This window comes from Pararhodobacter sp. (genome assembly GCF_034676075.1).
In the GTDB taxonomy this organism is placed as follows: Bacteria; Pseudomonadota; Alphaproteobacteria; order Rhodobacterales; family Rhodobacteraceae; genus Pararhodobacter.
Genome location: NZ_JAUCCQ010000001.1, coordinates 167187 through 279307, shown reverse-complemented (window position 1 = coordinate 279307; position 112121 = coordinate 167187). Strand labels below are relative to the sequence as shown.

Annotated in this window: 105 protein-coding genes and 1 riboswitch (1 of these 106 only partly in view); of the genes, 42 read left to right on the top strand and 63 right to left on the bottom strand. The window is 68.8% G+C overall.

The window, feature by feature from the left end; genetic code table 11:
• The 6 genes in view from VDQ18_RS01335 to VDQ18_RS01310 are tightly spaced (at most 25 nt apart) and all read left to right on the top strand, a layout consistent with a single transcriptional unit that may run on beyond the window.
• A protein-coding gene (locus tag VDQ18_RS01335) for a cyclase family protein (RefSeq protein ID WP_323019237.1) crosses the window boundary here: on the top strand, window positions 1-597 show its 3' portion. The gene continues 195 nt to the left of window position 1, outside the view; 597 of the gene's 792 nt are visible here — the last part of the coding sequence; its start codon lies beyond the left edge, outside the window; it ends in the stop codon at window positions 595-597.
• A 4-nt stretch (window positions 598-601) separates the two neighbouring features.
• The gene (locus VDQ18_RS01330; protein ID WP_323019236.1) at window positions 602-2164 is read left to right on the top strand and encodes an NAD(P)/FAD-dependent oxidoreductase; all 1563 of its coding nucleotides are present in this window, start codon (window positions 602-604) and stop codon (window positions 2162-2164) included.
• Window positions 2161-2631: a MarR family winged helix-turn-helix transcriptional regulator gene (locus tag VDQ18_RS01325; protein ID WP_323019235.1), complete on the top strand. Its 471-nt coding sequence runs from the start codon at window positions 2161-2163 to the stop codon at window positions 2629-2631. Before VDQ18_RS01330 ends, VDQ18_RS01325 begins: the two co-directional genes overlap by 4 nt.
• A 25-nt stretch (window positions 2632-2656) precedes the next feature.
• Window positions 2657-3244 (top strand): VOC family protein, encoded by a 588-nt coding sequence (locus tag VDQ18_RS01320; RefSeq protein WP_323019234.1) that lies wholly within the window; start codon window positions 2657-2659, stop codon window positions 3242-3244.
• Between the two features lie 20 nt (window positions 3245-3264).
• Window positions 3265-5427: an indolepyruvate ferredoxin oxidoreductase subunit alpha gene (locus VDQ18_RS01315; RefSeq protein ID WP_323019233.1), complete on the top strand. Its 2163-nt coding sequence runs from the start codon at window positions 3265-3267 to the stop codon at window positions 5425-5427.
• The gene (locus VDQ18_RS01310) at window positions 5424-6947 is read left to right on the top strand and encodes an indolepyruvate oxidoreductase subunit beta family protein (RefSeq protein ID WP_323019232.1); all 1524 of its coding nucleotides are present in this window, start codon (window positions 5424-5426) and stop codon (window positions 6945-6947) included. Before VDQ18_RS01315 ends, VDQ18_RS01310 begins: the two co-directional genes overlap by 4 nt.
• A 6-nt stretch (window positions 6948-6953) precedes the next feature.
• On the opposite strand, the gene VDQ18_RS01305 is transcribed toward VDQ18_RS01310, so the two are convergent.
• Window positions 6954-7715, bottom strand: coding sequence for an IclR family transcriptional regulator (locus tag VDQ18_RS01305; protein ID WP_323019231.1), 762 nt, complete (start codon window positions 7713-7715; stop codon window positions 6954-6956).
• An 86-nt stretch (window positions 7716-7801) separates the two neighbouring features.
• Here VDQ18_RS01305 and VDQ18_RS01300 point away from each other — a divergent pair, with 86 nt between their 5' ends.
• The 4 genes from VDQ18_RS01300 to VDQ18_RS01285 are packed head-to-tail and all read left to right on the top strand — an operon-like array spanning window position 7802 to window position 11472.
• A complete protein-coding gene (locus VDQ18_RS01300) occupies window positions 7802-8203 on the top strand; it encodes a Rieske 2Fe-2S domain-containing protein (protein ID WP_323019230.1) in 402 nt (133 codons plus the stop codon).
• Window positions 8200-9420 (top strand): aromatic ring-hydroxylating dioxygenase subunit alpha, encoded by a 1221-nt coding sequence (locus VDQ18_RS01295; RefSeq protein ID WP_323019229.1) that lies wholly within the window; start codon window positions 8200-8202, stop codon window positions 9418-9420. Before VDQ18_RS01300 ends, VDQ18_RS01295 begins: the two co-directional genes overlap by 4 nt.
• 2 nt (window positions 9421-9422) lie before the next feature.
• Window positions 9423-10871, top strand: coding sequence for a glutamine synthetase family protein (locus tag VDQ18_RS01290; RefSeq protein ID WP_323019246.1), 1449 nt, complete (start codon window positions 9423-9425; stop codon window positions 10869-10871).
• Between the two features lie 7 nt (window positions 10872-10878).
• Window positions 10879-11472 carry a hypothetical protein gene (locus VDQ18_RS01285; RefSeq protein WP_323019228.1) on the top strand — a complete coding sequence of 198 codons (594 nt, stop codon included), beginning with the start codon at window positions 10879-10881 and terminating at the stop codon, window positions 11470-11472.
• A gap of 3 nt (window positions 11473-11475) precedes the next feature.
• Here the strand turns inward: VDQ18_RS01285 and VDQ18_RS01280 are convergent, their stop codons facing one another.
• Window positions 11476-11946, bottom strand: a complete 471-nt coding sequence (locus tag VDQ18_RS01280; protein ID WP_323019227.1) for an Lrp/AsnC family transcriptional regulator — start codon at window positions 11944-11946, stop codon at window positions 11476-11478.
• Window positions 11947-12036: 90 nt separating this feature from the next.
• On the opposite strand from VDQ18_RS01280, the gene VDQ18_RS01275 reads away from it, so the two are divergent.
• Window positions 12037-13452, top strand: coding sequence for an aminotransferase class V-fold PLP-dependent enzyme (locus VDQ18_RS01275; protein ID WP_323019226.1), 1416 nt, complete (start codon window positions 12037-12039; stop codon window positions 13450-13452).
• Between the two features lie 63 nt (window positions 13453-13515).
• Here VDQ18_RS01275 and VDQ18_RS01270 read toward each other — a convergent pair whose 3' ends face one another.
• The 3 genes from VDQ18_RS01270 to VDQ18_RS01260 form a co-directional block, all read right to left on the bottom strand.
• Window positions 13516-15237 (bottom strand): OFA family MFS transporter, encoded by a 1722-nt coding sequence (locus tag VDQ18_RS01270; RefSeq protein ID WP_323019225.1) that lies wholly within the window; start codon window positions 15235-15237, stop codon window positions 13516-13518.
• Window positions 15238-15493: 256 nt separating this feature from the next.
• The gene (locus VDQ18_RS01265) at window positions 15494-17443 is read right to left on the bottom strand and encodes an ATP-binding protein (protein ID WP_323019224.1); all 1950 of its coding nucleotides are present in this window, start codon (window positions 17441-17443) and stop codon (window positions 15494-15496) included.
• Window positions 17444-18799 (bottom strand): sigma-54 dependent transcriptional regulator, encoded by a 1356-nt coding sequence (locus VDQ18_RS01260; protein WP_323019223.1) that lies wholly within the window; start codon window positions 18797-18799, stop codon window positions 17444-17446.
• A gap of 322 nt (window positions 18800-19121) precedes the next feature.
• On the opposite strand from VDQ18_RS01260, the gene VDQ18_RS01255 reads away from it, so the two are divergent.
• On the top strand, window positions 19122-20162 hold the full coding sequence (locus tag VDQ18_RS01255) for a tyrosine-type recombinase/integrase (protein ID WP_323019222.1): 1041 nt from the start codon (window positions 19122-19124) through the stop codon (window positions 20160-20162).
• 30 nt (window positions 20163-20192) lie between these two features.
• Here VDQ18_RS01255 and VDQ18_RS01250 read toward each other — a convergent pair whose 3' ends face one another.
• On the bottom strand, window positions 20193-21278 hold the full coding sequence (locus tag VDQ18_RS01250; RefSeq protein ID WP_323019221.1) for a ParB/RepB/Spo0J family partition protein: 1086 nt from the start codon (window positions 21276-21278) through the stop codon (window positions 20193-20195).
• Complete coding sequence (locus VDQ18_RS01245; RefSeq protein ID WP_323019220.1) at window positions 21275-22579, bottom strand: AAA family ATPase; 1305 nt, start codon at window positions 22577-22579, stop codon at window positions 21275-21277. Before VDQ18_RS01245 ends, VDQ18_RS01250 begins: the two co-directional genes overlap by 4 nt.
• 534 nt (window positions 22580-23113) lie before the next feature.
• On the opposite strand from VDQ18_RS01245, the gene VDQ18_RS01240 reads away from it, so the two are divergent.
• The 3 genes from VDQ18_RS01240 (at window position 23114) to VDQ18_RS01230 (ending at window position 28174) form a co-directional block, all read left to right on the top strand.
• Complete coding sequence (locus VDQ18_RS01240) at window positions 23114-23794, top strand: hypothetical protein (protein WP_323019219.1); 681 nt, start codon at window positions 23114-23116, stop codon at window positions 23792-23794.
• A 120-nt stretch (window positions 23795-23914) separates the two neighbouring features.
• Window positions 23915-25051 carry an efflux RND transporter periplasmic adaptor subunit gene (locus VDQ18_RS01235; protein ID WP_323019218.1) on the top strand — a complete coding sequence of 379 codons (1137 nt, stop codon included), beginning with the start codon at window positions 23915-23917 and terminating at the stop codon, window positions 25049-25051.
• A gap of 3 nt (window positions 25052-25054) precedes the next feature.
• Window positions 25055-28174 (top strand): efflux RND transporter permease subunit, encoded by a 3120-nt coding sequence (locus VDQ18_RS01230; RefSeq protein WP_323019217.1) that lies wholly within the window; start codon window positions 25055-25057, stop codon window positions 28172-28174.
• 7 nt (window positions 28175-28181) lie between these two features.
• On the opposite strand, the gene VDQ18_RS01225 is transcribed toward VDQ18_RS01230, so the two are convergent.
• The 12 genes from VDQ18_RS01225 to VDQ18_RS01170 all read right to left on the bottom strand — a co-directional run bounded on the left by VDQ18_RS01225 (window position 28182) and on the right by VDQ18_RS01170 (window position 42013).
• Window positions 28182-28904, bottom strand: a complete 723-nt coding sequence (locus tag VDQ18_RS01225) for a response regulator transcription factor (protein ID WP_323019216.1) — start codon at window positions 28902-28904, stop codon at window positions 28182-28184.
• 64 nt (window positions 28905-28968) lie between these two features.
• Window positions 28969-30327 carry an amidase family protein gene (locus tag VDQ18_RS01220; protein ID WP_323019215.1) on the bottom strand — a complete coding sequence of 453 codons (1359 nt, stop codon included), beginning with the start codon at window positions 30325-30327 and terminating at the stop codon, window positions 28969-28971.
• Window positions 30328-30369: 42 nt separating this feature from the next.
• The gene (locus VDQ18_RS01215) at window positions 30370-32139 is read right to left on the bottom strand and encodes an ABC transporter ATP-binding protein (protein ID WP_323019214.1); all 1770 of its coding nucleotides are present in this window, start codon (window positions 32137-32139) and stop codon (window positions 30370-30372) included.
• Window positions 32140-32142: 3 nt separating this feature from the next.
• Window positions 32143-32991, bottom strand: coding sequence for an ABC transporter permease (locus VDQ18_RS01210; RefSeq protein WP_323019213.1), 849 nt, complete (start codon window positions 32989-32991; stop codon window positions 32143-32145).
• On the bottom strand, window positions 32988-33992 hold the full coding sequence (locus tag VDQ18_RS01205; RefSeq protein ID WP_323019212.1) for an ABC transporter permease: 1005 nt from the start codon (window positions 33990-33992) through the stop codon (window positions 32988-32990). The genes VDQ18_RS01210 and VDQ18_RS01205 overlap by 4 nt, the downstream gene beginning before the upstream one ends.
• The gene (locus VDQ18_RS01200; RefSeq protein WP_323019211.1) at window positions 33989-35515 is read right to left on the bottom strand and encodes an ABC transporter substrate-binding protein; all 1527 of its coding nucleotides are present in this window, start codon (window positions 35513-35515) and stop codon (window positions 33989-33991) included. The genes VDQ18_RS01205 and VDQ18_RS01200 overlap by 4 nt, the downstream gene beginning before the upstream one ends.
• 45 nt (window positions 35516-35560) lie before the next feature.
• A complete protein-coding gene (locus VDQ18_RS01195) occupies window positions 35561-36508 on the bottom strand; it encodes an arginase family protein (RefSeq protein WP_323019210.1) in 948 nt (315 codons plus the stop codon).
• A gap of 187 nt (window positions 36509-36695) precedes the next feature.
• The gene (locus VDQ18_RS01190) at window positions 36696-37595 is read right to left on the bottom strand and encodes a LysR family transcriptional regulator (protein ID WP_323019209.1); all 900 of its coding nucleotides are present in this window, start codon (window positions 37593-37595) and stop codon (window positions 36696-36698) included.
• 77 nt (window positions 37596-37672) lie between these two features.
• On the bottom strand, window positions 37673-38401 hold the full coding sequence (locus VDQ18_RS01185) for a CoA-transferase (protein ID WP_323019208.1): 729 nt from the start codon (window positions 38399-38401) through the stop codon (window positions 37673-37675).
• Window positions 38401-39219, bottom strand: a complete 819-nt coding sequence (locus VDQ18_RS01180) for a CoA transferase subunit A (protein WP_323019207.1) — start codon at window positions 39217-39219, stop codon at window positions 38401-38403. Before VDQ18_RS01180 ends, VDQ18_RS01185 begins: the two co-directional genes overlap by 1 nt.
• Window positions 39216-40583 carry an MmgE/PrpD family protein gene (locus tag VDQ18_RS01175; protein WP_323019206.1) on the bottom strand — a complete coding sequence of 456 codons (1368 nt, stop codon included), beginning with the start codon at window positions 40581-40583 and terminating at the stop codon, window positions 39216-39218. The genes VDQ18_RS01180 and VDQ18_RS01175 overlap by 4 nt, the downstream gene beginning before the upstream one ends.
• Before the next feature lie 14 nt (window positions 40584-40597).
• Entirely contained in the window at window positions 40598-42013 is a 1416-nt protein-coding gene (locus tag VDQ18_RS01170) for a hypothetical protein (RefSeq protein ID WP_323019205.1), read from the bottom strand.
• 204 nt (window positions 42014-42217) lie between these two features.
• Between VDQ18_RS01170 and VDQ18_RS01165 the strand changes: the two genes are divergently transcribed.
• The 3 genes from VDQ18_RS01165 to VDQ18_RS01155 all read left to right on the top strand — a co-directional run bounded on the left by VDQ18_RS01165 (window position 42218) and on the right by VDQ18_RS01155 (window position 44822).
• Complete coding sequence (locus tag VDQ18_RS01165) at window positions 42218-42418, top strand: hypothetical protein (RefSeq protein WP_323019204.1); 201 nt, start codon at window positions 42218-42220, stop codon at window positions 42416-42418.
• Complete coding sequence (locus VDQ18_RS01160; protein WP_323019203.1) at window positions 42411-43805, top strand: amidase; 1395 nt, start codon at window positions 42411-42413, stop codon at window positions 43803-43805. Before VDQ18_RS01165 ends, VDQ18_RS01160 begins: the two co-directional genes overlap by 8 nt.
• Before the next feature lie 120 nt (window positions 43806-43925).
• Window positions 43926-44822, top strand: a complete 897-nt coding sequence (locus tag VDQ18_RS01155; RefSeq protein WP_323019202.1) for a carbon-nitrogen hydrolase family protein — start codon at window positions 43926-43928, stop codon at window positions 44820-44822.
• Window positions 44823-44838: 16 nt separating this feature from the next.
• On the opposite strand, the gene VDQ18_RS01150 is transcribed toward VDQ18_RS01155, so the two are convergent.
• The 9 genes from VDQ18_RS01150 to VDQ18_RS01110 form a co-directional block, all read right to left on the bottom strand.
• Window positions 44839-46230: an MFS transporter gene (locus VDQ18_RS01150; RefSeq protein ID WP_323019201.1), complete on the bottom strand. Its 1392-nt coding sequence runs from the start codon at window positions 46228-46230 to the stop codon at window positions 44839-44841.
• A 159-nt stretch (window positions 46231-46389) separates the two neighbouring features.
• Window positions 46390-47343: a sugar kinase gene (locus VDQ18_RS01145; RefSeq protein ID WP_323019200.1), complete on the bottom strand. Its 954-nt coding sequence runs from the start codon at window positions 47341-47343 to the stop codon at window positions 46390-46392.
• Window positions 47340-48722, bottom strand: coding sequence for a mannitol dehydrogenase family protein (locus VDQ18_RS01140; protein ID WP_323019199.1), 1383 nt, complete (start codon window positions 48720-48722; stop codon window positions 47340-47342). The genes VDQ18_RS01145 and VDQ18_RS01140 overlap by 4 nt, the downstream gene beginning before the upstream one ends.
• Window positions 48719-50134: a glucuronate isomerase gene (uxaC, locus tag VDQ18_RS01135; protein ID WP_323019198.1), complete on the bottom strand. Its 1416-nt coding sequence runs from the start codon at window positions 50132-50134 to the stop codon at window positions 48719-48721. Before uxaC ends, VDQ18_RS01140 begins: the two co-directional genes overlap by 4 nt.
• Window positions 50131-51333, bottom strand: a complete 1203-nt coding sequence (gene uxuA / locus VDQ18_RS01130) for a mannonate dehydratase (protein WP_323019197.1) — start codon at window positions 51331-51333, stop codon at window positions 50131-50133. Before uxuA ends, uxaC begins: the two co-directional genes overlap by 4 nt.
• Window positions 51330-52340, bottom strand: coding sequence for a Gfo/Idh/MocA family oxidoreductase (locus tag VDQ18_RS01125; protein WP_323019196.1), 1011 nt, complete (start codon window positions 52338-52340; stop codon window positions 51330-51332). The genes uxuA and VDQ18_RS01125 overlap by 4 nt, the downstream gene beginning before the upstream one ends.
• Window positions 52337-53365 (bottom strand): Gfo/Idh/MocA family oxidoreductase, encoded by a 1029-nt coding sequence (locus VDQ18_RS01120; protein WP_323019195.1) that lies wholly within the window; start codon window positions 53363-53365, stop codon window positions 52337-52339. The genes VDQ18_RS01125 and VDQ18_RS01120 overlap by 4 nt, the downstream gene beginning before the upstream one ends.
• Window positions 53366-53378: 13 nt before the next feature.
• Entirely contained in the window at window positions 53379-55253 is a 1875-nt protein-coding gene (locus VDQ18_RS01115; RefSeq protein ID WP_323019194.1) for a TRAP transporter large permease subunit, read from the bottom strand.
• 10 nt (window positions 55254-55263) lie between these two features.
• Window positions 55264-56292: a TRAP transporter substrate-binding protein gene (locus tag VDQ18_RS01110; protein WP_107750960.1), complete on the bottom strand. Its 1029-nt coding sequence runs from the start codon at window positions 56290-56292 to the stop codon at window positions 55264-55266.
• 149 nt (window positions 56293-56441) lie between these two features.
• On the opposite strand from VDQ18_RS01110, the gene VDQ18_RS01105 reads away from it, so the two are divergent.
• Window positions 56442-57182, top strand: coding sequence for a GntR family transcriptional regulator (locus VDQ18_RS01105; protein ID WP_323019193.1), 741 nt, complete (start codon window positions 56442-56444; stop codon window positions 57180-57182).
• A 20-nt stretch (window positions 57183-57202) separates the two neighbouring features.
• Here the strand turns inward: VDQ18_RS01105 and VDQ18_RS01100 are convergent, their stop codons facing one another.
• Window positions 57203-58591 (bottom strand): FAD-binding oxidoreductase, encoded by a 1389-nt coding sequence (locus tag VDQ18_RS01100; RefSeq protein ID WP_323019192.1) that lies wholly within the window; start codon window positions 58589-58591, stop codon window positions 57203-57205.
• Window positions 58592-58824: 233 nt separating this feature from the next.
• Here VDQ18_RS01100 and dctP (VDQ18_RS01095) point away from each other — a divergent pair, with 233 nt between their 5' ends.
• The 3 genes from dctP (VDQ18_RS01095) to VDQ18_RS01085 are packed head-to-tail and all read left to right on the top strand — an operon-like array spanning window position 58825 to window position 61672.
• Entirely contained in the window at window positions 58825-59850 is a 1026-nt protein-coding gene (gene dctP, locus VDQ18_RS01095) for a TRAP transporter substrate-binding protein DctP (RefSeq protein ID WP_323019191.1), read from the top strand.
• 2 nt (window positions 59851-59852) lie between these two features.
• On the top strand, window positions 59853-60374 hold the full coding sequence (locus VDQ18_RS01090; RefSeq protein WP_323019190.1) for a TRAP transporter small permease: 522 nt from the start codon (window positions 59853-59855) through the stop codon (window positions 60372-60374).
• Window positions 60374-61672, top strand: coding sequence for a TRAP transporter large permease (locus VDQ18_RS01085; RefSeq protein WP_323019189.1), 1299 nt, complete (start codon window positions 60374-60376; stop codon window positions 61670-61672). Before VDQ18_RS01090 ends, VDQ18_RS01085 begins: the two co-directional genes overlap by 1 nt.
• A 58-nt stretch (window positions 61673-61730) precedes the next feature.
• Here the strand turns inward: VDQ18_RS01085 and VDQ18_RS01080 are convergent, their stop codons facing one another.
• Genes VDQ18_RS01080 through VDQ18_RS01070 form a run of 3 tightly spaced genes read right to left on the bottom strand, consistent with a single transcriptional unit; the run spans window position 61731 to window position 65859 of the window.
• The gene (locus VDQ18_RS01080) at window positions 61731-63176 is read right to left on the bottom strand and encodes an aldehyde dehydrogenase (RefSeq protein ID WP_323019188.1); all 1446 of its coding nucleotides are present in this window, start codon (window positions 63174-63176) and stop codon (window positions 61731-61733) included.
• Between the two features lie 32 nt (window positions 63177-63208).
• The gene (locus VDQ18_RS01075) at window positions 63209-64918 is read right to left on the bottom strand and encodes a thiamine pyrophosphate-requiring protein (RefSeq protein ID WP_323019187.1); all 1710 of its coding nucleotides are present in this window, start codon (window positions 64916-64918) and stop codon (window positions 63209-63211) included.
• Window positions 64915-65859, bottom strand: a complete 945-nt coding sequence (locus VDQ18_RS01070) for a 2-dehydropantoate 2-reductase (protein WP_323019186.1) — start codon at window positions 65857-65859, stop codon at window positions 64915-64917. The genes VDQ18_RS01075 and VDQ18_RS01070 overlap by 4 nt, the downstream gene beginning before the upstream one ends.
• Window positions 65860-65939: 80 nt before the next feature.
• Here VDQ18_RS01070 and VDQ18_RS01065 point away from each other — a divergent pair, with 80 nt between their 5' ends.
• Window positions 65940-66908, top strand: coding sequence for a LysR family transcriptional regulator (locus VDQ18_RS01065; RefSeq protein WP_323019185.1), 969 nt, complete (start codon window positions 65940-65942; stop codon window positions 66906-66908).
• Here the strand turns inward: VDQ18_RS01065 and VDQ18_RS01060 are convergent.
• The 8 genes from VDQ18_RS01060 to VDQ18_RS01025 form a co-directional block, all read right to left on the bottom strand.
• Entirely contained in the window at window positions 66857-67519 is a 663-nt protein-coding gene (locus tag VDQ18_RS01060; protein WP_323019184.1) for a hypothetical protein, read from the bottom strand. The genes VDQ18_RS01065 and VDQ18_RS01060 overlap by 52 nt on opposite strands.
• A 13-nt stretch (window positions 67520-67532) precedes the next feature.
• The gene (locus VDQ18_RS01055) at window positions 67533-68519 is read right to left on the bottom strand and encodes a branched-chain amino acid ABC transporter permease (protein ID WP_323019183.1); all 987 of its coding nucleotides are present in this window, start codon (window positions 68517-68519) and stop codon (window positions 67533-67535) included.
• Complete coding sequence (locus tag VDQ18_RS01050) at window positions 68519-69376, bottom strand: branched-chain amino acid ABC transporter permease (RefSeq protein ID WP_323019182.1); 858 nt, start codon at window positions 69374-69376, stop codon at window positions 68519-68521. The genes VDQ18_RS01055 and VDQ18_RS01050 overlap by 1 nt, the downstream gene beginning before the upstream one ends.
• Window positions 69377-69381: 5 nt before the next feature.
• A complete protein-coding gene (locus tag VDQ18_RS01045; protein ID WP_323019181.1) occupies window positions 69382-70080 on the bottom strand; it encodes an ABC transporter ATP-binding protein in 699 nt (232 codons plus the stop codon).
• Window positions 70064-70813 (bottom strand): ABC transporter ATP-binding protein, encoded by a 750-nt coding sequence (locus tag VDQ18_RS01040; protein ID WP_323019180.1) that lies wholly within the window; start codon window positions 70811-70813, stop codon window positions 70064-70066. Before VDQ18_RS01040 ends, VDQ18_RS01045 begins: the two co-directional genes overlap by 17 nt.
• 3 nt (window positions 70814-70816) lie before the next feature.
• A complete protein-coding gene (locus VDQ18_RS01035) occupies window positions 70817-72115 on the bottom strand; it encodes an ABC transporter substrate-binding protein (protein WP_323019179.1) in 1299 nt (432 codons plus the stop codon).
• 125 nt (window positions 72116-72240) lie between these two features.
• Window positions 72241-72909, bottom strand: a complete 669-nt coding sequence (locus VDQ18_RS01030) for a pyridoxamine 5'-phosphate oxidase family protein (RefSeq protein ID WP_323019178.1) — start codon at window positions 72907-72909, stop codon at window positions 72241-72243.
• A 51-nt stretch (window positions 72910-72960) separates the two neighbouring features.
• Window positions 72961-73998 carry a carbon-nitrogen hydrolase family protein gene (locus tag VDQ18_RS01025; protein WP_323019177.1) on the bottom strand — a complete coding sequence of 346 codons (1038 nt, stop codon included), beginning with the start codon at window positions 73996-73998 and terminating at the stop codon, window positions 72961-72963.
• A gap of 127 nt (window positions 73999-74125) precedes the next feature.
• Here VDQ18_RS01025 and VDQ18_RS01020 point away from each other — a divergent pair, with 127 nt between their 5' ends.
• From VDQ18_RS01020 to VDQ18_RS00975, 10 genes are all read left to right on the top strand, one after another.
• A complete protein-coding gene (locus tag VDQ18_RS01020) occupies window positions 74126-75079 on the top strand; it encodes a helix-turn-helix domain-containing protein (RefSeq protein WP_323019176.1) in 954 nt (317 codons plus the stop codon).
• A 161-nt stretch (window positions 75080-75240) separates the two neighbouring features.
• The gene (locus tag VDQ18_RS01015; protein WP_107750970.1) at window positions 75241-76224 is read left to right on the top strand and encodes a TRAP transporter substrate-binding protein; all 984 of its coding nucleotides are present in this window, start codon (window positions 75241-75243) and stop codon (window positions 76222-76224) included.
• Window positions 76225-76287: 63 nt separating this feature from the next.
• Window positions 76288-76827, top strand: coding sequence for a TRAP transporter small permease (locus VDQ18_RS01010; RefSeq protein WP_107750971.1), 540 nt, complete (start codon window positions 76288-76290; stop codon window positions 76825-76827).
• Window positions 76824-78116 (top strand): TRAP transporter large permease, encoded by a 1293-nt coding sequence (locus VDQ18_RS01005; protein WP_323019175.1) that lies wholly within the window; start codon window positions 76824-76826, stop codon window positions 78114-78116. The genes VDQ18_RS01010 and VDQ18_RS01005 overlap by 4 nt, the downstream gene beginning before the upstream one ends.
• A gap of 12 nt (window positions 78117-78128) precedes the next feature.
• A complete protein-coding gene (hisD, locus tag VDQ18_RS01000; protein ID WP_323019174.1) occupies window positions 78129-79439 on the top strand; it encodes a histidinol dehydrogenase in 1311 nt (436 codons plus the stop codon).
• Window positions 79436-80200: an SDR family NAD(P)-dependent oxidoreductase gene (locus VDQ18_RS00995; protein WP_323019173.1), complete on the top strand. Its 765-nt coding sequence runs from the start codon at window positions 79436-79438 to the stop codon at window positions 80198-80200. The genes hisD and VDQ18_RS00995 overlap by 4 nt, the downstream gene beginning before the upstream one ends.
• Window positions 80197-81219 carry a LacI family DNA-binding transcriptional regulator gene (locus VDQ18_RS00990; protein WP_323019172.1) on the top strand — a complete coding sequence of 341 codons (1023 nt, stop codon included), beginning with the start codon at window positions 80197-80199 and terminating at the stop codon, window positions 81217-81219. The genes VDQ18_RS00995 and VDQ18_RS00990 overlap by 4 nt, the downstream gene beginning before the upstream one ends.
• A gap of 62 nt (window positions 81220-81281) precedes the next feature.
• On the top strand, window positions 81282-82250 hold the full coding sequence (locus VDQ18_RS00985) for a cupin domain-containing protein (RefSeq protein WP_323019245.1): 969 nt from the start codon (window positions 81282-81284) through the stop codon (window positions 82248-82250).
• 28 nt (window positions 82251-82278) lie between these two features.
• Entirely contained in the window at window positions 82279-82965 is a 687-nt protein-coding gene (locus VDQ18_RS00980; RefSeq protein ID WP_323019171.1) for an alpha/beta fold hydrolase, read from the top strand.
• Entirely contained in the window at window positions 82962-83654 is a 693-nt protein-coding gene (locus VDQ18_RS00975) for an RraA family protein (protein ID WP_323019170.1), read from the top strand. The genes VDQ18_RS00980 and VDQ18_RS00975 overlap by 4 nt, the downstream gene beginning before the upstream one ends.
• Before the next feature lie 44 nt (window positions 83655-83698).
• On the opposite strand, the gene VDQ18_RS00970 is transcribed toward VDQ18_RS00975, so the two are convergent.
• From VDQ18_RS00970 to VDQ18_RS00950, 5 genes are all read right to left on the bottom strand, one after another.
• Complete coding sequence (locus VDQ18_RS00970) at window positions 83699-85012, bottom strand: TRAP transporter large permease (RefSeq protein ID WP_323019169.1); 1314 nt, start codon at window positions 85010-85012, stop codon at window positions 83699-83701.
• Window positions 85012-85539 carry a TRAP transporter small permease gene (locus tag VDQ18_RS00965; protein ID WP_323019168.1) on the bottom strand — a complete coding sequence of 176 codons (528 nt, stop codon included), beginning with the start codon at window positions 85537-85539 and terminating at the stop codon, window positions 85012-85014. The genes VDQ18_RS00970 and VDQ18_RS00965 overlap by 1 nt, the downstream gene beginning before the upstream one ends.
• A gap of 74 nt (window positions 85540-85613) precedes the next feature.
• Window positions 85614-86729, bottom strand: a complete 1116-nt coding sequence (dctP, locus tag VDQ18_RS00960; RefSeq protein WP_323019167.1) for a TRAP transporter substrate-binding protein DctP — start codon at window positions 86727-86729, stop codon at window positions 85614-85616.
• A gap of 48 nt (window positions 86730-86777) precedes the next feature.
• Entirely contained in the window at window positions 86778-87989 is a 1212-nt protein-coding gene (locus VDQ18_RS00955; protein ID WP_323019166.1) for a cytochrome P450, read from the bottom strand.
• Between the two features lie 75 nt (window positions 87990-88064).
• Complete coding sequence (locus tag VDQ18_RS00950; RefSeq protein WP_323019165.1) at window positions 88065-89735, bottom strand: dihydroxyacetone kinase family protein; 1671 nt, start codon at window positions 89733-89735, stop codon at window positions 88065-88067.
• Window positions 89736-89807: 72 nt separating this feature from the next.
• On the opposite strand from VDQ18_RS00950, the gene VDQ18_RS00945 reads away from it, so the two are divergent.
• Window positions 89808-90299 carry a MarR family winged helix-turn-helix transcriptional regulator gene (locus VDQ18_RS00945; protein ID WP_323019164.1) on the top strand — a complete coding sequence of 164 codons (492 nt, stop codon included), beginning with the start codon at window positions 89808-89810 and terminating at the stop codon, window positions 90297-90299.
• Between the two features lie 23 nt (window positions 90300-90322).
• Here the strand turns inward: VDQ18_RS00945 and VDQ18_RS00940 are convergent, their stop codons facing one another.
• The 14 genes from VDQ18_RS00940 to VDQ18_RS00875 form a co-directional block, all read right to left on the bottom strand.
• Window positions 90323-90646, bottom strand: a complete 324-nt coding sequence (locus tag VDQ18_RS00940) for a 2Fe-2S iron-sulfur cluster-binding protein (protein ID WP_323019163.1) — start codon at window positions 90644-90646, stop codon at window positions 90323-90325.
• Window positions 90647-90799: 153 nt separating this feature from the next.
• Complete coding sequence (locus tag VDQ18_RS00935; protein WP_323019162.1) at window positions 90800-91528, bottom strand: TonB family protein; 729 nt, start codon at window positions 91526-91528, stop codon at window positions 90800-90802.
• Window positions 91529-91604: 76 nt separating this feature from the next.
• A complete protein-coding gene (locus VDQ18_RS00930; protein WP_323019161.1) occupies window positions 91605-91988 on the bottom strand; it encodes a biopolymer transporter ExbD in 384 nt (127 codons plus the stop codon).
• The gene (locus VDQ18_RS00925; protein WP_323019160.1) at window positions 91985-92359 is read right to left on the bottom strand and encodes a biopolymer transporter ExbD; all 375 of its coding nucleotides are present in this window, start codon (window positions 92357-92359) and stop codon (window positions 91985-91987) included. Before VDQ18_RS00925 ends, VDQ18_RS00930 begins: the two co-directional genes overlap by 4 nt.
• Window positions 92352-92987 (bottom strand): MotA/TolQ/ExbB proton channel family protein, encoded by a 636-nt coding sequence (locus tag VDQ18_RS00920; RefSeq protein WP_323019159.1) that lies wholly within the window; start codon window positions 92985-92987, stop codon window positions 92352-92354. Before VDQ18_RS00920 ends, VDQ18_RS00925 begins: the two co-directional genes overlap by 8 nt.
• On the bottom strand, window positions 92984-93385 hold the full coding sequence (locus VDQ18_RS00915; RefSeq protein WP_323019158.1) for a hypothetical protein: 402 nt from the start codon (window positions 93383-93385) through the stop codon (window positions 92984-92986). Before VDQ18_RS00915 ends, VDQ18_RS00920 begins: the two co-directional genes overlap by 4 nt.
• Before the next feature lies 1 nt (window position 93386).
• Window positions 93387-94190: an ABC transporter ATP-binding protein gene (locus VDQ18_RS00910; RefSeq protein ID WP_323019157.1), complete on the bottom strand. Its 804-nt coding sequence runs from the start codon at window positions 94188-94190 to the stop codon at window positions 93387-93389.
• A complete protein-coding gene (locus tag VDQ18_RS00905) occupies window positions 94187-95197 on the bottom strand; it encodes a DUF6925 family protein (protein WP_323019156.1) in 1011 nt (336 codons plus the stop codon). The genes VDQ18_RS00910 and VDQ18_RS00905 overlap by 4 nt, the downstream gene beginning before the upstream one ends.
• 8 nt (window positions 95198-95205) lie before the next feature.
• Window positions 95206-96195, bottom strand: coding sequence for an iron ABC transporter permease (locus tag VDQ18_RS00900; protein WP_323019155.1), 990 nt, complete (start codon window positions 96193-96195; stop codon window positions 95206-95208).
• Window positions 96192-97052, bottom strand: coding sequence for an ABC transporter substrate-binding protein (locus tag VDQ18_RS00895; RefSeq protein WP_323019154.1), 861 nt, complete (start codon window positions 97050-97052; stop codon window positions 96192-96194). Before VDQ18_RS00895 ends, VDQ18_RS00900 begins: the two co-directional genes overlap by 4 nt.
• Window positions 97027-98877, bottom strand: a complete 1851-nt coding sequence (locus VDQ18_RS00890; RefSeq protein ID WP_323019153.1) for a TonB-dependent receptor plug domain-containing protein — start codon at window positions 98875-98877, stop codon at window positions 97027-97029. The genes VDQ18_RS00895 and VDQ18_RS00890 overlap by 26 nt, the downstream gene beginning before the upstream one ends.
• A 130-nt stretch (window positions 98878-99007) precedes the next feature.
• Window positions 99008-99225, bottom strand: a riboswitch (cobalamin riboswitch).
• A gap of 87 nt (window positions 99226-99312) precedes the next feature.
• Window positions 99313-100059: a formylglycine-generating enzyme family protein gene (locus VDQ18_RS00885; RefSeq protein WP_323019152.1), complete on the bottom strand. Its 747-nt coding sequence runs from the start codon at window positions 100057-100059 to the stop codon at window positions 99313-99315.
• 22 nt (window positions 100060-100081) lie between these two features.
• On the bottom strand, window positions 100082-101287 hold the full coding sequence (nirK, locus tag VDQ18_RS00880; protein ID WP_323019151.1) for a copper-containing nitrite reductase: 1206 nt from the start codon (window positions 101285-101287) through the stop codon (window positions 100082-100084).
• Window positions 101288-101337: 50 nt separating this feature from the next.
• The gene (locus VDQ18_RS00875) at window positions 101338-101781 is read right to left on the bottom strand and encodes a pseudoazurin (RefSeq protein WP_323019150.1); all 444 of its coding nucleotides are present in this window, start codon (window positions 101779-101781) and stop codon (window positions 101338-101340) included.
• Between the two features lie 169 nt (window positions 101782-101950).
• On the opposite strand from VDQ18_RS00875, the gene VDQ18_RS00870 reads away from it, so the two are divergent.
• The 8 genes from VDQ18_RS00870 (at window position 101951) to VDQ18_RS00835 (ending at window position 108849) form a co-directional block, all read left to right on the top strand.
• On the top strand, window positions 101951-102646 hold the full coding sequence (locus VDQ18_RS00870; RefSeq protein WP_323019149.1) for a Crp/Fnr family transcriptional regulator: 696 nt from the start codon (window positions 101951-101953) through the stop codon (window positions 102644-102646).
• 118 nt (window positions 102647-102764) lie between these two features.
• Complete coding sequence (locus VDQ18_RS00865) at window positions 102765-103217, top strand: cytochrome c (RefSeq protein WP_323019148.1); 453 nt, start codon at window positions 102765-102767, stop codon at window positions 103215-103217.
• Window positions 103218-103228: 11 nt separating this feature from the next.
• Entirely contained in the window at window positions 103229-104578 is a 1350-nt protein-coding gene (locus VDQ18_RS00860) for a cbb3-type cytochrome c oxidase subunit I (RefSeq protein ID WP_323019147.1), read from the top strand.
• Window positions 104579-104580: 2 nt separating this feature from the next.
• On the top strand, window positions 104581-105375 hold the full coding sequence (locus tag VDQ18_RS00855; RefSeq protein ID WP_323019244.1) for a CbbQ/NirQ/NorQ/GpvN family protein: 795 nt from the start codon (window positions 104581-104583) through the stop codon (window positions 105373-105375).
• Between the two features lie 4 nt (window positions 105376-105379).
• Complete coding sequence (locus VDQ18_RS00850; RefSeq protein WP_323019146.1) at window positions 105380-107248, top strand: nitric oxide reductase activation protein NorD; 1869 nt, start codon at window positions 105380-105382, stop codon at window positions 107246-107248.
• Between the two features lies 1 nt (window position 107249).
• The gene (locus VDQ18_RS00845) at window positions 107250-107423 is read left to right on the top strand and encodes a protein NnrT (protein WP_323019145.1); all 174 of its coding nucleotides are present in this window, start codon (window positions 107250-107252) and stop codon (window positions 107421-107423) included.
• Window positions 107402-107656, top strand: a complete 255-nt coding sequence (locus VDQ18_RS00840; RefSeq protein ID WP_323019144.1) for an NnrT protein — start codon at window positions 107402-107404, stop codon at window positions 107654-107656. Before VDQ18_RS00845 ends, VDQ18_RS00840 begins: the two co-directional genes overlap by 22 nt.
• Window positions 107653-108849 (top strand): NnrS family protein, encoded by a 1197-nt coding sequence (locus VDQ18_RS00835; protein ID WP_323019143.1) that lies wholly within the window; start codon window positions 107653-107655, stop codon window positions 108847-108849. The genes VDQ18_RS00840 and VDQ18_RS00835 overlap by 4 nt, the downstream gene beginning before the upstream one ends.
• Here the strand turns inward: VDQ18_RS00835 and VDQ18_RS00830 are convergent.
• From VDQ18_RS00830 to VDQ18_RS00815, 4 genes are all read right to left on the bottom strand, one after another.
• On the bottom strand, window positions 108846-109874 hold the full coding sequence (locus VDQ18_RS00830; protein WP_323019142.1) for a hypothetical protein: 1029 nt from the start codon (window positions 109872-109874) through the stop codon (window positions 108846-108848). The two genes, VDQ18_RS00835 and VDQ18_RS00830, sit on opposite strands and share 4 nt — an antisense overlap.
• 3 nt (window positions 109875-109877) lie before the next feature.
• Window positions 109878-110108 carry a WGR domain-containing protein gene (locus tag VDQ18_RS00825; RefSeq protein ID WP_323019141.1) on the bottom strand — a complete coding sequence of 77 codons (231 nt, stop codon included), beginning with the start codon at window positions 110106-110108 and terminating at the stop codon, window positions 109878-109880.
• Between the two features lie 76 nt (window positions 110109-110184).
• Complete coding sequence (locus tag VDQ18_RS00820) at window positions 110185-111363, bottom strand: acetyl-CoA C-acetyltransferase (RefSeq protein WP_323019140.1); 1179 nt, start codon at window positions 111361-111363, stop codon at window positions 110185-110187.
• Window positions 111364-111428: 65 nt separating this feature from the next.
• Window positions 111429-112022 (bottom strand): TetR/AcrR family transcriptional regulator, encoded by a 594-nt coding sequence (locus VDQ18_RS00815; protein WP_323019139.1) that lies wholly within the window; start codon window positions 112020-112022, stop codon window positions 111429-111431.
• Window positions 112023-112121 lie beyond the last annotated feature (99 nt).

Below are 112121 nucleotides of genomic sequence, written 5' to 3'. Positions count from 1 at the left end.
AACTGGCTGGAGCTGGGCGAACACTCGGGCACGCATTTCGACGCGCCGCACCATTGGATCACCGGCAAGGATTACTCGGACGGCTATACCGACACGCTGGACATCAAGCGCGTCGTGGCCCCGGTCAATGTGCTGGATTTCAGCGCCGAATGCGCCGCCGACCCCGATTTCCTGCTGACGGTCGAGCATATCGACGCCTGGGAAGCCAAGCATGGCGCGATCAACGCCGGTGAATGGGTCGTGCTGCGTTCGGACTGGGACAAGCGCGCGCATGACGAGGCGCTCTTCCTCAACGCTAACGAGACCGGGCCGCACACCCCAGGGCCGACCGCCGAGGCGATCCAGCACCTGATCGCCAAGGGGATCGTCGGCTGGGGCAGCCAGTGCATCGGCACCGATGCGGGGCTCGCGGGCGGCATGAACCCGCCCTTCCCGGCGCATAACCTGTTGCATGCCAACAACCGCTTCGGCCTGGCCTCGCTCGCCAATCTCGACAAGCTGCCGCCCAAGGGCGCGATCCTGATCGCCGCGCCGCTGAAGATCGCCCAGGGCACCGGCTCGCCGATCCGGGCGCTGGCGCTGGTCGCGCGGGACTGATCCCATGGCGGCCAATCACGTCATCATCGGGTCCGGCATCAACGGGCTCGTGGCCGCGGCCATGCTGGCGCTCAAGGGCCACAAGGTCACGGTGCTGGAACGCGAGGACCGACTGGGCGGCTGCCTGCTGACCGACACCGTGACCCTGCCCGGCTTCCGGCATGACGTGATGGCCGCGACCTGGGTGTTGTTCATGACCTCGCCCGCCGGGGCGGCGCTGGGTCCGCATCTGGCCAAGCACGGGTTCGAGTATTGCCACAGCCCGCACCCCACGGCGGTGCTGCGGCCCGATGGCAGCGCGCTGGTGCTGACCATGGACCCGGCCAAGAACCGCGAGACCTTCAATGCGCTGGCCGCGGGCGACGGCGACCAGCATGCCGCCGATACCGGCCAGATTGGCGCCGATGCGCCCTTCCTGTTCGGGCTTCTGGGCGGGCCGCTCTGGTCCTGGGGCACGGCGAAACTGCTGTTCGGGCAGGTCCGCCAGCGCGGGCTGCGCGGCCTTGCCGGCTGGATGGGTCAGGCGCTGGCTCCGGCCCGCGGCTGGCTGGAGGCGCGCTATCGCAGCCCGCTGGTTCAGGCGCTCTGGGCGCCTTGGGTGCTGCATTGCGGCCTGACCCCCGAATCCACCTATTCGGCGCAGATGGGCAAGGTGATTGCCTTTGCGCTGGAGGCCGCCGGGGCGCCGGTGGTCAAGGGCGGCTCGGGCGCGGCGGTTGCCGCGTTCGAGTCTCTCATCAAGGCCCATGGCGGCAGCTTCCGTACCGGCGCCGATGTCGCAAAGATCGAGGTCTCGGACGGCCGGGTCACCGGCGTGACCCTGACCTCGGGTGAGACGATCGCCACGCGGTCCGTGCTGGCCTCGGTCGCGCCGGGACAGCTTTACGACCGGCTTCTGCCCGATGCGCAGCTGGCCCAGGATCGGGCGGCGCTGCCCGATTTCCGGCACGGGCGCGGCAATTTCCAGCTGCATTTCGCGCTGGACCGGGCGCCGGAATGGCTGACCCCGGGGCTGGAGGAAGTGGCGCTGATCCACCTTTCCGACGGGATCGACGCCGTCTCGAAATCCGCCAACGAGGCCGAGCGCGGGCTCTTCCCCGAGACCCCGACCATTTGCGTCGGCCAGCCGTCGAAACTGGACCCGAGCCGCTGCCCCGAAGGCAAGGCGATCCTCTGGCTGCAGATCCCCGACGCGCCGCGCTCGATCAAAGGCGACGCCGCCGGCCAGATCCCGGGCCGTAACTGGGACGAGGCGACGCGCGAGGCCTTTGCCGACCGGATCGAAGCCATCCTCGCCCGCCACATCAGGGATTTCGACCAGATCAAGCTGGCGCGCCGGGCCTATTCCCCGGCCGATCTGCAGGCACTCAACATCAACCTGGTGGGCGGCGATCCCTATGGCGGGCATTGCGGCATCGACCAGTTCTTCATCTGGCGGCCCTTCTCCCATTCCACCAACGGGGTTGGACCCGTGCGCGGCCTGATCCATATCGGGGCCTCGACGCATCCGGGGCCCGGCCTCGGCGGCGGATCGGGGTTCAACGCGGCGAAGAGGCTGGGTGCATGAGTGATCAGGGCAAGAGACGGACAAGACTGGGCGAGACCGGGCTGGAGGGTTTCGCGCCCTACCTGATGAACCGGATCATGGGGCGCTACAACGCCGAGATCCGCTCGGCACTGGGCAAGAACGGCCTGTCCACGCCGAAGATGCGGGCGCTTGCCGTGCTGTCGGTGGTGCAGGCGCCGCTGATCCGGGAACTTGCCGTCTATGCCGTGACCGAACAATCGACGCTCAGCCGGGCGCTCGACCAGCTGGAGGCCGATGGCCTCGTGCGGCGGGAAACCGACCCCAACGACAGCCGGGCGACGCGGATCTTCATCACCGCCGCCGGGCGCGAGGTCTTCGAGGGCCTCTGGCCGCATATGACCGACGCCCAGGAAGTCATGTTCCGCGGCATTTCCGACGACGAGCGGCAGGCCTTCCTGCTCACCCTGCAGAAGATGCTGCGCAACATCCGCAAACACGAGTTCTGACACTCAGCCCCGAAGGGATCCCGCCATGAAGACCCTCGCAGCCGCCGCCCTCCTTGCCTCCTTGTCGCTGCCCGCCCTTGCCGATCCGCTGCCGGGGATCCGCGGCGTCAACCATATCGGGCTGACGGTGCCGGACCTCGATCAGGCTGAGACCTTCTTCACCGAGGTTCTGGGCTGCGAGCGGGCGATGGCTTTTGGTCCTTTCCGCGACGACGAAGGGACCTTCATGCAGGATCTGCTGGGCGTCGATCCGCGCGCGGTGGTCAACCAGATCCGCATGCTGCGCTGCGGCTTCGGCAGCAATATCGAGCTGTTCAGCTATGACGCGCCCGATCAGGCGACGATCCGGCAGCGCAACAGCGACATCGGCGCCTATCACATCGCCTTCTATGTCGATGACATCGACGCGGCTGCGGCCTCTCTGCGCGAGGCGGGGATCCAGACCAACATGGGCCCCCTGCCGGTCAGCGACGGCCCGGCGGCGGGGCAGAGCATCCTCTATTTCTCGGCGCCCTGGGGCCTGCAGTTCGAGGCGATCTCGTTCCCCCAGGGCATGGCATACGAACGCGAGGGCGGGCCGATCCTGTGGTCGAACACCGCGCCTTCCGAATAAGACGGAACGGGTAGGACAGCATGGCGGAACGGTCATTCAAGGCCGAGGTCGCGGACCTGCGCAAGGGCGCGGGCGAGACCTTCACCGGCGAGGGGATCCTGGCGATCACCAAGGCGCTTCTGGAAAATGGCGTGGGCTATGTCGGCGGCTATCAGGGTGCGCCGATCAGCCATCTGATGGACGTACTGGCCGATGCCGAGGACCTGCTGAAGGAACTCGATGTCCGGTTCGAAGCCAACGCCTCGGAAGCGGCCGCGGCGGCGATGCTGGCGGCGTCGGTGCATTATCCGATCCGCGGCGCCGTGACCTTCAAGGGGCCGGTGGGCGTCAACGTGGCCTCGGACGCGCTGGCCAACCTCGCCTCCTCGGGCGTGACGGGCGGCGCGCTGATCATCGTCGGCGAGGATTACGGCGAAGGCTCCAGCATCATGCAGGAGCGCAGCCACGCCTTCGCGATGAAATCGCAATTCTGGCTGCTGGACCCGCGACCGAACCTGCCCTCGATCGTCAAGGCGGTCGGCGACGGGTTCGCGCTGTCCGAAGTCTCGAACACGCCCGTCATGCTGATGGTCCGCATCCGGGCCTGTCACGTCACCGGCCAGTTCGAAACGCGCGACAACAAACGCCCGCCGCTCAGCGTGCGCGAAGCCTTGGCCAAGCCCCAGCGCAATGTCTCGCGCATCGTGCTGCCGCCGATGAGCTACGCGCAGGAGCACGACAAGATCAACAACCGCTGGCCCGCCGCCGAGCGCTACATCCGCGAGCACCAGCTCAACGAACACTTCGGGCCGGAAACGGCACCGGTCGGCATCGTCTGCCAGGGCGGCATGTACAACGGCGTGATCCGCGCGCTGCAACGGCTGGGTCTGGCCGACCTCTATGGCAACACGCAGGTGCCGATCTATTGCCTGAACGTGACCTACCCGCTGCTGCCCGACGAATTCGCCAGCTTCTGCGCGGGCAAGGAGGCCGTTCTGGTGGTCGAGGAAGGCCAGCCCGAATTCTTGGAACAGGCCTTTGCCACGATGATGCTGCGCTCGGGCTCCACGACCCGGCTGCACGGCAAGGACATTTTCCCGATGGCCGGGGAATACACCGGTCAGGTGATGAAGGATTCGCTGGAAGCCTTCCTGCGCCAGCACGCCCCGACCCTGCTGCCCGCGCAGGTTCTGGCGCCGAATACCGAAGCGCCGGCGATCCCCGACCTGTCCAAGACCGTCCCGATCCGCCCGCCGGGGTTCTGCACCGGCTGCCCGGAGCGCCCGATCTTCGCCGCGATGAAACTCGTGCAGAAGGAACTGGGCGAGCATCAGATCAGCGCCGATATCGGCTGTCACCTCTTCGCCTCGCTGCCGCCTTTCAACATCGGTGGCGCGACGATGGGCTACGGCCTCGGGCCTGCGTCGAACGCCGCCTTTGACGGCGGCAAGGCGGGCGGGGCGGAGAAACGGTCCATTGCCGTGATCGGCGACGGCGGCTTCTGGCACAACGGGTTGTCCTCGTCCTTCGGCAACATGGCGTTCAACAAGTCGGACGGCGTGGCGGTCATCGTCGACAACTACTATTCCGCGGCGACCGGCGGGCAGGACGTGATGTCGTCCCGCGCCAAGAACCCGACCAAGGCCACCAACAACCCGATCTCGAAGGCGCTGCGCGGCATCGGCATCGACTGGGTGAAACAGGTGGACCGGACCTATGACGTGGCGGGCATGCGCGACATCCTGCGCGAGGCGCTCACCACCGACACGCCCGGCCCAAAGGTCATCGTCGCCTCGTCCGAATGCATGCTGAACAAGCAGCGGCGTGAGAAGCCCCTTCGCAGCGCCGCGATCCGCGAAGGCCGCCGGGTCGAGGCGCCGCGCTTCGGCGTGGACGAGGCCGTGTGTACGGGCGACCATGCCTGCATCCGGCTGTCGGGCTGCCCGTCGCTGTCTCTGAAGAAACTGGACGATCCCTTGCGCGACGATCCGGTCGCCTCCATCGACACCTCCTGCGTCGGCTGCGGCAATTGCGGCGAGGTGGCCGAGGCCGCGGTCCTCTGCCCGTCCTTCTACGAGGCGCGGGTGATCCATAACCCCTCGCCCTTCGAACGCCGCCTGAACGGCTGGCGGCAGGGGGTGATCGGCTGGCTGGCGAAGCGGCGCCAGTCCCGCCGCCTGAGCTTTGAGGAGAGCGCGGCATGAGCGTCACTTTCCCCCCGCCCGCCGACGCGGGCAATGTGATCAAGCTGGCGATCCTGGCGGTCGGCGGTCAGGGCGGCGGCGTGCTGGGCGGCTGGATCGAAAGCCTGGCGCGTTCGCAGGGCTATGCGGTGCAGGCGACCTCGGTCGCGGGCGTGGCGCAGCGCACTGGCGCGACGATCTATTATCTGGAGATGGCGCCGCAGGGGCCGGTCGCGCCGGTCTTCTCGCTCGCTCCCGCCGCAGGCGATGTCGATGTGATGATCGCGGCCGAGATGATGGAAGCCGGGCGGGCGATCCTGCGCGGCTTCGTGACACCGGACCGCACCGTGCTGATCGCCTCGACCCATCGGGCGCTGGCGGTGAGCGAAAAGATGGTGCCGGGCGACGGCATCGCCGATGCCGACGAGGTTCGGGCCGCGGCCGAGGTCGCCGCCCGTGGGCTGGTGCTGGCGGATTTCGAGGCGGCGGCGCTGAAAGCGGGATCGGTGATCTCGGCCAGCCTGTTCGGCGCGCTGGCGGGCTCGGGCGCCCTGCCCTTCCCGGTCGAGGCCTTCGAGGCGGCAATCCGTTCGGGCGGCAAGGGCGTCGAGGCCTCGCTCCGCGCCTTTTCCGCCGGGCGCGAGGCGGCGCTGGCGGGCAATGTCCCCGCTCCGGTTAAGGGCCTGCCGAAGACTCCGGGCGCCGCGCGCGGGCCGGAGAAGCTGACCCGGGGCTGGCAGGCGCTGGCCGACCGCGTTGCCACCCTGCCCGGCGCCGTCCGGCCGATGGCGCTGGCCGGTCTTCGCAAGGTCGTGGATTTCCAGGATCTTGCCTATGGCGGGGCCTATCTGGACCGTCTGGAAACCGCCGCCCGCGCCGATCACGGGACGGACCACGCCTTCGCCATTGCCGCCGCGAAATACCTCGCCAATGCCATGGCCTACGATGACGTGATCCGCGTCGCCGACGCCAAGACCCGGCCCGAGCGTCTGGACCGCATCCGCGCCGAGATGGGCGGGGCCGAGGTGATGCAGCTGACCGAGTTCACCCATCCCCGGGCCGAGGAAGTGGTCTCGCTGCTGCCGCGCGCTTTGGGTCAGACGATCATGGACCGGCCCCGGCTGCTGGGCTTCATCGACCGGCGGGTGAACAAGGGGCGGCGCCTTCGGACCGACCGGCTGCTGCCCTTCCTGCAATTGCACATGCTCGCCTCGATGCGCAGCTGGCGCCCGCGCAGCCTGCGCCATGCCGAGGAAATGGCGCATCTGGAGCGCTGGTTCACCAAAGCGCTGGACCGCGCGCCGCGCGATCTGGCCCTCGCCACGGCGACGCTGCAGGCCCGGCGGCTGGTGAAGGGCTATTCCGACACCCATGCGCGGGGGCTGGGCAAGTTCGACCGGGTGATGGAGGGCATTGCCCTGGTCGAGGGGCGGGACGATGCCGCCGATTGGGCGCGCCGCCTGACCACCGCGGCACTGCAGGACGAAGAGGGCGTGGCGTTGGACGGCACTCTGCAAACGATCCGCAGCTTCCTCGACTGACCCGGCTCAGCGTGGGGCGCCGAGGCGGCCGATGGCCAGGGCGCTCCGCCGCAACACATCCAGTACCCGCTCCAGCCGCCCCGGCTCGTCGAAGGCGTTGACCGAGGCGGTGGTCGCCAGCACGAAGGGCACCTGCCCCAGGGCGCCCAAGGGCACCGCCACTCCGGCCGCGCCCAGTTCGAACTCGTCGCGGGCAAAGGCATAGCCCTGTTCGCGGGCGGTCTCGACCGCGGTGCGCAGGCGGTCGGCGTCCAGCTCCGTCGCCTCGGTATAGGGGCTCGGGGATCGGGCGGCGAGGGCCTGATCCAGCACCTCGGGTCCTGAGCGCGCCAGCAGCATCCGCCCGACCGCCGTGTGCAGCAGGGGCAGCGCGCTGCCGATGCCAAAGCCCAGCGTCACCCGGGCCGAGGCCGGGGCCGCACGATCCACATAGACCGCGTGCAGCCGGTCACGGGTGGCGAGCGCCACCTCCATGTCCAGCTCCTCGGCCGCGTGGCGCAGGACCGGCTGCACCACCCGGCCGACCTGCAAGCCACCCAGAAAGCCACCCGCCAGCGTCAGCACCCGGGGCGCAAGGCGCAGACCTCCCTCGCCCTCCTCCAGATAGCCGCAGCGCACCAGCGTCAGGCAAAGCCGCCGCACCACCGCCCGGTCCAGACCCGACCGGCGGGTGATTTCGGGCAGGGTCAGCTGGGGCATGCCGCCCTCGAAACAGGCCAGAACCTCCAGCCCCTTGGCCAGGGTCTGGGCGAAATCGCGATCGCTCATTTGACAGGTCTCCCGCGCTCTGGCAAAGTTCGTATATCGCCCATTGTGTGCGATAATCGCACCATTTGCAAGGGGAGCCTCTGCCGATGACCGCCGAAACGCCACCCACCGAGGGCTGGGTCCAGATCGCCACCTCGACCGATCTGGATCGCCCCCGTCCGCTGATCCCGGTGACGCTGGCCGGCCGGCGTCTGGTTTTGTTCCGCGACGACGAGGGGCAACTGGGCTTGATCGGCCGTCATTGCCCGCATCGCGGCGCCGATCTGTGCTACGGTCGGTTGGAGGACAACGGCCTGCGCTGCCCGTTCCATGGCTGGCATTTCGACCGCACCGGGCAATGCGTGGAGCAACCGGCCGAGCCTGAGGGATCGCGGATGCATGAACAGATCCGCATCCCGATGGTGCCGGTCCGCGAAGTGGATGGCGCGATCTGGGCACAGGTCGGGGTCGAACTGGAACAGGCAGCCGCAGCGGGGACAGAAGCATGATCAGCCAGCACCTCAACGACCGCATCACCCGCATCGCGCCCGGCACCCCGGCGGGCGCCGTGCTGCGGCAATACTGGCAACCCGCCGCACTGGTGGATGAGCTGGCGCATGGCCCGCTGGTGCCGGTGAACCTGCTGGGCGAACGGCTGGTCCTGCGCCAAGGCACGCAGGGGCTGGAACTGGCGACTCGCGTGGCCTCGCCCGATGAGCCGCCGACGCATTACCCCGCGTCCGAGGACATTCAGATCGACACCGCGGGTCCGGTCTATCCGACTGAGACCCGTGCGGGCCTGGTCTTCGCCTATCTTGGCGCAGGCGACCCGCCGCCCTTCCCCGCCTTCGACTGCTTCCGCGCGCCCGACAGCCATGTCTTCGCCTTCAAGGGCCTGTGGGAATGCAACTGGCTGCAGGCACTGGAGATCGGCATCGACCCGGCCCATGCCTCGTTCCTGCACCGCTTTCTTGAGGATGAGGACCCGGCCGACAGCTATGGCAAGCAGTTCCGCGACAAGGCGGGCGCGACCGAGATCCCGATGACCAAGCTGCTGCGCGACTATCCGCGCCCGGAAATCAAGGTGGACGAGACCGACTACGGGCTGAAGATCACCGCGCTCCGCCACATGGAGAACGGTCATACCCATGTCCGCGTCACCAACCAGATCTTCCCCGAGGCGATCTGCATCCCGATGTCGCGCGAGATGACCATCACCCAATGGCATGTCCCGGTCGACGACCAGACCTGCTATTGGGTCACCGTCTTCACCAGCTTCGACAAGCCGGTGAACAAGGAACTGATGCGCGCTCAGCGGCTGAAAGAACACCGTCTGCCGGATTACGCACCGCTGAAGAACCGCCGCAACGATTACCATTACGACCCGGCCGAACAGGCGGCGCTGACCTATACCGGCATGGGGCTGGACATCAACGTCCACGACCAATGGGCGGTCGAGGGGATGGGCGCGATCCAAGACCGCACGCAGGAGCATCTGGGCCGTTCGGACGTGGCGATCATCCGCTACCGGCGGATGCTGCGGCGGATGATGGATGCGCTGGAACAGGGCGACCGCTCGGCGCTGCCGATGCACGGGGCCGGGGCCTCGGCGATCGTCGGGCCCTTGTCCAACGACGCGATTGCCGAGACCGCCGACTGGCAGGCGGTGAGCCGTGCGGCCGATCTGACGCGGCGGGCGTCCTGTCCCTGGGACGCGACGGTGTGACGATGGACGGGGCGATCAAGGGCGCGCTGTTCGAGCGCGGATTGCTGAGCGAGGATCAGGCGCGCGCCGGGGCGGAACTAGCTGCGCGGGTGATGGCCGAGGGGTTCGAGACGGTGCGTCTGCTTTTCGCAGACCAGCACGGCATCCTGCGCGGCAAGGCCATTGCCGCGCGGACGCTGGGCTCGGCGCTGGCCTCGGGGCTGTCGGTGCCCTCGACCCTGATCCTCAAGGACACGGCGCATCGCACGGTGTTCGACGTCTGGAAGGACGGGCTGACGCTGGACGGCGTGTCGCTGGCCGGTGCCGGGGACCTGTTGCTCGTGCCCGATGTCGCCACCTTCACCCCCCTGCCCTGGTCGCCGCATTCGGCGCTGATCCTCTGCGATCTGGCCTATCGCTCGGGGCAACGGGTATCGGTCTCGTCGCGGGGCGTGTTGCGCAAGGCAATGTCCGCCCTCGCCCGAACCGGCCATGACGCGGTGACGGGGCTGGAGGTGGAGTTTCAGGTCTTTGCCATCAGCGACGACGGCCTCGCCCATGATCAGGCGACCATGCCGCCCGCCCCGCTCACGACCCGCAACACCACGCAGGGCTGGGCCTTTCTGACCGAGAGCCGCTATGGCGCCATCGAGCCGTTGATGGACGAGTTGCGCCGCGCGGCCGAGGCGATGGGCCTCGCCCCCCGCTCGATGGAGATCGAGATGGGGCCGTCGCAGTTCGAATTCACCTTCGACGCCTCGGACCCGCTGACCCAGGCGGACCGTTTCGTGCTGTTCCGCATGATGGTCAAGGATGTCTGCCAGCGGCAGGGCCTGCACGCCAGCTTTATGCCCAAGCCCCGCGTCGCCAATGCGGTGGCGAATGGCTGGCACATCCACCAGTCGATGGTCTCGCGCCAGACCGGGCGGAACGTCTTCACCCCCGCCGTCGATGGCGAGCCCACGGCCGAGGCCAGCGCCTGGATCGCCGGGCTGCTGGCGCACGCGCCCGCCACGTGCCTGCTGACCAATCCCACGGTCAACGGCTACAAGCGGTTCAGCGCCTTCCAGCTGGCCCCGAACCGGGTGCAATGGGGCACCGACAACCGCGGCGCCATGCTGCGGGCCTTGCTCTATGCCGGTGACCCGGCCTCGCGGATCGAGAACCGCGTCGCCGACACCGCCGCCAATCCCTATTACGCGCTGGCCGGTCAGATCCTGTCCGGGCTGGACGGGCTGGACCGCGGCGCCAAGGCCCCGCCGCCGACGCTGACGCCCTATGCCGAGGATCAGGTCAGCCTGCCCGCCACGCTCGATGCCGCGATCACCGCTTTCGAGGCCTCGCCCCTCTATGCGCAGGCGCTGGGACCGGATTTCGTCCGCTACCTCGCGCATCTGAAACGCGCGGAATGGGGGCGGTATCTGGCGACCATCTCGGAATGGGAACAGGCCGAGTATTTCAACCTGTTCTGAGGCACGCATGGCCAATCTTCCCGTCGCCGGACGGTTCTTCGAGGATATCATCGACGGCTATTTTCCGCTGGGCGAGAGCTTGCGGCAGATGCTGGCGCGGCAGGATTTCGGCGCGGCGCTGGTGGTGATCACCCATGCACCGCTCCTGCATTTCCCCGGCGATGACGGGACCGGCCCGGTGCCGATGCGGCTGCGGCAGGCGACGGCGGGATTGCTGCGGTGGTCCCTCGCCCTCGCGGTGCTGGAGGGCAACGGGCTGCGGCTGAGCGGCGTCGCCGACTGGCGCTGGCCCGAGAATGAGCGCGGATTCGGCGCGGAGACGCGACTGGCCGAACCCGCCTTCCTGCGCGGGATCGGACTACGCCCGGGACCGGAGGACGGCGGTGCCTTTGGCGGGGTGCGCAGGGAAGAAGGCTCGGGACTGGCTATCACCGGTCACGGCTGGGGCTTCACCCGGATGCTTGAGGGTATCGAGCGCGACGCGACGGCCATCGCGCAACCGGACACCCCCGGCGGCAATGGGCCGCAGCTGATGGTCGATCTGTCAGACCCGGGCCGCGCCGCAGCCTCGGCAGCGATGGCGCGGGACCTCGGCCTTTAACCGTCAGATCGGAATGTCGCGCCCGGCGGCAATCGATTCCATGGTGATCAGCGAAGTAACATTCTCCAGCTCCAGCCGGGCGATCAGCCGCTGATAGACCTGATCGAAGCCGTTCATGTCAGCCGCCACCACCTTCAGGATATAATCGTATTCGCCGGCGATCCGGTACATGTCGATCACCTGCGGAATGGCCAGAACCTCGCGCCGAAAAGTCTCCAGCCAGGGCTTCGAGTGATTGCGCGTGCGGATCATCATGAAGACGGTCAGCGGCAGGCCCAGTTCCGCCGCATCCAGCCGGATCGTCTGGCCCTTGATCACGCCGTCGGCCTGCAAGCGGTTCAGCCGTCGCCAACAGGCGTTCTGGCTGAGGCCCACGGCCTCGGCCAGGGCACGCTGCGGCTGGGATGCGTCCCGCTGCAGCGCGCGCAGGATGCGGCGATCAATTTCGTCCAGTTTTGGGGCTTCGTCGTTCATATGATCGAAAGTAGCCGTATCTTGGGCAAAGTTCGATGGAAATTTTTGCCCCCGCCTTGGGTAGCCTTCGTCCCAGCGACAGGAGCCCCCATGCCCGAGACCTCTTTCTTCGACCGTTTCCGCAACCAGCTCGCCGGCCCCGACCGCCACCAGCGTCTGCAACAGGGGCTGATCGGCGACGGGCAGGTCTTCGACGGGCCTTTCGGGCCGCGCCCGCTGATCTATGCCGATTACGTGGCCTCGGGCCGGGCGCTGCGGCAGGTGGAAATGACGGTGATGGACGAGGTGCTGCCCTTCTATGCCAACAGCCATACCGAGGGCTCCCATTGCGGCGCCTTCGTCACCCGCCTCAGGCGCGAGGCGCGGGCGGTGATCGCCCGGCATTGCGGCGCGGACCAGCGGTTCGCCACGATCTTCGCAGGCTCGGGCGCCACGGCGGGGCTGAACCGGCTGGTCGCGCTGCTGGGCCTGCCGCAGGATGTGGCGGCGGGGCGTCGGCCGCTGGTGCTGATCGGGCCCTACGAGCATCATTCCAACATCCTGCCCTGGCGCGAAAGCGGCGCCGAGCTGCGCGAAATCCCCGAGGATCCAGCGACCGGCGGCCCCTGCCTGACAACGCTCGAGTCGGAACTCAGGGCGGCCGAGGGTCGCCCGGTGATCGGCGCCTTCTCGGCCGCGTCGAACGTCAGCGGCATCCTGACCGACACGGTGGCGGTGACGCGGCTGCTGAAACGCCATGGCGCGCTGGCGGTTTGGGATTACGCGGGCGGTGCGCCCTATATCGCGATGTCGATGGACGCGGGCACCGACCATGAAAAGGACGCCATCGTCTTTTCGCCCCACAAGTTCATCGGCGGGCCGGGGGCATCGGGCGTGCTGATCCTCAGGAAAGACGCCGCGCGGCGCGACACACCGGTCTGGCCGGGCGGCGGGACGGTCACCTATGTATCGGAATGGGGACACGACTACAGTGCCTCGCTGGAAACGCGCGAGGAAGCGGGCACGCCCAACGTTCTGGGCGACATTCGCGCGGCGCTGGCCGTCGTGGTGAAGGAGGCGATGGGTCAGGACTGGCTGGACGCCCGCCACGCCGCGCTGCGGACCCGGGCGGTGACCGCCTTCGACGCGCTGCCCGGCTTCCAGTACGCGGGCAAGGGCACCCCGGCGCCCGCCCTGCCCTTCTTCTCGTTCTGGCTGGAGGGCCGCGACCGGCATGCGCAGATCACCCGGGCGCTGTCGGATCATTTCGGCATCCAGACCCGCAGCGGCTGCGCCTGCGCCGGACCCTATGGGCACCGGCTCTTCGCCATCGGCCACGAGGAAAGCGACCAGATCCGGCGCCGCATTCAAGCCGGCGACGACACCGCCCGGCCCGGCTTCACCCGCTTCAACCTCAGCGCGCTGATGACGGAGGAGAAGGCCAATCTGATCCTCGACGCCATCGCGCAGATCGCCCGGGACCCGGCGCGGTTCCTGGCTCCCGGCCCCCTCGCCCGGGCTAGCTGAAAGCAGAAACGGCCCCCGTGAGGGGGCCGTTCGCCGGACAGCGGTTGGGACTGTCCGCCCGGGTTATTCGCCCGGAACTCGGGCGGCCGCAGGCGCGTCGTGGTGATGGTGCTCCTTCACCGGGCGCATCATCATGTTGGCGATGAAGCCAACGACCAGCAGCGCCGCCATGCAGTACATCGTCGTGTTATAGAGCGACGGTGTCGGGTCGATGGTGCCCGCGGGCGCGATCTCCATCAGCCGGGCGATGGTCACCGTGCGGGCCGCGACCAGCTGGTCGAGCTGCGCCAACGGCGCGCCGAACCGTTCCGCGAAAGCCGCCGCATCGACGCGCGAAGCCAGGTCGCGGATGGCGCTGTTGACCGACATCTCGCGCAGTGAGGTGATGGCCAGCGGCCCCAGCACCCCCGCCAGCGACCAGGCGGTCAGCAGGCGCCCGTGGATGCCACCCACATGCATCGTGCCGAACATGTCGGCCAGATAGGCCGGGATCGTGGCGAACCCGCCACCATACATCGAGAAGATGATCATCGTCGCGATGTAGAAGCCGATCAGGTAGATGATTGCCGGATTGGTCGCGACCGCGCTCGCGAAATAGGGGATCGAGAGATAGAGCAGCGTCCCCAGCGCGAAGAAGCAGGTATAGGTGGCCTTGCGCCCGATGTAATCCGAGGTCGAGGCCCAGAAGAACCGCCCCACCATGTTGAAGACCGAGATCATGAACACATAGGTCGAGGCGAAAGCCGCGGTCACGATCAGCGGCATGACCGAGCCGAAGATCTCGCTCATCATGGTCTTGGCCACGCCGATCACACCGATCCCGGCGGTCACGTTGAAGCACAGCATGATCCAGAGCTGCCAGAATTGCGGTGTCTTCAGCGCCTGGTCGATATGGACGTGGTTCTGCGAGACCATGCCCGAGGCGACGGGCTTGGGCTCCCATCCCGCCGGTTTCCAGTTGGGCGCGGGCACGCGGTACTGGAAGGCGGCCAGGATCATGACGATGAAATAGACCACGCCCAGCGTCATGAAGGTGCCCGCAGCGCCGGTGTTGCCGGTGCCGATGACATAGACACCCGCCTCGCCGCCGAAGGGCGCAGCCTGCGCGGCGGTGGCGATCACCACCTCGACCCGGCCGGCGGCGGTTTCGGCGAAGACCCGGCCGTTTTCCACGATCGTCGCGACGGCATCTTGCGCGCCCAGGAAGTCGGGCGCCTTCTGGAACATCTCCAGCAGCCAGCCCTTGACGGGCGTCGCGATCATCGCCCCGCCGCCGAAGCCCATGATGGCCATGCCGGTGGCCATGCCGCGGCGGTCGGGGAACCAGCGGATCAGCGTCGAGACCGGCGAGACATAGCCCAGCCCCAGCCCGCACCCGCCCAGCACCCCGTAGCCCAGATAGAGCAGCCACAGCTGGTGGGTCGAGATCCCGAACGAGCCGATGATGAACCCGCCGCCCCAGAGGATGGCAGCGACGACGCCGACCATGCGGGGGCCGACCTCTTCCAGCCATTTGCCGGCGAAGGCGGCCGCGAGGCCCAGGAAGACGATGGCGACCGAGAAAATCCAGACGACCGAGCTGAGGCTCCAGTCCTCGGCCGAGGAGGCGACGACGCCCAGCTCCCGGGTCAGCGGCGGGTTGAACACCGACCAGGCATAGACCGAGCCGATGCAAAGATGGATGGCGATGGAGGCGGGCGGAACCCGCCAGCGGTTGTATCCCGGTTCGGCGACGATGTGGCTCTTGTGCAAGAACCCCAGCGCGCCCCCTGACGCTTTGCTCATTCTCGATCCTCCCTGTCGGTTCCCCGGGGTCGCGGCCTCCTACCGCGGGTCCCGTGGCAGCATGCGACGGCATGCCACAGACGAATGGCACCGCCCGAGCCTTTCCTGTCAAGGATTTTCTGCATAAATAACAATAACTTAGATTGATTGCATCGGACATTCTGTCCGCCTGTGCCCGCCCTAAGTCACCCCGATTGGGACATTCTGTCCCGCGGGCGCCGCACCGACTGCGCCGATTTGCGTCAAAGTGACCGGATCACGCGCCCGGGGCCAGGGGCAAAGAAATTTCGAACCGCGTACCTTTGCCGGGCTCCGACCGGGCCGAGATCTGCCCGCCGACCTGCCCCACCAACTGCTGGCTGATCGACAGGCCCAGCCCGGTGCCCTGCGCCTGCTTGGTGGTGAAGAAGGGGTCGAAGATCCGCGACAGAACCTCGGGCGGCATGCCGGTGCCGGTATCGGACAGCGTGATGACCAGATGCCCGTCCCGCGCCTCGGTGCCGACGCTCAGCACCCCGCCCTCGGGCATGGCATGGACCGCGTTCAGCACCAGATTGACGATCACCTGCTGCAGCTCGGTGCGCGACATGCTGACCTGCCCGGCGCTGTCGAAGCGCGTCTCGACCCGGATCCCGGCGGCCTCCAGCTGGCGCCGCGTCAGGACCAGACAATCACGGGCCACATCGGCGGGGGCGATCAGGGTGCGGGCGCCGGAATAATCCTCGGGCCGGGCGAATTGCAGCAGTTTCGAGACGATGACGCTGATGCGGTAGACCTGATCGTCGATCAGGCGGAATTCCTCGCGCACCGGGGCGGCGCCCTCGCCCAGGATGCTCCGCGCGAGGTCCAGATTGCCCTGGATCACCGCCACCGGATTGTTGATCTCATGCGCGACCGAGGCGGTGATCTCGCCCACCGTCGCCAGCTTTTCGGACATGATCAGCCGCTCGGTGGTGCGCTCGATCTGCCGGTTCGCCTCGCGAAGGTCGGCGGTGCGTTCCTCGACTTTGGCTTCCAGGCTCTCTGCCCAGTCGCGCAACTCGCGGTCGCGCGCCTGCACCTGGTCGAGCAGCTTGTCGAGATGCGCGGCCACCTGCGTGATCTCGTCGGGATGGCCGCCCACGTTGTTGCGCGCCTGAAGGTCCCCGGCCTCGACCTGGGCCATCGTGCGGTTCATCCCCTCGAGCGGCAGGAAGATGCGCCCCGCCCACCGCAGGAAGATCGGGATCGACATCAGCGCGATCAGCAGGAAGGCCCCGGTCAGCGCCAGCGCCGAATTGCGCTTGGCCTCGCGGAACGGGGTTTCCAGAAAACCCACATAGAGCATGCCGACCCGCTGGCCGAAGCTGTCGACAATGGGTTCATAGGCCGAGATATACCAGTCGTTCACCACGAACGCCCGGTCCAGCCAGATCCGCCCCTGATCCAGCACCTGCGCCCGAACCTCGGCCGAGACGCGGGTGCCGAGCGCGCGCACATTCTCGAACAGCCGCACATTGGTCGAGACGCGCACATCCTCCAGGAACAGCGTCGCGGTACCCTGGCTGCCCTCGGGCAGGCTCTGCTCGCGGTAGACAAGGTCGTTGATCGTGTCGATGAAGCCGAGGTTCTGGTTCAGGAGCGTCCCTCCGACCAGCGCCGCCACCCCGCCCCCGGGCAGCCGTACGGGCGCCGCGGAATGGATGACGATGCCGCGGTTCTCGACGCTGCGGTCGGTCGGCACGGCGCCGCGGGTCGGCACCAGCGGCAGCGCGGCGCGGATCGCCAGCGCCGGGTCCAGCGCGGACAGATCCTCGGCCGTGAAGATGTCGACGGCGCTGTGCCAGCGACCGTTCAGCGCGGCGGTGACCACCGGCCAGCGCCCGGCAGCGTCAGCCTCGGCCAGATAGAGGAAATCGAGGCCCAGCCGCTGCCGCTCTCCTTCCAGAAACGCCGACAGCCCTTCGGCCGTGATCGCGTCCCGCAGATCGGTCGAGCGCGCCACGGCATCGACCCGCTCGCCCGAGAATTCGACCAACCGGCGCAAGTACTGATCGGCAATCGTCAGATCGCCCGTCACCTTGTTGATCAGGATGTCGTCGATCTTGCCCGACCAGCGCCACATCGTCCCGCCCAGCATCAGGGGCAGCAGCACCACCATCGGCAGCAGCGCAATGACCAGCAGCCGCACGCGCACCGAGGTGATCCACCGCCCGAGCCGCTCCATTCAGAACCCCCAGGCCGCGCATTTCCGGTCGATGGTCTTGCGCGACACGCCCAAAAGCCGCGCCGCCTCGCTCCGGTTGCCGCCGGTCAGGTCCAGCGCCCGCAGGATCTCGCGCCGCTCCAGATCTTCCAAGGGCGTGACCGGCGCATCGCTGGCGGGCACGCTCAGGGTCTCGATGGGGAAATGGCCGAAGATCAGCGAGCGTTCGATGAAATTGCGCAGCTCGCGGATATTGCCGGGCCAGTCGTGCCTGAGGAGCGCCGAGCGCAAGGCGGGCGTCAGGTCGAGTTTCGGCAGCGAATGCGCGGCCGAGATTTCACTCAGGAACAGTTCGGCCAATTCCAGGATGTCGGTACCCCGTTCGCGCAGCGCGGGCATGGCGATCTCGACCACCGTGGCGCGGAAATAGAGGTCCTCGCGGAAGGCCCCGCTTTCGACCGCGGGCAACAGCGGGCGGCTCGACGACAGCACGAAGCGCAGGTCCAGCTGCTGGTCGCGCTCTGTCCCCACGGGGCGGATCACGCCGTCCTCCAGCACCCGCAAGAGCGCGTTCTGCGCCCCGGGGCTGAGTTCTGCCACCTCATCCAGGAACACCGTCCCCCCTGCGGCCGAGGCCAGCAGCCCCTCACGCGCATCCTTGGCCCCCGGGAAGGCGCCCGCCGAATGGCCGAAAAGCTCCACCTCGATCATCTCATTCGGGATGGAGCCGCATTGGATCGCGACGAACGGCCCCGAGGCCCGGGCCGAGCGCGCGTGAAGATGCCGTGCCGCGACTTCCTTGCCTGACCCGCAGGGGCCGGTCAGCAGCACCGGCGTCGGCACATTCGCCACCCGTTCCAGCAGCGTGCGCACCTCGGTAACCGCGGCCGAGGCGCCGACCAGCTCGGTGCGTCGCCGCTTGCCCAGACCGACCGTCTCCAGCTCGCGCAGCAGAAGCCGGTTTTCGCGCCGGAGACGGGCAATCTCCAGGCAGCGCCTGAGCGCGGTCAGGATCTGATTCGAGCGGAAGGGCTTCAGCACGAAATCCGATACGCCCGCCCGGACTGCCTCGATCGCGGTTTCCAGATCGGCATAGGCGGTGATCATGATCGTATCGCCGAACCCGCCCCGGAACCGCTGTTCGGCCAGCCAGTCGAGGCCGCGTTGGCCGGGCATCATGTTGTCCAGCACCATGACGTCGTATTGCCGTTGGCGCAGCAGGACCGAGGCCTCTTCGGCCGTCGCCGCCTCGTCCACCCGGCGGCAGAGCGGCTCCAGCGTCTTGACCAGAAAGTGGCGCATCCCCGGCTCGTCGTCGACGACCAGAACGCTGGCGCTGGCCAAGGGGTCCTGCCCCGGTGTTCCGCCCGCGCCCATGACGTCATTCCCTCCCCCGCCTGAGGGCCGAACGCTACCCGCCCTGCCTCGGGCTTGTCCAGCCGCGAGGGCTTGCACGGGACCTCGGCGCTGGTTCGGGCGGATTCCAATCCTGAAATTGCATCAGGAGCTACGAAATTCAATGGTCATAATCAACCGATTTTGCGCGCTACATGAACGAATACCAATCAAGCCCATCATTCACGATAAGTACCGATTATCGTGACTCTTGATCTGACCTCCAAAATGCGCAACGCTGGGCACGGAAATCGGCCAGAAACGCCGCCCTCAGCCTCCGCGCACTCTTGCCCACGGGTCCCCGATGCCCCTACCCCTCATCCCCGGCTCTGCGCTTTCCGCGGACGACGAAGCGGCCCTGGCCGATCTTTACCGCCGCGGTACGCCCGCCAATACGCTGCGCGCTTGGGAAAGCGACCTCGCCTATATCGCCGCCTGGAAGCAAGCGGTCTTCGGCCGCCCCCTCGCCTGGCCCGAGGATGAGACCGTCGCCCTGCGTTTCATCCTGCACCATGCCGAGGATCTGACCGAGGCTACGGGTCCCGCGCGGGACGCGGCCGAGGCGCTGATTGCCCAGGGGCTGCGCCGGGCCTTGACACCCCCTGCCCCGTCGACGCTGGACCGCCGGATCGCCAGTTGGCGGGCCTTCCACCGGATGCGGAACCTGCCCTCGCCCTTCGCGGCGCCCTTGGTGCAACAGGCCCGCCAGAAAGCCCGCAAGGCGCTGGCCCGTCCCCGCACGCCCAAGTCGCCCCGTCCGGTCACCCGTGAGGTGCTGACCGCGCTCCTCGCCAGTTGCGACGACAGCCGGCGGGGGATCCGGGACCGGGCGATGCTGACGCTGGCCTTCGCTTCGGGCGGGCGACGGCGGTCCGAAGTTACCGGGCTGGATCTGGCGGATGTGGACCTCAGGCCGTTCAAGACCCGGGGGCTGATCTGGCTGCGGCTGCTGGAGACCAAGACCACCGGCAAGGGCGACGCCCCGCGCCTGCCGCTCAAGGGGCCCGCCGCCCGCGCGCTGGTGCATTGGATCGAGACGGCGGAGCTGAGCGGCGGCCCCTTGTTCCGGCCGGTGTCACGCAGCGACCGGGTGTTGAACCGCCGCCTCGCCCCTGACGCGCTGCGGGTGATCCTCCGGCACCGGCTGGCGCTGGCCGGCCTGCCCGAGGATTTCGCCACCCCGCACGGGCTGCGCGCGGGGTTCTTGACGCAGGCTGCTCTGGATGGTGCGCCGCTGGCCGCTGCGATGGCGCTGTCCCTGCATCGCTCGGCAATCCAGGCGCAGCGCTACTACGCCGATGTCGAGATCAGCGCCAATCCGGCGACGGATCTGCTGGGGGAATGATCCCCCAGCATTCTGTCCCCGCGGGGACACTCACTGATCGAGCGCCGCGAAAAAAGCGGCGACGGCCTTTTCCAACCGCAGCCGGTCGATGGCCGAGAAGTCGCGCGGCAGCCGCAGTTCGACCCGCCCGTCCGATGCCGTGCATTGCGCGATCTGCGCCCCATGCGCGACGCGCAGCGTGGTCTTGGCACCGGGCTTGCGTGGCTTGCCCTCGGCCCCGGTCACAGGCGCAGCCTCGGGCGTGTCGGCCAGGACGCGCAGCAAGGCCAGTTCACGCTCGGCGTCCCGCTCGGGCTCGGCGCGCAGGCGCCGGGCCAGCCGGTTGACGAAGCCCGGCTCCTTTTCGACCCGCTTCCACAGCGACAATCCCAGCGCCCGCGGCATTGCCGGGGCATGCGCCAGCTCCTCGCCAATCGCATCGAGCAACATGGCAAAGTTGCGGATGTAGATCCGCTTCTGCCGGTTGGCCGAAGCAAAGAGCGTCTTGATCGCCTCGTCCAGCGACCCCGCCGGGCACTCAGGATCGCGAACATAGGCCCGCGCCAGTTCCGCCATTTCGGCAAAGGAGATATCCCGCCGCACCAGGTTCTCGTCGACCATCCGGCGATAGAGCAGCTCGATCCCCTCACCGGGCGGCACCAGCCCCGCGGGGATGGTGGCATAGGCCGCGTCGCCGGTTTCCGCCAGCAGCTCCCGATAGGCCGTGAGCCGCCGGAAGCCCTGGACCAGTTCGTACCCCTCGCCGCGCTGCACGACGCGGATCGGGTTCGAGAGACCGATCTCGCGGATCGATTCCTTCAACTCGTCCAGTTCCTCATCGCGCTCACCGGACCGGTCGCGGGTGATCTCGTCGGCGCGGATGCGGTCCAGCGGGATCAGATCGACGACCAGCCCCAGCTGCCGCAGCCGAACGAATTCATGGGCGAGCGAATCGTTCTCCTGCCGGATCCGCGCCTCCAGTTCAGCGCGCTCGCGCAGCGCCTCGGCGTTCTCGGAGATGGCCGAGGCCATCGGGCCGCGACGGCTGGGGGTCTCTGTCCCCGCGGGGACAGCGGGTTCGGTCACGGGCGGCGTGTCGCCCGGGAAGCCGATATCGAAGATACGCCGCTTGCTCATGCCTCACCCCCCATCTGGTCCCAGGCGGCAAGCGCATGGGTGCGGAATTCCTCATAGGCGCGGTCGAAGGAAAGCCGCGCCCGCCGCCAGGTTTCACGCGTCATCTGCCGGTAGTCGATCTCATAGATCGAGGACAGGAAGCGCCCCGATTGCTCGACCGCGCGCGTCAGCTCTATCGGATGCTCGGCCATGCGGTCGCCAAAGACCTTGCCGAAAGCCTCCTGCATCGCCCGGTGCAGATCGTTGTTCGGCTCGAACCGGGTCAGCAGGAACCGGACATCGAGGAAGGTCTTCGGCAGCGTGAATGTCCCCGCGGGGACAATCCCGGAAAAGCGGCTCAGATCCTCCAGTGCCTCGGACAGCTGACCGATGAACGAGGTGGTGGAATCGTATTCCCAATAGCCGGGGCCCGAGGGGATATAGAGCAGGTCCGCCGCGAAGACCGCGTTCATCGACTGGTAGCCGATGGCGGGCGGGCAGTCGAAGATGATCAGGTCGTAGCTGTCGGCGGGCAACTGGTCCAGGAACCGCGACACCGCAGCGAAGAAGGACCATTCCGGGTTCAGGTGCCGGTACTGGGCACTGGCGAATTCCACGAAAGCGGCATTGGCACAGCTGGGCACGATGTCGATGGTCGGCCAGCTGGTCGGCTTGATGAAATCGGCAAGCCTGAGGTCGGCCAGCCCCATCTCGGTGATCGAGGCCGGCAGCTTGCGCTGGGGCAGGGCGGTGCCGCTCTGCGCGCCACGGGTCGAGGAATTCATCCGCTCCGTCTCACGCGTGAGGTCGCGGGCCATGATGCCCCAGACGGTGAATTCCTCGGCCACGTCGGACAGCCCCATCGAGTGGCTGAGCGTCGCCTGCGGGTCGAAATCGACCGTCAGCACGCGGTAGCCATCCAGCGCCGCGGCATGGGCGAAGTGCAGCGCCACGGTCGACTTGCCGGCGCCGCCCTTGAAGTTGGCAATGGCCGCGCGCAGCGCCCGCTTGCCGGCGGGACGCGCCGGAAGCAGCGACTGGCGGTTGATGCGCAGCCGGCGGCGGATCTCGTTGATCTCGTCGAGCGTGAACCAGCGCTGGCGCCCGTCCTCCTCGACCAGACCCTGCGGCAGGGAGGGATCGGCCGCGAGTTTGCCCCGCAGCGTCGATTGATTCACTTTGAGGATCAGCTCGCCCAACTCCCAGCTGGAAAAGCGGCGCAGGGTCTTCTCATTCTCCGGCGAGAAGGTTTGCTGGCGAATCCAGCCCTGCATTTTCAAGGATTGCGCCTGCAGGCGCGCCAGGTCTTCGTGTGTGTACATGGTCGCTCAACGCTGTTTGCTCGATGCCGGGAATTTACGCGGAATATCGGAAAACGCAAATCCAGAAGTTCCCCTGAACAACGTTTCCCGCTATTCTGTCCCCGCGGGGACACGAAACAGGCTCTTCCTCCTGTCTTCGCAGGCGTTTCCGCCCCATCGTGATTCGGGCGAGGGACCGCAGAAAGAGGGATCGCTGGTCGGCACTCGGCGCCGCCTGAAAACGGATTGGGGGACAATCCCGCGCTCTTTCCGGGATTTGAGGGGACAGTCAGCCGGCATTGAGGGGACAGTCAGGGTGTCCCCCAATACCTATAAACCGGATTTTTCAAATCTGGTTTTGGGGTCTGAATTCCCCGGGTCACAGAATCGTTGACACCATCGAAGCTCCCAACGTAAATTCCTGGCATACCGGGAATAGCGTTGGGGTGGTTGGCAACAAGGCCAACAACTCTGTGCCATATCCCGGAAAATGGGCATCAAGACCCAATGAGAGCAGAGCAGCATCCCCGAACCGGGAACAGCGAAGGGACAGGCATGAGTACCGTCAGACCATTGGGCAACGGGGCGGCAGCGCGCAAATACGATTTGCTGACGGCGCTGGGGACCATGGGCCTTGCCGCGACACCGGGCGAACAGCGGCTGGTGCTGCGCCTCATGGTCGCCATCACTGCCCGCTACAACTGGGCCAGCGATACGCTCGCCGTGGCGCAGAGCGAATTGGCGAAACTCTGGGCCGTGGACGAACGCACCGTCAAACGCGCCATGGCTGAATACCGGGCACGCGGCTGGCTGCGGCTGAAGCGGCAGGCAGCGCGGGGCAGGGTGGCCGAATACGGGCTGGGGATCGACAAGCTGATGGAGGATACGCGCCCGGTCTGGGCAACGGTCGGCGCCGATTTCGCCGCGCGCCTCACCCCGGCCGAACCGGCCCCGGCGCCCGATCCGAAGATCGTGCGATTCCCGTTGCCCGCGACCGAAGGAATCCTCTGGCCGCGCGTCCTGCAGCTGATCGCCGAAAGCGATGGCGACACCGCCCGCGCCTGGCTGCAGGGCCTGGGCGAGGAACCGGCCCCGCCCGGCGTGCTGAGGCTCGTGGCCCGGGGCCGCTATCAGGCGAGCTATGTGCGGACCCATCTGGCCGGGCGCCTGCTGGCGGCGGCCCGGCGTGTCGATCCGGCGATCACCAGCGTCGAGATCGCCTGCGAAACGGCCTGAGACGCCGCCACCCGGTCAACCCTTCGACAGGACAGTCGAATTGACCTTGTTGCGACGTGCATTCATGTCATCGTACCTGATATCACCTATTTCCTATCTCGATGACGGCGGATCCGGCTCATGGCATTCTGGAAACAGCTCTTTCTGAGCCTCGTGCTGCTTTGCGGTGCCCTGTGGGCGGCCGCGCTCTGGGTGCCGGGGACAGCCGGAATGCTGCGGTCCTGGGGTTTGGGTCCGGTCATGGACCAGGTGGGTATCCCGGCCGAGGCGGCTGAACCGGCGGCGCAGGATGCGGGCCGGCCGCGCGGGGCAGGGGGCGGCGCCATGGTTCGCGCGGAACCGCCGGGCGAGGGGCGCGTCGCCGATACCGTCGCCGCCATCGGTGACGGGCGGGCGTTGCGGTCGGTGACGCTCTATCCCCAGACGCCCGGACACGTGGCTGAGGTTCTGGTGCAATCCGGCCAGCGGATCGAGGCGGGCGCGGTCATCCTGCGACTGGACAGCGAAGCCGAGGAGATCGGTCTGGAACGCGCCCGGCTGGTGCTGGACGACGCCCGCACCCGCCGCGACCGGGTGCAGCAATTGCGCGGCTCGGGGGCGGCGACCGATGTGCAGATCCGCGAGGCGGAGCTGGCCGTGCGTCAGGCCGAGCTGGGGCTGCGTCAGGCCGAGTTCGATCTCACCCAACGCACGCTGCTGGCGCCCATCGACGGCTGGCTGGGCATTCTGAACGTGGAGCCCGGCACCCAGGTCGGCACCCAGACCGAGATCGCCCAGATCGACGACCGCAGTGCCCTGCTGGTCGACTTCCGCCTGCCGGAAAGCATGGTCGGCCGGGTCGGCATGGGCGACAGTGTCGAGGCCGAGATCCTCGCGGGAGGGCAGGGCAGGGTGACCGGCCATGTCAGCGCCATCGACAACCGGGTCGATGCCGCGAGCCGCACGCTCAGAGTTCAGGCGCGGCTGGAGAATACCGAGGACCGGCTTCGCGCGGGCATGGCCTTTTCCATCCGCATCGCGCTGCCGGGGATCCCGGCCGCCTCGGTCGATCCCCTCGCCGTGCAATGGAGCCGCGAAGGCGCCTTCGTCTGGGTGGTGCGCGGGGGCACGGCGACCCGCCTGCCCATCACTATCCTGCAACGCGCCGATCAGGCGGTGATGGTCGAGGCCGATTTCCAGCCCGGCGATCTGGTGATCGTCGAGGGGGTGCAATCCGTGCGCCCCGGTGCCCCCGTGACCCTGCAGGGCGAGGGCTGAGCCATGGCCACCCGCATCGAACGTAGCGCGCATCTGTCGGGCACCGCCACGCTGATCCGGCGGCCGATCCTGGCCTTCGTGCTGAACGCGCTGATCCTGCTGGCGGGGATCGCGGGGGGATTGGGCGGCGAAGTGCGGGAACTGCCGGACGTCGACCGCCCGGTCATCACCATCACCACCAATTACAGCGGCGCCGCCCCTGAAACCATCGACCGCGAGATCACCGCGCTCATCGAAGGCGCGGCGGGGCGGGTGTCCGGGGTCAGCGCGATTTCATCGAGCTCCCGCTTCGGTCGCAGCCGGGTGACGGTGGAATTCTCCACCTCGACGGACCTCGATGTGGCGGCGACCGACATGCGCGATGCCATCGCCCGGATCACCAACAGCCTGCCCGACGACGCCGACGCGCCGCGCATCGTCAAAGCCGACGCCAATGCCGATGCGGTGATGCGGCTGTCGCTGACCTCGGCCACCCGCAGCCCCCAGGATCTGACCCGGATCATCGAGGATCTCGTGCAGGACCGGCTTCTGTCGGCCGACGGGGTTGCCGATCTGCAGGTCTATGGCAACCGGCAAGAAGTGTTCCGCATCGACATTGACATGCGGCAACTGGCGGCGCGGGGCCTGTCGCTGGCCAATATCCGCGATGCCGTCTCGACCGTGTCCTATGACGCGCCGGCGGGCTCGCTCGCCTCGGAAAGCCAGTCGCTGGTGGTGCGCACCACCGCGGCCATCACCACGCCCGCACAATTCGAGGCGCTGGTGCTTGCGGATGGGGTGACGCTGGGCGATGTGGCGCAGGTCAGCATGGGGCCGGGCCTGGGCGAATCCGTGCTGCGCGCCAATGGCGAGGCCGGGATCGGCCTGGGCATCATCCGCGCCGCGCAGTCGAACACGCTCAGCATTTCGGCCGCCGTGACCCGCGCGGTCGAGGAGATCCGCCCCCTGCTGCCGCCCGATGTCTCGCTGACCATCACCTCGGATGACGCGACCTTCATCCAGGGCGCGCTGGATGAGGTGATCTCGACCCTGGCGCTGGCCACGCTGATCGTCATCGCCGTGATCTATGTCTTCCTGCTGGACCTGCGGGCGACCTTCATTCCGGCCATTGCCATGCCGGTGGCGCTGGTCGGGACACTGGCGGCGATCTGGATTGTCGGTTTCTCCATCAACATCCTGACCCTGCTGGCGCTGGTTCTGGCCACCGGGATGGTGGTGGATGACGCCATCGTCGTGCTGGAAAACATCGTCCGCCGCCGCTCCGAAGGGATGGGCGCCCGCGCCGCCGCCGTGCTGGGAACGCAGCAGGTGTTCTTTGCCGTCGTCACCACCACGGCGACGCTGGCCGCGGTCTTCGTGCCGCTGTCGTTCCTGCCCGGGCAGGCGGGGGGCCTGTTCCGCGAGTTCGGCTTCACGCTTGCGATGGCGGTGATGCTGTCCTCGGTCGTGGCGCTGACGCTCTGCCCGGTGCTGGCCAGCCGCCTGCTGCGCGACCACAAGGCGCCCGCGAAACGCGGCCCGATGCAGCGGCTGGGCGATGCGCTGGCCGGGTTCTACCGGGTGACGCTGAAAGCGGCGCTGGCCGCGCCGATGGTGGTGCTGGTGGCGAGCGCGCTCTTCGCCGGGGGGGCCTTCCTGTCGGCGGGGCTGATCCACCAGGAGCTGACCCCGCCCGAGGATCGCGCCGTGGCCCTTCTGCGCATCTCGGCGCCGCAGGGCGTGTCGCTGGACCATACCGCGGCGGCGATGCGCGAGGTCGAGGATCTGTTGCAGCCGCTGATGGACTCGGGCGAGGTGACGAACCTCTTTTCCATCGCCGGGGCGGGCGGATCGACGAATTCCGGCTTCATGGTGATGACGCTGGCGCCTTGGGACCAGCGGACTCGTAGCCAGCAGGAGATAGTCGGCGAAATCAACGGCTTGCTGCGGCAGGTGATCGGCGTTCGCGCCTTCGCCATGCAGCCCAACAGCCTGCGGATTCGCGGGGCAGGGCAGGGGCTTTCCTTCGCCATCGTCGGCCCCAGCTATGACGCGCTGGCCACGCAGGCCAGCGAGCTTGTCGCCGCGATGGAGCGTAACCCCGCCTTCGGGCAGGTGCGGATCGACTACGACACCACGCAGCCGCAGCTTTTCATCGAGGTGGACCGCGCGCGCGCCTCGGATCTGGGCATCTCGATTGCCGGTCTGGGCGAGGCGTTGCAGGCGGTGCTGGACGGGCGCACCGTCGGCACGGTCTTCATCGGCGATCGCAGCCATGACATCCAGCTCATGTCCACCGCCGATCCGGTGAACGACCCCTCGGATCTGGAGCGGGTCTTCATGCGCACGGCCTCGGGGCAGATGGTGCCGATCTCAACTTTCGTGACGCTGGAAGAACGCGCCGTGGCGCCGGAACTGGGCCGCGAATCGCAGATGCGTTCGATCCCGATCAGCGCCAGCCTGACCGACGATCTGTCGTTGGGCAGTGCGTTGTTCCAGGTTCAGGCGCTGGCGGCCGAGGTTCTGCCCGCGGGCAGCCGCATCGTGCCTCTGGCCGAGGCCGCGACGCTGGGCGAGACCAACGCCGGGATCTTCCTGACCTTCGGCTTCGCCATCCTGATCGTGTTCCTGGTCCTGTCCGCGCAGTTCGAGAGTTTCATCTCGGCCTTCATCGTCATGTCCACCGTGCCGCTCGGTCTGGCCTGCGCCCTGCTGGCGCTGTTGCTGACCGGCGGCAGTTTGAACGTCTATTCCCAGATCGGGTTGGTTCTGCTGGTCGGGATCATGGCCAAGAACGGCATCCTGATCGTCGAATTCGCCAACCAGTTGCGCGATCAGGGCCGCAGCGTGCGGGACGCGATCATGGAGGGTTCGGTGATCCGGTTGCGGCCGGTGATGATGACCATGGTCTCGACCGTGCTGGGCGGCGTGCCGCTGATCCTGTCGCAGGGCGCGGGCGCCGAAGCGCGAGAGGCCCTGGGCTGGGTCATCGTCGGCGGGCTGGGGCTGGCGACGCTGGTCACGCTCTATCTGCTGCCGGTGGTCTATCTGCTGATCGCCGGGTTCAGCACCCCCAAGGCGGCCGAGGAAGCCCGGCTGCGTCGCGAACTGGATCAGGCGGAAGCGCAGGCCGAGGGCGCGTAAGGCGCCCTCAGTGCCGGCGGCGCTGGGTGACGAAGGCGGCCAACTCACTGCGATTGGCGCAGCTGAGCTTTTCGAAGCAGCGGTTCACATGGGTCCGCACGGTGGAAAAGCTGATCCCCAGCACCCGGGCGATATCGCCATCGGTGCAGCCACGCGCCACCAGCTCGGCGATCTCGCGCTCGCGGGCCGTCAGAAGGTCCAGTTCCGACCCGACCGGCCGGTCCAGCGCCTGCGTCAGATAGACCGCCAGCGTGTCGATCAACATCAGGTCCCGCTCGGCGAAGGGTGAGCTGGAGCGCCCGCGAAAGATGCGGAAGTCGCACAATTCCCGCCTGCCGCTGCGCAGGAAGACATTGACGCCGTGGTACATGTCCTCGGGCCGGAGGAAATCGTTGTAGAAATCGGTCTTCTCGAAATCCTTGAGCGGCAGGACATCGGCGATCCGCATGGCCTTGCTGTAGCGTCGCATCCGGGGCGTGATCGGATCGTTGTCCTGCAGGGTCTTCATGTAATCGGCAGCATGGGTCGTCTGCAGATTGATCAGCAGGGGCTCATGATACCGCCCCGTCGCCGGGTCCAGCCGATACGAGGCCATGCGCTCGGCGCCGGTCAGGGTGAAGATCGCCTTGGCCGTCGCCTCGCGCGGCGAGCAGGAAGTCTCGCCTCGACTGAGCAAGGCGACCGTGGAGGTCAGCAGATCCAGTTCAGATGCGGTCAGGGTGCAATGCATGGCGGAGGTCGCGTGATCGGTTCCGGCCGCCAGCCTACGTCATTTCCCGGCGAAGGTCCAAGAATCAACGAAGATGGTCCTCCAGCGCCGCAGCCCAGCCCAAAAGTTCACCGTCCGCCCCCGGAAGTGCCTCAAGCATCATGCCGACCGGCAAACCGTCTTCGTCCCGCCCGGCCGGAAGGGTCAGCGACGGCGCCCCGGTGAGCGTGGCGAGGCTGGTGTTGCGGACCACCGTGAAGAAGGTCGGATGCGGCTGGCCGTCGATGAGCAGCGTCTCGGCCTCGGTCCAGAGCGGCGGCTGCACCGTCGCGGTCGGCGCGACCATCAGGTCGAGCCGGAACCCGGCAAAGACCGCCGCGACCGAGGCGATCAGCGCGGCGCGCTCCTGCGCCACAATCGCCTCGAGCCGCGGGCGGGAGTCCTGCGCCAGCCGGGGCATGTCGGCAAAGGTCTGCCGGACATGCGGATCGCCCAGCCGGGCGGCGAAATCGGCCAGCGTGCAGCCCAGGGTCTCGCGGCAGAAGGCCTCCCACATCGGCAGCGCCTCGCCGAAGACGAGGGGCAGGCCCATCTCGGGCTCCAGCCGGTCGTAGGTCAGGGGCGGCAGGGCCACCACCTCGATCAGCCCGCGTGCGGCGAGCCGGTCCAGAGCGCGGCGAAAGGCCGTCTCGACCGGGACGGAATGGCCGGGCAGCGCGTCCTCGGCCAGGCCCAGCCTGAGCGCGCGGTCCGGCAGCGATGCGGGCCGCGACGGATCGCTGGCCAGCACCGCATCGACCTCGGCGATATCAGCGACGCTGGCGGCGATGATGCCAATCGTGTCGCGGGTCGGCGACAGGCCCAGCATGCCGTCTGCCGGATAGCGCCCCTGACTGGGACGAAACCCCGCCACCCCGCAGAAACTGGCCGGGATGCGGACCGATCCGCCGGTATCGGTGCCAAGCGCCACCGGCACGATCCCGCGCGCCACCGCCGCGGCAGACCCGCCCGAGGATCCCCCTGCAGTGCGGAGGGGATCGGCGGGGTTCGTCACGGCGCCGAAGGCGGAGTTCCACGAGGTGACGCCAAAGGCCAGCTCGTGCATGTTCAGCTTGCAGGGCAGGATCGCCCCGGCGGCGCGCAGTCGTGCCACCGCTGCGGAATCGCCCGGCGGGCGGTTGTCCCGCAGCGCCGGTGAGCCGCCGGTCGTGGCAAAACCCGCCACGTCGATATTATCCTTCACCCCGATGGGAATGCCCGACAGCGGGCCCGTCCGGTGCTCGGTCGCCGCGAAATCGGCGGCGATCACGGCACCATGCCCGGGGGCTTCTGCCCGCTCGCCCAGCCGGGCCAGCGCCGCGGCCAGCCCCCCTTGCGCCATCTGGCTGCGGTATTCCGCCAGGGTGAGGGGATGCGACGCGCCGAGGATACGTCTGTCAGTCACGGCATGACCTTTCGGTTCGGGGGCAGGCGGCGGGGCAGGGGGTCAGGCGACCTCGAGCACCTTGCTCAGCAGGCTTTGGGTATAGGGATGGCTGGGGGCGCCGATCACCCGGGCGGTCGCGCCCTCTTCGACGATCAGCCCCTGGTTCAGGACGATCACCCGGTCCGAGATGCTGCGCACCACGCCCAGGTCATGCGTGACGAACAGGATCGCCAGATCTTCGCGCATCAGGGATTGCAGCAGGTCGAGGATCGAGGCCTGCACCGAGACGTCCAGGGCCGAGGTCACCTCGTCGCAGATCAACAGGCGGGGATTGCCGATCAGCGCGCGGGCAATGGCGACCCGCTGACGCTCGCCGCCCGACAGTTCGGACGGAAAGCGGTCGGCCATGGCGGGGGGCAGGGCGACGCGGGCCAGCACCTCGGGCACCGCCTCGCGCGCGGGGCGGGCGTCCGGCCCCGCAGTGAGGCGCAGCGCGGCGGCAAGGGACGCACCGATGCTGCGCCGGGGATGCAGCGAGCCATAGGGATCTTGAAAGATGTACTGCATGTCGCGGTGCATCCAGGTCGGCCGCGCCCGGATCCGCCGCGGAACCGGCACCCCATCGAGCAGAACCTCGCCCTGCATGTCTTCGTGCAGGCCGATCAGGCAGCGCGACAGCGTGGATTTGCCGCTGCCGGATTCGCCCACCAGCGCGGTGCAGCCACCGGGGCGGAGGTCGAAAGAAATGTCCTTCAGCACCGGTTCCGCCCCATAATGCGCCGACAGGTTGCGCACGCTCAGCAAGGCCGGCCCGGCGGTGTCCGGCGTGGCCTCGGGACGCGCGGCGGCGGGCTTGCGGTCGCGTCCGGCATGGAGGCAGCGCACCACGCCCGCGGCAAAGGGGGTGAGCGGCGGCATCTCGCGCTCGCATTCGGGGGTCGCCAGATCGCAGCGGGCAGCGAAAAGGCAGCCCGTGATCGCCGCGCGTTCGGCCAGGGGCGGCACGCGACCGCGAATCCCGCGCAATTCCTTGCGCATCCGGGTCGTCGGCATCGCCGTCAGCAGTGCCTGCGAATAGGGATGCGCGGGGGCGTCGAAGAAGGGCGCACTGGGCGCGGCTTCGACGGTTTGCCCGGCATAGAGCACCATCACCTCGTCGGCGACCGCCGAGATCACGCCCAGATCGTGCGAGATATAGAGGCTGCTCATGTTCAGCTCGGCGTTGAGCCGCGACACAAGCTCCAGCACGCTGGCCCGGTTCGAGGCATCGAGCGCCGTTGTCGGCTCGTCCAGAACCAGAAGGCGGGGATGGGTGACAATGGCCACGGTCAGGCCGACGCGCTGAAGCTGGCCGCCGGACAGCTCGCCCGGATAGCGGTCGAGAAAGGCCTTGCCGGTGGGCAGGCCAACGCTGTCGAGCGTCTCGCGGATGCGGGTCTCGGCCTGGGCGTCGGACATGCGGTCGGCGCCGATCCGCAGCCGCTCGATCATCTGGCGCCGGATCGGCACCGCCGGGTTGAGCGCACTGGACGCGTCCTGCGGCACATAGGCCACCAGCCGCCCGCGCGCGCCCCGCCGCCCCGCCTCGGACAGGCCAAGGATATCGGTGCCGCCGACCAGGAAACGGCCGCCCGCGATCCGCAACCCCGGCGCGGCATAGCCCAGCAGCGCCTTGCCGATGGTGCTCTTGCCTGAGCCGCTTTCGCCGACCAGACCCAGCACCTTGCCCGGGGCGATGGAAAAGCCGATGTCGCGAACGATGGGCGTGCCGCCGAGGGTCTCGACCCTGAGGTCCTTCAGGACGATCGGCTGGGTGTCGCTGGCAGTCATCGGTCAGTTCCCCGTGCGGCCGATGGCGCGCGTGACACCTTCGGCGAAGATGTTGCAGCCGATGGAGAACAGCGCGATCAGCAGGATCGGCGTCAGCACCGCGTAAGGCTGGATCGCCAGCGCGTTCCGGTTCTCGTTCACCATGAGGCCCCAGTCGGCGGCCGGGGGCTGGATGCCGTAGCCGAGGAAGCTGAGCCCCGCCAGCAACGAGATCGACCACATCATCCGCAGGCCGAATTCCACCAGCAGCGGCGAGGTGGTGTTGGGCAGCACCTCGGACAGCAGGATCCGCCACGAGGGCATCCCCACCGAGCGCGCCCATTGCACGTAATCCTGCCGCACCACCGACAGGGCGACGCCCCGCATCACCCGCGCCACGCTGGGCGCCTGAGAGATGCCGACGACCACGGTCAGCAGCAATTTGCCGGGGCCGAACATGGTCACGAACAACAGTGCGAAGACGATGCTGGGGAAGGCCAGCTTCAACTCGATCAGGCGCATCAGCAGCAGGTCGGTCAGCCCCTTGTAATAGGCCGCGGCAAGGCCGATGGCGGTGCCCAGCGTCAGGCCCAGAAGGGTGGCTGCGGCGGCCATCCAGACCAGATCGTGACCGCCATGCAGAACCCGGGACCAGACGTCCCGGCCCAGGTTGTCGGTGCCCAGAAGCGCGCCCTCTGCCGCCATGTTGTAGGGGCGGCCGATGAATTCCGAGGGCGTGTAGGGGGCGACATAGGGTCCGAGGAATGCGATCGCCGTCACCAGCAGGATCAGCGCCATGCCGACCTGGGCCGAGCGGTTCGCGGCAATCCGGGCGATGTATCCGGCGCGGGAGGGAGGGGTGCTCTCGCTCATGCCTGACCTCCGCGGCCGGGCGGCGTCAGCATAAGGGTGATGAGGTCGGTCACGATGTTGGTGGCGAAGAAGATCACCGCGATGGTCAGGGTGATGGCCTGCACGACCTGAATGTCGCGCGAACCGACGGCCTCGGCCAGCGCGGTGCCGAGCCCAGGGAAGGCAAAGACGTATTCGATGACCACGACCCCTCCGAACGAGATGGCAAAGATGGTTCCGGCGGCCTGCACCGCGGGCACCAGGGCGTTGGGAATGGCATGGCGCCACAGGATGACGCGCTGCGGCATGCCCTTGAGCCGGGCGAATTCCACATAGTCGCTGTTCAACACGTCGATCATCGTCGCGCGGACCAGCCGGTAGAAATAGGACATCTGCAGCAGGGCCAGCGTCAGGACCGGCAGCGCCACGCGCGGCAGCTGCGCCCAGACCGATTGCTCGGGGCTGAGAAGGGCGACGGGCGGGAAGATATGGAAGACCTTGACGCTGAGCAGCAGGACCAGCAGCAGCGCCAGCACGAATTCCGGCAGCGCGTTCAGTGCGATGCTGACCAGCAGCACGATCCGGTCGCCCAGACCGTCGGCATGGACGGCGGTGAAGACCCCCAGCAGCAGGGAGATCGGGATCGACAGCGCGAAGGACAGGATCACCACGACCAGCGTGTTCGAGATGCGGGCGGCGACGATATCGCCGACCGGCTGCTGCGAGATGAACGAGGTGCCGAAATCGCCCTGCAGCAGGTTTCCCGCCCAGAGCAGGTATTGCTGCCAGACCGGCGCATCGAGGTTCAGCAGGCTGCGCAGCCGGTCGACCTGCGCCGGTGTCGCGTCACGGCCCAGGACCATCAGGGCGATGTCCCCCGGCAGCGCCTGCGTGGCGGCGAAGACCAGCATCGACATGACGATCAGAAGGACGAGGCTGATCGCCAGCCTCGTCCCGATGATCCCAAGGTTCTTGCGGGTGCCCGAAGGCACCCGCCGGGCGGGGTCGGCGGTTCCCGTCATGACTTGGAGACGACCCGGAGGTTGTTGAACGCCGAGTTCACCACATAGGGGACGACGCCCTGCACATTGGCGCCGACGGCGTGGAGCGTGTTGGCGAAGCCCCAGACGATATTGCCGCCACGCTCGTGCTCGATGGTGCGCATCTGGTGGATGATCTCGCACCGCTCGGCCTCGTCCGAGGAGGCGGTCGCCCGCTCGAAGAGCGCGTTGAACTCGGCATCATTCCAATGGGTGTTGTTGAAGGTCCCGCCCGGCACCAGGCTGCGCGCGACGACCGGCAGATAGGTGTCCGACAGGAAGTCGACCCCGAAGCTCCAGTTGCCGTAATTGGCCAGATAGGTGGCTTCGTCCATGACATTGGCACGGATCGAGATACCGGCGGCGCGGGCCTGTTCGGCCAGGATCTGCGCGCATTCGACCATGCCGGGCGTGCCGGCCGTGGTGGCGATCTCGACATCGAGATCGGATTGCCCGGCCTCGGCCAGCAGGGCGCGGGCGCGCTCGATATCCTGGGTGCGCTGCGGCACCGGCGTATCGCCGCAGGGGGTGACGTTGCGGCCCTGCATGTCGTTGCCGACCACGCCGTAGCCCGACAGCGCGATCTCGACCATCTGCTCGCGGTTGGCGATCAAGCGGATCGCCTCGCGGACCCGGGGATCGTCGAAAGGCGCGACATCGGTGCGCATGTAGATCGGGATCGACAGCATGCTCGGGTTGTTGACCAGCTGCATCGACGGGTCGGCCTCGATGATCGCCGCTTCGCTGATCGGCACCAGATAGGTCATGTCGATCTGGCCGCTGCGCAGCGCGTTGATCGCCGCCGTGGCATCGGCGATGTTCGAGATGACCACGCGCTCGACCAGCGCGGGCTCGCGGAAATAGCCGTCGAACCGGTCAAAGACCGATTCCCGACCGGGGGTGAAGGACACGACCTTGAAGGGGCCGGTCCCGTCGGGCGCGCTGGGGTCGAAGTCGCGCGGCACCATCCGCAGGTAACGGTTGGCCCAGACATCGCGGAACGGGCCATAGGCGCGCTTCAGCCGGAAGAGGACGGTCTGGGCATCGACCGCCTCGAGCCCCTCGGCATCGACGAAGGCGATCAGCGAGGCGCCGCGGGTCGGATGCTCGGGGTCCAGGATCCGCCGCACGCTGGCGATCAGATCCTCGGCCTCGTAGGGCCGGCCGGCATGCGTGGTCACGCCCGGGACCAGCCGAACCGTCCATTCGGTGGCATCCGCATTCGGCGTGAAGCTTTCCGCCAGCACGTTCTGGACAGTTCCGTCCGGCGCATATTCGCACAGCCCGTCGAACAGGTTCGAGAAGCGGACGATATCGGTGACCTGCCCCTGCGTCCGGTGGGGATCGAGCGAGTCGCTGGCGCTGCCGTTGCAGGCCACCCGCAGCGTGCCGGTGCTCTGGGCGAAGGCCAGGGTCGCCCCCGACATGAGGGCGGCCCCCAGCGCGGTTGCGCTGATCCCGGCAAGGATCTGACGACGGTTGGGTCCGGTCTTTGTGCTATCCATGGTCATGATCTTCCTGTTGGCTGAGTTCGGTTCTTGAGGGCCGTGTCAGGGGCGGCTGCGAGCGGCCGCCTGTGCCGCGGCCAGCATCAGCGGGGCGATCACGCCCGGCCCCCGCGGGTCGACATCGGGGTCGAAGGAGCTGAAGCTGCAGGCGAGGATCTGGAAGCGGTCGGCGATCAGGGAAAGCCCGGCGCTCACCTGCTCGGCGGTCAGCCCGCCCTCGGCGCAGTGGCGGTTGGCGCGCAGTTCCGAAGGGTCCAGCACGTCGGTATCCACATGCACATAGACCTTGGCGCAATGCGCGCGCAGCATGTCCAGCGCCGAGGCCAGCGCCGTCTCGAACCCCAGCCGGGCGATCACCGGCGGGTCGATCACCGTGCCCATGGGCGGGCTCGCGTCCTTGCGGCCGCCCGCGGCATAGACCTCGTGCATGCCGACCGAGATGATGCGCTGCTCGGGGATCTCGCGGAACCCGGGGACCTGCCGGCGGTAGAGCGGCCAGCATTTGCCGGCGATGGTCGTGGTCAGCATCCCCTCGATGAAGCCGTTGGCCGAGGTGTCGGGGGTCTGCGCGTCGCCATGGGCATCGAACCAGATCATCCCGATCGGGCCCTCGACATCGCCGATCCCGCCGATCATCCCGAACGAGGACGAACAGGTGCCCGCCGTCACGATCGGCACGCGCCCGCGGGCGATGGCCTGGCGCACTTCGCGGGCAAGCCGGATGTTCTGCACCAGAACCCGGCCCATCTGGTCGCCCGCCGGGATCCGCCGGAAATCGCCGCCGTTCTCTTCGGCACTGGCGGATTCGGCGTTCTCGATCATCGTGCATTCGACATCGCGGAAGACGCTACGCAGGGCGGCGGGGGCGTTTTCCTCCTGCATCAGCACTTCGGGGCCGACGGCCATGGCGTTGCCAGGCACCCGCCCGCGGGTGCCGCAATGATAGGGTAGGGCGATCAGCGAAATGGGCTGTTCGGCGGCAAGGCTCACGTCCGGTCCTCCAATAACGATTGTCAGAGCGTACAGGCTTTCCCGCGGCCGGGGATCGTCAGTATTGTCGATATGCCATCGGCCTATGGCAGGGCCTTTCCAGGTTGCGGATCCGGGTGACGATGATTGATATTCAATCACTTAGATGGCGATGGGGGGCGGCAGCCGCGCCTGCGCCCCCGCCGGTCTATGCCGACAGCACGACGACCGCGCCCGGAGGGCCTTCTTCCGCGCAGCGCCCGATGACCGAGCGCAGGATGCCCCGGGCCAGCGAGACCAGCTCGCTCCCCGCGTCCTGCCTGCGCCAGACGAGGTCGCGATAGAGCAACGGGTTTTCCACCTTCTCGAAGGTCCAGCTCCCGGCCGCCAATTCCCCGGAGAAGGCCGAATAAGGCCCAAGCGTGCGGGCCTGCCCCTTTTCGACCAGACGCTTGATGCTGGCGATCGAGGCGAGTTTCATGTCGATATGCGGGGCGCGACCCAGAGAGGTCATGGCCTCTTCGGCGATCCTGAAGAACGCCTCATCCGCGTCGGGCACAGCGAAGGGCAGGCCGCCCCTCTCCGTTTCCGGCTCGCGGGTGGCGAAATACAGCGGCTCGACGAAATAGGGTTCCGCCTCCAGCCCTTCGCGTCGAGGGCGGCGCGAGACGACGGCGATATCCAGCTGACCCTCGGACAATTGCTTGAGAAGGCGGCAGGAATCCTCCTCCTCGATGGTCAGGATCACCTCGTCGATGTCGCGGTAGACACTGCGCACCACCTGATCGAGCAACATCAGGCTGACCCCCGGCGGCATCCCGATCCGCAGCTGCCGCTGGGCCATGTCGCTCTGGGCCGTCAGATCGTGCAGATCGTCGAACTGCCGGATGATGGCCGCGGCGCGCATCAGCAGGACCTTGCCGGCCGGGGTCAGATCGACCCCCTGCGAGGAGCGGACGAACAGCTCGCAACCGAGGTCGTATTCCAGCTGGCTCATGCGTCGGCTCAGGGCGGGCTGGGCGATGTTGCGATGTTCGGAGGCCTTGTTGATGCTGCGGAAGGCCGCGACGTCGATGAAATATTGAAGCTGGTTGCGGTCAATGCCCATGCTCAGATCCCTTCCGACGCCGACAGCGCGATCTCACCGAGTGAACACCACTTCCCCCGGCGCCCCCATCGGCAGAATCAGGGATCCTTGATACAGGATCGGGCGAAGCGCCCATAGGCCACGGCCAGCTGATCGCGCACCTCGCCGCGGATCATGGCGAGGGTCGCGTCATCGGGCACCGGGGTCGTCGGGACGTCCCGGGGTTCCCGGTAGGCAAATCCGGTCGCCTCCCGGATGTCGCGGACGGTCTGGCCGGGATGCACCGAGGCCAGCTCGAACGCCATCTGCCCCTCGTCGAACCGGAACAGGCAACGGTCCGTCAGCAGCCATTTCGGCCCGCCCTGCCGGAAGGCCCCCGCCGGTGCGAGGGGCGAGGCCGAGCGGAAATCGACCGCGTCCACCAGCGTCCGGCGGCTGTGCGCGGGGAAGAACAGCACGATGTTGGGGATGAGGTAATAGAGGCCCGCGGCGCCGAAGGACCCGGTGAACCGCTTCTTGGGCCGCCCCGGGTCGCCGATCGAGACGAGGTTGATATTGGCCTGTCCGTCCACCTGGACCCCGCCGAAGACGAAGGTGTCGAGCCGTCCCTGCGCCGCCATGTCGAAGGGTTCGGCGCCGCCGTCCACGAAGGGCGTCCGGTCCGGATCGCCATGGATCGACACGAAGAAGCCCGGGCTTTGCCGTTCATGCAGCAGGCCCGCCGCCGCCGGAATCGGCGAATTGACGCCCGAGACCATGAAGCGCCCGGTGCCGAACAGCCCGGCCATGGTGGCGATCAGGAATTCTTCCTTGGTGAATTCGGTCATCACGCAACCCCCGGCTCGTTCAGGAAATCCGACAGCCAGGCGTCGAATCCCTCGCGTGTTCTGGCCGCGCCGGCATAGGCATCGAGCATCGCGCCATCCGGCCCATAGTCGGGCGGCAAGGCGGTCGGCGCCGCGCCGCGCTCGGCCAGGGTAATCCGGTCGACATAGGGCCGGGTCAGAAGGCCGGGGGCCATGGCGCTGTCATTGATCAGGTTGCCGGGATGGATCCTCTCCACCGTCGCGAGGACCAGCGCCGAGGCGCGCGCCATGGTCTTCACCTCGCGCCGGTTGCCGACCCAGACATTCCCGGCCTCGTCGGCGAGGGGCGCGTGCAGCGCGGTGATGTCGGGCAGGATCGCCGGGACCACCACCACCGGGTCGTGAGGCGGGAAGGGGTTGTCGAGCGTGGTCCAGTCGCGCCGCCGCGCCAGCATGTCCGAGCCGAAGACGCCGCGCACGGCCATGAAGGGCAGCCGCTTCTCGCCGGCGATGAAGCCTGCATGGGTGGCGGGGCAGGTGGAATCGATCATCTCGATCTCGCCCGCCTCGACCGCGGCGCAGAACCGGGGCGCAAGACCCCGCGCGCCGAGGCTGACGCCCGCCGCCTCGACCGAGGCGACGCAGCCCGCGCCGACGAGGAGGTCGATGGCAAAGCCGCCGGTCGGCCCGCCGACCAGACGCAGATCCCGTGCGCCGCGCCGGATCAGCGCCCGGATCAGGCGGACCGGCACGCCGGAATTCTCGCTGGGCAGGGCCAGCCGCGCGCCGTCCGGGATCAGCGCGGCCATCTCTGCCAGGGTCAGGGAGGAGGGCGTCATGGTTTCGGGCTCCGCAAGGGCAGGAGGCTTTCGTCGGGGTGAAGCTGCGCGATGCGCGGCAGATCCTCGAGGCCGCGGAACCGGGCGAGCAGCGCCTGACCCTCGGCCTCGGGCAGCGCCATGAGCCCGAGGGCCTTGTTCTCGACCTGGCGAGACAGCTCCTCCATGTCCCCGACCGGCTTGCCGGCATCGGCATGGGCGGCGATCCGGCGGCCATCGGTCAGGGTGAGGGTCAGTTCGGCCGCCTCGAACCACAGGGCCGGGTCCTTTTCGACGATCACCTGCCGGGCGGTGGCCTGAAGATCGGCGCGCGCCGTGGTCGCCGCGTCGAACCGGGCGGGGTCCGAGGTATCGACGCCATGCACGGCCATGGCGAGGCAGAAGGGCAGGTTGAACTTCGCTTCCAACCCGTCCCTGGGCGGATCGGTCAGCACCAGCCGGTGGCGCTCGCCCTCGATGCGGACGCGGATCTCGGCAATGTCGGACCGGCCGAGGGCGTGGCGTCGGGTCAGCTCGTCCCAGGCCAGCAGGGCGGCATGGGTCAGGAAGCAGGAGGCATGGACCTTGAAGAGGTTGCGGTAGAGATGCCAGCCGCCCTCCGGCGGCGCCAGCGCCTCGGCCATCGAGAACCGGCCGCCATAGACCTCGACGAAGCCCTTGCCGCGCTCGAGCACATCGGCCCGCCCGGTGATGCCGCGGGAGGCCCAGACCGCGGCCCGCAAACCGGCCTGCGCCGCGAGGCCCACGTTCAGGCATTTCGCCATCGAGCCGTAATTGCCATGGAGGCCGCCGGCCTGCGCGACGGCAAGGGCCATGGCCATCTGCGTGCCGTGCTGGTCGAGGCGCAGCAGGCGGGCACAGGACGCCGCCGCGGCGATGGCGCCCAGCGTGGTGCCCTGCCAGCCCTGATGGAACAGGCTCGACTCGAAACCCCGGCCGAGTTTGCATATCAGCTCGAACCCGGCGATGAAGGCGGTCAGAACCTCGGCGCCCGAAGCCCCGACATCCTCGCCCAGGGCCAGCACGGCGGGGGCGATGTTGATCGTCACATGCCCCGGCACCGCATTGTGCACATCGTCATAATCCAGCACATGCCCCGCCGTGCCGTTGACCAGCGCGGCCAGCGCGGGCGACATCGCGCCGCGCTGGCCGATCAGACGGGCGCGGGGGCCGGTCGCCTCGGCCCGGGCGTCCTCGGTCAGCGGCGGCACGGGATCGGTCTGCGCCCCGGCCATCGTCACCGCATACCAGTCGAGAAGCGCAAGCCGGGCCATGGTCCGGGCGCGTTCGGGAACCTCGTCCAGCCGCAAGCCCGTGACATCGGCGGCGAGCGTGGCGGAGAGATCCTGAAGGCGGGACGACACGCCCTCCATCCCCGTCACCCCGTCACCCCGTCGCGCACCCGCACGAGCTTGGTCTTGTGCGACGAGCGCGGGATCGTCCCGGCGGGCAGGATCGTCACCTTCGCCGGGATCCGCAGCCTGTCCTTCAGGCGCCCCTCGATCTCGGCGGCCAGCGCGTCGAAGGCATCGGGCGAGACGCCGTCGCCCGCCTCGACCGTCACGGCGACCGGCGGCACCACACGCGGCGGCGGCGCGTCGAGCACGATCTCCAGCTGCCCGTTGGTGCGCGGGCGCAGGCCCTCGACCACCTCTTTGATCGCCGAGGGGAAGATCTTGATGCCCCGCACATTCAGCAGGTCGTCGGCGCGGCCCTGCACCGAATAGCGGGTACCGAACTCGCCGCAGTGCGGGCAGGGGCCGACATGCAGGGTGATCATGTCGCCGGTGGCATAGCGCAGCCCGGGCCCGGCCTCGTAGTAAAGCCCGGAATGGATCGCCTCGCCCGTCGCGCCGTCCTCCAGCGCAATCGGAGCGCGGGTGGCGGGATCGACCAGATCGTAGCGGAAGCAATATTCGTCGGCGAGGAAATGCAGCCCGTTGTGATGGTCGCCGCCGCATTCCAGCGCGGCGTTGTGCCAGCCGCCCAGCATCGTGTCATAGAGCGTCGCGCCGAACCCCTCCTGCAGTTTGCGGCGCACCGGCGGAATCGCCGGGCCGGGCTCGCCGCCGGAAAAGACGATCTCCACCCCGAATTCGCTGGCCGGCCTGCCCAGTTCCTCGGGCGCGCGGTCGATCAGGTAGCTCAGGAACGAGGGCGTGCCGCACAGGATGCGGGGACGGCAGGCGGCAAGGTATTGCAGCGCCCGGCTGACGCCCGCCTCGGCGCCAAGCGGGATCGGATGCGCGCCATAGGCCTCAAGCGATTGCATGAAGGTCGTGCCGCCCAGCCACATGCTGAGCCCGAAGAGATGCAGCGCCGTATCGCCGGGACGCACCCCCGCCTTCTTCAGCATCCGTCCGACCACTTTGTAGGTCAGGTCCAGATCCCGCCGCGAGAACAGGTAGAAGGTCGGCATCCCCGTGGTGCCCGAGGTTCCCGCCACATGCACGATGGCCTCCTTGGGCGCACAGAGGTGCAGGCCGAAGGAATGGCCGTATTTCTCCAGACTGGCCTGCTGCGACTCGCGGTGCTCGGCCTTGGTCATCAGGGCCGGAAGCCGCCGGAAGTCGTCCATGCTCCGGATATCCGCCCCGCGCGACAGGCCGGCCGCGCGCAGTTTCGGGCCGTAGAACTCGTTCGGCAGGCAATGGTCGATCTGGCCCGGGACCCGCGCGAGGCGGATGGCATCGAGGGCGGCGAGATAGGCCTGCGCGTCCTCGCGCGCCACCGCGTCATCCCGCATGGCCAGAAGCTGGGGCAGAAGCTCGGCCGGAAGCTCGGTCTGTGTCATGGTCTCTCCTCCCATGGATCAGCCGCGGGCGGGGCTCGCGCCGCCTTCGGCTGCTCAGTGCGGAACCTGTGTAGGTTCGGATCGCAGCGGGGGCGTTATACTGTCTTGATATAAGCGGGCGGTCCCCGGCCGCGCTAAGCAGGAGCCTGGAGTTGCCGGGCGACGCGACGGGCGCCCGGCAGGACATCACAGAAGCGAGGCCCCATGTCCGACCTGCAGCCGCCCGACTACAAATCCCTGTTGCAGCGCGCCGGGGCCCCCGATCTTGATGACGCGGATCTGGCCGATCTGACCCCCGGCCTGCGGGCCATCGACGGCAAGATCGCCTTCCTGCGCGAGCTGGCCGCGGCGATGGCGGGAACGCTTCCGTCTCCCATCGCCGCGAAGGACGACCAGGATGTCTGATCTTGACACGATCGCCGGGGCTTCGGCCGCCCTCGCCGCGGGGCGTCTGAGCGCCGTGGAACTGGTGCAGGATCGTCTGGCCCTGTGCCGCCGCCTCGAGCCCGCCCTGCACAGCTTCCTCACGCTCGATGCGGAGGGAGCCCTGACCGCCGCGGCCGAGGCGGATGCCGCGCGCGCCGCGGGGCAGGCGACGCCGCTGACCGGGATCCCGCTGGGGGTGAAGGATGTGATCGACGTGGCCGGATTGCCGTCGACCGGCCATTCGCGGCTCTATGCCGACCGAAAGGCGGAAGCCGATGCCGTTGCCGTGGCGCTGCTGCGCAAGGCCGGCGGCATCCTCCTCGGCAAACTTGCGACCAATGAGTTCGCCATCGGGCTGCATGACCCTCAGACGGCGCTCGCCCCGCAGCCCTGCAACCCCTGGAACCTTGCGCATAGCGCGGGCGGCTCGTCGTCCGGGGCGGGCACCGCCGTCGCGGCGGCGGAAGTGCTGGGCGCGCTCGGCACCGACACCGGCGGCTCGATCCGGGTGCCCGCGGCCTTCAACGGCATCGCCGGGCTGAAGCCCTCGCGCGGGCTGGTCAGCCGGACGGGCACCATGCCGCTGTCCGAGACGATGGATTCGGTCGGTCCCATGGCGCGCAGCGTCGAGGATCTGGCGCTGATGCTCGACGCCATCGCCGCCCCCGATCCGCGCGAGACCGCGCGGCTGGCGCGGCCCGTCGCCTCCTATGCGGACGCCAGCGGCACCTGCCCCGAAGGCGTCCGCTACCTGCGGCTTCGGCGCTATGACCGCCTGCTGTCGGACGGCCAGCTGGCCGCGCTCGACGCGGCCGAGGCCGCGCTTGTCGCCACCGGCGCGCGGGCCGTCACGGTTGACCTGCCCGATCTCGATGCCCTCGACGCGGTCGGCACGCTGATGGCGACCAGCGAAAGCTGGCATTATCACCGCGAGCGGCTGGCCCGGCATCCCGAGCGTTATGGCCGTGATGCCAAGCTGAAACTGATGATCGGGGCGCTGATCTCGGGTGACGACTACCTTCTGGCCGCGCGGTTGCGCGACCGGCTGAGCGCGAGAGTGGCAGGGATGTTCCGCTCGGTGGATGTGGTGCTCACGCATCCGGCCCTCGGCGCGGCGCCCGTGGCCCCCGCCCGGCCCAAGGTCAGCTTTGCGACCTGGGCCCATGCGGGGTTCAACATGCAGGCCAATGTGACCGGCATTCCCGCGCTGGTGTTCAGAACCGGGATGGAGGCTGGCCTGCCGGTCGGTGCGCAGCTCTGGGCGAAGGTGAACAACGATGCCCTGCTGCTGGCTCTGGGCCGCGCGATGGAGCGGCAATTGGCCGAGGCCGGGGCGCTGCCGGGCTGGCCCGTGGTCGCCGTCTGACCGGCGTCATCTGCAGCGCGGGGCGGTCATCCGGTGCTATGCCGAAACGGCATTTCCCGGGCGCGCCGAAGCATGGGGTTATGGGGCGGGTTTGGCCCGTCAAAGGAAAGGAGCCGTCTGTTGAGTGAACGCATCGTCAAGGTTGCCGCCGTGCAGAGCGAGCCGGTCTGGTTCGATCTGGCCGCCACGACCGGGAAAACGATCCGCCTGATCGCGGAAGCGGCGGGGCAGGGCGTCCGGCTCATCGCCTTCCCCGAGCTCTGGCTGCCGGGATACCCGGTCTTCCTGTGGCTCGGCGACGACGCCTGGCAGGCCGAGTATCGCCGCCGTTATGTGGCGCAATCGGCCGAGCTGGGCGGGCCCGAGCATCAGGCGATCGCCGCCGCCGCGAAGGAGCATGGGATCGAGGTCGTGCTGGGCCTCTCCGAACGCGATGAGGCGGGGCGGATCTACATCGCGCAATGGGTGATAGACGCCGAGGGCAGGACGGCGATGACCCGCCGCAAGCTGAAGCCGCCGAGCCTCGAGGGCGAGTTCTTCTCGCGCGGGGATCCCGAGACCAACCTGAACGTCATCCGCACCGCCGTCGGCACCATCGGCGCGCTCAACTGCGCCGAACACAAGCGCCCCCTGCTGCGCCACATCCTCTACGGCAAGCGCGAGGAGATCCACGTCGCCGCCTGGCCGGCGCTGGGGCTGGTGCCGAAGGTGGTGACGATGAGCGCCAAGGTGAACATGGGGATCACCAGCGCCTATGCCTCGGAAGGCGGCATGTTCGTGATCGCCGCGACGCAGGTCATCGGCCCCGAGATTTTGGCGGAGTTTTCGGACACGCCGGAACGGGCCGCGAAGATCTCGCGGGGCGGCGGCGCCTCGCATGTCTTCGACCCCGAAGGTCAGGACGCCGTGTCGCCGCTGCCGCATGACGCCGATGGCCTGCTGATCGCCGAGATCGACCTGACCAAGGTCAGGCCCTATTTCGACCCCGATCCGCTGGAGCCACTGCCCGCGGTCTGACCCCCGGGCCGGAAGGTCAGGACGCGGGCAGGCTGACGCCGCGCGTCCGGTAGGCAATCAGCGCGGCGGTCAGCGACAGCACGGCGAAGAACGCCAGCAGGACCGAAAACGCCGCTCCCACCGCGCCCGGACAGGGCGCGGCGCAGGCCAGGGTCAACCCGTTCAGCGAGCGAAAATAGATCAGCGTGCCCAGGCCGACGCCCAGGCTGGCGCCGACCGTCCGGCTGAGCTGGATGAAGGCCGTCACCCGGCCGAGCATCTCTGGCGCGGTGCTGCTCTGGACGCAGATCGTCACCACGTTCAGCGTCGTTCCCATGCTCAGACCGGCGACGCCCAGGGTCAACGCGGTTTCCCAGGCGCTAAGCCGGTCCAGCAGCAGGGCCAAGGCCGCCAGAGCCACGGCAAAGACAGCCAGACCCGCGGCGGGAAAACCCATCGTGCGCCCCGTGGCGCGGACCAGAAGCCCCGTCAGGATCGAGCCGACGCCGACCGCGCCAAGAAAGGGCATCATCACCACCCCGATGTGTTGCAGATCAAGGCCGTAGTGATCACGGAACAGGATCGGGAACAGGCTGATGACCCCGGTGAAGAGCGCGCCATAGAGGAAGACGATGAGCCCGCCCTTCCAGACCATCGGGATGCGGATCATCGAGACAGGCACCAGCGCGTCCTCGGCCCGGTACATCCAGCCGATCATCGCCGACAGGGTCAGGCCGAAGCCCCCGATCCACATCAGGGCGGGGATCAGGCGGTCGGGTTCCGCCAGCGTCTGCGAGGCGAAGATCAGGCAGGACACGGTAAGGACCAAGAGGCCCGTCCCGATCCAGTCGAACCGCAGGTCCAGAACCGGCCGCGGCGGCGGCGTCTGGTTGCGCGCGCGCCAGAGAAGCGCTGCCGCCAGCAGGGCCATGGGAATCAGCGCGTAGAAGATCGCGCGCCAGCCGAAGGCCGCGATCAGCAGGCTGCCCGCCACCGGCCCGAAGGTGTTGGACAGGAAGGCCACGGCGACGAGGTAACCCTGATAGGCCGCGCGGTCTCGGGGCGGGATCCGTTGCGCGAGGAAGGCCTGCGGCAGCGCCATCAGCCCGCCGCCGCCGATACCCTGCACGAAGCGGGCAGTCAGCAGCACGGCGTAGCCCTGCGATTGCGCTGCCAGAAGGCTCCCCGCGGCGAAGAGCAGCAGCGCGAAGACCAGCATCCGCATCGGCCCGAAAGCGTCGCCCAACCGGCCGAAGACGATGGTCGCCACCGAGGCGGGGATGAAGAAGGCGACCAGCAGCCAGACCAGACCCGTCTCGGCCCCGGCCAGCCGGGCGATGGTCGTGGCCGATGTCGCCATGATGGATTGCTCCAGCCCGGCAATCGCGATGGGGATCGCCGCGAGGACGATGTATCGGAACGGATGCACGCTTGGGTCTTTCTGATCTGTCATCGGCTCGGCAATGCCGCCCCCTCCGTCTTACAGAGGACGCGCGGTCAATGGCCTATGCCGATTGCCGATAGCGCCAGCGGACCCCGCACCGCGGGGCGGTTTCAAGGGGGTGGCGCGGCGCTTGCGAGACCGGGATCAGCGATCCCTGGGGGCGAGGTCGCGCTCTGCCTCGGCCCAGCAGCGCCGCAGGGCCTCGGGCTCGGCCAGCGCGCCATAGACGCCGATCACCTCGGCGGCCATCCGGTTGGCAAGCTGCGCCGCCACCGCGGGCGGGTGACCCTCCAGCCGCGCCGCCAGATAGGCGCCGTTGAACCCGTCACCCGCGCCGGTGGTGTCGCGCGGCGTCACGTCGGCCCGGGCGGGAATTCTCTGCCCAGGTGTCCCCGGCGCGGCGATCATTGCTCCGTCGGCGCCCAGCTTCAGCGCCACCTCGGGCACGCCCAGCGACAGGAGGCGCCGGCAGCAGGCCTCGGGACCCACGTCGCCGAAAAGCGTGCCCTCGTCCGGCCAGCTCGGCAGGGCGATGTCGCAGATCGCCAGAAGGTCGTTCATGGCGGCGCGGGCGGCCTCAGGGCTCTGCCAGAGCGCCGGGCGCCAGTTCGGATCGAAGGCCACCAGCGCGCCGCCTTCCCGCGCCCGCGCCAGTTCGTCGCGCAGGACGCGCCGGGCTTCGGGCGTCAGGATCGCCAGCGTGATGCCCGAGACATGGATCAGGTCCCGCCCCGCCAGGCTGAGGCGCAGCGCGGCGGGATCATCCGCCAGCCGCCGCGCCGCGCTGTCCGAGCGCCAATAGGAAAACGACCGCTCCCCCGCCGCATCGAGCGTGATGGCGTAGAGTCCCGGCCGCAGTCCCGGCAGGCGGGGGCTGGTGGCGGTGCCGATCCCCTGGGCGGCCATGAAATCGCGCTGCTGCTCGGAGAACGGATCATCCCCGAAGGCGGTGACGAAATCCGCCTCGGCCCCCGGCGGCAACACCGCGCGCAGCATCCAGAGCGTGTTGAACGTGTCCCCGGCATGGCCCAGATGCCAGCCGGTCCCGCGCGCCTGCAGTTCCAGCATGCATTCCCCGACCGAGGCCACCCGGATCATGCGGCACCGCCCATCAAAGCCGCTACATGCCCGGCGACCTGCCGGTTCCAGACCGGATCATCGCGCAGGGGCGGCGGGACCAGACCGGGCAAGGCCATCAGCGCCGCGGTCAGCGCCACGGGATCGCGCGGCACGCCCTGAAGGCGGGCGCGGATTTCCTCGGCCCGGGGATCGCGGAGCGGCTCGTGCTGCGCGGCGTGCCAGACCCAACCAGCCGTCACCCGGGCGAAACTGTCGGTGTCGCCGCCGCGCGCCAGCACCTCGGCCGCCGGGGTAAGGATGCGGGGCGGCAGTTTCTGGGTGCCGTCCATGGCGATCTGTTCCAGCCGGTGGGCGATGGCGCGGTTGCCAAACCGCTCCAGCAACGCCGCGGCATAGGCGGCAGGCTCGACCCCCGGCACCGGCGCCAGGGTCCGCGCCGCGGCCTCCAAATGGGTCTGCGCGGCACGGGCGATGGCGGGATCGGCGATCGCGTCACGGACGAATTCATGCCCCGCGGCCAGCCCCAGCCAGGCCAGCAGCGAATGGGTGCCGTTGAGCATGCGCAGCTTCATCGCCTCATAGGGGGCGACATCCTGCACGAAAAGCGCCCCGGCACGGTCCCAATCGGGGCGGCCCTGGGCGAAGCGATCCTCGATCACCCATTGCAGGAAGGGCTCGGTCTCCACCGCCAGCGGGTCGTCGACGCCCGTCAGACGGCGCGCATCGTCGAGGGTGGTCTGGGTGCTGGCCGGGGTGATGCGGTCGACCATGGTGCTGGGGAAGGGCACCTCGGCCGCGATCCACTCGGCCAGTGCCGGGTCGCGCTGCGCGGTGAAGTCCAGGACCAGCCGCCGCAGCAGATGGCCATTGGCCGCGAGGTTGTCGCAGCTGAGCGGCGTGAAGGGCGGCAGGCCCGCCTCGCGCCGGGCGGCGAGCCCCGCGGCGATCAGGCCCACGGCGCTGCGGGGTGGGGCGTTGCCGGTCAGATCGGCAGCAATGGCGGGGTGGTTCAGGTCCAGCCCGCCGGTCGCGGGATCGAGGCCATAGGCCTTTTCCGTCAGTGTCAAGGTGACGATGCGGATCTCGGGCGCGGCCATCCGCGCCAGGATGCCCTCCGGCGCGATACCGCCCAGCACGGGACCCAGCACCTGCGCCCGCGTTTCGGCCCCGTCGCGGACCAGCAGGGTGAAGCAGCCCTCCTGCGCCGAGAATTGCCGGGCGACCTGCGCATCGCGCAGGCCCGCAACCTCGATCCCCCAGTCACCGCCGGTCGCCTGAAGCGCTCCCTCGGTATAGACCGCCAGATGGGCGCGGAAAAAGGCGCCCGGGCCCAGATGCAGGATGCCGGGCCGGGGGCGGTTCGGGCTGGCCAGCAGAGCGGCGAGAGGATGGGTCACAGCGCATAGGCCCTTTTTGCTGCCTCGCCCGACAGATCGGCGGCGAGATGCGCGGCTTCGCTCCGGTCCAGCCGGTGTTCGGCCACCAGCCGGGCCAGGAACCCGGCCACGCCCCGGCGCCAGACATCGTGCCGGGCGGGAATGGAAAGCAGCGCGCGGGTGTCGTCGTTGAACCCGGCGAGATTGGCGAAGCCCGCGGTCTCCACCACCTGATCGAGGTAGCGGCGGATCCCCTCGGCGCTGTCGTGGAACCACCAGGGCGGACCCAGCATCAGGCAGGGCCAATAGCCCGCCATCGGCGCCAGTTCCCGCGCATAGGCGCTTTCATCCAGCGTGAAGACGATGAGACGCAGGCCGGGTCCATGGCCATGGCGATTGAGCAGCGCGTTCAGCCCGCCGACCCAATCGGCGCGGCCCGGAATATCGGCGCCCATGTTGGCGCCGCGGGTGGCGAACATCGCCCGGTCGGTGTTGCGCCGCGATCCCGCGTGCAATTGCATGACCATGCCGTCCTCGGCCGAGAGGCCCGCCATCTCGGTCAGCATCTGCGCGCGGAAGAGCTCGGCCTCGGCCGGGGTCAGACTGCCCGCGCGGGCGCCGGTCAGAAGGCGCTGGCATTCGGCCAGCGGCAGGTCGGCGGTCAGGGGAGAGGGCGTGCCGTGATCGGTCGCGGTCGCCCCCAGCGCCCGGAAAGCGGCGCGGCGGCGGCGGTGGGCCTCGATCATCCCCGCCCATTCGGCGGTATCGCAGCCGGTCAGCGCCCCCAGCCGGTCGAGGCCTTCGACGAAGCCCGGCGCCTCGGGGTCGGTCACGGCATCCGGGCGATAGGTCGGACGCACCCGCGCGCCCCAGCCCTGCGCCGCCAGCGCCGTGTGATGCTCCAGACTGTCCAGCGCGCCATCGGTGGTGGCGATGACCTCGACCCCGAAGCGGTCCATCAGCGCCCGGGGACGCGAGCCGGGCTCGGCCAGCACCGCGCCGATATGATCGAAGAGCGCATCGGCGTTCTTCTCGCTCAGCCGCTCGGGGCAGCCCAGCACCGCGCCCATGGCGTGATCCAGCCACAGGGCCGAGGGTGTGCCCGTGAAGAGAGGGTAGTGCCGGGCAAAGCAGCGCCAGGCCGCGCGCGGCTCGGCAACCGGCGCCCCATCGAGCCGCGGGACGCCCAACACGTCGTAGGACACTCCCTGGCTGTGCAGCATCCTGAGCAGGTAATGGTCGGGGGTGACCAGCAGGCTGGCCGCATCGGTGAAGGCCGCATCGCTGGCGAACCAGGCGGGATCGGTATGGCCGTGCGGGCTGATGATCGGCAGGTCGCGCAGGCCGTCATAGAGGTCGCGGGCGATGCGGCGCAGGCCGGGATCGGCGGGCAGCAGCCGGTCGGGATGCAGGAAACCGTCGCCCAGGCTCATGCGAAGGCCCCCGTAACGCTGAGCGCACGTTCCACGCCGCGCAACTCGGCCAGCCCGCGCAGGCGGCCGACCAGCGGATAGCCGGGCTGGCCGCCGCGGCGCAGGTCGTCGGCGATTTCCTGCCCGTGGTCGGGGCGCATCGGGATCACGTGATCCTCTCGGCCTTCGGCCCGGCGGCGGGCTTCCTCGCGCAGGACGGCGGCGATCAGCGCGACCATGTCGGTTTCCCCCTCAAGATGCTCGTCCTCGAAGAACGAACCATCCGCCTCGCGCCGGACGTTGCGCAGATGCAGGAAATGCACCTTCGGCCCGAAGCGGTCCATCATCGCCGGCAGGTCGTTGTCGGCCCGCGCCCCCAGCGACCCCGAACAGAGGGTCATGCCATTGGCGGGGCTGTCGACGGCCCCCAGAACGGCGTCGTAATCCGCGGCGGTGGACATGATGCGCGGCAGGCCGAGCAGGGGGAAGGGGGGATCGTCGGGATGGCAGCAGAGCCTGAGGCCCAGACGTTCCGCCACCGGCACCACCTCGGACAGGAAATCGATGAAATGGCCGCGCAGCCGTTCGGCGCTGATCGCGCCATATTCGGCCAGATGGTCGCGGACGGCGCCCATGTCCATCGCCTCGGTCGAGCCGGGCAGACCCATGGTGATGGCATCCGCCAGACCGCGACGGGCCGCGTCGTCCATGCCCTGAAGCCGCCGCGCCGCTTCCTCGACCACGGCAGGGGCGAAATCCTGCGCGGCGCCCTCGCGTTGCAGCAGATGGATGTCGAAGGCGGCAAAATCGGCCATGTCGAAGCGCATGGTCCGCGCCCCGGTGGGCCGGCGCCAGCGCAGATCGGTGCGGGTCCAGTCCAGCACCGGCATGAAATTGTAGCAGATGACGCGGATCCCGGCCCCGGCTAGATGTTCGAGCGAGGTCTTGTAGGCCGCGACATGCGCGCGCCACTCGCCCTTCTGCTTCTTGATATCCTCGCTGACCGGCAGGCTTTCCACCACCTCCCAGGCCAGGCCCGAGGGCCTGCCGTCCGAGGCCATCGCCACCTCGGCCTGCCGCCGGGCGATGGCCTCGGCGGTCCAGATCTGGCCGTTCGGCACGTGATGCAGCGCCGAGACGACGCCCTGCACCCCGGCCTGGGCGATATCCTCGGGGCGGATCGGATCGCGCGGACCGAACCAGCGCCACGTATGCCTCATCTCGTGCCTCCATCGGCGAGGATCTGGGCCTCGATGGCCAGCCGCGTGACCCTGAGCGCATGGCCCCGGGGCATGGCGGTCTCGGTGCGGTCGCGCACATCGGCCAGGAAGCGGGTAAAATAGGTCAGCGGCTCGGCCGAGCAGTCGATATGCCGGGTGCCGTGGCGGTCGCAGAGGAACAGGTGATCGGCGCCGGGCCGCCCGTCGGGGTCCAGATATTTGCGCAGCTCGATCGTGCCCTCGGTGCCGGTCAGGAACAGCCGCCCGTCGCCCCAGGTCGGCAACCCGTCCGGCGTGAACCAGTCGACGCGGATGAAGCCGCGGGCGTCTTCGCCCTCCAGCAGGATATCGCCGTAATCGCGGAAGGCGGGCACATCGGGCAGGGCGCGGTTGGCGGTGGCGGCGGCAATGATACGGGCGCTGTCCGAGCCGGTGAAATGCAGGAACTGGTCGATCTGGTGGCTGGCGATATCGGTCAGGATGCCGCCGAAGGCCTCGGGCCGGAAGAACCATTCGGGCCGGATCGCCCGGTTCAGCCGGTGGGGGCCCAGCCCCGTGGTCTGGATCACCCGGCCGATCGCACCCTCGGCCACCAGCCGCGAGGCAGCCTCGCAGGCGCGCACGACGAAACGTTCGGAAAAGCAGATCGACAGCAGGCGCCCGGTCTCGGTCGCCACCTGTTCCAGCGCCGCCACCTGATCGAGGGCCGTGGCGCCGGGCTTGTCCAGCATCACATCCTTGCCCGCGCGCATCGCCCGGATGGCGATGGCGGCACGGTCCACCGGGATCGCGGCGCAGAGCACGATCTCGATATCGGGGTCGTCAAACAGCGCCTCGCGCGGACGCGGGGTCAGATCGGGGAAGCGCTCGCGGAACCCGTCCAGCACCCGGGGATCGCTGGTCTCTGGGCAATAGCCCGCACAGACCGCCCCGGCGGCCAGCAATTCGCCGACCATGTGATAGATGTGGCGGTGGTCCAGCCCGATGGCGGCAAAGCGCAAAGTCATGCCCGCACCCTCACCGGCTGGCCCTTGGCGCCGGTCTCGATCAGGGCGTCGATCAGACGATGGACGCGCAAAGCCTCCTCACCCGTCACGCGGGGGTCGCGGCCCTCGGCAATGGCCTCGGCGAAATCGGCCATGACGGCGCGGTGCCAGTCATGCGGGAAGGCCATCGGATCGGCCCCGGTGCCGCCCGCGCCGGTATCGGCCTCTACCCGCTCCTCGGTCCCGTTGTGGAACCGAGCGAGGAGCGTCCCGCCGCGCAGGGCCAGCGTGCCGCGGGTGCCGGTCAGGGTGATTTCCTCGTGAAAGCCGGGATAGGCGGCGGTGGTCGCGTCGATGGTGCCGATGGCGCCCGAGGCAAAGCGGGCCGCGGCGCAGACCATGTCCTCGGTCTCCATCTTATGCACGGCGGTGGTCTCGGCAAAGCCCGTCACCGTCTCGACGGGACCGGCGAGCGAGAGCATCAGGTCCAGCGTATGGATCCCCTGCGAGATCAGCACCCCGCCGCCATCCCGCGCCCGCGTCCCCCGCCCCGGCTCGTCGTAATAGGCCTGCGGCCGCCACAGCCGGATGGTGGTGGAACAGCCGACGACCCGCCCCAGCGCGCCCGCGGCGAGCAGCTCGGCCGCGCGCATTGCGGCAGGACGGAAGCGGTGTTGCAGCACGACGCCCAGTCGCACGCCCGCCTCGCGGCAGCCGGTGACCAGCGCCTCGGCCCGCGCGGTCGAGATGTCGAGCGGCTTCTCTATCAGCACATGCCTGCCCGCCCGCGCGCAGGCGAGGCCGATCTCGGCATGGCTGCTGGCGGGGGTGAAGACGGCCACGGCCTCGACTCTGTCGTCGGCCAGGATCTTGTCCAGGCTGTCGGTCAGCGGGAAGGGATAGCGCGCGCCGAAATCCGCGCGCCGGGCGGCCGAGGGAGCGAAGGCATGCAGCACCTCGATCCGGTCGGACAGGTCCATCAGCCCGCGGGCATGGGGGGTCACGGCCATGCCCAGCCCGACGATGGCGATACGCAGACGGCTCATGCCGTGGCTCCTTTCATTGTCCCAGCCAGCGCAGCGGGACCTGGGTCAGCGCCGGCACGAAGGCCACCAGCATCAGCACGACCAGCATCGCGGCAAGGAAGGGCAGGACGGCGCGGAAGGTGGCGACCTGATCGGCCCCGCCCGCCCGCGCGGTGGTGAAGATCAGCACCCCCAGCGGCGGGGTCAGCGCGCCGATCACCAGATTCATGACGATGACGAGGCCGAAGGTGATGGGGTCGAACCCGGCCAGCACCACCAGCGGCACCAGGATCGGCACCAGGATCACCAGCGCCGCGATCATCTCCATGAAAAGGCCGACGATCAGCAGGAAGGCGTTGATGGCCAGCATCAGAAGCCACGGACGCTCGACCAGCACGGCGAGGCCTGCGGCGATGCGCTGCGGCACGCGCTCGTAGGCCAGCACCCAGGCGAAGGGCGCGGCGGCGGCGATGATGACGACGATCACCACCGTGTCCATCATCGCCTCGCGCACGGCGGCGACCAGGGCGCGGCCGGTCAGCTTGCGATAGAGGAAGGCGCCGCAGAAGAGGGCATAGATCATGGCCACCGCCCCGGCCTCGGTCGCGGTGAAGACGCCGAAGCGCACCCCGCCAACGATCAGCACCGGCAGGATCAGCGCCGGGATCGCCATCACCAGCCCGCGCAGCCGGTCGCGGCCGCTGGCCTTGGGCATGTCGCCGCCATAGCCCCGCGCGCGGGAGATGATGTAGACCACCATCATCAGCGCCGCCGCCATCAGGAGGCCCGGCACCAGCGTGGCGACGAACAGCGCCCCCACCGAGACCGAGGCCAGCGCGGCATAGATGATCAGCCCCAGCGACGGCGGGATCAGGTTCGCGAGCGTGGATCCCGCGGCGGTCAGTGCCGCGGCGAAGGGCCGGTCATAGCCGCGCTTGGCCATTTCCGGCACCAGAAGCTTGGCCACGGTCGAGGCATCGGCGGTGGACGAGCCCGAGACGCCCGCCAGCATGGTGTTCGTCACCACATTGGCCTGCGCCAGCCCGCCCCGCAGATGGCCGACCAGCATCATCGCCAACTCGATCAGCCGCGGCGTGATGCCGCCGACATTCATCACCGCCGCGGCGAGGATGAAAAAGGGGATGGCCAGCAGCGTGAAGGAATTGAGCGAGGCGCCCATGTTCTGCGCCAGCGTGACCAGCAGGATCGGGTTGGCCGAGGCGAAGGCGGTGAAGGTGCCCAGGATCAGCGAGAAGGCCACCGGCACGCCCAAGAGGATGGCGCCGAGCCCCACGCCCACCAGCACCCAGGGGCCCGAGGCCGGGGAATAGAGGAAGCCTGCGCCATGGCGGACGGACCAGTAGATCAGCCCACCCAGGGCCAGGATCGCCAGCCCCTGTAGAAAGCCGCGCTGCCCGTCGGGCCAGGCCAGGAAGAAGAGGTTCAGCGCCGCGCCGACCGGCACGGCCAGGAACAGGTATTTCATCGGCATCTGCAAGGCGGGCGAGGCGGCGATGGCGCGATCCACGTAATCCATGCCGTGGATGACCAGCACCAGCGAAGCCGCGACCATCACCGCGAGGGTCACGAACTCCAGCCCCCGCTTGGCACGCCCCGGCAGCAGCCGGGGCACCAGGTCGATGGCGATATGCGCCCCCCGTCCCGTGGCCAGCGCCATGCCCAGCATCACCGCCCAGGTGAAGAGCCAGGTCGCCACCTCTTCCGGCCAGGGCAGGGCGGCGCGGAAGACATAGCGCATGACGACCTGCAGGCAGGCCACGCCCACCGCCCCCAGAAGCAGGGCAACGCAGGCAAATTCCACGCCCTGATCCACGCGGCGGCGCAGGGTGAGGACAGGTCCGGGGTCAGGCGCCACCACGGGGGCGCCTGCGGGGGATGCAGAAGTCATGCACTCAGTCTCAGCCCAGGGCGCGGATGGCGGCGATCATCTCGGCCGTTTCGGGGCTGACCGATCCGAACTGCTCGAACAGGGGTTCGGTCCGCGCCTCCATCTGCGCCAGCTCGGCCTCGGGCAGGGCGAAGATCTCGACCCCCTGCGCGCGCAGCCCCTCCAGCGTCTGGTCGGCCAGCGCGCGGTTGACGCGGCGCTGCTCGGCAAAGGCCTCCTGCGCCGAGGACCGCACCAGATCCTGCAGATCCTGCGGCAGGCTGTCCAGCCAGGCGGCATTGACGCGCACGGCCTTCGGCAGGAACCAATGCCCGGTCAGCGTCAGGTAGCGCGCTTGTTCGTAGAAGCGGAACCCCTCGATCGAGAAGACATCCGAGTCGATGGCGTCGATGATCCCGGTCGACAGCGCCGAATATTGCTCGGAATAGGGCAGCGGCGTCGGCGCGGCGCCCAGGAGCGACCAGAAATCGACCCAGATGCGCAGTTGCGGCACGCGGATCTTCAGCCCTTCCAGATCGGCCAGCGACTGCACCGGGCGCTTGGCCAGGATATGCCGGAAGCCGGTCTCGCCGTAGGCCACGAATTCGACCCCGGTCTTTTCACGGGCGATCTGCGAGGCACGGCGGCCCAGTTCACCCTGCAGCACGGCGTCGACATGGGCCTCGTTCTTGTAGATGAAGCCCGGCGCCCCGCCCAAGGCGGCGATCTCGGGGGCGATGGCTTCCTCGCTGTCGGGACCGGCGGTGGTCACCTGGATGGTGCCGATCCGGCTGCCCTCCAGCGCCTCGGCCAGGCCGCCCAGCTGTGCGGCGGGGAAATGCTGCGCGTCGATGCGGCCACCCGAGCGGGTGTTCAGCATCTCGGTCCAGGCGTCGAAGGCGTTGGTGATCGGCGTTCCAATTCCCTCGGTATGCGCGATGCGGCAGGTATAGGTCTGCTGTGCCAGCCCGCGCGTTGCCAGCGCAGGCATGGCCAGCGCGGCGGCGCCGGTCGCCAGAAAGCTCCGGCGAGTCTGCCGGGTGAGCGTCTCGATGGTCATGGTCTCTCCTCCCTTGGCCCTTGGTGCGATCGAGGCGGGCAGGGCCTTCTCCCCCCTGCAGCCGTGGCTTGCCTCCCAACCACCATACCGGTATGTTGCATATCGGGCTCCCGTTGACAACCGCAAATCGTGCTGACAGGAACTGGCTGATGCAGACCGCGCTTGAACCCACGAAACCCCTGGCTCCGCAGCTGATCGCGCTGCTGCGGCGGCGGATTGCGGCCATCGATCTGCCGCCCGGATCAGCGCTGTCCGAAAAGGATATCGCGGCGCAATTCTGCGTCTCGCGCCAGCCGGTGCGCGAGGCTTTCATCAAACTCTCGGAAGCGGGCCTTGTCGAGATCAGGCCCAGCCGCGGCACCTGGGTGATGAAGATCTCGGTGCGTGAGGTCTGCAACGCCCGCTTCGTGCGCGAGGCGATTGAAAGCGATCTGGCCCGCCACGCCGCCCGCCTAGCCACGCCGCAGCAGGTCGCAGCACTGCAGGAGCTGATCGACCGCCAGCGCGTGGCGTCCGAGGCGGGCGATTTCGCCGGGTTCAACGCGCTGGACGAGACGTTTCACGGCACGATCACCGATACGCTGGGCAATGATTTCGCCCTGCGGATCGTCGATTCCGCCCGGTTCCAGACCGACCGGGTGCGGCTGCTGTCGCTGCCCAATGCCACGCCGATGAAAGTGCTGATCGGCCAGCATCAGGCGATCCTGGATTGCATCGCCCGGCGCGATGGCGAGGGCGCAGCCGAGGCGATGCGCCGCCACCTGCGCGAAATCCTGCTGGCGCTGCCCAGCATTGCCGCGGCCCATCCCGAGTATTTCTCGGACACCGACCTGCCCGATCACGCCAAATCGCTGGTGCCCCGCGACACGCCGACCGAATCGGCCGGCTGAGGCTGTCGCGAGCGCCGTCGTCAGCGCGCCGCTTGATCGTCCGGAAAGATCTTGCGCGGGTTCATCAGGCCATAGGGATCGAGCGCCGTCTTGATCCGGTGCATCACTTCGAGCGCCGCGCCGTGCTCCCGCCGCATGTATTTGCGTTTGCCCAGCCCCACGCCATGTTCGCCGGTGCAGGTGCCATCGCAGGCCAGCGCCCGTTCGACCATGGAATCGTTGATGCGCGCGACCAGGGCGCGCTCGTCCTCCGACTCCGGGTCGATGGCAAAGACCACGTGGAAATTCCCGTCCCCCACATGGCCCATGATCGACGCCGGGACCGGGCAATCCGCCAGCAGACCCTTGGCATGGTCGATGCAGCCGGGCAGGGCCGAGATCGGTACGCAGACATCGGTGGCCCAACCCCTTGCGCCCGCGCGTTGGCGCAGGGTGGCGGTATAGGCCGAATGCCGCGCTGCCCAGAGCTTTGCGCGCTCCGCCTCGGTCGCGGCCCAGCGGAACCCCGTCCCGCCATGCTCTGCCGCGATTTCTTCGAACAGGGCCACCTGCTCGTCGACACCGGCCTCCGAACCGTGGAACTCAAGGAACAGCGTTTCGGCTTGCGGTTCGCTCAGGCCGGAGAAGGCGTTGACGGCGCGGATGCAGCCCGCGTCCAGATATTCTATCCGCGCCAGTGGCAGGCCGATCTGGATGGCGGTCGAGGCGGCCTCGCTTGCCGATAGCGGGTCAGGGAAGATGCAGCGCGCCGAGCGCACCGCCTCGGGTCGCCCGTGCAGGCGGAGCGTGACCTCGGTGATGATGCCGAGCGTGCCTTCGGACCCGGTGAAGAGATGGGTGAGATCATAGCCCGCCGAGGATTTGCGCGCCCGCCGCGCGGTGCGGATGACCTGCCCGTCCGGCAGGACGATGGTCAGGCAGATGACGTTGTCGGCCATCGTTCCATAGCGCACGGCGGTGGTGCCCGAGGCCCGCGTTGCCGTCATGCCGCCCAAGGTGGCGTTGGCGCCGGGATCGACCGGGAAGAATAGACCCGTATGCCGCAGGTGATCGTTCAGCGCCTCACGCGTGACACCGGCCTCGACCGTGCAATCGAGGTCGCCGGGGCGCACCTCTAGAACGCGGTTCATCAGAGTCATGTCGAGGCATAGCCCGCCCTCGGCCGCCGTGGCGTTGCCTTCCAGCGACGAGCCGTTGCCATAGGCCACGACGGGCGTCCCGTAGAAGGCGCACAGATTGACGATCTGCGACACTTCCTCGGTCGAGACGGGGCGGGCGACGGCGTCGGGCGGCATTGGCACGTGATGCGCCTCGGTCCCGGCATGGGCCTCGCGATCGGCCAGGCTTTGCGTGAAGCGATCGCCCAGCAGGGTTCCGAGCAATTGAATGAAGTCCGGAGCAAGGGTCAAAACGGCATCCTTCGGCGCGAGGGTGGCACGGTCAGGATAGCCAGGCCGGGCGGGCAGCGCGCTATACCAATGAGCGATAGCCTGCAGCCCCGGTCCGGACAGGCACCTATGCCGAATGAACATAACAGGGCCCGCGGGCTTCACGCTTAGCCTTCACCTTGCTCGTTCCGCAGAGCCTCGGAGGGCAACGCCCCTCTCGACAGACCAATCGTCCAACCAACGGGAGCCCTGACATGTCCGCCACTTTCGCCCGCCTGCTGAGCACCGGAGCGCTTGCCTTCATGCTTGCCTCGCCCACCTCGGGCCTGGCGGAAGCCGTCACCCTTCGCTTCGCCACTTTCGAGCCTCCGACCACGCCGGTCTCGGTGATGTTCCAGACCTGGATCGACCAGGTGAACGCGGCTTCGGAGGGCGCGCTGGATATCCAGTTCTTCCCGGGCGGCGCGCTTGGCCGCGATCCGCGGACGCAGCTGGAGCTGGTGCAGAACGGCGTGACCGACATTGCCTTCGGCTTTCCGTTCCTGACGCCCAACAAATTCCCCGACGACATGGTCACCACCCTGCCGCTGATCATCGCCAATGCGCATGAGGGCACCTATGCCCATTGGCGCCTCTATGAACGCGGGCTCCTGCGCGGCTGGGACGATGTCGTGCCTCTGATGCTGTGCACGCCCTCGCCGGTCAACGTGCTGTCGACCGAGGAAGTCGCCGATCTTTCCTCTCTCACCGGGCTGCGCGGCTCGGCGACCTCGCCCATCGCGCAGGAAATCCTGACCGCGCTGGGGGCGGTCCCGGTTTCGGGCTTCAACTTCTCGAACGCGGCCGAGGCCATGTCGCGCGGTCAACTCGACTTCGATCTGATCGGTTTCATGCCGGCCAGCGTCTTCCGGCAGATCGAGGTCGCGACCTCGGCCCTGATGATCCCGCTCGGAGCGAGCCCCTGCGCAGTCTTCATGAACCGCGATGTCTATGAAGGCCTGCCCGAGGCGGCGCGCGCGGTCCTTGACGAACATCGCGGCATGCCGCTGGGCCTGATGTGGGCCGATGTGATCGACAGCGTCGAAAGCACGGTGCGCGCGCAATTCGTCGGCCAGGAAGGCAACTCGATCAACGAGCTGACCGACGAACAGATGGCCCGTGCGACCGAGGTCACGCAGCCCATCGTCGATGCCTGGATCGCCTCCAACCCGAACGGAACCGCGCTGGTCAGCGCGCTGCGCGAAGATGTCGAGGCCCTGCGCAACGGAGCGGAATGGTGAGCATGTCCGGGCTTGAACGGGCGCTGCACCACCTCGCCCGGCTTTCGGCCTATCTGTCGGGGCTGTTGATCCTGAGCGCGGCGCTGGTGACCATCCTTGATGTCGTCATGCGCTCGGTGATCAACCGTCCCTTCTTCGGGGCAAATGACATCGTCCTCTATCTGCTCACCATCGGCGTGGTCGGCTTCTTCCCGCTGATGGTGGACAGCGCGCATCACATCAAGATCGAAGTGCTGGGGTCGCGGCTGGGCAAGCGTGGCGTCAGGCTGGTCGAGGGCTTTGCCAATCTGGTCACCCTGCTGGTCCTGGCGGGGTTCACCTGGCAGTTCCTACTGCGGGGCAACCGGCTGGCGTCCTTCGGTGACGCCAGCCAGATCCTGCAACTGCCCGTCGCGCCGATGTGGTGGATCGGGGCCGGTTTCATGGCGCTCGCCGTGGTGATCCAGGCGGTGATGGTCGTGACCGGGCATAGCCAGCGGGTGCCCGTCGGGCAGACCCTGGACGAGTACGAACGGCGGCGCTGATGGATCCTGTCACCCTCGTCCTCCTCGCGCTGCTCGCGATCTTCATCCTGCTGTTCCTGCACGTGCCCATCGGTATCGCTATGACGGCGGTGGGTGTGATCAGCTTCGGCGTCTATACCAATTTCCGGGCGGCCTTTTCGCTGATGGCGTCGGAACCGGCCTCGATCCTGGGCACGGTCGATATCTCGGTGATCCCGCTGTTCCTCCTGATGGGCAGCTTCGCCAATGCCGGGGGACTGGCCGACGACATCTATCGCCTCGCCTCGGCCCTGGTCGGCCGGGTGCGCGGCGGGGTGGCCATGGCCACGGTGCTGGGCTGCGGGCTGTTCGGGTCGATCGCCGGGAGCTCGGTCGCCACGACCGCGACCTTCGGCACCCTCGCCCTGCCGCAGATGAAGGAGCGCGGCTACGACCCGGGCTTCGCCGCGGGCACCGTCGCCGCCGGGGGCACGCTGGGCGCCATGGTGCCGCCTTCGATCATTCTGGTGGTCTATGGCATCATCGCCGAGCAATTCATCCTGAAGCTCTTCGTCGCGGTGATCATCCCGGCGGCGCTGGCGGTGATCGGCTATCTGGGCGCGATCTGGATCATGGGCATCGTCCGGCCGAAGTCGATGCCCGACCCGCAAGCCGTCTCGTCCGGCGAGCTGCGCGCGGCGGCCCGGAACTGCCTGCCGGCGCTGATCCTCTTCGCCATCGTCTCGGGCGGGATCTACGGCGGTGTCTTCACCGTCACCGAGGCTGCCTCGCTCGGCGCCGTCACCACCTTCCTCATCGCCGTGATGCGCTCGCGCGTGACCATGGCGGGCTTCCTCGCCGCGCTGAGAGAGGCCGCGGCGAACACCGCGATGATCTACATCTCGATCATCGGCGCCTCGATCATGACCTATTTCGTCGGCCTCACCCGGGTGTCGAACGATCTGGCGGCCGTGCTGGTCTCGCTCGACATCCCGCCGCTGATGGTGATCGCGCTGCTGGTGGTGCTGTATCTCGTGCTCGGCGCGATCTTCGACGAGATGGCGGCCATGCTGATCACGCTGCCCTTCGTGCTGCCGGTGGTCACCGGGCTCGGCTACGATCCGGTGTGGTGGGGCGTGGTGATGCTGGTGCTGATCAATCTCGGCATGATGACCCCGCCGATCGGCATGAACGTGTTCCTGCTCAACAAGCTGGCGCCGGATGTGGGGCTGCTGAACATCTACCGCGGTGTCACGCCCTTCATCATCGCCGATCTGCTGCGGCTGACGCTGCTGGTGCTGTTCCCGTCGATCTCGCTGTATCTCGTCGGGGTGTTCTGACCGCAAGCGAGCCTGCCGAAACGCAAAGGGCCCGGAGATGTCTCCGGGCCCTCTGGTGTCAGAACGGGTAATGCTGGTGCGGATCCTCGATCGTCACCCAGCGGATCGTGGTGAAGGCGTCGATCCCCGCCTTGCCGCCGAAGCGCCCATAGCCCGAGTTCTTGACCCCGCCGAAGGGCATCTGCGCCTCGTCGGACACGGTCGGGCCGTTGATGTGGCAGATGCCGCTTTCGATCCGGTCGGCGACGGCCATCGCCCGCTGGATGTTCTGGCTGAACACCGCGGCCGAGAGACCGTATTCGGTGTCGTTGGCCACCCGCACCGCCTCGTCGTCATTGGCGACGCGGATGATCGGCTTGACCGGGCCGAAGCTTTCCTCCTGATAGATCGTCATCCCGGCGTCGACATGGTCGATCAGCGTGGCGCTGACGACCGAGCCGTCACGGCTGCCGCCCGCTGTCACGGTGCCGCCCTTGGCGGTGGCATCGGCGATGATGCGGTCCATCTTCTCCGCGGCCTCGGGCGTGACCAGCGCGCCCAGAACCACCTGCCCGCGCGGGTTGCCCGCCGGCAGCGCGCTGGTCTTGGCCGCCAGCGCCGCGACGAAGGCATCGGCGATGCCCTCGTGCACGATGATCCGCTCGGTCGACATGCAGATCTGGCCCTGATTCATGAAGGCCCCGAAGGCTGCCGCATTCACCGCGCCCTCCAGATCCGCGTCATCGAGGATGACCAGCGGCGCCTTGCCGCCCAGTTCCAGCAGCGCGGGCTTCAGATGCTCGGCCGCCTTGATGGCGACGATCCGGCCCACACGGGTCGAGCCGGTGAAGTTGACATGCCGCACGGCCGGTGCGGCGATCAGGGCCGAGACGATCTCGGCCGCATCCTCGGGCGCGTTGGTCACGACGTTCAGCACGCCCGGCGGGAAACCGGCCTCGGTGAAGGCCTCGCCGATGGCGAGCTGCGTCGCGGGCGACAGTTCCGAGGCTTTCAGCACGACGGTGTTGCCACAGGCGATCGCCATGGCCACGGCGCGCGTGCCCAGGATGACCGGCGCGTTCCAGGGCGCAATGCCCAGACAGACGCCCAGCGGCTTGCGCTGCGCCATGGCCAGCATGCCGGGCTTGTTGGCCGGGATCACCTCGCCGGTGATCTGGGTGGTCATCGAGGCCGCCTCGCGCAGGATGCCCGCCGCCAGCATGCAGTTGAAGCCGATCCAGGGGCCGGTCGCGCCGGTCTCGGCGATGGCGGTGGCGATGATGTCGGGGGTCTTGGCTTCCAGCCGGTCGGCGGCCTTGTTCAGCAGCGCACGCCGCGTCGCCGGGCTGGTCGCGGCCCAGCCGGGGAAGGCCCGCGCGGCGGCATCGACCGCCCGCAGCGCATCGGCCACCGACGCGGCGGGCGCCTCGGTGGCGACGTCGCCGGTCACCGGGTCAAGCCGCGAGAAGCTGCGGCCGCCTTCGGCCTGCACATAGGCGCCGTCGATAAGCATAGAGATTTTCATGGATTTCTCCTCCAAGGCTTCGATACTGACGATCAATCAGGACTGATCGCGATGTTCAAGAGGACCTGCCGTCGCTCCGTTCGGGCGACGCGGATCGCGCGTTCAAGGGCCGCGGGCAGATCGCTGCCCTCGGTGACGGTCTCGGTATAGGCGCGGCTGGCGGCGGCGGTCAGGGTGAAATCCGGGCTCGGGCGCAGACTGGTCAACGGCACCTCGTTGGCGCGGTCGGCCTGTCCCCCGGGATAGAGGCCCAGAACCGATTGCCGCACGGCGCCCCATTCGCCGTTGTTCAGGACCAGCACGATCACCGGCAGCGCGTGCGCCTCGGCCACCTGATGGCAGGCGGTGGGATTGGCGAACATGTAGCTGCCGTCGCCCATGGTGGCGAAGATCAGCCGGTCGGGATCGACCAGCTGCGCCCCCAGCGCCGCGGGCAGACCCCAGCCGAGACCGCCCGAATGCGGCTCCTGGAAATAGCTGTTGTGGGCGTCGAGATCGAGATGGGGCAGGGGGCAGCCCAGTTCGTGGAAGATCGTGGCCGGCCGGTCCTGCGCCTTGATCGCCCGGCTCAGGCAGGCGCTGACCCAGGCCTTGGTCATCGGGCTGGCGCAGCCGCGCTCGGCCCGCTCGCGCAGGGCCGCCCGGTCGGCGTCGGCGGCCTTGGCGATCCGCGCCCGGCGGGTCTCGAGCAAGGTGTTGTCGCGCGGCTGGTCCGCCATCGCCGCGATCAGCGCCAGCAAGGTCGGCGCGGTTTCACCGACCAGAGCCACATCCGAGGGGAAGTTGCGGATCGGCGTGCGGGTGAACAGCGGGTCGGGGCCCAGTTGGATGACCTTCACGTCGGGACGCAACTGCACCCGGTCGGGCCACCAGGGCGCGAGGGAATCGAGCACCAGGATCACATCCGCCTCGGCCAGCCAGGCATCGGGATCCCAGCCGATATGCATCGGATGCGCCATCGGCAGCGCCAGCCGCGTCGCCCAGTATTGCGAGACCGGCAGCGCGAATTCCTCGGCGAACGGGCCGAAGGCGGCGAAGGCCTCGGCGCTGCCGGTGCCGCGCTGCGCGATGACGAGGGGCGCCCTGGCCCCGGCCAGGAGGCGCGCGGCCTCGCTCAGGGCGGCGGGGTCCGAGGCCGGAACCACCGGCGCCATGCGCGAGGGACGGTCGAGCCCCTCGGACGGTGTCTGCTCGCACAGCACCTCGCGCGGGAGGCTCAGATAGACCGGCCCCTGCGGGGTCGAGGCGGCGATGGAGAAGGCGCGGTCGAAGGCTTCGGACACCTGATCGGGGAAGCGCAGCTCGTATTCCCACTTGGTGCATTCGCGGACCATGGCGGCCTGATCGAACATCTCCTGACCCCAGCCGATGGGAACCGTCCGCGCGCCGAAGCGGCGGTGTTCGGCCACCGGCGTGCGGCCCGACATCGTCATCACCGGCACGCGATCGACCCAGGCGTTGATCGCGCCGATCGCCCCGTTCGCAAGGCCCACATTGGTGTGCAGCATCACCGCCGGGATCTTGCCCGAGATCAGGTTGTAGCCATGCGCCATGCCCATCGCCACGCCTTCATGCGGGCAGGTCACCGGCTCGGGCAGCGGCAGGTCCTGACGCCGGGCCTCGATCAGCCCCTCGACGATGGGCGGGAAATCGGTGCCGGAATTGACGAAGACATGCTCGATCCCCAGCGCCCGAAGCTTGCCGAAGATCGCGCCGCCCGCGGTGATGGTGGTTTTGGTCATGCGTGAAGCGCCTTCTGACGGGTGCGGTAGGCCGGCATCGAGTCCGCCAGCCTGATGAGGGTGGTGAGGGTGCGATTCAGCCCCACCGCGACGCCGAGCGCCTCGCCCTGATCGGCGACGGCGCCATTCAGCGCGTCGATCTCGGTGCGGCGTCCGGCCTTGCGGTCCTGCAGCATCGAGGGTTCGTGCAGAAGATGGTGGGCGGTCGCCTGCGCCACGAGGTCTGCCACGCGCGCGCCATCGGCGGGGATGGCGAGGGCCTGCGCCACGCTGACCGCTTCGGCCGCGACGGCATGGGCGAGGGCCAGCGAGGCCGCGTCGGCCCCGATCCCGCCGGGCGTGCCCTCGGTCAGCGCGCAGATCGCGTTCATCGCGCAGTTGAAGGCCGCCTTCTCCCAGATCGCCGCCTGGATCGCCGGATCGGCCTTGGCGCTGATGCCGCCCCGCGCCATGGCCGCGACGAGGTCGTCCAGAATCGGCCGATGCCGGCCGTCGGCGCTGTAGAAGGCGGTGGTGGCCGGCCCGTGCGAGGCGACCTTGCCGGGACCAAGGAACTCGGCCGGAGTCATGGTCATGCCGACGATCACCTGCGCAGGCGGGACCACGGCCGCGGCACGCTCGGCATTGCCGATGCCGTTCTGCAGGGTCAGCACCTGCGCCGCGCCGAGCTGACCCGCGATCGCCTGAAGCGCGGATTGGGTGTGGAAGACCTTGGTGAACAGAAGCACCACATCGACCGGGCCGGTGAAATCGGCCGGACGCATCGCCGGGAGGGACAGGCGGTGGAGCGTGCCGTCAAGGTCGACCTCCAGGCCCTCTTGCGCGATGGCCGCCAGATGCGCCTCGTTCACGTCCAGAAGCGTGACCATGGCCCCGCCGAGCGCCAGCCGCGCGCCAAAGACCGAGCCCATCGCGCCCGCGCCGAGAACCGCAATCCGCATGTCTTCCCTCCCCCTGATGGCGAAGACAATGGACCCGCAACGAATTATTGTCCAAATTATCTTTGATATGGAGGATATTGATGAAATCAATAAAACTCGAGGCGCTGGATCTGAACCTGCTGAAGCTCTTCGTGGCGATCGCCGAGACGGGATCGGTGTCGCGCGCCGCGCTCAAGGTCGGCCTGACCCAGCCCGCCACCAGCAACGCGCTGTCGCGGCTGCGCCTGTCGCTGGGCGATCCGCTGTTCCTGCGCGACCGCAGCGGCATGGTGCCGACGCGCTACACCACCGCCGTGCTGCCGGCGGTGCGCGCCGCGCTCGAGTCGGTGATGGAAGCGCTTGGCGAGGCCAGCCGCTTCGATCCCGCGCAGAGCCGGCGCTGTTTCCGCCTGTCGCTGTCCGGTCTGGGTGAGGCGATCTTCTTGCCGCAGATCGTCGACAGCCTGTTCGCCGAGGCGCCGCATATCTCCTTGCAGAACAACCCGGTCCCGCTGTCGCTGCTGGCGGAAAGCCTGCAACGCGGGGAGATCGACCTGGCCCTCGGTCTCATCGCCCTCGACGCGCCCGATGTCGGCGTGATGCCCCTGTACGAGGAACGCTATGTCGTGGTTGCCGGTCCCGGGACAGGACCGCTTCCCGATACGCTGGAAGCCCTTCGGCGCGAGCGTCTGGTCGTCGCTGCCCCGGCCGCGACCTATGCCTCCGAGATCACCGCGATCCTAGCCCGCACCGGGCTCAGCGCCAATGTCGCGCTCTATCTGCGCGAATTCTCGGCCCTGCCGGAATTGCTGGGCAGCGGGCGGTTTCTCGCCATCGCGCCGGGCGGCTATGGCGAGATGCTGGCGCGGGCGGGAAGGGCGCGGGTGCTGCCGGTGCCGCTGGGCTCGGCGGGGTCGCCCGTGACGATGCTGTGGAGCACGCGGGCCGAGGCGGACCCCGGCCTGCGCTGGTTTCGGGCCCGGGTGAGCGCCTGTCTGCGCCCCGCCCCGCCGCCGGATCAGGCCACCAGTTCGGCGATCACCGCCAGCACCGGGCCGGGGCCGCGATAGATCGCCTCGCCCTCGAGGATCAGGCGTTCGCCGTCGCGCCCGATCACCAGCTTGGGCACGCCGGGCGTCAGGCTCTGTTGCAGGCGGTTGGTCTCGGCGATCCGGGCCTCGGCGCGGGCCGCCAGATCGGCATCGCCGGTGAGGCGGCTGGCGAAGGCCTCGGCATCGAAGGGCAGACCCGCCTCGGCCATCTCGGCCCCCGCAACGGCGGCCACGACCTCGGGGCGGGACGTGTCCTGCGCCAGGACGTAGCGCGCGTGTTGCGCCCGGTGCAGGAACCGCGGCTCCAGCCCGCGGTCGATCTGACCCAGCGCGACCAGCGCCCGCGTCAGAAAGCGCGAGGTGAAGACCCCGCCGGGCGCCTGCAGCACGTCGTCCCGATAGGCGGTGCTCAGGGGCAGACCGGCGATGGCGGCGATCCTCTGGTCATTGCTCCAGGCATGGCCCGCGATGGCCGACACCGGGCGCGGCGCATCGAACAGGCCCGAGGGGCGCATTCTCAACTGGTCGGGGAAGCGGTCGGCGATCCCCGCCAGCATCGCCGAACTGGCGTAGCACCAGCCGCAGAGCGGATCGAAGAAATAGTCCAGCGAGAGGGACGCTGCGGTCATGGGAACTCCGAGTCTAGGGGGTGAGGCGCGAGGCAGGGAGGCCGGGGTCGCGCCGGATCGGCAACAGGTCGCGGCCGATCAGACGTTTGAGCGCCCCCCAGGCGCCTTGCGGCGACAGCAGGGTCACGGCGATGGCCAGACTGCCGAGGATGATGAAATAAAGCGATCCCATGTCCGACAAGGTCTCGCGCAGCAGGAAATAGACCGCGACGCCCAGGATCGGTCCCTCAAGCGTGCCGATCCCGCCCAGGATCACCACGAACAGGACGATGGCCATCCAGTTCATCGAGAAACCCGAACCGGGGCTGATCTGCAGGGCGATCATGTAATAGGCTCCGCCCGCTGCCCCGGCGATGGCGGCCGAGAGGGTCAGGACGATGGTCTGGGTCCGGCGGATGCCGACGCCCATCGCCTCGGCCGCGCCAGGATTGTCGCGCAGCGCCCTGAGCGCCAGACCGAACCGCCCGCGCAGCAGGAAGACGCAGGTCAGCAGCGCCACGACAAGGATCGCCGCCGCGGTGCCATAGGTCATCATCAGCCGCAGATCCCGCGGCACACCGCGCATCGCCAGCAACGAGATCCCGCCCCCGGCGCCCAGGAAGGGCGTGTGATAGACCGCGAGCCGCACCACCTCGGCGATCACCCACGAGGCGATGGCCAGCTGCGCGCCCGACAGGCGGAACAAAACCGGCGTGATGGCGAAGGCGAAGACCGCACAGACCCCGGCCGACACCAACACGAAGGGGAAGGGGATCATCCCGGAAGCGTTGGCCGCGACGAAGAGCGCATAGCCACCCAGCCCCACGAAGACCTGAAAGCCCATGAAGACGATGCCGCCGAACCCGGCCAGCAGGTTCCACATCATGGCGATGGCCAGGACGGCGGCGATTTCCGTGGTCAGGATGATGGTCTGGCGTGAGCCCAGGACCGGCACCAGCACCAGCGCCAGGACGATCAGGGCGACGACCAGCATCGACCGAACAAAAGGCGTGTTCCTCATCATCCGCGTCCTTTCCGCGACAACAGCCCGCCCGGCACCAGCAGGAGCCCGACGAGGAAGACCAGATGCCCGACCAGCGCGCCGAAGCTGGGGGTGACGAGCGTGCCCGCCGATTGCGCGATGCCCAGGATGATGCCGCCCAGCAGCGTCCCCCAGACCGAGCCGAGGCCGCCGAGGATCACCGCCTCGAAGGCGAAGAGCATGCGCTCGGGCCCGGTCGAGGGGTCGAAATTGCCGCGCATCCCGTAGAACACCGCCGCGACGGCGGAGGTTGCCAGCGCCAGCCCCATGGCCACGGCAAAGACGCTGCGGGTGGAGATGCCCATCAGCTGGGCCACCCCCTCGTTGTCCGAGGTGGCGCGGACCGCGCGGCCGAAGCGGGTATGGCCGAACACCGTCGCGACCAGTGCGAAGATGCCGACCGATACGGCGAGGGTCAGAAGCGGCAGCACCCCCAGCGACAGCCCGGCGATATCCACCGACGCGGCGCCCAGCGGACCGGGGTTCAGGTTGCGGGTATCGGCGCTGAAGGCTTCGAGCATCCCGTTCTGCAAGATGATCGACAGGCCGAAGGTCACCAGGATGGGCGGCATCTCGCCGCGTCCGAGCGTTCGTTCGATCACCAGCCGCTGCGTCAGCACCCCCAGCGCGAACATGACGATCACCACAAGGGGCAGTGCCACCAGCGGGTGAACCCCCAGCGCCGTGGTGACCTGCAGCGCCAGAAAGGCCGAGAGAACGATGAAATCGCCATGCGCCAGGTTGATCTGCCGCATCAGCCCCAGAGACAGGGACAGGCCGAGGCCGTAGAGGCCGTAGAGCGCGCCGATGAAGGCGCCGTTGATGAGCACTTCCATGCGGGTCAGGCCTCCATGCCGAAATAGGCGTCGGAAATCGCTTGCCGGTCGGCGGCGGCCGAGGGGCCGTCCAGCACGATCCGGCCGTGTCTCATGCAGGCGTAGCGGTCCGAACCGGCGAGGGCGCGGCCGATGTCCTGTTCGACCAGCAGCATGGTCATCCCCTCGGCCCTGAGCCGCGAGACCGCGGCATAGACGGTGTCGACGGCCGCAGGCGACAGGCCCAGCGAGAGTTCGTCACACAGAAGGACGCGGGGGTTCGCCATCAGCGCCCTGCCGATGGCGACAAGCTGCTGTTGCCCGCCCGACAGGTGCATCGACGGGCGGCGGCGCAGCGGCAGCAGGGTCGGGAAGACCTCGTAGACCCGATCGAGCGTCCAGTCGCCCCTGCGCCGGGCATGACCGCCGACCAGCAGGTTCTCCTCGACCGTGAGCGAGGGGAAAAGCCGCCGTCCCTCGGGCACCATGGAGAGTCCGGCTTCGACGATCCGCCGCGGCGAGGCGCGGGCGAGATCGAGATCGCCGAAGCGGACCTGCCCCTGGGTCGGCCGCAGGAATCCGGTCAGCGTGGCGAAGGTGGTGGACTTGCCCGCACCGTTCGAGCCGATCAGCGCCAGGGTCTCGCCCGCGGCGATATCGAGCGAGACGCCGAACAGGACGGGCAGCGGGCCATAGGCCGCGTGCAGGTCAGAGATCGAGATCATGGGCGTCAGGCTCCATACCAAAATAGATCTGCCGCACGCTCGGCAGCTGCATGGTCTGGTGCGGCTCGCCGCAGGCGATGATCCGGCCCTCGCCCAGAACGGCGATCCGGTGCGCGGCATGGGACAGCACATGCACCAGATGCTCGATCCACAGGATCGCCACGCCGCCCGCCGCCAGAGCCTCGACCGTGCGCACGACGCCGTCGGCCTCGTTGTCGGTCAGGCCGCCGGCGATCTCGTCAAGCAGCAGCACCCTGGGTTTCGTTGCCAGCGCACGGGCCAGTTCCAGCCGCTTGCGATCCAGCAGCGACAACCCGCCCGCGATGGCGCGTGTCCGGTGCGCGAAGTCGCATTGCGCGAGAACCTCGTGCGCGAGGGCCTCGGCCTCGGCCCCGTGGAGCCCCGCACCGAATTCCGCCGCGACCAGAAGGTTCTCGAACACCGACATGTCGGAAAAGGTCTGTGGCACCTGGAAGGTGCGCCCGATCCCGGCGCGGGCGCGCTCTGCCGCCCCCAGCGCCGTGACCGGCTCGCCTGCCAGCAGCACCCGCCCGGCCGAGGGCGCGTGCATGCCCGAGATGACGCCGAAGAGCGTGGTCTTGCCCGAGCCGTTCGGACCGATGATGCCGAGGATTTCGCCGGGATGGACGGTGAGTGTCACATCCTCCAGCACGTTGGGGCCGCCATAGGACTTGGCGACCCCCTCGACAGAGAGCACGGGGGCAGAGGTCATCGCTCAGCCAAGGCCCAGCCGGAAATCGGACTGGATCGGCACTTCGGGCGCCGCGGTGTTGTAGGTGACCACCAGATCGTAGGTGCCGTCGGGCTGAAGCCGCCACTGGCCGCCCGCGATCTTCAGCTTGGCGACGTTGCGGATCGGGCTGCCCGCCCAGTCGATGTTGCCCACGACCGTGGTCATGGTGGTGGCGCGGATCGCCGCCTGCACGGAATCGGGGTCGGTCGGGTCTTCGGCGGTCTTCAGCGCGTTGAGGCCCAGTTCCCACAGCGCGTGGATCACGCCGATCGGCTGCGTCCAGCGCCTGCCGGTCGTGGCGGTGTAATCCGCCGCCAGCTCCGCGCAGCTTTGGCCGGTGATGGTCGAGACATAGGGATAGGAGGGTGTCCACCAGATCTCGGTCGACATGCCGTCGCCGGTGTTGCCGAGCGCCTCGATGCCCGAGGGGAACAGCAGCGCCCGTGCCGGAGTGGCGATCTTCGGGCGGAAGCCCAATTGCTGCGCCTGACGCCAGAACAGCGCCCATTCCGGCGGGGCGAACAGGCCCGTGACAATCTCGCATCCCGCATCGCGGAAGGCGACGATCTGGCGCGAGAAGTCGTCGGCGCCGGGCTGGAAATTGCCGACATCGGTGATCTCGTAGCCGCCGGACGCCAGCGAGGCCGGAAAGCCGATATCGGCGCTGCCGAACACCAGACCGGGCGGGTCGTTGGACCAGACGGTGCCGACCTTCTTGTTGGTATCCTGCCCGTCCCACATGCCGATGAAGGTCGAGATGATGTCCTCGATCCCCCAGAAGAAGTGGTTCACATACTCGAAGCCGGTGTCCGGGGTGCCGCCCAGCGGGAACATCCAGCCCTGCCAGGGGTCCATGGTGGTGATGCAGGGCACGCCCGCGACCTCGCATTGCGAGGCGACCGGCACGTTGGTCAGGGCGCCTTGCGCCAGCATCAGGTCGATGCCGTCGCCGTTGATGAGCTGGTTCGCCGCAGTTGCCGAGCGGTCCGAGTTCGACTGGTCATCGACCGCGGCGATCTCGACCTCGTAGGTCGTGCCGTTGAGGGTAAGCCCCTGGGCGACCGCGGCGCGGACCTTGTCCAGCATGAAGGGATCGGATTCCGCGAAGGCGGCCATGGTGCCGGTGAGCGGGCTGACATAGCCAAGCCGCAGCACCCGGGCCGAGGCCAGCGCCGGCGCCGCCAGTGTCGAGGCCAGACCGAAACTTGCCGCCCCGCTGCCCAGCGTGGCCAGAGCCTCGCGCCGGGTCATCCCGGCGACTCGTGAACGCTTTGATGTCATGATGATCTCCCTTTGGTTCTTGTTCTTGTGTGCCGAGTGACCCGCAGCCTTGGCCCCGGGCCCTCGTGGAAAAGCCTAGGTTTGCCCCGGGTTCCCCGCGATCCGCAGTTCTGGGGATGGCGGGGTCACGATGTCCCCTCGCGAACCCGCGCCAGATACTCGTCTTCGGTGATCACGCCGCCTTCCTGCGCCGCACGGCCCTGGTCGCGCGCGTGCAGGAAGGGCTGCAGCCCGTCGATGCGCTTCCAGGCCGGGAACGGCTGGGCGCCGCTATCGTCCGGCACATGGACCGAGCGCTTCTCGACCCGGCGGTGCTTGTGGATGTAGCGGGCGCAATTCTGGAAGACGCGGGTGACCTGAACCTCGACCACCGTGTTGCAGCCCGGGAACTGCGCCATCAGCCCGGGATCCGTGGACAGTGTGGCCCGCCCCTGCACGCGGATGCGCCAGGGCGTCTGGAAATCCATGAACAGAAGCCCGACCTGCGCCGCCTCGGCGATGTTGCCCAGCGACAGCCACATGCCGTTGCCGTCGTAATTGGGAAACACGATGCGGTCGTCGCCCAGGGCCCGGACAAAACCCAGGGCGCCGCCCTTGTAGGACACGGTCGGCTCGCCCGCGGCGCTGACGGTCGACAGGAAGAAATAGTCGCGGCTGTTGATGTAGTCGGTGTGGATCGGCTCCATCCGGTCGCGCACGATGGCGTGGACCACCGCGGTCGCCAGTGCCTCGTCGCCATTCAGGGCCTGAAGGCGCCGCTGGGCATCGGTGTAGAAATCCTCGGGTAGGGTCATGGCGTGGTCCCCGGTTCCGGGGGGCGGCCCGGCAAGACCGCCCCGTTGCGGTCAAACGCTGGTGTCGGCGTGGCGCGGGGTCTTGGCCTTGGGCTCCTGCGGCGCCGGTTCCTCGACCCGCTCCCACCGGTCGGCGACGTCGAAGTCATGCACGGGGCGCTGGCGCTGGCGGTTGATGAGCAGCCGGGTGCTATCGCGCTTGGCGTAATGCCCGGCCGGATCGGCTGCGGCCTTGGCATAGCCGATCATGTGCAGGTCGATCTCGGCATAGACGATGCCTTCCTGATCGTGCGGCAGGCTGGTGCCGATCTCCTGCCCGTCGGGCGCGTAGATCTTCGTGTAACCCCCGCCGAGGGGGCAGAGCTTTTCCTTCTCGGGATCGCCCTGACAAACGGTGTCCTGCACCTCCTTGGTGACCAGCGCACAGGGGCCGAGGACGAAGCAGCCGCCTTCGACTGCGTATTGCCGCGTCGCGCCGTTGTTGACCTGATGGCCCAGGGCGAAGGCGGTGCCTTCGTAGAGCGCGAGGTTGGGCCAGGCGGCGATATGGACCTGCTCGTTCTGCGCATACATCGCGTATTTGCTCAGCGGCTGGAAATGCTCCCAGCAAGCCAGCTGACCGATCTTGCCCAAGGACGTGTCCACGACCCGCAGGTCCGACCCGTCCCCCTCGCCGAAGACCGACCGCTCCACCCCGGTGGGCTTCAGCTTGCGGCGGCGGTTGATGACGGTGCCATTCTCGTCGAAATGCCATTGCGCGATGTAGAGGGAGCCGCCGTCACGCTCGCTCACCCCGATCGACAGCTGGATGCGGTTCTTGCGGCAGGCCGCGGCGAGGATCGCCTCCTGCGGGCTGCCGGCGACGATGGAATTGTCGAAATAGCGGCCGACGAACTGCATCTGCCAGGCGACCGGGCCCAGCCAGATGTAATTGGGGTAGCCCGGGAGCCACGTCTCGGAGAAGGCCACCAGCTTCGCCCCCTCGGCGGCAGCTTCCTCGATGTAGCGAACTGCCTTGGCGATCCCGGCATCGAGGTCCAGAAAGCACGGAGCGGCTTGAACTGCGGCAACTTTGTAACGTGTGGTCATGGGCGTCCTCCTGTTTTCGGGAGAGTGGCAGGCGGACGGCAGCGCTGCTTTCGCGCCCGGGCCAAAAGAATTGCGTTTCCGCGCAGCCTGTGTGACGCTTTTTGCGAATCTGAGGGATTTGGCGGGAATGGTCGAAAGTCGGCAGTATTCCACAAGACAGGTGGCGCCGAAGGACCGCTTTGCCTTCTGGGCGGATGCGGTCTGTGCCAGTTTCGTCCGACTGGGATGCGAAGCCCCGCAAACGACTGACTTTTCGGGTGACCTGGACCTGCGCCGTTTTCCCGGCCTGACGGTGTCGCATGTCAGCGGCGGCGCCCATTCGGTGGTGCGCCGCCAGAGCGATATCCGCAGCGAAACCGACGATTACTTCCTGGTCAGCCTGCAGACCCGCAACACGTCGCGAATCACCCAGTTCGGCAATACGGCGCTGCTGCAACCGGGGGATATGGCCATCTACGACAGCACCCAGCCCTATCTGATCGACCTGGGCGACGGCTTTGCCAAGACCGTGATCCAGCTTCCGCGCGAGCGTCTGCTGGCGCGGCTGCCGCTGGCGCGGATGATGGGCGGGCAGCGGATCGACGGGCAATCGGGCATCGGCAAGCTGGTGCGCGAGAACATCCTGACCTTCGCCGAGACCATGGATGGCCGCGACCCGGCGGTGACGGCGCTGTTGCAGGACATCGTGATCGATCTGGTGGCGACCGGGCTTGCCTCGGTCGCGGACGGGCATCTGGACCTAGCCTCGCCCGAGCAGCTGATCCTGATCCGGGCGCGGTCCTACATCAGCGACACTGTCACCGATCCCGAGCTGAACCGCAGCAAGGTCGCCGAGCATATCGGCCTGTCGGTGCGCCGCCTCAACGACATCTTCGCCAAGGACGGCAGCTCGATTTCCGAGGAAATCCGCCGTCAGCGGCTGGAGAGAGTAGCGGCCGATCTGCGCGACCCGCGGCTTCAGGGCCTGTCGATCAGCGAGATCGCCATGCGCTGCGGCTATGAGAACCTGCAGCATTTCTCGACGCTCTTCCGCTCGGCCCACGGCGTATCGCCCCGGGCCTGGAGGGCAGGCGAAGGCTGAACTGCCCGCCCCGCAAAGTTCGTCAGACGAAAGAGGCCCGACCTGACCCCGGGAAGGGATCTTCCGCAACGGTGCCTTGACTTGCATACGAATGCATTGCATACGAATGCAAGACAGCGGGCCCGGGGAGGGACGCCGCGACTCACATCCGGGAGGAGACCATGAAGACACCGTTTCTTGCGGCGCTGACCCTTGCGGCGAGCCTGCTTGCCACCACGTCGATGGCGCAGACCGTCATCCGCATCGCCCATGCGCAGCCCGAAAGCTCGCCGCTGCATCAGGCGATGGAGCATTTCCGCCAGACGCTGGAAGAGCGGTCGGACGGCGGGTTCGAGGTCGAGATCTATGCCGGCGGCCAGCTGGGCAGCGTCACCGAGACGCTGGATCTGGTGCAATCGGGCAATATCCAGATGGCGACCGGCGCCTCGGTCAACCTGTCGCCCTCGATCCCCGAGCTGGGCGTGCTGGACCAGTTCCTGCTGTTTTCGGACGAAGAGCACGCCCGCGCCACGCTGGACGGCCCGGCCGGCGACAGCCTGAACGCGGCGATGGAGGCACGCGGCCTGGCCGGCATGGGCTTCCTCGAACTCGGCTTCCGCAGCTTCTCGGGCAACCGGGCGCTCGACAGCCTCGCGGCGTTCCAGGGTTTCCGCCTGCGTTCGGCCGACAACCCGGTGCAGATCGCGGCCTGGCGGGCCATCGGCGCGGTGCCGCTGCCGCTGGCCTGGGGCGAGATCTATTCCTCGCTGCAACAGGGTCTGATCGACGGTCAGGAAAGCGCGCTGTCTTCCATGGTAGTCGAACGCTTCTACGAGGTGCAGAGCAATGTCTCGCTGACCGGCCATATCTACTGGCCCGAGGTCTGGTTCGCGAACCTCGACTTCGTCAACAGCCTGTCCGAGGAAGACCGCGCGCTGATGAGGGAAGTCGCGGCCGAGACGGTGACGCTGCAGCGCCAGCTGGTGGCCGAGGCCAATGCCGCGACGCTGGCCCAGCTGACCGAGGCCGGCCTCGAGGTCACCGAACTGCCGGCCGAGGATCGCCAGCAGATGGCCGCGACGATGAACGCCGCCATCGAAAGCCTGATCCGCGAGCGGGTCGGCGACGCCTTCTTCGACCAGTTCCGCGCCTCTCTCGCGCAGTAACGGGCTTGCCGGTCGGCCAATCCGGCCGACCGGCGCACCAGGCATCGCGCAGGAGGAGCGCCCATGCAACGCTGGCTGCGACTGGCCGAGAGGTATTTCGAGCCGATCATCATCGTGACCAGCCTCGGGGTGGTCATCGTCCTGCTCTTTGCCGATGTGGTGGCGCGTTTTGCCTTCCAGACCTCGGTTCCCTGGGCCGGAGAGGTCGCGCGCTTCGCTTTCGTCTACATGATCTATTTCGGCATCAGCTATGCCATCCGGGAAAAGCGGCACCTGCGCGTCACCATCCTGGTCGACGCGGTGCCGAGCGCGCTGCGCCGCTGGATCATGGCCTTCGCCGAAGCGGTCTTCCTGGCCTATTCCGTCGCCGTCTGCGTGCTGGGCGTTCAGATCACCGCCAATGCCATCGAGCGCGGGCAATCGCTGTCGGCCACGCAATGGCCGACCGGCTGGCTCTATGCCGCGATCATCTTCTCGGGCGCGCTGTCGGCGCTGCGGCTCAGCCATTCGCTGTGGATGATCCTGCGGCACGGCCAGGAACCCCTGCGGGAGAACACGGCGCTCGAGGATGAGGGGATTCAGCGCGAGGGAGCGGGCTCATGACCACCGCCATTCTGTTCGGCAGCTTCGCCGTCCTGCTGCTGGCGGGCGTGCCCATCGGCATCGCCCTCGGCGCGGCCAGCCTGCTTGCCATCGCCTATATCCCCTTCCTCGGCTTCGATTTCTACGCCCTGGGGCTGGTCAGCGGGATCAATTCCTTCACCCTGATCGCCGTGGTCCTCTTCACCCTCGCCGGCAGCGTCATGAGCCGCGGCGGCATCTCGCGCCGGCTGATCGCCGTGGCCGAGGCGTTTTTCGGCAACGCGCCGGGGGGCTTGGGCACCGTTACCATCATGGCCTGCCTGTTCTTCGCGGCCATCTCGGGCACCGGCTCGGCCACGGTCGCGGCCATCGGTCTGGCGATGATCCCGGCGCTGGCGCGGCGTGGCTATGACCGGGCCTATGCCGGGGCCATGGTTGCCTCGGCCGGGGCGCTGGGGGTGATGATCCCGCCGTCCGTGGTGATGATCATCTACGCGGTGACGGCGCAGGTCTCGGTTTCGGCGCTGTTCCTCGCGGGCATCATCCCGGGCATCGTCATTGCCATCGCGCTGATCCTCTACAACATCTACCAGACCCGCAAAGGCGGCTGGGAGGCCAAGGGCGTCGCTGCCACTTGGCGCCAGCGCTGGGAGGCCGTGAACCAGGCCAAACTGGCGCTGCTCATGCCGCTCGTGGTGCTGGGCGGGATCTATGGCGGCATCGTCACGCCGACCGAATCCTCGGCCGTCGCCGTGGTCTATGCGCTGCTCGTCTCGACCTTCGTCTACAAGGAACTGTCCTGGCGCGAGCTTGGCCCGATCATGCTGCAATCGGCCCTGCTGGTCAGCGCGGTTCTGGTGATCATCGGCGCCTCGGTCGCCTTCGGCCGGATCATCGCGCTGGAACGCATCCCGCTGGAGCTGTCGCGCTTCGTCCTTGGCATCACTGACAACTGGATCGTCGTGCTGCTCGCCATCCTGGTGCTGCTCTTGATCATCGGCACCTTCCTCGAAACGCTGGCGGCCATCGTCATCCTCACCCCGGTCCTGTTGCCGATGGTGACGCAGCTGGGCATCGACCCGATCCATTTCGGGGTGATCATGATCGTCGCGCTGGCCATCGGCTTCGTGACGCCACCGCTGGGCGCCAACCTGTTCATGGCCTCGCAGGTCGGCGGCATCCCCTTCGACGATTTGGTCAAGCGGATCTTCAAATGGGTGCTGGTGATGACCGCGGCCCTGCTGGTGATCAGCTTCTGGCCGGATCTGTCGCTCATCCTTCCTCGCCTGTTTCTGGGCTATGGGTCATAATCAGGAGTTCCCATGACCATCACCTATCTGAAGACCGCCAAGCCCGCCGCCGAGCGTGCCGAGGATGATGCCAAGGTCCGCTCCACTGTCGAGGCGACGCTGCGCGAGATCGAGACCGGCGGCGATGCGGCCATCGCCAGCCTGAGCCAGAAGTTCGACGGGGTGAGCCGCCCTTCGTTCCGCCTGACGCCCTCGGAAATCGAGGCGGCGATGTCCCGGGTCAGCACCCGCGACATGGAGGATATCCGCTTCGCCCAGACCCAGATCCGCCGTTTCGCCGAGGCGCAGCGCGCCAGCATGACGGATATCGAGGTCGAGACGATGCCCGGCGTGGTCCTCGGCCATCGCAACATACCGGTGCAAAGCGTCGGCTGCTACGTGCCGGGCGGCAAGTTCCCGATGGTGGCCAGCGCGCATATGTCGGTGCTGACCGCCACCGTGGCGGGCGTGCCGCGGATCGTTGCCAGCGCTCCTCCGGTCAAGGGCGAGCCCCATCCCGCCATCGTCGCCGCCATGCATCTGGGCGGCGCGCATGAGATCTATGTGCTGGGCGGCATCCAGGCGGTCGGCGCGATGGCCATCGGCACCGAGACCATCGAGCCGGTGCATATGCTGGTCGGTCCCGGCAACGCCTTCGTGGCCGAGGCCAAGCGCCAGCTCTACGGGCGCGTCGGCATCGACCTGTTTGCCGGGCCGACCGAGACGATGGTCATCGCCGACGACACCGTCGATGCCGAGCTGGTGGCGACCGACCTTCTGGGCCAGGCCGAGCATGGCTACAACTCGCCCGCCTGCCTGATCACCAATTCCCGCGCGCTGGCCGAGGCCACGCTGGCCGAGATCGACCGCCTGCTGGCCATCCTGCCCACGGCCGAGACCGCCTCGATCAGCTGGCGCGATTATGGCGAGGTCATCCTCTGTGACAGCCATGACGAGATGCTCGTTGTCGCCAATGACATGGCCTATGAGCATGTGCAGGTGATGACCGACCGCGACGATTGGTATCTGGCGCAGATGCACAGCTACGGCGCGCTGTTCCTGGGTCCGCGCACCAACGTGGCCAATGGCGACAAGGTCATCGGCACCAACCACACCCTGCCGACGAAGAGGGCTGGCCGCTACACCGGCGGACTCTGGGTCGGCAAGTTCCTGAAAACGCACTCCTACCAGCGCGTCACCAGCGACGAGGCGGCGGCGACCATCGGCGCCTATGGCTCGCGGCTGTGCATGCTGGAGGGTTTCGTCGGCCACGCCGAGCAATGCAACATCCGCGTGCGCCGCTACGGCGGGCGCAATGTCGGCTACGGCATGGCCGCGGAATGAGCCTGCCCCGCACTCCGTCGTTCCGGCTCGAGGGCAGGCGCGCCCTGGTGACCGGCGCCTCCTCCGGCATCGGTCTGGCCTGCGCGAGCGCGCTGGCCGATGCCGGGGCCGAGGTCATGATGGTGGCGCGCGGCGCCGACCGGCTGGAGGAGGCTGCGGCCGCCCTCCGCTCCGGTGGTGCCAAAGTCGGCAGCCGCGCGCTCGACATCGCCGATATCCCGGCGCTGCGGGCGTTCGTTGCAGCCGAGAAACCCTTCGACATCCTGGTCAACGCGGCCGGCATGGCGCGGCACAGCGCCGCGCTGGAGACGACCGAGGCGGATTTCGACGCCGTCGCGGCGATCAACATCAAGGCCGCCTATTTCGTCGCACAGGCGGTGGCGCAGGGGCTGATCGCGGCGGGCAAGCCCGGCAGCCTGATCCAGATCTCCAGCCAGATGGGCCATGTCGGCGGCGTGGACCGCGCGGTCTATTGCGCGACGAAGCACGCGGTCGAGGGGATGACCAAGGCCATGGCGATGGAATGGGGCCCGCACGGTATCCGCGTCAACACGATCTGCCCCACCTTCATCCTGACCCCCCTCACGCAACCGACCTTCGACGATCCCGCCCGCCGCGCCTGGATCGAGGAAAAGATCAAGCTCGGCCGCGTCGGCCGGGTCGAGGACGTGATGGGCGCGGTGCTGTATCTTGCCTCGGACGCGGGTGCGATGGTCACCGGGACGGCGCTGAAGGTCGACGGGGGATGGACGGCAGGATGAGCACCAAGGGTCGCATCACGGCGCAGGATGTCGCGCGTCTGGCGGGGGTCAGCCAATCGGCGGTCAGCCGGGTTTTCACGCCAGGCGCTTCGGTCTCGCCCGCGACGGTCGAGAAGGTGCGCGCGGCGGCCGAGAAGCTGGGCTACCGGCCCGACGCGCTGGCCCGCGCCATGATCACCGGCCGCAGCCGGATCATCGGTCTGGTGGTCGCCTATCTGGAGAACCAGTTCTATCCGCTGGCCATCGAGAAACTCTCGCGCGCCCTGCAGGCGCGCGGCTATCACGTGCTGATCTTCATGGCCGAGAATGCCACGGACAATGTGTCCGAGGTGGTGCGCGAACTGATTGATTACCGCGTCGACGGGATCATCACCGCCTCGGTCTCGCTGTCGAACGACCTCACCGGTCGTCTGGCGGGGCAGGGCATCCCGGTGGTGAATTTCAACCGTGGTCAGGAGGATCCCCGCCTGACCGATGTCACCTCGGACAATGTGGCGGGCGGGCGCCGGGCGACCGAATACCTGATCGCGGCCGGACACCGGCGCATCGCGCATATCATGGGCTGGCAGGGGTCCTCGACCGGGCGCGACCGGGCCGAAGGCTTCCGGCAGGCGATGGCGGCCGCGGGACTCGATCCGGTGGCGATGATCGACGGCATGTACGACCGCGAGGCGACGATCCGGGCCACGCGCGACCTCTTCGACCGCGCCGACCGCCCCGATGCGCTGTTCGTCGGCAACGACCACATGGCCTTCGCGGCGATGGACGAGCTGCGCTTCGGGCTGGGTCTCAGCGTGCCGGGCGATGTCTCGGTCATCGGCTATGACGACGTGCCGATGGCCGCCTGGCCCGCCTATGACCTGACCACCATCCGCCAGCCAGTGAACCGCATGGTCCGCGCCACGGTCGAGGCGATCCTCGGCATGATCGAGGGCGATGTCGCGCCCCAGAAAACCCACATCGACGGCCCGCTGGTCGAGCGCGGTTCCGCCCGCCGCCCGCCCACCGATCCTGTCTGATCCATTCCGGCCCCGGGCCGCAGAGCCCGGCGCGCCGATCCCAAGCTGAAGGAAACATCATGATGACGCCTGCCCAGATGGACGCCCGCATCGTCCGCTACGGGGATCTCAAGCCCTGCAAGACCGCCTTCATCGACGCCCATACCCCGGGCAGCGACCAGAAGGAGAATTTCACCATCATCGGTGGTGGCGTCTCCGAAAGCGCCGACCAGCATGTCCACATTACCGAGACGCCGGGCTTCAACATCGGCGCCGCCGGGCAGCCGCCGAAATGCCGCAACAGCCTGCACAGCCACCGCACCGCCGAGGTGTTCTTCGTCCTGAAAGGCCGCTGGCGCTTCTTCTGGGGCCGCTGGGGCAGGGCTGGTGAGGTGGTGCTGGAGGAAGGCGACATCTTCAACATCCCGACCGGGATCTTCCGCGGCTTCGAGAATATCGGCACCGATTATGGGATGATCATGGCGGTTCTGGGCGGTGACGACGCCGGTGGCGGCGTGATCTGGGCGCCTCAGGTGATCGAGGACGCGCGCGACCACGGGCTGGTGCTGGGCGAGAACGGCAAGCTCTATGACAGCAAGAAAGGTCAGAGCCTGCCTGCGGGCGTCTCGCCCATGCCGGTGCTGACGGAGCAGCAGCTCAGGGACTTCCCGGAACTCGGCACCGCGCAGGTGGTGCCGGATTATGTCGCCCGCTACTGGGACATGGTGGCGCTGTCGGATCGCCAGCCCTGCAAGGTGCTGGGCGCCGAGGGGCTGCTGCGCGACCGGCCAGGGTTCGAGATCGACTTCCTGACGCGCGGCTCGATCCCCGGGACCGCCTATGCGACCGACCGGCACGAGGTGCTGATGCCGGTGCGCGGGTATTGGCGGATGGATTGGGACGGCGGCAGCACCGTGCTGAACCCGGGCGACACGGCGGCGATCCCGCCGGGCCTGTCGCACAGCCTGACGCCCGCGATGACCGGCGAGGCGGCGCTCTACCGGATCCGCAACACCGACGACCCCGCGGGGCTCACCGGGCGCCTGGCGTGACCGCCGGGTCGGACAAGGAACGGCAGGCATGACTCCGCTGGTCCTGGTGCCGGGCATGATGTGCGATGCGCGGATGTGGGGGGCGATCCCGTCGTCCCTTGCCCCGCGCGCCGTCCACCACGCGCTGCCCACGGCGGCCGAGACGATCCCCGGCATCGCCGCCGCCCTGCTGCGCGACCTGCCCGAGCGTTTCGCGCTGGCCGGGCTGTCGATGGGCGGCATCGTGGCGATGGAGATGCTGGCGCAGGCGCCCGACCGGATCGAACGGCTGGCGCTTCTCGATACCAACCCCCTGGCCGAACTTCCGGAGGTCCGTGCCCGTCGCCTGCCGCAGGTCGAGCGGGTCCTCGCCGGGGGGCTGGACGCGGTGATGCAAGACGAGATGATGCCGCATTACCTGGCCGGCCCGGGGGATGTGGCGACGCTCGCGCTCTGCCTCGACATGGCGCGCGCCCTCGGGCCCGAGGTTTTCCGCCGCCAGTCGCTGGCTCTGCGCGACCGGGCTGACCGGACCGGGGCGCTGCGCGCCTTCCATGGTCCCGCGCTGGTGTTGACGGGCGAGAGCGACCGCCTCTGCCCGCGCGACCGCCACGATCTGATGCACGCGCTGATGCCGCAATCCCGGCTGGTGATCGTCCCGGGCGCCGGGCATCTGCCGCCGCTGGAACAACCCGCCGCCACGCTCGCGGCGCTCAAGGAATGGCTCGAGACATGACACCGACGCTTCTGGACCTGCTGCGGCGGGTCGATACCCCCACGGTCTGCAATGCCATCGAGGTGGTGCAAGGCAAGCGCGGCTTCGACGGCTTTACCCGCGGCACCATGCTCTGTTCCGAGCCCGGGCACAGCGTCGTCGGCTACGCCGTCACCGCGCAGATCGCGGCGCTGGCCCCGCCGACCGAGGCGCCCGAAGTCATCCGCGCCCGCCGCATGGCCTATTACAAGGCGATGCACGATGCGCCCAAGCCCTCGGTCGCGGTGATCGAGGATCTGGATTTCCCCGACTGCATCGGCGCCTATTGGGGCGAGGTCAACACCACGATCCACAAGGGCTTCGGCATGGCGGGGGCGCTGACCAACGGGGTGATGCGCGATCTGGGCGATCTGCCCGCGGGTTTTCCGGTCATCGCCGGCAGCATCGGCCCCAGCCACGGTTTCGTGCATGTTCGCAGCCTGGGCGAGCCGGTCTCCGTTTTCGGTCTCAGGGTCGCGCAGGGGGATCTGGTCCATGCCGACCGCCACGGCGCCGTGGTCATCCCCGAGGCGGTGATCCCCGGGCTGGAAGCGGGGATCGGCAAGTTGCTGGCGTCCGAGAAGCTGGTCCTCGACCCGGCGCGGGCGGCCGGTTTCGACTTCGGCGCCTTCGAGAAAGCCTGGACCGCCTTCGAGAACGCGCGGACCTGAGCCGTCTCCCGGGGCGCCGCCGCTCGGCGCCCCGGGAGGGTTGTTCAGCGCATCAGGTTGGGCAGGAACAGGGTGATCTGCGGGAAGCCGATCAGCAGGGCCATGACCACGACCTCGGCCAGCAGGAACCACAACACGCCCCGATAGATCGTCCAGATCGGCACCGAGGGCGTCACGGATTTCACCACGAAGACGTTCATGCCAAGGGGCGGCGTGATCATCCCGATCTCGACGTATTTGACGACAATGATCCCGAACCAGATCAGGTCCAGCCCCAGCGCCTTCATCATCGGCAGGAAGACGGGCAGGGTGATCAGCATGATCCCCAGCGGGTCCAGGAACATGCCCAGGATCAGGAACACGACCGAGATCGCCAGGATCACCATCAACGGATCGCCCGCATAGCCGCCGACCATATCGGCCAGCAGGGTCGAGACGCCGGTCAGCGACAGAAGCCGCGTGTACATCACCGCGCCCATGCCGACGAAGAAGATCTGCGCCGTGCCCGACATCGATTCCTTCAGGGAATCGATGAAGCTGGTCATGCTGATGCGGCGTTGCAGGATGGCGATCAGCAGGGCCAGCGCGGCGCCGGTGGCGCCCGCTTCGGTGGGCGTGACGATGCCGCCGTAAAGCCCGCCGATGATGCCGAGGATCAGCGCGGTGACCGGCCAGACCTCACGCAGCGCCGACAGCCGGTCGGCCTTCAGCGTCTGCAATTCCTCGTCCGAGAGCTTCGGCGCCAGTGCCGGGTTCAGCTTGCAGCGGATGACGATCAGCGCGACATAGGCCGCCGCGGTCAGGAAGCCCGGCACGATCCCGGCGATCAGGAGGCGCGAGATCGAGACCTCGGCGAAGACGCCATAGAGCACCAGCATGATCGAGGGCGGAATCAGCGCGGCCAGCGTGCCCGCCGAAGCGACGACGCCGGTGGCCAGCGCCCGGTCATAGCCCGCGCGCAGCATCTCGGGGATGGCAAGGCGACCCATCGCGGCCGAGGACGCCAGCGACGAGCCGCAGGCGGCGGCGAAGCCGACCGAGGCCATGTTGGCCGCGACCGCCAGCCCGCCGGGCAGCGCGCTGAACCAAAGCCGCGCGGCGCGGAACAGGGCCGAGGAGATCCCGGAATGGTTGGCGATGGCGCCCATCAGCAGGAACATCGGGATCGCCGTCAGGTCCCAGCTGGCGGCAAAGGCGAACGGGCTTTCGCGCAGGATCGACAGGGCGATGGGGAAGTTGCGGACATAGGCGAGGCCCAGAACCGAAACCACGCCCAGGGCCACGCCGATCGGCACGCGCAGCGCGATCAGGCCCAGCATGCAGCCCAGGGTGATCAGGCCGAAAGTCAACGGATCCATCAGGCGTTCTCCTTGCCCAGCCGCTGGCCGGTGATCGGATCGGTTCGGGTCAGTCGCGCGGCCAGGCGGAAGATCATGGCCAGCACCATCGCCGCCCCGGCGATGGGCAGGATCCAGCGGGTCGGCCAGATCGGCAGGAAGCCGCCCAGGATCTCCCAGACCTCGCCGCGGCGGGTCCGGGCCAGCGCCGAGACCCAGGTCTGCCAGACGAAGGCCGAGACATAGAGGATGACCAGCAGATCGACGAGCACGGCGATGACCGCGCGCATCGGACCGGGCAGGGCGCTGACGAAGATGTCGGCGGTGACATGCTCGTCGCGCAACGTCACCCAGGCCAGCGGCAGGAAGGCGACCGCGATCATGTAGTAGCTGGCGGTGATCTCGCCGGTGCCGGGCAGCGGCGCGTTGAACAGGGTCCGCGACAGAACGTCGATGGTCACATGCGCCATCATCAAGACGCCGGCCACCAGTGACACGGCGAAGAGCGCATCGGCGATCTTCGAGATTATTCTATGGATGGCTTTCATGATCGGCCTTCGGTCCGTCAGAGGGGAATCGGGGGCGCGATGCCGCACCCCCGCTCTTGTCTGTCCCGTGGGTCTCAGAGGGTCGAGGGGTCGACGTTGGCGAAGACCACGTCCCAGATGCGCTGGGTCCAGGCGTCCACATCGGTGCCCAGCTCCGCGGTCACCGGGCGCCAGCGGTCGACGGCCGCCAGATAGGCGTCGATCAGCGCTTCGGGATCCTCGACGCCCAGCGTCTGGCCCACACCGATCAGGCGGGCGCGGTCATGCTCGGCAAAGCCCTCGACCATGGCGCGCAGGTCATCGGCCGGCTCGACCAGCTCGACGCCGTTGACTTCCTGCTGGTTCTCGAAGCTCTCCTGATCGCGCAGCACGTAATTGCCGATCGTGTGCTTGGCGGTGATGAAGGCCGAGGCGCGCATCACGGCGGCCTGCTCCTCGGCCGAGAGGCCGGCGAAGAGGTCGCGGTTCATCAGGAAGCCCACGGCGGGGGCGGCATTGCCCAGCGGCAGGTCGGTCACGTATTTGGCGTATTCGCCGTAGCCATAGGTCTGCAGCCATTCGCGCGTCGCCATCAGGCAATCGAGGCCGCCGCGCTGCAAGAGGCCCACGGCCTCGGTCAGCGTCACCGACATCGGCGTGGCGCCGCCCATGGTCGCCATCTCGCCATAGCCGCCGGTGGCGCGGATGCGGCGCCCGGACATGTCGGCCAGCGAGGCGGTCGGCTGGGTGCACATCAGCCGGTAGGAAGCCGAGGCGAAGCCGCCGAACAGCAGCGCGTTGTTCTCACGCGCCTCGGCCAGGCAGGACGGGCAGTGCAGGAACACCGTCTCGGCCGCTGCTGCCGCCACCGCCATCGGGTCATCGCCCGGCACGACGATGGAATAAAGCAGCGTCAGCGAGGGCATGGCCTCGGGCGTGTAGACCGGAATCTGCAGGCCGCCCTGCATCAGGTCGTCGGTCACCGCCGCCAGCGTGCCGCGGCCATCGGCCAGCTGGCCGCCCGCGATCAGCTCCCATTGCAGCGCGCCGCCGGTGGCCTCGGACATCATCGCGAAGGCTTCGGGCAGGGTGTCGGTGTTCAGGTAATCCGACGCCGGCGGCCAGGAGCCGTAGATCGGCGTCTGGGCCAGCGCGCCCGAGGCCATCAGGCCGAGGGCGGCGGTGGTCAGGGTCAGGGTCTTCATGGTCATTTACTCCTCCCAGTAAATCGCGCCAACGGGCGCTGGACGTCAGGTCTGTCAGGCAGCGGTCAACCGGGCAGGCAGGCTGTGATAGCCGCGCAGCCAGTTGATGTGCACATTCTCGGGTTTGCCGGTCAGCTCGATCCGCGAAACCTTGCGGGCCAGCGCGCCCAGCACCGATTCCGCCTCCAGCCGCGCGACCATCTGGCCGACGCAGCCGTGGATGCCGGTGCCGAAGGCCAGATGCCCCACGGTGCGGCGGCTGATGTCATAGGTGTTCGGATTGTCCCAGCGCTCGGGGTCGCGGTTGGCGGCGGCCAGCCACATCATCACCTTCTCCTCGCCGCCCAGCTTGACGCCGGCCAGCTCGGTCGGGCCGCTGGTGGTGCGGCCGATGACCGGGGAGGGCGCGAACCAGCGCAGCCCTTCCTCGAAGGCGGCGCGCGCCAGCGTCGGGTCGGCGCGCAGCTTGTCCCATTCGCTGGGGTGCTCGATCAGCGCCTTCATGGCGATCCCGATGCCGAAGACCGTGGTGTCGATCCCCGCCGAGATGAAGGCCCGGACCAGCATCCCGGCATCGTCATGGCTGATCTCGCCGCGATGGGCATAGGCGTAGATCTCTTCGCCGAAGCCGCCCGGGACCAGATTCTCCTCGGCCATCTGGGCCGCGACATATTCGAAGGTGCCCTGTTCCTCGACCACCTTGCGGGCCGCGTAATAGAGGTCGTTCCGGGGGCCCATCGCGTTGAAATTCAACTCGGAATAGGGCATCAGATGATGCCGTCCGCTCGGTTGCAGGCCCACCGCGTCGGGCAGCACCTTGAACGGGAAGGCGAAGGCCAGTTCGCTTGCCAGATCGACCTCGCCGCCGCGTTCCAGCAGGGCATCGACCATCCGCTCGGCCTCGGCGCGGAAATCATCGGCCATCTTGCGCAGTGCGGCGGGCGACAGGACCCGGGCCAGCACCTTGCGGTTGGGCGTGTGGATCGGCGGATCGGCTTCCAGAATGACCGAGGGTTTGCGCCAGGGTTCGTCACGCACGACATTGGTGAGGCCCGTACCGAAGGCCGAGGAGAAGCGGCGCCAATCCTCGAAGACCTCGCGCACGACCTTGTCCCGGCCTGTGATCCAGAAGCCGTATTTCGGCACCCAGGCCACGGGGCCGGCTGCGCGGATCGCCTCGTCGAGGGCGATGGGGTTGTCCATGCTTTCCCGGCTGAACGGGTCGATGTCCAGTATGGGCCGGTCGAGCGAGTCGCTTGCGGGCATGGGGTCTCCTCCTCCGTTGCTAGTTTAATTAGCAACTCATTTAATTTGCAAGTGGATTGTATCTTTGGAAACAGTTCACCGTCTGGCGGCGGCCTGCAGCCAGAACGACACCGCCACGGCGCCCGGATCGGGATGGCCCAGAACCCGGTCGCCGACATAGCTGGAGCGTCCGCGGCGGGGCTTCATCGCCTTGGTCGCCTCGGCCCCCTGAAGGGCGGCAGCAGCGGCAGCGCTCAGGCGTTCGGCCGGACTGCTGCCCTGCGCCATCGCCGCGACCGCCGGGGCCAGCGCGTCGACCATGGTCCGGTCGCCCGGCTCGGCGCCGCCCAGCTCGCACAAAGCTGCGACACCGCGGGCAAAGGCCTCGGCCAGCACGCTGCCAGCATCGCCCTCGGCCTCTTCCAGCGCATTCGCGGCGCCGAAGGCGAGGATGGCGTAGAGCGGGCCCGACGTGCCCCCGGTCGAACGCCGCACCACCGCGCCGACATGGCGCCAGAAGGCGGCGCCGGTCAGCCCCTCCAGCGTGGTGCGTTCGGCCAGCAGCGCCTCGGCCCCGCCGGCCAGCGAGCGGCCGATATCGCCGTCGCCGACAATCTGGTCCATGCGGGTGAGCTCGGGTTCGGCGGCGATCAGCGCCTCGCACCCCGCGACCAGCGCTGCCATCACGGCGGGATCGGCGCGGCCGGTCGCGGTGACGGGCTCGGCCGCTGCCGGGGCGGGGAGGGTCATCCCCTGACGCAGACCCGGCAGGGTCCAGGCCGGGGCCTCGGCCGGGGCGTCCAGCGCCGCCAGCCTGTCATCGTCCAGCGCCATCAGCGACAGCGAGACGCCCGCCATGTCGATGGCGGTGAGATAAGTGCCCGACCAGACCCGCGCGACCTCGAGCCCCAGCGCCGCGCAGGCCTCCAGCGCGTCACCGGCGACGATGGAAATCTCCATCGGCGGGGTCGAGCCCAGGTTGTTGACCAAAAGCGCCACGCGATCCCCGGGCTTCAGCCCGCGATCCCGGGCGATGGCGGCGATCAGCGCCTCGGCCAAGTCGGACGCGGGGCGCAGGGTGACGCGCTCCAGCCCGGCCTCGCCGTGGATGCCAAGGCCCAGCTCGATCTCGTCATGCTCCAGTTCGAAATTCGGGGTCCCGGCGGCGGGCACGATGCAGGGGCTGAGCGCCACGCCCATCGAGCCGGTGGCAGCCACGGCGGCCTCGGCCCGCGTCTTGACCTCGGCCAGCGGCAGCCCGGCCTCGGCCGCGACACCGGCGATCTTGTGGACCAGCACGGTCCCGGCGATGCCGCGCCGCCCGGCCGTCTTCTCGGCCGAACCCAGCGCCGCGTCGTCATCGACGATCACCACCTCGCAGGCGATCCCCTCGCCGCGGGCGATCTGCGCCGCGAGGCCAAAGTTCAGCCGGTCGCCGGTGTAGTTCTTGACGATCAGCAGCACGCCGCCCGGCCCCGCCACGGCGCGGATCGCCGTCAGCACCGCATCGGTCGAGGGCGAGGCGAAGACATCGCCCGCCACCGCCGCCGTCAGCATCCCGCGCCCGACATAGCCCGCGTGCGCCGGTTCGTGCCCCGAACCGCCGCCCGAAATCAGGGCGACCTTGCCCGAGGCGCGCAGTGCTTCCAGATCCGCGCGGACGACGATGGTCGTCCCCTCGATCAGCCGCAATCCGTTCGAGGTCGCGACCAGCCCGGCCAGCGCCTGCGGCACGACATCCTTCACCTCGTTGATCAGCTTTTTCATCGCGGCACCCCTCCCGGTTTGCAATTAAACAAGTTGCTGGCTAGACAGGCCCCAGTTGCAGGAGGCCTTGGCATGAACGATCCCGACCTCATCACCGAAAGCGGTCTTTCGGTGCAGGCGGGGCGCTATGCGCCCTATTATCTGTCGGTGCTGAACAACCGCCTCGCCTGGGGCGCGTCGCAGCTGTACCTGCATCTCTTCGACATCGGCCTGAACGAATGGCGCATCCTCTCGGCGTTGCGCAACGAGCCCGGCATCCAGGCCCTGCGGGTGGGCGAGATGGTGGCGATGAACAAATCCGTCGTCAGCCGCTCGACCCGGCGGCTGGAGGATCTGGGCTATGTCGTGGCCCGGCTGGACCGCGCACGGCGCCTGTTGTGGCTGACGCAGGCGGGGGCCGAGCTGCATGACAAGATCATCGCCATCGCCCTGCAACGCGAGGCCGCGCTGCTGGACGGGCTGGACGCGGCCGAGCTGGACCGGCTCTTCGCGCTGCTGGAACGGCTGCGCGAGAACCTGGCCAAGGTCGATGCCGTCGACCGCGCGCTGATGGGCCGCGACTGACGCCGGGCTCAGGGCAGGGCTGTTCACTGCTGGGTTTCCGGCAGATAGACCACCAGCCCGTCCAGGTCAGGCCCCAGTTCGATCTGGCATCCCAGGCGGCTGCGCGCGTCGATCGGCGAGGCGGCGCAATCGAGCATCGCCTCTTCCATGTCCTCGATCGGCGGCAGCTTCGCGGCGAAGGCCGGGTCGATGTGGACATGGCAGGTCGCGCACATCGCCGAGCCCCCGCATTCGCCGATGATCCCGGCAACGCCGTTCTGGACGGCCGCCTGCATGATGCTGGTGCCTGCCGGAACCGACAGCTCGGTGCGGCGCCCTTCGGCGCTGACAAAGGTTAGATTGACCATGCGGGACCCTCCTCTCGCCCGGTTCATAATACAACCAGTTTATATTGCAACTCGATTTGTGAGGCGAAGCGCGCAGGCTCGACGAGTCCTTGCAGGCGCCGTCACTGACCTGTGTTTGGGCCTCCCTTCAAAGGCCGGAAGGGCAGGCCGCCCCTAGCGACCGCGAAAGTCGAAGGAGAAATCGCGCTGCGCGCCCTGGGGAGGGGCGGGGAAGGGCGCGGCGCGGTGGAGGTGATCCAGAGCGGCCTGATCGAGCTCGGCGCTGCCTGAGGACCGGGCGAGCGCGGCAGAGGCCAGACGGCCATCCGCGGCGATGGTGAAGACCACCGTGGCCGACCCCCTCGCCCGAACCCGCGCCTGCCGCACGCGCTGGATCTGACGCATGACCTCGCCGGGATAGGTGGAGACCGGGGCAGTCCCGGGGGCGCTGGCCCGGGTGGCGGCTTGGGTCTCGGCCTGTCCCCGGGCACCATCGGCACTGCCGCGCCGGGCGGATCGGTCGCTGTCGCCGTCCGCCTCGGTGGTTTGCGCAGAGCGCGCCGTGCGGTCCGGGCGTCGTTGCGGGCGGGGCGTATCGGCCTCGGCGGTCAGGACGGCGATGGCGCTTTCGGCCGGTGTGGAAGGGGCGGGTGTCGTCCCTGTCGGGGATGGCGCGCTGGCGGCCATGTCGGGGACCGAGGGCACAGCCCCCCGCGCGAAATCACGAAAGTCGCTGCCGAGCGCTGCCGGGACCGCTGCGCCGCCTCCGGCGATTGCCCCGTCGACCTGCGGCGGCACCAGCATCGCCAGAATCGCGCCATGGATGAGGAGCGACAGCGCGCCCGCCAGCGCGATGCCCTTCCAGCCCGGTCCGGTGGCCTTGGCTTGTGGCGACAGCCTCATGCGGTGCGATTCCGGTCGGCTGCCTTGGATCCGGGGTCAGCCGCGCCGGCTCTTCGCCCGACGACACCTGCCCGCCTCATCGCACTCCCCTTTCGCCGAGGATCACCACCCGCGCCGCCCCGCCCTCGGTCAGGGCGGCGGCGAGCGTGACGAGCGTGCTGGCCTGAGCCCGTCGGTCGGGCAGGATGCGGGCCACACGCGGCTCGGTGAGGGTGGCGAGGTAGCGGGCGGCATCGGTCTCGGCCCCGCCCTGCAGCAGCCGCCCCTCGGCGGTCAGCACCAGCACATCGGGCGGCGGCTGCAGCGGCGTATCTCCGAGGTCCACCAGAGCGATCCCTTCGCCGGGGGCAGGGGCGAGCGTCCCGGCGATCAGGAAGAAGATCAGCATCAGGAAGACGACGTTGATCAGCCCGATCACCGGCTCGCCCTTCGCGCGGCGGACCGGCTGGCGCAGGCTCATGGCAGCACCCGGATGCCGAAAGGCGCGCCGCGCAGGGTGGCGAGGATATCGACCAGCCGCTGCGCCTCGACCCCCTCAGCCAGCGCGATCAGCACCGTGCCGCCTTCACCCGCCAGGGCCGCAAGACGGGCGGCGAGGCCCGCGACCGGCGCCTCCACGGCGTTGACCCGCAGGCTGTCGGGCGCGAGCTGCACGAAGACCGGCGGGCGGTCGCTGGCCCCGGCACCCGGTCCGCCGGGGGAGAGGTCCAGCTCGCCCAATCGGGCGAAGGTCGAGGTCAGCATGAAGAACAAAAGCAGCAGGAAGATCACGTCGATCAGCGAGGTGAGCGACAATGCCCGGCGGCGGGGTGGCGGGACGAGGCTAGCCATCGGCACCGAGGCCCGCGCAAAGGGCGGTGTCGATGATCCGCTCGGCCATCAGCGCCTCGCGGGCGATGCGGGCGTCGAACCAGCTGAGGATCAGCGAGGCGGGCATGGCGACGGCCAGACCCACGGCGGTGGTCAGCAGCGCCACCCAGATCCCGCCTGCCAAGGCCGAGGGATCGACGGCGGCGCCGGCCGATTGCAGGCCCTGGAAGGCCTCGATCATGCCCAGAACCGTGCCGAAAAGGCCCAGCAGCGGCGCCACCTGCGCCACGGAATCGAGCAGCCTGAGCCCGGCCGAGAGCCGCGCCAGACGGGCCGCGGCAAGCCCGGTCAGCCGCGCCCGCACCGCGTCTTGCGCCGGGTTGTGTGCAGCACTCAGGGCGGCGACCGCGAGGGAGGCCAGATGCGAGGGAGCGGCGGCAGCGGCCTGCATGGCGCGCTCCGCCTCGCCCCGGTCCCAGGCCGCGAGCGCCTGTTGCAGCGCGCCATGCCGTCCGACGCCCAGCCGCAGGAACTGCCCCAGCTTGACCAGGACCAGCGCCAGCGCAATCACCGACAGTGCGATCAGGATCATCACCACCGGGCCGCCCAGATCGGCCAGTTTGCGCAGGGCCTCGGGGAGCGGGCTCATTGCAGCATCTCGACCGGCACCCGGGTTTCCAGCGCGAGGGGCGCGGCGCAGGCAGGCCCCTCGGGCGCGCAGCTGTCGATGCCGTTGACCAGAAGCCGGGCGAGTCCGTCGCAGGCAAGTCCCGCCATCCGGAACGAGCGGACCCGCATCCGCGCGGCGGGCAGCGTCCCCAGATCGAAGAGCGTCAGCGCCGCGACCTGTCCCCCGGTGTCGAAAAGCACCGCCTCCAGCACCAGCCGGTCCAGATCCGCGCCGCTGTCATTCTGGACGACAAAGACGATCTGGCAGGCGTCTTCCTGCGGTTGCAGCGCGTTCAGTTCCAGTCGGATCGGCCCCGCCGTGGCAGGGCTGGCGGCAAGGATCAGCGCGAGGGTCAGGCAGCGGAACAGCAGCGTCATGTCAGGCTCCGGGCAGCGGGGCAGGGGCGCGGTCGGCCCCCCGATGAGCAAGGGCGTAGGGCAGCAGAAACCGCCCCTCCGCCGTGTCGATGAAACCCGCGCGCAGGCCGAAGACATTGGCGAGGCAGGTTTCGGTCAGCACGGCGTCCGGCGCGCCGTCGGCGACGATCCGGCCGCCCTGCATCACCACCAGCCGGGTGCAGAAGCGCGCGGCGTGGCCCAGATCGTGCAGCGAGACCAGGATGCCGCGCCCGCCCTCGGCCAGCTGCCGCAGCCGCTGCATCAGGGCGATCTGCTGCGCCGGATCGAGCCCGGCCGCAGGCTCGTCGGCCAGGATCAGAGGCGTGTCCTGTACCAGCACCCGCGCCAGCAGCACCCGCGCGAGCTCCCCGCCCGAGAGGTCGGTCGCCGACCTGTCGGCGAGGGCGGAGAGATCCAGCGCATCGAGAACCGCCTCGACCCGGCGGGCCGCGCTGGCAGGTGTGGCGGCGCCCGGCCCCCGGTGCGGCAGCAAGCCCAACGCCACCAGGTCGCGGACCGGCATCGGCCAGGCAACAGCGCGGGTCTGCGGCAGGAAGCCTGCATGGCGCGCGCGGGCCGCGGCGGGCATCGCGGCCAGCGAGGAATGGCCGGAGTGGCGGATCAACCCCAGAGCCGCGCGCAGCAACGTGGTCTTGCCCGCGCCGTTCGGCCCGATCAGCCCGACGCATTCACCGCGCCGCAGGCTCAGCGAGGCGCCGGACAACAGCGCCCGCCCGTGCCGGGTGACGGCCAGATCCCGCAGGTCGAGGAGGGGTGCAGTCAATGTCCCAGCCTCTCGGGCGTGTCCTCGGGCGCCTCGACCCCGCCGTCGTGCATCAGCGACCAGCGCGCCAGCAGATCGGCATCGACCCCGCCCTCGCGCGCGGCCTGTCTGAGGCCCACCCGCAGGGTGCGGCGTTGGTCACGGCCCTCGGGCAGGATCAGGACCTCGGGGGCGACGCCCGCCCGCAGATGCTGCATCAGCTCTGCTTTCAGAAGCACCAGATCCGCGGGGCCGAAGCGGTCGTAAAGCCAGGCCCAGGCGCGGGCGGCCTCGGGATCGTAGGGTTTCTCGTGGCCCTCGCCATCGCTGAAGGGGCTAGGGGGATGGAGCCCGGCACAGGGGACGAGGCCCGGCGGGATCGCCTGATTGGCCGAATGCGTCCGCCCGCCGCGCAGAAGCCGGGGCAGGACATGGGTATGGGGTCCGGGGGGCGACACGCCGCCGGTATCGGGCCCGCCGATCTTCTGGAACACCTCGATCCGGCCCAGTCGCGTCAGGGCCACGCGATGCGGATGCGCCCGCAGGATCGCGGCCATCGCCGGGTTGTCAGGTGTCATCAGCGATTGCCCGGCGGCGGCGCGCAGCCGGGCCAGCAGGGCGGGATCGGCGGTGCGGATGCAGAAATCGACCTGCGGCTGGGCGAGCCCCATGTCGAAGAGCACCGCTCCGCGATCCTCGGGGCGCAGGGCGTCACGGTCGGGGCCAAGCTCGGTCAGGACCGCACGCCGCGACATGGCGGCGGCCTCGGTCGGCAGGCACATCATCAGCGCCTGCCCCCAGCGCCCGGCGCGGGGCGAGAGCGTCTCGCAGGCCACCGGCTGCAGCTCAGGGGGCAGTGACAGGCGGATGCCGCCGCGGTCGGTGGCGCGGCCAAGGGGCTCGGTCCGCGCGGCCTCGCCGGGATCGTGGCGGAACTCGGCGATGGCGCCGAACGAGCCCATCGACCAGCCGCTGCCGGGATCGGCGAGATGGCGTTCGAGCAGCGCGAGCGTCGTGGTCAGGTTCATGGCGGACCTCAGGCGTTTTGCGCGAAACGGGTGCGCAGGATGAGCATCAGGAAGAAGGGCGCGCCGAGGATCGCCAGCAGCACCCCCAGTTTCAGATCGCGCCCCGGCAGGATCAGCCGCACGGCGATATCGGCGGCGAGCAGCAGCGCCGCGCCCCCCAGCGCCGAGACCGGCAGCAGCCGGGCCGGATCGCCCCGCGTGGCGCGGCGCAGGACATGCGGCACCATCAGGCCGATGAAGCCGATGGCCCCGGCGACGGCAGTGGCCGCGCCGACCACGGCGGCGGTGCCCAGAAGGACCGCGAGGCGGAGGCGCCCGAGGTCGACGCCCAGCGTGGCCGCCGCATCCTCGCCCAGCGTCAGGGCAGAGAGCGCGCGCGACTGGCTGAGCAGCAGCGCGGACCCCAGCGTGATGAAGGGCAGGGCAAGGGCGACATGGCTCCAGGAACGGTCGGCGAGCGAGCCCATCAGCCAGAAGACGATCTCCTGCGCGGCGAAGGGATCGGGCGACAGGTTCAGGACCAGGGCCAGCGCCGCCCCCGATAGCGCCGAGACGCCGATCCCGGCCAGGATCAGCGTCAGCGCCCCGCCGGCGGGACCGGCCAGCAAGGCCAGCATCAGGACCGCCAGGAAGGCTCCGGCGAGGCCGGCGAGCGGCAGGGCCAGGACCAGCGCCGCGGCAAGACCGGTCTGCAGTGCCAGCACGGCGCCGAGCGCGGCCGCGCCCGAGACGCCCAGAAGGCCCGGTTCCGCCAGCGGGTTGCGCAGATAGCCCTGCATCACCGCGCCCGACAGCCCGAGCCCGGCGCCGATCGCTGCTGCCAGTACCGCGCGCGGCAGGCGCAATTCGCGCATCACCAACGTCATCGGCCCGCCGTCGCCCAGGATCAGCGCCGACAGGCTGTCGCGGAACGGCACCGCCGCCGGGCCGATCAGCAACGAGGCGAGGAACAGCAGGCTCACCAGGATCACGAGGCCGGGGATCAGGAGGCGGCTCATGGCGCCGTCTCCTCGATCAGCCGGGCGATGGCGGCGAGGACATGCGGCGTGCCGCAGACCCAGTCGCGGTCGTTGGTCGCGACCCCGGCCCGGTAGGCGCGGCTCTGCCGAAGCGCCGGGTGGCGCAGCAGCGCGCGCGCTTCGGACCAGCCTGCCTGTGTATCGCTGCCGAGGATCAGCCGGTCGGGATCGGCCATCAGCAGCGCCTCCAGCCCCAGCATGCCGCCCCAGACAAAGCCCAGTTCATCCGCCAGATTGCGCAGCCCCGCGGCCCGCAGGATGTCACCCGAAAGGGTCTGAGACCCGCCGGTCCAGCCCCGCGCTGAATAGAGGACCGCGCGCGGTCCCTCGGTCCCGGCGCGGGCGTCGCGCAGAAACGCGGCCAGCCGGGCACGGTCGGCGCGGAACCCGGCGATCAGCGCCTGCGCCTCGGCCTCGCGCCCCAGCGCGCTGCCCATATGCGCCAGCGCGCCCTCGATATCGTCGAGGCTCGCCTCGGGTTCGAAGCGGATCACCGGCACGCCGAGGCGGTTGAGCATCGCCACCGTGGCCACGGTCGAATAGCGTCCGGCCAGCACGAGGTCGGGGTCGAGGAGATAGATCTCCTCGGCCAGACCCCGATTGGCGGGCAGCGCGCGCGCCGCCTCCCGCAGCGGGGCGACGGCGCCGTCATGCGCCAGATAGCTGACCGAGATCAGTTGCCCCGGCGCCGCCAGCATCAGCGCCAGTTGATCGGTGCAGAGGTTCATCGACACGACCCGCGCGGGTGGCGCCGTCTGCGCGGACCCGACGCCAGCCCAGAGGGCCAGCGCCAGCACAGGGGCCAGCCCCTCAGAAACGCGCGCGAAGACCGACATAGGCCGACCGCCCCCGTCCTGCATAACCCCAGACATCCATCACCGCGGCGTCGAACAGGTTCGCCACCCGCCCGACCAGCGTCACCCGGTCGGTCAGGTCGTATTGCGCGGCCAGATCGACAGTGGTGTAGGCGGGTAGTTCGACCGTGGGATTGGTGCCCCAGAACTGGGTATCCCAATTGCCCCGCACATGGCGCAGATCGGCGCTGACACGGCCGCGACCCTGCGCGAAGCCCCAGGTCGCGCCCAGGGACAGCTCATGCCGCGGGCGGCGGATTTCGACGCTGCCGTCGGGGTTCTCCGCCCGGAGCCAGGTATAGGTCATCCGCAGCCCCAGCCGGTCGGTCAGCTGCGTCCGCCCGCTCACCTCCACCCCATGCCGCAGGCTGTCGCCGCTCTGATTGATGTAGCTCCAGCTGCCGGGGCCGGTCGAGATGGCGGTGATCTCGTCGGTCATCACCTCGCGGAAGAGCGTGACATCCAGGACGCCCTCACGTCCCAGCGGCATCTCCAGCCCCAGATCGACCGAGCGGTTGCGTTCCGGCCGCAGATTGGGGTTGCCGACATAGCCGAAGGCTGCGGCATAGAGCTCGAAATAGCTCGGGTTCACCACGCCGGTCCCGGCCGAGCCATGCAGCCGCCAGCCGCCACCGAGGTCATGGCTTGCGGCCAGCGTCCAGGTCGTCGCATCCTCGAACACCCGGTTGTCGTCGTAGCGCGCACCCATCTGCAAGGAGAGCCCGCCGAATTCCCCCCGGTATTCCAACGCGTAAGAGGTGCTGGCCCGGTCATAGAGCGGGTTCGAGCTGCTCGAATCCCGCTCCCATTCCAGCATCGCGGTCAGAAGATGCGCGGCGCTGTCGACTGGCGCGCCGTCGAGGCCATAGCTCAGCCGGTAATGCACGGCGTCGGTCCGCGTCTCGGTCGGGGTACCGCCGCTGTTGCTCTGGCTGTTGCGGGTCGTCGCCAGCGAGAGCCGATGCACCAGCCGCCCGCCCGCCTGTTCATAGGTCAGGCCCAGCCCGGCGGTCCGCTCGTCGCGGTCGCTGAAGAGGGTCGGATCATCGACCACATAGCCCCGCCAGTCGGTCGCCATCCAGTCGGTTGCGTCGTAATCGTACTGCTCGCGCGACCGGCGCAGGGTGACATCGACGCTCAGATCGTCGCTCAGCGCGTAATCGCCCGACAGGATCGCGGTGCGGCGGCGGATGCCGTCCCGCTCGCCGCCGCTGCCGGAATTGTCGTAGCCGAGGTCGTCGAGATGCGAGAGCGCCAGCGACAGCCCGCCCCGCTCGCCGCGCCAGCCCAGGAAGCCCGAGGCCCGATGCGCCGCGCCGGTCTCCACCGAGACCTCGCGCGTCAGCCCGGGCGTGGCGCGGCGGGTGACGATGTTGATGACACCGGCCGAGGCATTCGAGCCATAGGCCACCGATTGCGGTCCGCGCAGGACCTCGATCCGTTCGATCATCGCGGTTTCCAGCCCGCTGAGGATGTATTCGCCATCCCCGCCCGCGGCCTCGATCCCGTCGATCAGGATCAGTGTGTGATTGGCCTCGGCCCCGCGCATGCGCACTTGGGTGAAGCTGTCGCCCGAGCCGCTGACCGCCACACCGGGCAGCGCGCGCAGCGCCTCCTGCACGGTGGTCAGGCCGCGTTCCTCGATCTCCTCGCCGGTGACAAGGGTCAGGGCGCGGCCGAGGCTGTCTTCCTCGATGGGCGTCAGGCCGGCGCTGAGGATCAGCGTGCCGAGGTCGTAATAGGTCTGCGCGCTGGCAGGACCCGCCACCAGGGCCAGGGTGGAGACAAGGGAAGGCAATAGGCGCATGGAACCCCCGAACGGATGCGCAGACACCCGGAAAGGGTGCCGTCGAAACAACGATGTGCGGGGTGATGAGACCGCCGCGGGTGAAATTCACCGCGACGGCATGGCCGTTGCCCTGGCGCCCTCCGCGCCCGGAACAGGGTGATGTGCCGGCAGGTCTCCTGACTCGCGGGTCATCGCTTGGCCGGGCCTTCCCGGGGCTGGCGCCCCAGTGGCATATCCGACCGCACTCGCCGCTCACAGTTGCGGGGGCAGTCCCGGAATAGCGCCCCATGGCGGGGCACGCACCGGGTTCCCTTCTTGCGTCCTGCACGGTGACACCGCGCAGGAACCGGAACACCCTTTGGGTAGCATCGCGGTTCGACCAAGGTCAAGCGATGCTCGCGCCAGGCGGGGCTTGTCTGCGATGGCTGGCGGCGGCGATTGTCGGGGGTGAGGCTAGAGGTCGCGGACCAGCCGCAGGCCCAGATGCGCCGGGGGTGTGCCGACGGCGCAGCCGCCGCGCGCCGGGTCGCGGACCAGATAGGAGAGCGTCGCCAGATGCTCGCCGCCGACATAGAAGGCGGCGCAGCGGTTGGCGGGCACATCCGCGCCCTGCACGCAGTCCGAGGTCCATTCCCAGACGCTGCCATCGAGATCGGCAATCCCCTCGGCCGTGGTCGAGAAGGCGCCTTGCGCGCGCAGCCGGCGCGGCGCGTTGTTTTCCAAGAGATAGGCCGAGGCCCAGCGGAGGTTGGGGTCGGTGAAAATCGGATCCGGGGCCTCGGGCAGCACGGATTGCGCCATCGCCTGCCATTCGGTCGAGCTGGGCAGCCGATAGCCGCCCCGGCTGCGCCGGTTGAACCAGGCGAGGTATTCCTGCGCGTCCAGATAGTTGATGCCCGTGGCCGGGGTCGTGGCGGGGTCGAACGCCGCCGGGGCCTGCAGGGCGAGACCGCAGGCGCCTTCGGCATGGCAGCGGTTCCATTCGGCAACCGTCACCTCGAAACGCTGCACCGCAAGCCGGTGGCCGTCGGGCAGGAGGACGGGCTCGGCCGCCATTTCCGGGCCGGGCAGCGGGTCGGGGCGGGCCAGCATCAGGCCCGCCCCTAGGGTGATGACCGCCGCCAGAGCTGCCAGACCCGCGGCGGCGAACCGGGACGCTGGGCGCCGGGCGGGCAGGGCAGGGATTGCGGCGGCGGTCATGGCGGGGACTCCGGTCAAAGGGTCAGAAGGCGCGCGGCGCCACGACCTGCTCCATCAGCTCGTTGTTCCAGGCCCCCTCGACCACCACATGCGCCGTGGCGCCGAGGATCGCGGCCTCGATCAGGTTGTGGTTGACGTAGGCGTAAACGCCGGGCTGCTCGAAGGTGTACATCACCGCCACGGCCGAGCCGCCGCGCACGAACCAGGTCTCCATCCCGGTCAGGGGCGGATCCGAGAACGAGCTTTCCCAGACGTAGTTCCCGTGTCCGCCGATCAGGTGGGGGCGGCTGTCGCGGTTGGCCTGGTTATGGACCATCAGCACCGTCTCACCGACATTGGCACGCAGCGCATTCTCCCCGGTCAGGGCACCGACCGCGCCGTTGAAGACGCTGTGCGTCGGCGTCAGGCTGCGCATCGCCTCGATCGAATCGGCGTAATCGTCGCCCGCGGCGGCATAGGTCTTGTAGGTGCCGTCCTCATCCACCGGCAGGTAGAAATCCTGCTCGCCGATGTAGAAGATCTTGTCATAGCTCAGCAGATTGCCGTCGCGGTCTTTCAGCCCCTCACGCGGCAGCACCATGACGGCGCCGTTCATGCCGTGGCAGACGTGATAGGGGATCATCGCCCCGCCCGGCGCGCAATGGTACGTGAAGCAGCCGGGTTTCGTGGCCTTCCAGCGCAGGACCGCTTCCTCGCCCGGGAAGACATGGGTCAGCGCCCCGCCCCCCAGCGCCCCGGTCGAGGCGTGGAAGTCGATGTTGTGCTCCATCATGCTGCTGGCGGGGTTGCGGATGGTCAGCTCGACCATATCGCCTTCGTGGACGATGATCAGCGGACCGGGGACGGAACCGTTGTAGGTCAGCGCCCAGATCTCGGCGCCGGTATCCTCGTCGATGGTGATCAGGCGCTCTTCGGTCTCCAGCGTGATCTCGACGATTTTCGGCCCGCCGGTGGCGACCTGCTCATGCTCGGGCGCGAAGGGGGGCGCGACCAGTTCCTGACGCACGCGGGTGTAGCCGCTCAGATCCACCGCGGGGCTCGCGGCCTCGGGTACGGCCTCGCCGCTTTTTTGCAGCGAGGGGACTCGGGGCAGGGCGCCGCGTTTGGCTTGCGCGGGACCGGCAAGCGCGGCACCGCCCGCCCAGGCGGCGGCACCGGCCAGCATCGAGCCGCGCAGGATGCCGCGGCGGCTGGTGGGAAGAAGGCCGGGGTTGATCAGCTTGGACATCATGTCCTCCTAGTCTGTAAGTCTTGGCATCAACGGGAAAATCGGGGAGGTCAGAGGTTGCCCAGCTGGGCCTCGAAGCGTTCGCGGGCCCGGGGCGGGATGCGCCCGGCCAGGAAATCCTCGGGCGCGGCGCTGGCCTCGCCCACGACGATGGTCATCACCATGCCCATGGCGAAATGCGGGGTGCAGCGCACGCCGTAGACGCCTTCGGTGTCCAGCGTGACCTCCAGCTCCTGGCCGACGCGGCTGGTGAAGGCCTCGGCGCCCGCGGGGATCATGCCGTCGATCGATTCCGCGTTGTGCCCGCGGTCGGTGGCGACGAAGTGCACGGTGTCGCCGGGGGCAACGCGCAGGAAGGCGGGTTCGAAGACCATCGGCCCGGCCTCGCCCCGGTTCAGCATCTGCACCTGATGGGTCTCGGCGTAACCCGCGCCGGCAAGGCCCAGCATCAGCACGAGGGCGGTCGTGGTGGCGGTCATGGCGGTCCGTTTCATCTGTAACATCCTTTGGTTCGCGGTGTCGTCATGGCGGCTTGGTACTGCCGGGCCGCGCCTGATTCTTTGAGCAAGCGCAAAGTCCGACTGTTATTGTGGGCGATGGGAAATTTGACTCCGCCCCGCCGAACAGGGACAAGGGACGGCCAGCATCGGAGCGGAGAAGCCCTTGCCACGCCTTGACGAATCCCTGCTGACCCATCTGCCGCCCTTTGACGGCCTGTCGCGCACCGATATCCGCCGGATCCTGGACGGCGCGGTATCGCGGCGGTTCGAGATTGGCGCCGATATCTTTCGCGAAGGTGAACCGGCGGACAGATTCTTCCTGCTGCTCGACGGCTATATCCGCGTGGTGCGCACCACCGAATCGGGCGAACAGATCACCGTCCTGCACATCCCCGCGGGCCAGTTGTTCGGCATCGCCCGCGCCATCGGCCGCGAGACCTATCCCGGCCGGGCCGTGGCGGCGGCGGAATGCATCGTGCTGTGCTGGCCGACGGCGCTGTGGGACGATTTCACCCGGCAATACCCGGGGTTCACCCTGAGCATGGCGCGCACGGTCGGCGTGCGTCTGGGCGAGATCCAGAGCCGGATGCAGGAACTGGCGACGCTGCATGTCGAGGCGCGGATCGCCACCGCCCTGCTGCGGCTGATCACCCAGACCGGCCGCCAGACCGAAGCGGGGGTCGAGATCGACTTTCCCCTGACCCGGCAGGACCTGTCGGAAATGACCGGCACGACGCTGCACACGGTGAGCCGCCTGCTCAGCGCCTGGCAGCGCGAGGGGGTGGTCCAGTCGCAGCACCGGCGGATCACGGTGCTGGACCGCGCGCGGCTCGAGGCCTGCGCGCAGCACCGGGGCTGACCGCCCGCCTTTTGCGCCAAGGCCCGCCTTTCACGCCAAAGTTTGCGTTTGCGCAAAACCTGCCCTGCGGACGCAGGTTATCCCGGGGGTCCTGAGTGACCATCCTGGAGACCCGAGCATGGCAGAGATCCTGACCAAGACGCGGGCACGGAACATCTTTTACGGGGGATCCATATTCTTCGTGGCGGTGTTCGGCGTGCTCGCAGTCCAGAGCCACCGATACATCGTCAACACCTCCACCGCCTCGATGCCGCTGACCCCCGAGGTCGCGCTCGGCAAGGAGGTATGGGAGCGTAATTCCTGCATCAATTGTCACAGCCTGCACGGCGAAGGCGCCTATTTCGCGCCCGAGGTCGGCAATGTCATGACCCGCTGGGGCGTGCTGGACGATCCCGAGGCCGCCTATGAGGTGCTCGACGCCTGGATGCAGGCTCAGCCCTCGGGCATCGAGGGTCGCCGCCAGATGCCGCAATTCCACCTGACGCCCGAGGAGACCCGCGCCCTGTCGGAATTCCTGCGGTGGGCCGACCAGATGGACACCCAGGGCTGGCCGCCCAACGACGCGGGCTGAGGAGAAAACCCATGAAATACCAAACTCAGAAAGTGGCCTATGCCTATTTCCTCGTGGCGCTGGCCCTCTTCGCGATCCAGTTGCTGGGCGGGCTGCTCGCCGGCTGGATCTATGTCTCGCCCAACTTCCTGTCCGAGATCCTGCCCTTCAACATCGTCCGCATGATCCACACCAACGCGCTGGTGGTCTGGCTGCTGCTGGGCTTCTTCGGCGCGGCCTATTTCCTGGTGCCCGAGGAAGCCGAGCGCGACCTCTATTCCGCGAAACTGGCCTATCTGCAGCTGGCCATTCTGGTCATCGGCACGCTGGGCGCGGTGGGAAGCTATCTGGTCGGCATCCACGGCGGGCGCGAGTTCCTGGAACAGCCCCTCTGGGTCAAGTTCGGCATCCTGGTGGCGGCGCTGATCTTCCTCTTCAACATCACGATGACCGCGCTGGCGGGCCGCAAGACGGCGATCACCAACGTCTTGCTGATGGGGCTGTGGCTTCTGTCGCTGCTCTGGGTCTTCGCCATCATCAACCCCGAGAACCTGGGCCTCGACAAGATGTACTGGTGGTTCGTCGTCCACCTCTGGGTCGAGGCGACCTGGGAGCTGGTGATGGCCGCGATCCTCGCCTTCCTGATGCTGAAGCTGACCGGCGTCGACCGCGAGGTGGTGGAGAAATGGCTCTATATCATCGTCGCCACGGCGCTGATCTCGGGCATCCTGGGCACCGGGCACCATTATTACTGGATCGGCACGCCGGGCTACTGGCAATGGATCGGCTCGATCTTCTCGACCTTCGAGGTCGTGCCCTTCTTCCTGATGATGTCCTTCGCCTTCGTGATGGTCTGGAAGGGCCGTCGCAACCACCCGAACAAGGCCGCTTTGCTGTGGTCGCTGGGGTCGTCGACCGTGGCCTTCTTCGGCGCCGGGGTCTGGGGTTTCCTGCATACGCTGCACGGGGTGAACTTCTATACCCACGGCACGCAGATCACCGCCGCGCACGGGCACCTCGCCTTCTATGGCGCCTATGTCGCGCTGAACCTGGCGATGTTCACCTATGCGATGCCGATCCTTCGCAACCGCGATCCCTATAACCAGGTGATTAACATGGGCGCCTTCTGGCTGATGACCGGCGGCATGGCCTTCATGACCTTCACCCTGACCTTCGCGGGGACGATCCAGACCCATATGCAGCGCGTGCTGGGCGATGATTTCATGAGCGTGCAGGACGGGCTCTCGCTGTTCTACCTGATGCGCTTCGGCTCGGGCGTGGCGGTGGTTACGGGTGCGCTGGTGCTGATCTACGCCCTGCTGGTTGCCCGTCGTCACGAGATCATCGCGCCGGGCAGCGCCCAGCCGGTGGCGGGGGAATGACCATGGGTATCCAGGACACCCCCCGGCTGCCGTTCTATCAGGAGACAGGGCGCGAATGCGCCCTGTTCGAAACCGCCCATGCCAAGGGCCTGCCCTTGCTGCTGAAAGGCCCGACCGGCTGCGGCAAGACCCGGTTCGTCGAGCATATGGCGGCGCGGCTGGGCAAGACGCTGCACACCGTCGCCTGCCACGACGACCTCTCCGCCGCCGACCTGATCGGGCGCTACCTGCTCAAGGGCGGCGAGACGGTCTGGGTCGATGGCCCCCTGACCCGCGCCGTGCGGGAAGGGGGGATCTGCTACCTGGATGAGGTGGTCGAGGCCCGCAAGGACGTGACCGTGGTCCTGCACCCCCTGACCGACACCCGCCGCACGCTGGTCATCGACCGCACCGGCGAGGAGCTGGTCGCGCCCCGTTCGTTCATGCTCGTGGCCAGCTACAACCCCGGCTACCAGAACGTGCTGAAGCGGCTGAAACCCTCGACCCGGCAGCGCTTCCTGTCGATCGGTTTCGACTTCCCGCAGCCCGAGGCCGAGATCGCCATCGTTGCCCGCGAAAGCGGGCTGGAGGCCGGGCGCGTCGCGCCGCTGGTCCGGCTGGGCGGTGCGATCCGGCGGCTGTCGGGGATGGATCTGGAGGAAGGCGTCTCGACCCGCCTCCTGATCTATGCCGCCACGCTGATGGCCAGCGGCATGGGGGTGATGCAGGCCATCGACGCGGCGATCATCGAGCCGATGTCGGACGAGGCGGATGTGCAGCGCGCGCTGCGCGATGTCGTCGCCACGATCTACGGGTGACGGGATGCGCATCCTCGACCTGATGGCGCCGGAAGAAACCGTGGGCGAGATCTGGCACGGTCTCGCCCAGGGTCTCGGCACCGCACCGCATTACCCCGGGGCCGGGGTGACGCTGGCCACGGTCCGCCCCTCGCTGGCGCTGCTATTCCGGGCTTTGGGCGGCGCGGCCGCGGTCGAACTGGTCGAGGCGCCGGAGACCGCGATCGCCCATCGCCCCAGCCTGACCCGCAAACTGGCCGCCGGGCGCGACACTGAGACCCGTGCGCGGTTCGATGGCGAGCGGCTTGCGCTTCCGCCCACTATCGACGCTTTCCCCGAGGCCGGGCTCAACCGCGCCTGCTATCTCTGGCTCACGGCGATGGCCGCGCTGGGTCAGGCGCCCGAAACGCTGCCCGAAAGGGGGCCCGAGGCCGACCTCGCCCAGATCGCCACCAATACCGCTGCCACCCGCGCCGTGCTCGCCGCCTGTCCCGGCCTGCGCGAGGCGCATCGCCGGATGCTGCCGCTGGCTCTGGCGCAGCGCCCCGCGCCCGGCCCCGGCTCCGAACGCGCGGTCGAGGCCCTGCTGCAGGCGGCGCTCAACACCGACCCTCTGGCCAAGCCCCCGCCGCCCTCGCGCGGGCATCTGCCCTTCGCGCCGGTGCCCCTTTGGCTGCATTGGACCCGCCCCGGCAAGGGCGATGCCGCCCCGGAACCCGAGGCCGAGCCCGGTCCCGCCCCCTCGGCCGCCGTCACCAAGCGCAAGTTCGGCCAGCGCCGCGATCTGGACCAAGCGAACCGGCGCGACAGTTTCATCGTCCACCGTTTCGAGGCGATCCTTAGCTGGGTCGAGGCGCTGAACGTCAATCGCTCCGTCGATGACGATGACGACGAGAACGCCGCAAAGGCCGCCGACGATCAGGACCGCCTGACGCTCTCGCGCAACGACCGCAAGGCGGCGACGCGGCTCAGGCTGCATCTGGACCTGTCGCCCGCCGATGCCGATCACGAGCGGCTTTCCGGCACCCATACCTATCCCGAATGGAACCACCGCGCGCGCAGCTACATGCCCGATCATGTCCGCGTTCTCGACGCCCCGGCTGAGGAGAACGCGGCCTATCACGGCAATCCCCGCCGCATCCGCGAGGTCCGCCGCCAGTTCGAGGCCCTGCGCCCGCGCCGCCTGCTGCAACCGCGTCAGGTGGAGGGCGCGGAACTCGACCTCGACGCGTTGCTGACCGCGCAGACCGACCTGCGCGCCACCGGGCGGGGCTCGGACCGCATCTGGCAGGCCGCGCGGCAGGTCGAACGCGATCTGAGCGTCGCGTTCCTCATCGACACCTCGCGCTCGACCGAGGCCGCGATCGGCGACACCTCGGTGATCGAGGTCGCGCGGGAGGCCATGGCGGCGATGGCCGAGGGCATCGAGGCCGCTGGCGACCGGCTGGGGATCTGGGGCTTTTCCTCTTTGCGCCGCGACCGGGTATTCCTGAGCCGCGTCAAGGATTTCGCCGATCCGGTCGGCCCACAGACCCGGGCCCGGATCGGTGGTCTGAGGCCCGGGCATTACACCCGCCTCGGCGCCGCGATCCGCCACGTCTCGGCCCAACTGCAGCAGGAGACCGCTGCGCGGCGGCTGTTGATCGTGCTGACCGATGGCAAGCCCAACGACCTTGACCATTACGAGGGCCAGCACGGGATCGAGGACAGCCGCATGGCCGTGCGCGAGGCGCGGCGCGCGGGGCTCGCCCTGCATGGCGTGGTCATCGACGAGGACGGGCAGGATTGGTTTCCCCGTATCTTCGGCCGTGGCGGCTTCACCCTGCTGCCCGATCCCGGCCGCCTGACCCGCGCCCTTCCCGACATTTATCGCCACCTCACGCAGGAGACCTGACATGCGTTTTCTTCCCATCATCCTGTCGCTGATCGCCACCCCGGTCGTGGCCGAGGCCTTCGACCGCCCGATCCCGCAGGCCCAGACCGCCGAGGCGGAATTCTGGTATCTGGTCGCCTCGCTTGCCTTCGTCGCGGCGCTGGTGGGCGTGCAATGGCTGGTCCGCCGGTCATGAGCGCGCCAGGCTGGAGCGTGCCGCGCCTGACGCTGGCCTTGTTTCCCTTCGGCTGGGGGGCGATGGCGGTGAACGTGTTCTTCGCCTCGTTGATCGGCTCCTGGGTCGGGCTGCCGGTGCTGGGCACATGGCCCTCGGCCGCGCTCGGCGCCCTGATCGCGCTGCCCGCCACCTGGGCCTTCGCCCGCCACATCCGCCACCTGATCGACCGGGCCGAGGAGGGCAGGACATGAGTACAATGGACCGGCAAAGGGCCTGGACCGGGCCTGCGCTGTTCAGCTTCGGTTTCCGGCCGTTCTTTCTGGGCGCCGGGATCTGGGCGGCGCTGACCATGGCGCTGTGGATCACCATGTTGTCGGGTCTTCTGGATCTGCCGACGCGCTTTGACCCGGTCGCCTGGCACGCCCACGAATTCCTGTTCGGCTATCTCGGCGCGGTGATGGCGGGCTTCCTGATGACCGCTGTCCCCAACTGGACCGGCCGCATGCCGCTGGTCGGCTGGCCGCTGGCGGTGCTTTTCGCGCTCTGGCTCATCGGCCGGGTCGCCGTCACCGTCTCTGCCCTGCTGCCGCCCCTTGTCGCGCCGGTCGCCGATCTCGCCTTCGCGCTGGCCCTGCTGGCGGCGATGGGGCGCGAGGTAGTGGCCGGGCGCAACTGGCGCAACCTTGTCGTGCTGGGCATGCTGGCACTCTTCACGCTGGGCAACGCGGCCTTCCATCTCGACGCTCTGCGCGGCGGAACCCCGGCTCAGGGTGCAGGTCTGCGGCTGGGGCTGGGCGGGGCGATCCTGCTGGTGGCGCTGATCGGCGGGCGGATCATCCCCTCCTTCACCCGCAACTGGCTGGCCAAGCGCGGCCCGGGCCGCCTGCCGACCCCGCCCGAGCGGCGTTTCGACAAGGTGGCGCTTCTGGCCCTGCTGGGCGCGATCTTGCTCTGGATCACGCTGCCCGAGGCGCCGCTGACCGCCGCAGCGCTGATCCTCGCCGGGGGGCTGCATGCCGTACGGCTCAGCCGCTGGGCCGGGGACCGCTGCGGGGCCGAGCCGCTGGTCTGGGTCCTGCACCTGGCCTATGGCTTCGTGCCGCTGGGGGCGCTGACCTTGGGTGGGGCGATCCTGTTTCCCGCCGCCCTGTCCCCGGCTGCGGCGCAGCATCTGTGGATGGCGGGCGGGATCGGCATGATGACGCTGGCGGTGATGACCCGTGCCACGCGCGGCCACACCGGGCAGGCGCTGACGGCGGGCCGGGGCACCACCGCGCTCTATCTGGCGGTGACGCTGGCGGTTCTGGCGCGGCTTGCCGCGGGGCTGGCGCCAGGCAGCGCGGAGCTGTTCCTGAGGCTGTCGGCCCTGGGCTGGATCGCCGGGTTCGGCGGCTTCGCCCTGCTTTACGGCGGGCTCCTGCTGCGGCCCCGCGCGCGGCGCTAGAGCCGCGCCCGCCAGAGGCGGAAACGCCCTTGGCCGGTGATCTCCTCGATCAAACCGCGCTCGGTCAGCCGGTCCAGATTGCGCTGGACCGCGGCGCGCGAGGCGCCGGTTTCCGTCTCGGCCAGGGGGGCGGCGACCAGCGGCCAGCCTTCGATCACATCGAGCAACAGCGCCGGAACCCGCCCCGAGAGGTCGCCGGTCGCTTCCTCGGCCCGCTGTCGCCAGGCGGTCAGCCGTTCGAGGTGCAAAAGCGCGGCCAGCACCGATTGCTCTGCCCCGGCGATCCAGGCGGCGAGCTTGCGCCGGGGCTCGCCCTGTCCCTGCAACCCGCCCGGCCCGCCGGTCGCCAGCGGCAGGAAGGGCGCACCCTGCCCGGGCAGGCGGCTCATCGCCGCGCCGTGTCGGGCGGCAAGGACCGCGGCTTCCAGATCGCGGGCGCTCTCGGGGCCGATGAGGCGCCAGGCCTGAAACAGGACCGCCGCCTGCGTCACCGGATGCAGGCCTGTCAGACTGCGCAGCAAGACCGTCAGATCCTCGATCGACTCACCCGGGCGGTCGAGGAATCCGCCGATGTCCTGCGAGGGCGTCGGGCCATGCGTCAGCCGCCGCGTCGCCCAACCGGCGCGGGCCAGGGCGGCCTCGCTGTCGGCCGTGCTGCCGACGCGGAGCGCGAGCCATAGACCCAGCCGCTCGACCGGGAAGCGGGTGCCGGCCCACCAGGAGAGCGTCGCCACCTCCTGCAACGCCAACCGCAGCCTGAGGCCGGGCGGGCCTTGCCGCAGCCGAAGGTCCAGCTCGCCGAAGGCGAGGCTCAGCCCGGCCAAGGGCCCCGCCAGCGCCTGCTCGGCCGCGCGCCATTCGTCCGGCTCGAACAGCGCCCGCCGGTCGGCCCGGGGCAGGGGCTGGCCCAGCGGGTCGTCGTCATCCTCCATCGGGCCGGGCAGGAACCAGAGGTCCTCCTCGGGGATGCCTTGGGCATCGTCCGGCAGATCACCGGGATAATCGTCGTCAAAAGGCCGAGGCATGGTTCAGCCTCGCGCCACATAGCCGCGACGGCGCTTGGCGGCCTCGAAGGCGTGAAAGGCGGACAGCGCGGCGCGGGCGCTGTCGAACGAGGCGATCTTGTGCCGCCCATAGGTGCCGTTCCGGCCCCAACGGCGGGTCACGCACCATTCGCCGAACAGGTCACGCTCCAGATCCAGCCGATAGAAGCGGTCGATATTCTCGGGGGCGTCGCGCCGCTCCAGCGATCTGTGCATAGTCTGCCCCCGGCTGATCCCCTCGAATCTGCGGGTCCTGCGCGCAGAAGGCAAGGATTTTGCGCATTGCGGGGCGTCAGGCGGCCTCAAGGCAGATCGCCACCCCCATGCCCCCGCCGATGCAGAGGGACGCCAGACCCTTCCGCGCCTTGCTGCGCCGCATCTCGTGCAGCAACGTGGTGACGATGCGGTTGCCGCTGGCCGCCAGCGGATGTCCAAGCGCGATGGCGCCTCCGTTCACGTTGATCCGCGCCGGGTCCCAGTCCATGTGCCGGTTGACCGCCAGCGACTGGGCGGCGAAGGCCTCGTTGATCTCCAGCCTTTCCAGATCGGTTGCGTTCCACCCGGCTCGGGCCAGCGCCGCGCGCGAGGCCTCGACTGGCCCCAACCCCATGTCCATCGGGTCGAGCGCGGCCGCGGCATAGCTGGCGATCCGGGCGAGCGGGGTCAGGTTCAGCGCCTGCATCCGCCGTTCCGACATCACCAGCACCGCCGAGGCGCCGTCGTTCAGGCCCGAGGCATTGCCCGCGGTGATCGTTCCCTCGGGATCGAAAGCGGGGGCCATGGCCGAGAGCCGCTCCAGCGTGGTGGCGCGGGGCGATTCATCCTCGGTCACCACGCGCTCGCCGCCCCGGACGGGCAGGGTGATCGGCACGATCTCATCTGCGAAGAGCCCGGCCTTCTGCGCCGCCGCCGCCCGCTCTTGCGAGGTCAGGGCGAAGGGGTCCTGCGCCTCGCGCGTGATCTGGAAGCGCCGGGCCAATTGCTCGACCGTATTGCCCATGTGGATGTCGTTGAACACATCCCAGAGGCCGTCGACGATCATCATGTCCTCAAGTCCGAGGTCCCCCATCCGCGCCGGTGCCCGGCTTTTCCGCAGCAGGCGCGGGGACTCGGTCATGCTGTCCTGCCCGCTGGCCAGCACGATCTCGGCGTCACCCGCGCGGATCGCCTGTGCGGCAAGATGGATGGATTTCTGCCCGGCCCCGCAGACCTTGTTGATGGTCATGGCGGGCACGCGGTCGGGGATGCCCGCCCAGATCGCCGCCTGCCGCGCCGGGTTCTGGCCCGCGCCGCCCTGCAGGACCTGCCCGGCGATCACCTCGTCGATCGTCGCCGGGTCGATCCCGGCATCGGCGATCACGGCGCGCATCACCGCGGCCCCCAGCCGCGCCGCCGGAACCCCGGCATAGGCGCCGCCCAGCTTGCCGATCGGTGCGCGGCGCGCGGCGACGATGAAGACACCTGTGGACATGCGATCCTCCCTCGCGATTCTGGACCGAACGGTACAGTTTCGCGAAGGGGAGGTAAAGCCCGCTCTCAGCCCTTGCGGCAGGCGCGCAGCACGAGGCCCGCGAATTTCTCGGCCAGGGCCTCGATATCGCCCGCGCGTTGCGGCCCGACCCAGAGGAAGGCGTAGAAATACATGCCCAGCAGGGCCTTCAGCTCGTCGGGATCGACGGCGCGCAGGCGGGCGGTGTCGCGCGCCTCGTTCATCACCCGCTCCCACAGGCGGAAGTAATCGCCGTGCAGCCTGAGGACCGCGCGGCGGTATTCGGGCGAGAGCGCGTGCACCTCGCGGAAGCAGACGGTCATCTCGGCGTTGTCCTGCACGACGGCCTGCATCAGGCCCAGAGACAGCGCGCGGATCCGCTGTTCGGGATCGTCGCTGTCGGCCAGGATCGTCTCGGCCCCGGCCAGAAGGTCGTGCAGATAGACGGTCATGATGTCGAAGAGCAGATCCTCTTTCGACCGGATATGATGATAGAGCGCGCCCTTGCCGTGGTTGGTGGCGCTGCTCAGCTCGGCGGTGCCGACGCTGCCATAGCCCTTCTCGGCGAAAAGCTGGGCGGCGGTCTTCATGATCGCACGCTTGGTGTCGCTGATCGGGCGCTTCTCGGCCGGGGTCTGCATGGGGGCTCTCTCGATTCTCTGCGCCATCCATATCAGTGAGTGACCGGTCGGACCAGTCCGCTCCGATGCCCGGAGGGCCGGGCATCGGAGACTTTCTGT

Excerpts from the sequence above, each read along its gene's own strand:
- VDQ18_RS01250 (WP_323019221.1), bottom strand. The coding sequence starts at position 21,278 with ATGAGCAAGCGGCGTATCTTCGATATCGGCTTCCCGGGCGACACGCCG.
- VDQ18_RS01180 (WP_323019207.1), bottom strand. The coding sequence starts at position 39,219 with ATGACGCCCTCCTCCCTGACCCTGGCAGAGATGGCCGCGCTGATCCCG.
- hisD (WP_323019174.1), top strand. The coding sequence starts at position 78,129 with ATGACCATCACCTATCTGAAGACCGCCAAGCCCGCCGCCGAGCGTGCC.
- VDQ18_RS01025 (WP_323019177.1), bottom strand. The coding sequence starts at position 73,998 with ATGACCACACGTTACAAAGTTGCCGCAGTTCAAGCCGCTCCGTGCTTT.
- VDQ18_RS01190 (WP_323019209.1), bottom strand. The coding sequence starts at position 37,595 with ATGGGCATTGACCGCAACCAGCTTCAATATTTCATCGACGTCGCGGCC.
- VDQ18_RS00915 (WP_323019158.1), bottom strand. The coding sequence starts at position 93,385 with ATGACGCTGCTGTTCCGCTGCCTGACCCTCGCGCTGATCCTTGCCGCC.
- dctP (WP_323019191.1), top strand. The coding sequence starts at position 58,825 with ATGTCCGCCACTTTCGCCCGCCTGCTGAGCACCGGAGCGCTTGCCTTC.
- VDQ18_RS00820 (WP_323019140.1), bottom strand. The coding sequence starts at position 111,363 with ATGTCCACAGGTGTCTTCATCGTCGCCGCGCGCCGCGCACCGATCGGC.
- VDQ18_RS01290 (WP_323019246.1), top strand. The coding sequence starts at position 9,423 with ATGGACGGGGCGATCAAGGGCGCGCTGTTCGAGCGCGGATTGCTGAGC.
- VDQ18_RS01120 (WP_323019195.1), bottom strand. The coding sequence starts at position 53,365 with ATGAGCCGTCTGCGTATCGCCATCGTCGGGCTGGGCATGGCCGTGACC.
- VDQ18_RS01300 (WP_323019230.1), top strand. The coding sequence starts at position 7,802 with ATGACCGCCGAAACGCCACCCACCGAGGGCTGGGTCCAGATCGCCACC.
- VDQ18_RS01320 (WP_323019234.1), top strand. The coding sequence starts at position 2,657 with ATGAAGACCCTCGCAGCCGCCGCCCTCCTTGCCTCCTTGTCGCTGCCC.
- VDQ18_RS00895 (WP_323019154.1), bottom strand. The coding sequence starts at position 97,052 with ATGTCGGTCTTCGCGCGCGTTTCTGAGGGGCTGGCCCCTGTGCTGGCG.
- VDQ18_RS01170 (WP_323019205.1), bottom strand. The coding sequence starts at position 42,013 with ATGACACAGACCGAGCTTCCGGCCGAGCTTCTGCCCCAGCTTCTGGCC.
- VDQ18_RS00985 (WP_323019245.1), top strand. The coding sequence starts at position 81,282 with ATGACGCCTGCCCAGATGGACGCCCGCATCGTCCGCTACGGGGATCTC.
- VDQ18_RS01040 (WP_323019180.1), bottom strand. The coding sequence starts at position 70,813 with ATGACCTCTGCCCCCGTGCTCTCTGTCGAGGGGGTCGCCAAGTCCTAT.
- VDQ18_RS01235 (WP_323019218.1), top strand. The coding sequence starts at position 23,915 with ATGGCATTCTGGAAACAGCTCTTTCTGAGCCTCGTGCTGCTTTGCGGT.
- VDQ18_RS01020 (WP_323019176.1), top strand. The coding sequence starts at position 74,126 with ATGGTCGAAAGTCGGCAGTATTCCACAAGACAGGTGGCGCCGAAGGAC.
- VDQ18_RS01230 (WP_323019217.1), top strand. The coding sequence starts at position 25,055 with ATGGCCACCCGCATCGAACGTAGCGCGCATCTGTCGGGCACCGCCACG.
- VDQ18_RS01090 (WP_323019190.1), top strand. The coding sequence starts at position 59,853 with ATGTCCGGGCTTGAACGGGCGCTGCACCACCTCGCCCGGCTTTCGGCC.
- VDQ18_RS01070 (WP_323019186.1), bottom strand. The coding sequence starts at position 65,859 with ATGCGGATTGCGGTTCTCGGCGCGGGCGCGATGGGCTCGGTCTTTGGC.
- VDQ18_RS00980 (WP_323019171.1), top strand. The coding sequence starts at position 82,279 with ATGACTCCGCTGGTCCTGGTGCCGGGCATGATGTGCGATGCGCGGATG.
- VDQ18_RS00905 (WP_323019156.1), bottom strand. The coding sequence starts at position 95,197 with ATGAACCTGACCACGACGCTCGCGCTGCTCGAACGCCATCTCGCCGAT.
- VDQ18_RS01295 (WP_323019229.1), top strand. The coding sequence starts at position 8,200 with ATGATCAGCCAGCACCTCAACGACCGCATCACCCGCATCGCGCCCGGC.
- VDQ18_RS01145 (WP_323019200.1), bottom strand. The coding sequence starts at position 47,343 with ATGATCCGGGTGGCCTCGGTCGGGGAATGCATGCTGGAACTGCAGGCG.
- VDQ18_RS01010 (WP_107750971.1), top strand. The coding sequence starts at position 76,288 with ATGCAACGCTGGCTGCGACTGGCCGAGAGGTATTTCGAGCCGATCATC.
- VDQ18_RS01065 (WP_323019185.1), top strand. The coding sequence starts at position 65,940 with ATGAAATCAATAAAACTCGAGGCGCTGGATCTGAACCTGCTGAAGCTC.
- VDQ18_RS01215 (WP_323019214.1), bottom strand. The coding sequence starts at position 32,139 with ATGACTGCCAGCGACACCCAGCCGATCGTCCTGAAGGACCTCAGGGTC.
- VDQ18_RS01060 (WP_323019184.1), bottom strand. The coding sequence starts at position 67,519 with ATGACCGCAGCGTCCCTCTCGCTGGACTATTTCTTCGATCCGCTCTGC.
- VDQ18_RS00860 (WP_323019147.1), top strand. The coding sequence starts at position 103,229 with ATGAAATACCAAACTCAGAAAGTGGCCTATGCCTATTTCCTCGTGGCG.
- VDQ18_RS00990 (WP_323019172.1), top strand. The coding sequence starts at position 80,197 with ATGAGCACCAAGGGTCGCATCACGGCGCAGGATGTCGCGCGTCTGGCG.
- VDQ18_RS00955 (WP_323019166.1), bottom strand. The coding sequence starts at position 87,989 with ATGCCCGCAAGCGACTCGCTCGACCGGCCCATACTGGACATCGACCCG.
- VDQ18_RS01210 (WP_323019213.1), bottom strand. The coding sequence starts at position 32,991 with ATGAGCGAGAGCACCCCTCCCTCCCGCGCCGGATACATCGCCCGGATT.
- VDQ18_RS01270 (WP_323019225.1), bottom strand. The coding sequence starts at position 15,237 with ATGAGCAAAGCGTCAGGGGGCGCGCTGGGGTTCTTGCACAAGAGCCAC.
- VDQ18_RS01280 (WP_323019227.1), bottom strand. The coding sequence starts at position 11,946 with ATGAACGACGAAGCCCCAAAACTGGACGAAATTGATCGCCGCATCCTG.
- VDQ18_RS01200 (WP_323019211.1), bottom strand. The coding sequence starts at position 35,515 with ATGGATAGCACAAAGACCGGACCCAACCGTCGTCAGATCCTTGCCGGG.
- VDQ18_RS00975 (WP_323019170.1), top strand. The coding sequence starts at position 82,962 with ATGACACCGACGCTTCTGGACCTGCTGCGGCGGGTCGATACCCCCACG.
- VDQ18_RS00885 (WP_323019152.1), bottom strand. The coding sequence starts at position 100,059 with ATGACCGCCGCCGCAATCCCTGCCCTGCCCGCCCGGCGCCCAGCGTCC.
- VDQ18_RS00930 (WP_323019161.1), bottom strand. The coding sequence starts at position 91,988 with ATGAGCCTGCGCCAGCCGGTCCGCCGCGCGAAGGGCGAGCCGGTGATC.
- VDQ18_RS01075 (WP_323019187.1), bottom strand. The coding sequence starts at position 64,918 with ATGACCAAAACCACCATCACCGCGGGCGGCGCGATCTTCGGCAAGCTT.
- dctP (WP_323019167.1), bottom strand. The coding sequence starts at position 86,729 with ATGACCATGAAGACCCTGACCCTGACCACCGCCGCCCTCGGCCTGATG.
- VDQ18_RS00850 (WP_323019146.1), top strand. The coding sequence starts at position 105,380 with ATGCGCATCCTCGACCTGATGGCGCCGGAAGAAACCGTGGGCGAGATC.
- VDQ18_RS01315 (WP_323019233.1), top strand. The coding sequence starts at position 3,265 with ATGGCGGAACGGTCATTCAAGGCCGAGGTCGCGGACCTGCGCAAGGGC.
- VDQ18_RS00835 (WP_323019143.1), top strand. The coding sequence starts at position 107,653 with ATGAGTACAATGGACCGGCAAAGGGCCTGGACCGGGCCTGCGCTGTTC.
- VDQ18_RS00900 (WP_323019155.1), bottom strand. The coding sequence starts at position 96,195 with ATGAGCCGCCTCCTGATCCCCGGCCTCGTGATCCTGGTGAGCCTGCTG.
- VDQ18_RS01030 (WP_323019178.1), bottom strand. The coding sequence starts at position 72,909 with ATGACCCTACCCGAGGATTTCTACACCGATGCCCAGCGGCGCCTTCAG.
- uxaC (WP_323019198.1), bottom strand. The coding sequence starts at position 50,134 with ATGAGCCTGGGCGACGGTTTCCTGCATCCCGACCGGCTGCTGCCCGCC.
- VDQ18_RS01050 (WP_323019182.1), bottom strand. The coding sequence starts at position 69,376 with ATGGAAGTGCTCATCAACGGCGCCTTCATCGGCGCGCTCTACGGCCTC.
- VDQ18_RS01165 (WP_323019204.1), top strand. The coding sequence starts at position 42,218 with ATGTCCGACCTGCAGCCGCCCGACTACAAATCCCTGTTGCAGCGCGCC.
- VDQ18_RS00995 (WP_323019173.1), top strand. The coding sequence starts at position 79,436 with ATGAGCCTGCCCCGCACTCCGTCGTTCCGGCTCGAGGGCAGGCGCGCC.
- VDQ18_RS01015 (WP_107750970.1), top strand. The coding sequence starts at position 75,241 with ATGAAGACACCGTTTCTTGCGGCGCTGACCCTTGCGGCGAGCCTGCTT.
- VDQ18_RS01285 (WP_323019228.1), top strand. The coding sequence starts at position 10,879 with ATGGCCAATCTTCCCGTCGCCGGACGGTTCTTCGAGGATATCATCGAC.
- VDQ18_RS01325 (WP_323019235.1), top strand. The coding sequence starts at position 2,161 with ATGAGTGATCAGGGCAAGAGACGGACAAGACTGGGCGAGACCGGGCTG.
- VDQ18_RS00965 (WP_323019168.1), bottom strand. The coding sequence starts at position 85,539 with ATGAAAGCCATCCATAGAATAATCTCGAAGATCGCCGATGCGCTCTTC.
- VDQ18_RS00890 (WP_323019153.1), bottom strand. The coding sequence starts at position 98,877 with ATGCGCCTATTGCCTTCCCTTGTCTCCACCCTGGCCCTGGTGGCGGGT.
- VDQ18_RS00830 (WP_323019142.1), bottom strand. The coding sequence starts at position 109,874 with ATGCCTCGGCCTTTTGACGACGATTATCCCGGTGATCTGCCGGACGAT.
- VDQ18_RS00945 (WP_323019164.1), top strand. The coding sequence starts at position 89,808 with ATGAACGATCCCGACCTCATCACCGAAAGCGGTCTTTCGGTGCAGGCG.
- VDQ18_RS01265 (WP_323019224.1), bottom strand. The coding sequence starts at position 17,443 with ATGGAGCGGCTCGGGCGGTGGATCACCTCGGTGCGCGTGCGGCTGCTG.
- VDQ18_RS01275 (WP_323019226.1), top strand. The coding sequence starts at position 12,037 with ATGCCCGAGACCTCTTTCTTCGACCGTTTCCGCAACCAGCTCGCCGGC.
- VDQ18_RS01305 (WP_323019231.1), bottom strand. The coding sequence starts at position 7,715 with ATGAGCGATCGCGATTTCGCCCAGACCCTGGCCAAGGGGCTGGAGGTT.
- VDQ18_RS01310 (WP_323019232.1), top strand. The coding sequence starts at position 5,424 with ATGAGCGTCACTTTCCCCCCGCCCGCCGACGCGGGCAATGTGATCAAG.
- VDQ18_RS01080 (WP_323019188.1), bottom strand. The coding sequence starts at position 63,176 with ATGAAAATCTCTATGCTTATCGACGGCGCCTATGTGCAGGCCGAAGGC.
- VDQ18_RS01185 (WP_323019208.1), bottom strand. The coding sequence starts at position 38,401 with ATGACCGAATTCACCAAGGAAGAATTCCTGATCGCCACCATGGCCGGG.
- VDQ18_RS00970 (WP_323019169.1), bottom strand. The coding sequence starts at position 85,012 with ATGGATCCGTTGACTTTCGGCCTGATCACCCTGGGCTGCATGCTGGGC.
- VDQ18_RS01225 (WP_323019216.1), bottom strand. The coding sequence starts at position 28,904 with ATGCATTGCACCCTGACCGCATCTGAACTGGATCTGCTGACCTCCACG.
- VDQ18_RS00825 (WP_323019141.1), bottom strand. The coding sequence starts at position 110,108 with ATGCACAGATCGCTGGAGCGGCGCGACGCCCCCGAGAATATCGACCGC.
- VDQ18_RS00950 (WP_323019165.1), bottom strand. The coding sequence starts at position 89,735 with ATGAAAAAGCTGATCAACGAGGTGAAGGATGTCGTGCCGCAGGCGCTG.
- VDQ18_RS00920 (WP_323019159.1), bottom strand. The coding sequence starts at position 92,987 with ATGAGCCCGCTCCCCGAGGCCCTGCGCAAACTGGCCGATCTGGGCGGC.
- VDQ18_RS00840 (WP_323019144.1), top strand. The coding sequence starts at position 107,402 with ATGGCTGGTCCGCCGGTCATGAGCGCGCCAGGCTGGAGCGTGCCGCGC.
- VDQ18_RS00940 (WP_323019163.1), bottom strand. The coding sequence starts at position 90,646 with ATGGTCAATCTAACCTTTGTCAGCGCCGAAGGGCGCCGCACCGAGCTG.
- VDQ18_RS01160 (WP_323019203.1), top strand. The coding sequence starts at position 42,411 with ATGTCTGATCTTGACACGATCGCCGGGGCTTCGGCCGCCCTCGCCGCG.
- VDQ18_RS01115 (WP_323019194.1), bottom strand. The coding sequence starts at position 55,253 with ATGACTTCTGCATCCCCCGCAGGCGCCCCCGTGGTGGCGCCTGACCCC.
- VDQ18_RS01085 (WP_323019189.1), top strand. The coding sequence starts at position 60,374 with ATGGATCCTGTCACCCTCGTCCTCCTCGCGCTGCTCGCGATCTTCATC.
- VDQ18_RS01105 (WP_323019193.1), top strand. The coding sequence starts at position 56,442 with ATGCAGACCGCGCTTGAACCCACGAAACCCCTGGCTCCGCAGCTGATC.
- uxuA (WP_323019197.1), bottom strand. The coding sequence starts at position 51,333 with ATGAGGCATACGTGGCGCTGGTTCGGTCCGCGCGATCCGATCCGCCCC.
- VDQ18_RS01240 (WP_323019219.1), top strand. The coding sequence starts at position 23,114 with ATGAGTACCGTCAGACCATTGGGCAACGGGGCGGCAGCGCGCAAATAC.
- nirK (WP_323019151.1), bottom strand. The coding sequence starts at position 101,287 with ATGTCCAAGCTGATCAACCCCGGCCTTCTTCCCACCAGCCGCCGCGGC.
- VDQ18_RS00845 (WP_323019145.1), top strand. The coding sequence starts at position 107,250 with ATGCGTTTTCTTCCCATCATCCTGTCGCTGATCGCCACCCCGGTCGTG.
- VDQ18_RS01330 (WP_323019236.1), top strand. The coding sequence starts at position 602 with ATGGCGGCCAATCACGTCATCATCGGGTCCGGCATCAACGGGCTCGTG.
- VDQ18_RS01110 (WP_107750960.1), bottom strand. The coding sequence starts at position 56,292 with ATGACCATCGAGACGCTCACCCGGCAGACTCGCCGGAGCTTTCTGGCG.
- VDQ18_RS01260 (WP_323019223.1), bottom strand. The coding sequence starts at position 18,799 with ATGGGCGCGGGCGGAACACCGGGGCAGGACCCCTTGGCCAGCGCCAGC.
- VDQ18_RS00925 (WP_323019160.1), bottom strand. The coding sequence starts at position 92,359 with ATGGCTAGCCTCGTCCCGCCACCCCGCCGCCGGGCATTGTCGCTCACC.
- VDQ18_RS01035 (WP_323019179.1), bottom strand. The coding sequence starts at position 72,115 with ATGACATCAAAGCGTTCACGAGTCGCCGGGATGACCCGGCGCGAGGCT.
- VDQ18_RS01005 (WP_323019175.1), top strand. The coding sequence starts at position 76,824 with ATGACCACCGCCATTCTGTTCGGCAGCTTCGCCGTCCTGCTGCTGGCG.
- VDQ18_RS00855 (WP_323019244.1), top strand. The coding sequence starts at position 104,581 with ATGGGTATCCAGGACACCCCCCGGCTGCCGTTCTATCAGGAGACAGGG.
- VDQ18_RS00865 (WP_323019148.1), top strand. The coding sequence starts at position 102,765 with ATGGCAGAGATCCTGACCAAGACGCGGGCACGGAACATCTTTTACGGG.
- VDQ18_RS00875 (WP_323019150.1), bottom strand. The coding sequence starts at position 101,781 with ATGAAACGGACCGCCATGACCGCCACCACGACCGCCCTCGTGCTGATG.
- VDQ18_RS00815 (WP_323019139.1), bottom strand. The coding sequence starts at position 112,022 with ATGCAGACCCCGGCCGAGAAGCGCCCGATCAGCGACACCAAGCGTGCG.
- VDQ18_RS01205 (WP_323019212.1), bottom strand. The coding sequence starts at position 33,992 with ATGACGGGAACCGCCGACCCCGCCCGGCGGGTGCCTTCGGGCACCCGC.
- VDQ18_RS01125 (WP_323019196.1), bottom strand. The coding sequence starts at position 52,340 with ATGACTTTGCGCTTTGCCGCCATCGGGCTGGACCACCGCCACATCTAT.
- VDQ18_RS00935 (WP_323019162.1), bottom strand. The coding sequence starts at position 91,528 with ATGAGGCTGTCGCCACAAGCCAAGGCCACCGGACCGGGCTGGAAGGGC.
- VDQ18_RS01245 (WP_323019220.1), bottom strand. The coding sequence starts at position 22,579 with ATGTACACACACGAAGACCTGGCGCGCCTGCAGGCGCAATCCTTGAAA.
- VDQ18_RS01255 (WP_323019222.1), top strand. The coding sequence starts at position 19,122 with ATGCCCCTACCCCTCATCCCCGGCTCTGCGCTTTCCGCGGACGACGAA.
- VDQ18_RS01045 (WP_323019181.1), bottom strand. The coding sequence starts at position 70,080 with ATGATCTCGATCTCTGACCTGCACGCGGCCTATGGCCCGCTGCCCGTC.
- VDQ18_RS01055 (WP_323019183.1), bottom strand. The coding sequence starts at position 68,519 with ATGAGGAACACGCCTTTTGTTCGGTCGATGCTGGTCGTCGCCCTGATC.